The sequence below is a fragment of the Flagellimonas ochracea genome (genome assembly GCF_009903685.1).
Lineage (GTDB): Bacteria > Bacteroidota > Bacteroidia > Flavobacteriales > Flavobacteriaceae > Flagellimonas > Flagellimonas ochracea.
This window is the reverse complement of record NZ_JAAABI010000008.1, coordinates 1-115,343: the sequence shown is the minus strand read 5'-3', so window position 1 is coordinate 115,343 and position 115,343 is coordinate 1. Positions and strand designations below refer to the sequence as shown.

Sequence of the window (115,343 nt, the reverse complement as noted above, 5' to 3'; positions counted from 1 at the left end):
ATCAAATGGAAACCCCTGGGGTAGGACCTTAATTGTATCTCTTTCTGATAAAACTTCATCGTTGTCAACAACACTTTTCAACTAATTTAATACAATCTTCATGTGGCAATAGCCTTAACTACTAAATAAAAAATAACTTTGCAGCTTGATTCTTTAAAAAATGGATTTATCCAACATAAAAATGGTGGTCACCGACATGGACGGTACTCTGTTGAATTCCAAACACGAGGTCAGTGATCAGTTCTTTGAACTGTTTTACAAACTAAATCAAAGAGGAATACGGTTTGTGGCTGCAAGTGGCAGGCAATACCATAGTATGGCCGATAAGCTGGAAGTCATTAAGGATGATGTCATTTTTATTGCTGAAAACGGTGCTTTAGTTAAAAGAAAAGACGAAGAACTTTCATCGACCCCATTGAATCAAGAAGTAAAAAGTGAACTCTTGGCGGTGGTAGATCAAATCGATAATGCCCATGTCATGTTATGTGGAAAATACACTTCTTATTTCGACGGAAACTCAAAACAGTTCTTGAACCAGCTGAAAGAATACTATTCGGCCTATCAAATTGTTGAAGACTATCAAAAGGTCACGGATGAAATAGTAAAAATTGCTGTATATCATGCCACTAGCGCAGAAGACTATATCTATCCCAAGGTCAGTTATCTTGAAGACAAGTTAAAGGTTAAGGTGTCCGGGCGAAATTGGGTTGATTTCAACCATGTCAACGCGCACAAAGGAAATGCACTTCAAAAAGTGATGGATCAATACAATATAAAGCCAGATCAACTTTTGGTTTTTGGCGATTACTACAACGATTTGGAGATGCTGCAACTTTCCGACTACAGTTTTGCCATGGCCAATGCCCATCCCAATATTAAACGAGTAGCCAATTTTGAAACAACAAGCAATGATGATTTTGGAGTAGAGCGGGTTTTGGAGAAGTTGCTTTGATTTCCTTCATGGTTTTTTTGGCTAATCTTTTCAGACATCCCGGTATTTCGCATATCTTTAGTTACAAACATGGAGCAATGTAACGTTCCTATTCTTCCCCCATTTTAGTCGAACTAAAGTAAACCCGTATGAAAAAAATTGTATTTCTGCTATGTATTGTAGGTAGCACATTGGCCTGCAGTTCTAAGAAAACAGAACACGTAAAAAACTACGATTCCGATAAAGAAAAAATCAACAGGACCATTGCTGAATGGGACAAAGCTTGGGAAACAAAAGATTTGGAACTAGCAATCGCACATTATGCTGACAAAACCGATTGGACCAATGCTTTTGGAGATAGGACACAAAGCAAACAAGAGCTAGAGGAGCTTCTTGACTTCATTTTTGGTTTAGACTTTGTAATGACTGGAGAAAATGATTATGGAACCAATGATATTACATTTCTTAACGATTCAATTGCAACGGTGCGATCAACAAATATTCGCAAAAACCAAGAATGGCCAGATGGTAGCAAAATGGAGGACAGACATATAAACCACTTAAGGGTTTATAAAAAAATTGAGGAGGATTGGTTCATTACCAACCATATGATTAGCCAAGCTTGGCCAAAAAGACAAGTAACGGATTCCATTGCAAATTAGGATAATAACCTTTCCAAACTATTTGAGAACATAATGAACAAAGATTATTAGTATCTTATTGTCAATAAAAACAAATCATGAAGTCACTCAAAAAAGAAGATATTGAACAAGAAGTGTTTGACTTGTACGACGATTATGCCCATAACAAGATAGATCGTAAGCAGTTCCTCAAAAAATTATCGCTATATGCTGTTGGGGGTGTTACACTACCGTCCTTACTAAGTTTTATAATGCCCAATTATAAAGACACGCTTCTTGTACCCCAAAATGACCCTAGATTGGAGTCAGATTTTATAACCTATTCCTCACCAAGAGGTGGAGGCGAAATAAGAGGTTTGCTTTCAAAACCCAAGGAAATGAATGGCAAATTAGGAGGTATTGTAGTGGTTCACGAAAATCGAGGTCTTAACCCCTATATTGAAGATGTAGGACGCCGGGCCGCTGTGGAAGGCTTTATTACACTAGCTCCGGACGCGCTTACTCCACTGGGAGGATATCCGGGCAACGATGATGATGGTCGTGCCCTGCAAAGACAACGGGGTCGTTACAAAATGCTGGAAGATTTTATTGCTGCTTTCGACTATCTTAAAAATCATGAGGATTGCAATGGTAAAATTGGTGTGGTTGGTTTTTGCTTTGGAGGATGGATTTCCAATATGATGGCCGTACAAGTTCCCGATTTGGCTGCTGCTGTCCCTTTTTATGGTGGACAACCTGATGATGATGATGTAGAAAAAATAAACGCCCCGTTATTGATTCACTATGCCGAATTGGATGAGCGGGTAAACAAGGGTTGGCCAGCTTACGAGGCTAGACTAATGGCCCTGGAAAAAGAATATGAGGTATACTTTTATCCAGGGGTCAACCACGGGTTTCACAATAATACAACACCTCGTTTTGATGAAGCTGCTGCAGATTTGGCCTGGCAACGCACCTTGGCATTTTTCAAGGAGAAACTGGCTTAAGTCTTCTGCTTTTTCTTTCGTGCCGCTGGAAAAAGCACATTGTTCAAGATCAATCGATAGCCCGGCGAAGTGGGGTGCAGTTCCAGTTCCGTTTTGGGGTCCCCTACCCTATGCTGGTAATCTTCAGGATCGTGCCCTCCGTAGAAAGTAAAAAAACCCTTCCCTTTGATTCCATGGATATAACGTGCTTCCCCATTAATTTTGTTCTCACCCAATATCATAACCGTAGGTTTTACCTGACTATGCGTAAACGCCGTGGTCTGTCCCATGAATCCTTTGACCAAAGAAGTGTGGTTCTGTGTCAACATGGTGGGTACGGGATCCCATTTGGCCGAAAATTCCATCAATGAAAAATAATCCGATTCCTTGGGTACATTTCTACGCTGGTTTGTCATATCAATCGAAGAAAACTCATAACGAAGTGGATTTCGTTCCAAAACAAAATTGGTAAACGCAAAAGTTCTACTGTAATCCAATTTACCTTGGTAATTTGCATCAGACGGGTCTCCGTCGAACATAGGCTCACAGATATCCACATTTTCAGCGGCCAACGCAATATCAAAACTATCGGTTGCAGAACACATGGCAAACATAAATCCGCCTCCAATTACATAGTTCCTGATTTTTAGGGCCACCGCCCTTTTCTCTTCGGATACTTTTGAAAAACCTAACCTTTGAGCCAGTGCCTCCGCCTCTTTCTTGTCTTCTATGTACCAAGGAGCGGCTCGGTAGGCCCCATAAAATTTTCCATATTGTCCCGTAAAGTCCTCATGGTGCAAATGAAGCCAATCATATAGAACCAGCTTATCATCCAACACCTCCTCATCGTATATGGTAGCATAGGGAATTTCCGCATAGGTCAGCACCATGGTCACGGCATCATCCCAAGGTTGGTTTCCCTTAGGGGAATATACCGCAATTTTGGGTGCTTTTTCCAAAATAACCGCATCCTGATTTTGGGAGGGACTGCTTATTTCGTCCAATATTTCTTCAGCTTGTCCATCGGATAACACTTCAAAAGAAACTCCACGTATTTGGCACTCTCTTCGGATTGTTTCTCCATCCGGCAATAAAAAAGCACCTCCCCGGTAATTTAAAAGCCATTGCACTTTTTGTTGCTTGGTGAGTACCCAATAGGTGATTCCGTAAGCTTTTAGATGATTTTCCTGGCTCTCGGCATCCATGGGAATCAAGATTACCGAAGCCGATGATTTTAGAAAAAGTAGAAGAAAAAAGACAATAGTGGTATTTCTCACTTTTGCTCGAAATGCGTATTGCATATTATCAAAAAGGTACGTCGTTATCGTCTTCCAAGTCATCGTCATCACTGTTCATTGCACTCCCAAAAGCCTCGTCCGCACTGGGAAGACCGGATGGTGCAAAGGGATTTTCTTCGTCCGCATTCATTTTCGATTGAAATTCGAATGGCGAATCAAAGTCATCCAAGTTATCAAATTTACCTAGAGCACCCACAAATTTTAACCTAATATTATCCAAACCACCATTACGGTGTTTGGCCACGATAAATTCAGCTTGACCTTGGGTAGGGGTCCGTTCCTCATCATCCCACTCATCAATTTTATAATATTCGGGCCTGTAAATAAAGGACACAATATCGGCATCCTGCTCAATGGCTCCAGATTCCCTCAAATCTGAAAGTATAGGGCGCTTACTGCCGCCACGCGTCTCCACGGCACGGGAAAGCTGTGACAAGGCAATTACCGGAACGTTCAATTCCTTGGCCAACGCTTTGAGATTCCTGGAGATGGAAGAAATCTCCTGTTCCCTATTGCCGCCTTTTTGACTTCCACCTGCTGTCATTAATTGCAAATAATCTATGACGATGAGCTTAATTTTATGTTGGGACGCCAAACGTCTAGCCTTGGCCCTAAGGTCAAAAATGGAAAGTGAGGGTGTATCATCAATAAACAAAGGTGCCTTTTCCAAGGCCTTTACTTTAACGTTCAATTGTTCCCATTCATGTTTTTCCAGTTTGCCGGTACGTAATTTTTCAGATGAAAGACCCGTTTCAGCAGAAATCAATCGCGTGATCAACTGCACGGATGACATCTCCAAAGAAAAGAATGCTACCGGTATTTCCGAATTTACGGCAATATTTCGTGCCATGGAAAGTGTCAATGCTGTTTTACCCATACCTGGTCGAGCTGCAATGATGACCAAATCACTGGGCTGCCAGCCCGAAGTCAGCTTGTCCACCTTATCAAATCCGGAGGGAATTCCGCTCAGGCCTTCTTTATTGGAGATTTCCTCGATTTTCTTTTTGGCCTGTATCACCAAATTCTGAGCAGTTTCCGCAGAGCGTTTTAAGTTCCCTTGGGTTACATCGTACAGTTTGGCCTCGGCGTTGTCCAAAAGGTCAAAAACATCGGTGCCATCATCGTAGGCGTCCTCAATAATTTCATTTGAAATCTTGATGAGACTTCGTTGAATGTATTTTTGAAGAATAATCCTTGCATGAAACTCAATATGTGCCGAAGAAGCTACTTTTTGAGTCAATTTAATCAGATAAAAGTCACCCCCAACAATTTCTAGCTTTCCTTCTTTCTTTAATTGCGCTGAAACGGTTAATAAATCAACTGGTTCGGAGGTTTCGAACAATTTAAAAATGGCTTCATAAATAAAACGATGCGCGTCCTTATAAAAGACATCGGGATGTAGGATATCGATTACTTCATCAACCCCTTTTTTGTCAATCATCATCGCCCCTAATACAACCTCCTCTAAATCAACAGCTTGAGGAGGTATTTTACCTTTTTCAAGATTGATTAGCGTTGATTTGTCAATGCGGTGTCCAACAAGTGGGCTAGGTTTATCCATGACTGCGAAAGTAGCTAATTAACCTTAAGTTAACTTTAATTTGCCAAAGTGCGATATTCACAGGACTTCAACAAAACAAATGTTGATAACTTCTATTTCCTGTTAATAACATAAAAAAAAATGAAGACAAAACCTAATAAAAAGAGTGACCCTCTGAAAAACAGGAATTACCCATGGAAAACACCCATTCCCGCATATTTTTCCATACGGGTTTTTACCAAGTCTTTTGGTGATAACTTTTTTAATTCCTCGAAATGGGCCGAAATCTTGTTCTTTACGATTTCAAAGGTTTTTTCTCTGTTGGAATGTGCGCCTCCCAAGGGTTCGCGGACAATTTCATCCACCAACTTTTGTTTTTTCATGTCTTTGGCGGTAAGCTTTAAGGCTTCTGCCGCCTGTTCTTTGAACTCCCAGCTTCTCCATAAAATTGAAGAGCAGGATTCGGGGGAGATTACCGAGTACCATGTGTTTTCCAACATCAATACAGTATCGCCCACACCAATCCCCAATGCACCACCGGAAGCACCTTCACCAATGATGACAACAATAATGGGCACCTTAAGTCGTGTCATCTCCAGAATATTCCGAGCTATGGCCTCGCCTTGTCCCCTTTCTTCGGCTTCAATACCGGGATAAGCCCCTGGCGTGTCAATAAAACTGACCACAGGTATACCGAACTTTTCAGCAGACTTCATCAAGCGCAGCGCTTTTCTGTATCCTTCGGGATTGGCCATTCCAAAGTTCCGGTACTGTCTTGTTTTGGTGTTATATCCTTTTTGCTGGCCTATGAACATGTAGCTCTGATCTCCAATTTTACCAAGTCCACCTACCATGGCTTTGTCATCCTTTACATTCCTATCTCCATGCAGCTCCAAAAAAGTATCACCGCAAATGGCCTTGATATAGTCCATCGTATAGGGTCGGTTGGGATGTCTTGACAACTGGACCCGCTGCCAAGCGGTCAGGTTTTTGTAGATATCCTTTCGGGTTTCTTCCAGTTTTTTCTCAATCTGCTGACATGTTTCGGTAACATCAACATCACTTTCCTCACCAATCACCATACACTTTTGAAGTTGGTCTTCAAGCTCTTTTATGGGAAGTTCAAATTCTAGGTATTCCATTGGAATGCTTTTCTAAAAATAATGGAAACAAATATATAACTTTAAAAGAATACGTATTGGCAACAGAGTCGGCATTTAACGCTTTGCCTTCATAAGCAAGTAAACAGCAAACGCACCAAAAATGACATTTGGTATCAACACGGCCAATAAAGGAGAAAATCCAGATTGCTCCGCCAAAGTGCCGAATACTTTATCGAAAAATATGTAAACAAAGGCCACTCCTATACCAAAGGCCAAATTTAGCCCCATGCCCCCACGTCTTTTCACAGAAGATACCGCCACAGCGATAATGGTAAGAATAAAAGCCGCTATTGGCAAGGCCCACCTTTTGTATTTAACCAATATATAGGTATTGATGTTCGATGCTCCTTTTCGCTTTTGATCTTCGATAAACTTGTTAAGCTCGAACAGGTTTTTGGTCTCGGCCACATATGAAACTGGTGTAAGGTCTTCAATCTTAAAGGTGAACAAAGTATCCAAGCGGCGTTTGGTCTCGATTAATTCTACGCCGTCTTGAAGTTTTCGTTTCACGTAGTTGGTGAGTCTGTAAATACTGTCTTTTTCCACCCACCTAATGTTGCTTGCCGAAATTTTATAATCCAGCTGTTTGTTGGGGTTGAAATGTTCATAGGTAAAGTTGTAACCAATCTTACGATTGGGATCAAAACTGCTTACATAGATATAATCGGTCTCATTCAACTGATTGAAAATGTTATCCGTTACCCGATCTTGTCTACCCCTCTTAAAATATTTGTACTCAAATTCGTTGAAGCCGATGCTGGCGTGTGGCACAATAAACATCCCCATCATAAAAATAAGGACAGCAACCAAGGTAGCTCCAACGAAATAAGGTCTTAGAAAGCGCCAATAGGAAACTCCTGAACTCAAAATCGCTATTATCTCCGTATTGCTTGCCAGTTTCGAAGTGAAAAAGATAATCGACAAGAACAAAAAAATGGGCAATAACAGATTTCCAATCACCAACGTAAAATTGCCGTAGAACACAATGACCTCAGTCAAAGGTGCTTCATTGTCAATAATCTTACCTATTTTTTCTGCCAAATTGGCCATTATCCCTATGGGAACGAAAAGGAGCAGCATACCTATAAAGGTAATCAGATAACGCTTTAGGATATATTTGTCGAGTATGGTGAACATTACAATCTTTTGTCCATTTGTTGTACCATTTTGATTTTCCAATCCAAAAAGTCACCTGCTAAAATACGTTCTCTTGCAGTACGTACCAACCATAAATAAAAACCTAGATTATGTATTGTTGCTATTTGCTTGCCCAAATATTCATTGGCCACGAAAAGGTGTCTTAAGTATGCTTTGGAGTACTCGGTATCCACAAAAGTGATTCCCATCTCATCAATTGGAGAGAAATCGTTCTCCCATTTCTTGTTCTTGATGTTAATGGTTCCATGGGCAGTAAACAGCATACCATTACGCGCATTTCGTGTTGGCATTACACAATCAAACATATCCACACCCAAGGCAATATTTTTAAGAATATTTATGGGTGTCCCCACCCCCATCAGGTATCGTGGTTTATCTTCAGGCAGAATGTCACAGACCAGCTCCGCCATTTCATACATTTCCTCAGCGGGTTCTCCAACAGAGAGTCCACCGATGGCATTCCCTTCGGCCTCTACGGAAGCAATATATTCTGCAGACTGTTTTCTCAAATCCTTGAATGTGGAGCCTTGGACAATAGGGAAAAAACTTTGTGAATAACCATACTTAAAAGGAAGCTTATCCAAATGGGCCACACATCTGTCCAACCAACGATGGGTCAAGTGCATGGAACGTTTGGCATAATTATAATCACATGGGTAGGGCGTACATTCGTCAAAGGCCATTATGATATCCGCACCTATAGTGCGTTGGATTTCCATTACATTCTCAGGTGTAAAAACATGTTGCGAACCATCAATATGGGATTTAAATTTGACCCCTTCCTCTTTGATTTTTCTATTGTTTGACAATGAATAGACCTGGTAGCCCCCACTGTCCGTCAAAATGTTTCGCTCCCAGCCCATAAATTTGTGGAGCCCCCCTGCCTCTTCCAAAATACCTGTTCCAGGCCTCAGATATAGATGATAGGTGTTGCCCAAAATCACATCCGGGTCTATGTCATCACGTAACTCCCGCTGATGTACCCCTTTTACCGAGGCAACAGTACCCACAGGCATAAAAATTGGCGTTTTTATCACTCCGTGATCCGTGGTCAACGCTCCTGCACGGGCCTTACTCAATGGGTCTTTCTGTTCTACCGTAAACTTCAAAGACTTTGGTTTAGGGCGCAAATATAACCAACTCCCTTCCACAATGCCTTAACAAAAAAATAAAGTTTGGTACATGGGGCTATTCACAAAATAATACCTAAGTGTTTGTTTAGCCGAGGGAATGCCGTTACTTTTGAAAAATTAAAATCAATACGATGCCAAACAATCAAGATTTACAGGATTTAGTGATTCAGGTGCGAAGGGATATTCTGCGGATGGTTCACAAGGTAAATTCAGGACATCCAGGGGGTTCTTTGGGATGTACGGAATTTTTTGTTGCGCTGTACAACGAAATAATGGATTTGAAGGACGGGTTTGATATGGACGGAAAAGGAGAAGATGTGTTTTTCCTTTCCAATGGACATATTTCCCCGGTTTTTTATAGTGTGCTTGCCCGAAAAGGTTACTTTCCCATAGAGGAACTGAACACCTTTAGATTGATAAACTCCCGTTTGCAAGGTCACCCTACCACTCACGAGGGACTTCCCGGTGTTCGTATAGCTTCTGGCTCACTGGGCCAAGGAATGTCCGTGGCCATAGGTGCCGCCCTTGCCAAAAAATTGAATGGTGATGATCATTTGATTTTCAGCTTGCACGGCGATGGTGAATTGCAGGAAGGTCAAAACTGGGAGGCCATTATGTTTGCTGCAGGCAACAAGGTGGATAATTTGATTGCAACTGTAGATCGTAACGGACAGCAAATTGATGGTGCCACGGAAGAAGTATTGCCCTTGGGAGATGTAGCTGAAAAATTTAGGGTTTTTGGATGGGATGTGCTTGAAATTGAAAATGGCAACGATCTGGAGCAGGTCATCGCGGGGTTGAATGAGGCCAAGAAAAGAACTGGTAACGGCAAGCCAGTCTGCATTGTTATGACCACAGTAATGGGCAATGGAGTGGATTTTATGATGCACACCCACGCATGGCACGGAAAAGCTCCCAACGATGAACAATTGGAAATTGCATTATCCCAGAACCCAGAAACGCTAGGTGACTATTAATCCAGAAGAAATACTAAAAATGACAAAATATACAGATCAAGGAAAACAAGATACACGAAGCGGTTTTGGAGCTGGGATGACAGAACTCGGCAGAACCAATCCAAATGTAGTGACACTTTGCGCCGATTTGGTAGGCTCTTTGAAAATTGAAACCTTCATAAAGGAAAATCCAGAACGTTTCTTTCAAGTAGGGATTGCCGAAGCCAATATGATGGGAATTGCAGCTGGACTAACTATTGGTGGTAAAATCCCTTTTGCCTCTACCTTTGCTAATTTTGCCACAGGTAGGGTCTATGATCAGGTACGCCAATCCATTGCCTACTCTGATAAAAATGTGAAGATTTGTGCTTCGCATGCTGGCTTGACTCTTGGAGAGGATGGTGCCACGCATCAAATTTTGGAAGATATCGGTCTAATGAAAATGCTTCCGGGCATGACGGTGATCAATCCGTGTGATTTTAATCAGACCAAAGCGGCAACCTTGGCCATTGCGGACCATCACGGGCCTGTTTATCTACGTTTTGGAAGACCGAAAGTGGCAAACTTCACTCCAGTGGACCAAAAATTTGAGATTGGTAAAGCCCTAATGCTCAATGAAGGAACCGATGTTACCCTTTTGGCTACTGGACACTTGGTTTGGCAATCCCTTATAGCAGCGGAAAGTTTGGAGAATCAAGGTATTTCTGTTGAAGTGATCAACATACATACCATTAAACCTTTGGATGAAGAGGCCATTATAAAGTCAGTGAAAAAAACCGGTTGTGTGGTCACTGCGGAAGAACACAACTTTTTAGGTGGTCTTGGGGAAAGTGTGGCCCGAGTATTGGCGACGCGACATCCTGCTCCACAAGAATTTGTGGCAGTCCAAGATAGTTTCGGGGAAAGTGGCACACCAGATCAACTTATGGAGAAGTACGGCTTAGACAATAAAGCCATTGAAGCGGCCGTTTTAAGGGTATTGAAGCGAAAATAATTTTCGATATCATTTGATATTCTTCAATCAATTTAAAACGAAACACTTATGAAAAAAGCACTTGTAATTGCCGTATTTGCTCTAATGGGATTTACGGCCGCCGCCCAAAGTGGCTCCGGATTTGGTATTAAAGCTGGTTTAAGTTATAACAAGAATGGAGATTTAATCGGTTCGGTCGGTGATGCTGGTCAAGATATTAGAGAAGGAGCGGAAGGAAAAGCCGGCTTCCATGTTGGTTTTTGGGGAAAATTGGATTTTCCTAAAATCTATCTACGACCTGAACTGGTTTTCACCAAAACCAAAAGTAGCTACGATCTTGATGGTGGCTCACAAGATTATGATGTCTCCAAACTGGATTTGCCTGTACTTGTTGGATATAAGCTGATAGGTCCCCTGCATGTTTTTGCAGGACCTGCATTTCAATATACCCTCAAAAATGATTTAGGTGATCTGGAAGTAGAGGACGTAGAAAGTGATTTTACCGTAGGACTGAACGCAGGGGTTGGCGTAAATCTCGGAAAAGTAGGATTGGATGTTCGTTACGAACGAGGTTTCTCTGAAAATGAAGCAGCGTTTATTGGCAACAATATCACCGATGTTTCTGGAAGAGTGGACTCTAGACCATCCCAGGTAATATTCTCCCTGTCTTTAAAATTATAAACAAAAAGAATTCCAATAAAAAAAGGCCCAACTCGAGTTGGGCCTTTTTGTTATATAATCAATTGATATCTGGATCTAAATAATCAGGAGTGCCATCATTGTTGGAATCTGGATACGGTAATATAATATTTCCCTGATCATCGGTAATTTCGCTACGGGTAGATACACCATCACCGTCGTCATCACCATCTTGGAAATTAGCAAATCTTCCACCAGCAACCTCTGTTTCGGAATCGGTATTATCATCATATAAATAACCATTGCCATTGACATCCTCATCTATAGAGGGAATACCATCACGATCATGGTCTGTAGCGTTATAGGTATATAAATCCACAGTAAACATTAAAGGACTGTACGCTGGAATTTGTGTATTTAACCTATTAAAATTCCCTAAACCAGATGGAAAAATGACCAATCCTACGCCATATCCTTCTACAGAGACCGTACCATCCCCATTGTCGATTACCTGACCTCCTGTTTTAAAAAAAGGAATACCCTCGGCAAATCCCCTAAACCCTTGTGCTAAATCCTGAATTCTGGCCAAATCGAACCAGACTGGATTATTGAGCGAAGCATCAAAGGAATTACCATCCAAAGTCATTCCCTCGTATCGTACAAAAACGGAATCCGCCACGGTAGGATTCACCCCCTCACCGGACCTAGCATCCAAGTAATATACAGTGTGCGGTATATCATTTTCCTCTTCTGACAATAATAACTCAAAGGATGAAACCTTTATTTCTACCTCCCCAACAAAATCGATCAAAGGTGTCTTGTCCGCATTATCTCCAGCTATGGTATCTATTCTGATTCGATAATCAAAGTCCACAGGTGGCGACTGAAATTCTTCATAATTATAAAAATGAGTCTCCAAAAACTCCCTAATTTCAGCATCATCTTCAGGTGCTACTTCAGCAAGTAATCGAGGTGGAACGGATTCCACATCGGGTCCATTATCATCATTGTTGCAGGAGAAAAAAAACGCGGCCACCGTCAAAAGGGCTAATTTCCCGTACTTCATCAGCTATATTGTTTAGCTGCGCAAGATACAATTTTCCGCTATTTTTGCTCTGTGGATTAACAAAGATTTACGGAGCGTATGCGCATTGATAAGTTCCTTTGGTGTATTAGATACTACAAAACCCGAAACGTTGCTGCCCAAGCTGTTAAAAAAGGACATGTGCAGGTCAATGGCAGTGTTGCCAAACCTTCACGGGAAATTTTTCCAATGGATGAGATTGTCTTGCGAAAAGACCAAATTGAACTTCGGCTTACCGTGCTTGATATTCCGAAGAGCAGGGTCGGCGCAAAGTTAGTTGACATTTACAGAAAAGATACCACCCCAAAAGAGGCTTTTGAACACCAAGAACTGCTCAAACACACCAAAACGTTATATCGAAAAAAGGGACTGGGCCGCCCCACCAAAAAAGATAGACGGGATATTGATGGTTATTTGGATGAATCGGAATAATCTGTTTTATATCTTTGGAATTCTTAAACTTTCCCATGACGAACCGTATTCTCACCCATAAGCAAATTCAACATATCATTAAACGCATCGCCTATCAGATATATGAAGTAAATGTGAATGAGAAAGAGATTATTATAGCTGGAATAGAAGGTGGAGGGGTCCTTTTTGCGAAAAAAGTGGCCAAAGTGCTTGAAAAAATCACCGAAGCCAACATCGTTTTCTGTAAAATTGAAATGGATAAGCAAAATCCTTTGAAAAGTGGTGTAAGTTCATCCATACCCAAAGAAGATTATAAGAACAAATCCGTAGTGCTCATTGACGATGTTTTGAACTCCGGGACAACACTTATTTATGGCGTTCACCACTTTCTGAAAACACCCATAAAACAGCTCAGAACCGCAGTATTGGTCAACAGAAACCATAAAAAATATCCTATTAAGGCCGATTATAAGGGCATTTCACTTTCTACCTCTTTACATGAGCATATCAAAGTGGAATTTAAGCCCAATGACGATGCAGTTTTTCTAGTGTAACAGTGATTTTACCTCGTTCGCCAAAGTTTCCAAATCCTTTTCGTTACAGTTAAGCGTATGCTTGGCACGTGTATAAAATGGCCTTCTTTCAAAAAGGTGTTTTCCAATAAACTCAGGTAAATCATCAGCACCAATATGGCTTACCAAAGGTCTTTTTACTTTTTCTTCACTAATCCGCTCCACTAGAGTGGATATGGGCAGTTGTAGGTATATGGAGTGGTCTGATTTCTCTAAAATTTGGTCCATGTTATTGCTGTAGCAAGGAGTGCCCCCTCCCGTTGAGAGAATACAATCTTCATGCTCTTCTAATACTTTTGCCAGCATTTTACTTTCAATACTTCTGAAGTATATCTCCCCTTTTTCGGCAAAAATGGCTTTGACCGATTTTTGTTGCTCCTGTTCAATGTATTCGTCCAAATCTATGAACTCAATGGCCAGTTCCTTGGCCAACAATTTTCCCAAAGAAGTCTTTCCACTTGCCATGTATCCTACAAGAACTACCTTCATTTATTTGATTTTTAATTGATTCCAAAAAAAGACAAATTTATCATTAATTCATCTTGCAAAATAGATTATTGATGTTATATTTGCACCCGCTTAGCGCAATTCCCGGAGGGTTTTGCAAGCAGGGAGACCTGATAGCTCAGTTGGTAGAGCATCTCCCTTTTAAGGAGAGGGTCCTGGGTTCGAGCCCCAGTCAGGTCACTTTTAAGAGTCCATAATTATTCAAAAAGTCTGTAAATCGTTGATTTACAGACTTTTTTATTTTTCCTGATTTCATTTGATATCAAATAATCCCACTTTTCGCGGTGCGCGATTCGGTGCGCACTTTTTTGAATTCGTAAAGTGCGCACCGCGAGGCTGTTAAAATTTCTGATTATCAAGTTATTACAAAGAAAATTTAACATTTTAATAATTGGTAAAATCAGGGTTATGGAGACAAATTCTTTTTCAGTTTTATGCTACATCAGAAAGAGCAGATTAAATCAACAAGGTGAAGCTAACTTATTCCTCAGAATAACAGCAAATTACAAACGGGCTGAATTCAGTATTCAGCGCAAAGTAAAGCCCGAAAAATGGTGCTCAATTAGAGGTAGGGTCAAGGGTTCGAACCCTCAAAGTAAAGCCCTAAATCACTACATAGATGAATTGGAATCCAAAGCGTATAACATTCATTCAAAATTGGTGCTAAAAAAGAAGCCCTTTACAGCCGAAACCATCAAGCATAAAATTCTTAATACAGAAAGTACCAACAAAACTGTATTGGAGGTTTATGATGAGCACAATAATCAAATTGAACAGTTACTTGGTTTAGAATATTCCTATGGAGCTTATAGAAGACATATTCGAACCAGAAACCATTTAGCGGATTTTGTACAGAAGGAGTATAAAATCAAAGACATCTTTATAAAAGAAGTGGACTTAAAGTTTATCAATCGCTTTAACCATTATCTGAAAACCAAGAAAATCGGCAATCAAAATACCGTCACAAAGTATGTGGTCAACTTCAAAAAGATTATGAGGATAGCAGCTGCAAATAATTGGGTAAACAAAGACCCTTTTTATCATTGGAAAGCAAAATGGAAAAGGGTGGAACGAGATATTCTAACAGAATTGGAGCTGCGCTCATTGATTGAACAAGAATTTGATGTGCCAAGATTGGAACAAGTTCGAGACATCTTTGTATTCTCTTGTTTTACAGGGCTAGCTTATGTTGATGTCAAAAAGCTATCGTCAAATCATATTGTTATTAGTTTGGATGGAAAACGTTGCGTTAAAATAAATCGCTCAAAAACAGACTCCCGAAGTGTTGTACCCCTACTCCCTACTTCAGAGGAAATCTTAAGCAAATACAGAGACCATCCATTGACAAAGAAAAATGGGTTGTTGCTTCCAGTAATAAGCAATCAAAAAACCAATGCCTTTTTGAAGGAAATAGCAGCCATTTGTAAAATTCAAAAAAACCTAACCTTCCATTTGGCCAGACACACATTTGCTACTACTGTGACTTTAGCGAATGGAGTGCCCATAGAATCTGTGAGCAAAATGCTTGGGCACCAATCATTGAAAACAACACAGATTTATGCCAAGGTCATTGATAAAAAATTGATGGAAGATATGGAAGTTGTCAGAGGCAAATTTGGGTTAGCAAAATGACTTTGGACAAAGAATGGGCGAGCAAAACCATGTTTTGCGCTGCAAGCCCAATCTTACCAAAACAAACCTGCTGAGCTTGGTGGAAAGCTAAATACGGTTTCTTAAACTATCTATAGGTTCCTAAGTGTCCTTTTGTAGTTTTCTAGCTCACCTTCCGTAATCTCCAGCTTTAGATAGGGTTTACCAAAAGAAGGCTTTTTCAATGTGACATTCTCCACCACATATTGGCTCTCCCTTTTGAGCCTTTCCATTTTGTCCGTTAGCCTTTCATAGCGGATCTTGGGAACGGTTATCTCTATTTCGGGCTGTTCCTTGATTTTCTTTTTCATCACCCTCATCGGTCTTTCATGTTTGACCTTTTGTTCCAACAAGGCATGGAGGATGGCGTTGGTGGGCCTGGTCTGTGTGACCTCGATGTCACGGATGATCGCAATTGAGGCCTCGGTGCGTTTCCGGTTCTTAAGGATCTCCCGATAAATACTTTTTTCAAACCTGTCACCTGGGTTGAAGCCGTGCCACTCGAAAAAGTCCATGACAGTGTCCAACGTAAGGGAATATGTCCTTCCCACCTTTTTGGAGAACTGTTTGAACCTTTGGGCGGTCCTTCGCTTGAAGCGTATGGTATAGAATCGTTCCATTATCCTTGTTTTTGGTATAAATGGGTCATTATCGTCCACTGTTCATGGGCCTTCCCAAGGGATTTGACCCATTCTTGGTTTTTGGGGGATATGTCATCAATTGCCGCTACCCCAGTGTTCATGGGGTTTTGCAGAGCAAATCATATACGTAGCACCGCCTTGGCGTGTTACCCTCTCGCTTCTCCGAATTTTTGATAAAGTCAAATTCTAAGAACCTTTTACATTAAGGTAAAAGGCATTGTAAAAAAGAAACCTGCATTATTAGATTTTAAGAGATTTATAGAGGTGTTTTTAGGATAAAAGAGGTTATAAGTCAATTCTTGGCTATTTTTTAAAAACAAAAGCCTAGGCAATATGTTGGTTTTCTCTCGATTGGGAGTTGTGTGCTGTAATTGGCCTTTATGGGTCTAGTTTATAAATAGTAGCGGATTGCTACTCACAAACCTTTCAGTTTGGCATTGACTTTTGCTTTGTGTTTATACTTTCTTTTTATCATTTAAGCCGCTATTTACTTATACACAATGTTATGGGGTAGTTATTTTATCCTTTCTATGACTTTTACAAACTCATTCCCGTGGTCAAATTCAGGGTTTTGTGTTTTTTTGTCATCTGTTTTTTCAAAAGTGATTTTTAGTGGAATTAAATCAGAATAGAATGTATTTTCATCTATTGGGTAAATATACGTGGGGTTATCACTATGTAATGCAAGCATCATTTTTTTATTAATAATTTTAAATTCTTTATTTGTTCTTTGACCCACTCAATCCAAAAAAAGATTATCAATAATAAATTAGAATTTAAGCAATCCTATTTTCTCAAGCCAGGACCTTACTATTTTATAAAGGTCATATCTCTCCCCTGTTACTGTATTAACAAAACTGTGATCACCATTTTCTAATATTTCAATATCAAAATTCGAGCTGTTCATTTTTTCAAGTGCTCTTAATGAGGCATCTACTGGAATTACCGGATCATTAGTGCCAAAAATCCATAAGGTTAGGGTATTGATTTTTTTTAGAATTTGATGGGGGTCAAACCCTTTGTTCCCATTAAATCCTTTCAGAATTTCATCTGCCTCTTGTATAGATTTACCTGTTGCAGTTCCATCTTCTGTTTGTATGCTGAAATAATCCTCTTCCCCTGCCGAAACAGCTGCACCTTCTCCAATAATAATAAAATCAACTGCATCAGATTTTGAAGCAGCTAATGGCATTATCCATCCCGCTTGACTTCCTCCTATAAGGCCAATTGGCTTTTTTTTCAATTCAGCTCTATTTTTCAACCAATTCAAACCTGCTAAAAGATCCTCTGAGAGCAGATCAAACCAAGCTTCACTGCCTTCAACTGTAAAGTTTTCATACTCACCTGATGACAAACCTGCCCCTCTTTTATCAAAAGCAAGGATTGCCATGTTTAGTTGCGTTCCTATTTTAATGTAAAATGAAAGATCTTCATAGGTTGTAGGTGCAGAACCATGTCCGATTATTAGTGCTCCACTAATCTTATCTAAATCCTTAGGGGTATAATAGGCCGTATACAACTGTACATCTCCATTCTGAAGGAAGAAGTTAGCCCTGTCATAGCCTTCATATGCTCGGTCGACTACTTTTATCAGAGACATTTGGCAAACTGGGCATTCTCCAGGCTTATCATAAAAATGATCATCACAATCAAATGGGCAAGGTGGACACCTATAACGATCTAAATAAAAAGATTTAGTATCACAAAATGTACACTTCTCAATATCTGAAGAGTTTTCCGTCCAGGTTACACTGGTAATTTTCCAATCCTCTTTTACTTTTAGTAGGGACCAATACTCCTTGCCCCAGTTTAGCACTTGACCGTTCGAGTTGAATGAATACAAAAAATCTACGGTTGAAAACTGACCGGAACTTGAAATGGAAACATCATAAAACTTCTCCTCGAACTCACTATTTTTTGCTTTTAAGAATCTGAAGAAAGATATGGGGTCACTACTGAAAAACTTCCAATGGGGATCTTTTTCATAATGGTCTATTTCTGTCTTTCCTTCCCTTATCATAGCCCATGTAATAGAGTCATGCAAAAATAACCTGGACCATTGTTGCTCACTTTCCAGATGAATGATTCCCAATCTAAAATCTTCTATTACCCGTTCTATATCTTCATGCTGAGCCTGAAGATTCAGGCTTAGTAATAGTCCCAAACAATATACATTGTATATGAATTGATTTCTTTTGTACATCTAATTTCCTATTTTGGCAATAATGCCTGAGATTGACACCATAACTTGTTATTTTAATTGAAAGTATTGGAAACGAAATTTGTGAGCATCCTAATTCCTGATATGATACTTAATTGAGTTTTTCCAATTGCTCTCTTACCCACTTAATCCATGCTTCATTCTTCTTTTCTTCGTTTTGTAGTTTTTCGAGCGTTATTTGAAAATTATCGACTGCCTTTTTATTATCTCCGATTTGCATGTAGGATTTGGCTAAACCGTTAAACGCATGGATGCTTTCCGGGAAAATCTCGGTCATGGCTTTGAAGATTTTTATTGCATTAGCTGCATTATCTTTTGCCAACTCTGCATTTCCCATCCTATAGAAATAGCTTTCGCTTACCAGATCGCTATTTGGATAACTTTCTACTATCCTTTGATATTCTGATGAAAAAAGGTTATAGTCCTCTTCAAGAAGGTATTCTATGGGCAACCTTTCGCCTACTTTGAAAAAACTATATTTAACATCAGTGTAAACTCCATTCTGAAAAATTACTGTCAAGTAAGGCTTATTGTCCCAAGGGCTAATTTGATTGAATCTTAATAATCTATTCGACTCATCCACCTTAAAAGTTTTATGACCTAAATGGAACAATTCCAAAGTTCTCCCACCGTCAAAATTTTTGATCCATAGTCGTCCATCCAGATATTCAACAGGAATCAATTCCGCAAAATCATAGCTACAATAATTGCCCGCTAATTTCTTACCGAAGCTTGGGCCGATTGGTTTATATTCTGAAGTATCTAAAGAGACTTTCCACTTATTAGAATCGATGATTTTATCTCTAATTGCGTTTTCAACTGGTATTCTAATTCTATTGCCAGCATTTCCGAGAATCACCATACCATTACCCTCTTCCATTGTACCATACACATAACCTCCCATACCCGTATTCGCACCACCATGTGAAAACCAATCCCTGTTTCCAAATCTATATCTACGCTCCCAACCTAAACTCCAGCCACCCATTACATCAGTCGTAATGACTTCCGTAACTCGATTGGCACAAGAATCAGAAATTATGTCCGTTTTGATTCCGGCTAAAGCTTTTTGGATCTCTATGATAACAAGGGACAATTCCTCGGGAGTACTCCAAAGTCCGGATGGTGCAAGTTGGGGAGTAATCTGTATTCCATCGCGAATCAGGTTTCCTTGGTCATCGTGTGATTTAGCAACATTGGTATAGGCAAACTGTGGTTCATTTGGCTGATAAAAGGTTGTATTCTTTAATTCCAATGGGTCAAATAGGTGTTCTTTGGCGATTTCAGCAAATGATTTTCCCAAATAATCTTCTAGGGCAATTTGCGCAATCACATATGCTCCGCCACTATACCTCCACGAGGTTCCGGGTATATCTAAAAACCGTAGAGCCCTGTTACCGCCAGCTATTTGGCCATTCAAACTTTGAACTGGTGTGGGAATCGAATCTCCCGAATAGAAATCGATGTGACCATGCTGGCTTGTTCCTGCCGTGTGGCTCAATAAATGTTCAAAAGTCAGTTTAATTCCTGCATTTTTTTCATTGACAGGAATCTTCCACCTCTTTAGAAACACCGAAACATCGGCTTTTAGATTAATGAGTCCTTTATCCTCCAGAATAGCAAATAATAATGCTGATATTGGCTTTGCAATTGACGCCGTACAAAAGATGGTGTTTTCGTTCATTTCATCTTTGGATACTGCATCTTTCAGACCCCATGCTTGAAGTTCTTTTATCTTATAGTTTTCAAAAACAGCTAGACTTATTCCATTTATATTTCTGTCTTCCATAGCCTTCTCCATGGGCAATTGGATACCATCGATGTCAATTTCAAACTCATCAAATGAGTTTGCTTTATGTTGTGGGTAAACTTTAAGTGAAACCGCTATAATTAGAAATGTGATTGGGATAGATTTCATTTTGGGATAGATTTCATTATTGATACAAAACTTAGACAAATCATCTCATACATTGATGGTTTCCGGGTATATTTAAGTATTTCATTTCAATTCCTTAATTGGCCTTTGTCTTTAAGGGGAACAAATCCTATTCTATTGTTTGGATAATCAAAAATGATTTTAGAAAAGCCGAGGGCCTTAGTACCCATGAAACCATGGGTATAAAGGTCGGCTTCGCCATCCTCACCTGTCATAAAAATTGCATCTAAATCAAACTGTTTTTCATTAGCGACATCAAACCAGTCTAACACACCATATTCAGCATTTACAGTCCCACCGGCACCAGTAACAGAAGCCTTTATAGTTGCTCTATCATCACCTAACAAACCTAATCGGTCAACGGCAAGCGAATGGAATATCACCCCCTTATTACCAGCACCCGTATCTACCATGAAGTAGCCTTTCTTAGATTCAAATTCGGCAATGACATATGGGACTTTCCAGTGTAGGTACAAATCTTCATAGTTTTTCTTATCCAGTTTATATTTGCCTGGTTCAAAAATTGAAACTTGGCCACTGATAAGGTCCACTTCTATAACGGACCTTATCAAAAGGTCCCAACCTATGACTCCATCAACGGGCCCATTAATGATTTTATTTGCTTTGCTCTTATCTGGATTGTATTCCAACATAGATAATTCATCAATCACCAATGGGCCGATACTAATATTCTGAACGGATCTGACTCCTCTTCTCCCGGAAGTTCCTCCTACTCCCATAACCTTTTTTACTCCAAGCACTGGACAATCCAATTCATTAGCAATTTCTGTACTCAATAGTGAAATACCTGCACCAGAATCAAATAGAAACCATCCATAGGCTTTCCCATTTATCTTTGGTTTTATAAACAAGTTCCCAGACTCTGTTCTAAAAGTTTCTAGTTTTGATTTTTCTTGTGAATTAAATCTAACGCCCAAAGCTGCGTAAGAAGGAGGGTTGAAAATATCCTTGGATATAGATTCCCTACTTACCGACCTGATATGGTAGCCTGTTAGATCAAACCCCCAATCAAACTCTATGCTATCAGGGTAATTGTAACTTTCATATTTATTGGTTCCATGAAAAGAGACTTTTTCTTGTCCAGGGGAATTCGAGGCTATTAGATGAAAGTTATTATTACTGGATTCGACTTCGATCTGGAGCTTCCCAAAAGTTATTTGATTGTCTTCAGTCGTCTCTTTAAAATCAGTTATAAGACCTGAATCAGCAATTATCAAATGTGTCAATGCGAGCAACTCCTTTTCCAGGAATGAAACTTTAATAGGCCCCACTCCGTTTTCAATATAAAATAGGTCTTGACCATTAAATACAATTGTTTGATCCGCCCACCCGTCGATGTTAGAAATAAATCTCCCATCCTCGGATAGCAATAGCTCCAGCGGGAGCATCGAACCTGCGAACTTGGCTTCTCCGGTTAGTTGAAAAACCTGAATTTCGCTAACCGAAGTTTTGCTATCATCTTCGCGGCATGAAAGTGTCAAAAACAAAATCAGCAATAAAAGCATTGAAGTCTTAAAGGTATCTATCATTATGTTATTTAATTAAACGACTTAGCGTAATCTCCCAATTGCATAAACGCCCCTCTCCATGCATTTGCAAAATATTGCTCAGCCTCTTCCCATTCCTTAGACCTCCTCCATCCTGAATGAATTAGTGTAACCTTAGTTTCATCACTTTTTTCCCTAATTAAAACGGTAACCTGGGTTAGAGGTCTCACATTGTTCATGAAATGCTTGTATTGCGTAGGCCCCCTCCATTCAAATGTGATGTAATGAGGTTTCTCAAAAGCAAGAATCTTACATCCTAACGTGCTGTTGTTTTCCGGAATATTCGGTTCCCAGAAAAGCTCATATTTGCCACCAACCTTCAATTCGACATCTGCCTTGGCTGTGAGCCATTTTTCAAGGTGCTTACTTTCTGTGAACATGCTAAATGCTAAGTCGCTGGGGCAATTCAAAATAGCAGCTTCTATTATTATCTTGTCCATCTTTTCATTCTTTTGAGCTATGGAACAGAAAGCTTGAATGGCACATAGAATGGTTAAGAGAATCCTCATTCTGTAAATATCCTAACACAATTCATTTCAAAAGTCCCACATCATGAAATGGGAAATATTTTTGAAATTTTAAAAACAATTATACAATAAAGAAGGGCATATGTATTGATTCCCATGTCCTAATATCATTCAGCGGAAATTAGGAGTTCCCCCTAAGAAGATGGCTTGTACCCGTTACTTACCAATCCGGTTATCAGTTTTTGAGACCCGCCAATTCCTCTCCGATTTTATAAACAAAAGTGGGGGCAGCATCTACCCTATTGGTTAATCCTATCACTATAATGTCCCTTTCAGGTATCCAAACAAGATTTGATTGAAACCCGTTAATCGCACCACTTTTCTTCAGCACCTTAACCTCATTATTTATTTCAACCTTAAATCCGTATGCATTGCCTGACTTTTGATTTGAACCTTCCTTATTCTTGGAAGTTATAAGGTTAACAGATTCCTGTGATAGTATGTTGTTCTCCTCAAGGCCCTTAATCCATTTTAGTAAATCCTCGGTAGTAGAATAGCAATTGCCTGCACCCAATACCCAGTCCAAATCGAACGGGAGATAAATGGCAGGAACAAAATCTCCATTGCGATCAATATTATATCCACTGGCAGAATTGTTTATTAGTTTGTCTGAATTGCCCACCGACGTCGAAAGCATCTCAAGAGGTTCAAAGATATTTTGCGCCAAATAGTCTGAAAAAGTTATGCCGGAGACCTTCTCTACAATGCGGCTTAAAAGTGTATATCCGGTATTACTATAGGCATATTTCGTGCCTGGGGGAAAGGCATAGGTAATGTTATTTATAACATAGTCCATTTTTTCTTCCGGGGATAAATACAGACCGTATACTTTCAGAAATTTCTCCTCTAAGAACACATCCGATATTCCACTGGTGTGCTCCAATAAATGCTTTACTGTAATTGTCCCATTAATACGTGGGAAATACTGATTTATCCTATGGTTCAAATCAAGTTTTCCCCGCTCAACCAGTTGCATTATTGCAGCAGCGGTGAATTGTTTTGATATAGACCCCACGGCATAGACATGATCGGCCTTTGATGGTATTCTATTTTCAAAATTAGCATATCCTGCTGCATCGTTGAACAGAATGTTCCCATGTACAAAAACCAACAAGGACACACCTGGCGAATCCTTATAGCTCTCCAGGTAACTTGAAAAATTGTGTTCAACAGGTGATTTCTTTTTCTGGAAACTGCATAAGACCAAAAGCCCAATGCCAATTAAAGACTTTTTTTTCATTTTTAGATTAAAAGAGTTGCGGACATAAATAAAACGACAAAAAAAAATCGGAGTATCCTACATCATGAATAGGGAAATATTAACAGGGATTTATATATTGAATGGATTTAATCGACCAGCAATGACTTTTACACCGATTGACGTACCGGTTTATATCCTGGCCTTTCAGAGTTTTACAGTTTCTCTATACCTGCTCTTTACAAACAGTGGACAGAAACTGGGCAATCGGTTGTTTTCCTTTTTTTTCATGATAATCTTTTTGAGGATCGTTTTTTATTATGCACGGGGCATTGACCCTTTTATGGGAAGAATCAGCTACGCATTGGCTTTTTTGTACGGCCCCATCGTTTGGTTGTACATAAAGTGTTTGACCGGTAAGTCGAAACTGCAAAAATCGGATGCCTACCACTTGGCACCGGTAATATTGGCTTTTGTCTTTTTCGAACTGATCAGAGACCAGTATGAGCTTAGTGAACTCTTGATTGCACTCTCTTTTTCATCCTATACATTGTTCGCTTATTCGGATGTAAGATCATTTGTTAGAAAAAACAAAGCATTTGAAGCTAACCTAAGATACCTTTTAACAGGATGGTTGAAGATTACTTTGTTCGCATGTTTTGCCATCGCATTTTTTTCTTTGTTGACTTCGATGTTTCAGTTCTGGAACAACTTCAAGCTGGTCCAAGTTGGGTTTCTTGCCCAGACCACAACTTGGTTAATAGTGGTAAACATCTTTATTTACCACGGGATTCCCAGTTTAGATGACCTAATGGAAGATAAAACATCAAAGAAAGAGGTAGACAACAAATATAAAAGCTCCCCCTTGTCGGAGGAAGAAATTGAATACTATTCGAATGAAATCTTGAAGCTTTTGGAATCTGACAAGATATATCAAGATCCAACTGTTAGTCTTACTCATATAGCAGAAAGAATCAGTTTGACTACCAAATCAACTTCTCAAGTCGTTAACGAAGGTTTGGAAACTAACTTTTCCGATCTTATTAATAGTTATAGATTAAAACACGCTCAAAATTTATTGGTGACAAAAAATAATCAAGAAATGAACATTACACAAATACTATATGAAGCTGGTTTCAATTCCAAAACTAGTTTCTATAATTACTTTAAACGAAAAACTGGGACGTCTCCCAAAGATTACAGAGCCCGTTACCTCACCGATCATTGACAGTATGTTATATAGAGTTTGCCACACATGGCATGAGTACTTTGGGATTCCACTCATCAATTTTTCAGCTCATCTTAAGTTAAACAATGATTCAACTATAACAACATTAAACTGTCCTATTCATAAACAATAGATTTAAGTTTTGCCCAAACTTAATTTATCGCAAACTTTTTCCACAAATGGATCAATTTTAATGATTATTAAACTGAAAATTTTTAGTTACATTTATCTTTAAATAAGTTCATCTGATATATGGTTTTAGATAGGTGCGCAAATCGGTGCACACATCTAATAAAGAAGTTTTAACTTTTTGAAAATCAAATGATTGGAGTTAGTATTCTAACCCCAGTCAGGTCACAAAAAGGTTAAGTCTTCGGCTTAACTTTTTTTGTTTTTATACCTAAGTTGCCAATCTAGTGGAATTGATCGATACTTCACCTAACTTGGCAACAGACTCCGATAGGAAGAGAAACATCTTTGGTTTTAATTAGTCCTTCATTTTTTTAGAACAAATTCCATGGTTGAATAGAAGAAGTGCTATTTAATAAACAGAATATGTGAATCGGTACCAGGAATTTTAATCGTCTATTTGAACTTTGGCATCGGTTTATTCGCCAATACATGTTTAATAAAATTAGAGACTTTACTCCTCCTTTTCCTTTTGCCATATCTATGTTGGAAAGTATAATGGCCGTAATCTAATCTTCCCCAAAAAACATGAGCTAGCGTTGCACGGCATACAAGCTGCTAATATGTTTGACAATTGTTTGATTAAATCTTTTGTCCGCTGATAGGCCATACCCATAGTGTGTAAAATAGCCTTTCAAGTCCTAAAAAATTTTAAACGGTCGGTATCTGTTGAATAATTGAAATTCCAATAAAACCCAAGATGAAAAAATCAAATTTCAAAAGCATCTTCCAATAGAAATACTGCTGTAACGGACAGGATTGGAAATAGACATTCGGTTGCCTCCAAATACTGAAATGGAATTGGCTTCCATCCATTTCCGTCGCTCTTTTCTCGAAGCTTATTTTGATGGTTGGAAGTTCATAATTGACCTTTCCAACACCCTTCTCTTTTAAGGAATGCGTATTTATTGCAGGTGTTCTTATACTTTTGGTTGTTTGCCTGTTAATGCTTCTTGATTATTTAAAGGAAAAGATTTACAAACCGTATGTTTTAGTTACAACGACTATACCGATTGTACTTCTGGTATGGGACTATTTTTGGTTATGCAGAATGGTATAAAACTCTGGGTCATTTGATACTGAAATAAGAACTACACAACTACAGATGCCAGAGCCATATAGAAACACTCACTCGAACTTGTCTAATTAAAAACCAAATATTTTTATACTATTTGGCACACGGTTATGCAAAACGGGAGTCCATTATATTTCGAAAAGTCCATTCTTTCAATCCAAAAAACCATTCAATAATATCAAAATCAATAGTATTACTACTTATATATGAAAGTTTAACTATTAATTGTGAATAGTAATAATATTAATATGGAACTTGACATTTATATTTGAATCGAATTTAAAAAACAGTACTATGAGAAAGCAGTTTGTAACCATTGTCAGCCTATGTGCCCTATCTTTTAACTTGTCTGGTCAAGAATCTGAAAGCACTACCATTGAAATAGATAAGAGCCAAATTCTTGTGGAATCCGTCTTGACCAAGGAGGAGCAGGAGGCACTTACCCCAAACGAAGTGTTTGAAAGCCTAAGGTCTGGTAACGAACGGTTTGTGCGTAGCGACCTTACGGCAAGGGACCATTCCGTGCAGATTCGCGAAAGTGTAAGGGCTCAGTATCCTAAGGCGATAGTCCTCTCCTGTGTCGACAGTAGGGTTCCAGTTGAAGATGTTTTCGACAAGGGAATAGGTGATATTTTTGTGGCCAGAGTGGCCGGTAATTTTATCAACAGTGATATCTTGGGAAGTATGGAATTCGCAACTAAAGTAGCAGGGGCCAAATTGATATTGGTGATGGGACATGAGAACTGTGGTGCAATCCATGCCGCAATCGACGGTGCTAAATTGGGCAACATAACCGGTATGCTTGAGAACCTTAGGCCTGCGGTTGCCATGTCAACAGTTACGGAAGGGCCAAGAACATCGAGCAACAGGCTTTTTGTCCACGAGGTTAGCGAGAACAACGTGCGCAACGCGCTGAAAAAGATTGTGGCAGACAGTCCAATCATAAAAGAAATGCTGGAAAAAAAGGAAATAGACCTAAAGGGAGCGGTCTATGATATGGATACCGGGGTTGTTAATTTTCTATGACCACCATTAATATTTATAGGCTTGCCCTCTTCTTGGGGCAGGCCTTTCCAACGGTTCAGTATTGCTTACAACCTTTTAAAGAAGACTTCCAAACTAGCAAAAGCTATGTATAAAATATGAAGCAAACTTTACGCCCATACAGTTGAACAAGACCTAGGGTTACAGATTCTATTATTCCCAATTCTTTTATACGTGGGATTATTGTTTGGTCTTTTTGAATAATATATGATTGTAGACCATTTTACCATTAATCAACCTTTTGAACTGTTATCAAAGTCTTTAACCCCATTTTTACAATAAATCAATCTCTCTATTTCTTTCGTTTAGAAATATCTTTCTTTAATGATATTGATATGATGAACTTCGTGTCCAATAATCGACTTGAGAAAGTCCTCGAGGGTTATTTCAAATTGATTGGCTACCCCTTTTATCCCAAGTTGGCTTTTGGATAGCCCATCTAAAAAGCTGATGCTCCCTTTTCTCACATTTTGAAAGTCAGTGGTCAATTGTTGGAAAGTCATCTCTTCAAAACGACTGTTTTCAACCAAGGAATTCTGGTCATAGCCCCATAATTCCACAGATTCTTTTCTACTAAGTAGGAATGCACGGAAAATCTTTATCCTTTCATGGTCTGTAATGTGCCCTACAACTTGTTTGATACTCCATTTATCAGGTTCATAGCGGTAGGCTGCCTTTTTCTCGTCTATTGATTGCAGGAATCTGAATGTGGACATAGAAGAAAAGAGCGTTTGGCAATCCGTGCTTCTCACAAGGGCATAATAATAGGGAAAACCATCCTTAGGAGTATAATTCATGTTTATTCTGGTATATTTAGATTTAAAATGTGCAAATCTTCTTGATTGAACAGATTATTTTGTTCTATTACATCAACTATAGCGTTTTTACCTGTTTTGTTGAAAGTAAAAATTTCAACTAAGGCTTCTCTCTAGCTTATCCGGTGTTAGCCAGACCTTATCATGCATAATCAGCCTATTATCTGTTTCAGCCAAATATTGGATTTTGTTCCTTACCTCAAGGTATCTTTTAAGATGTTCCGCTCGATTTTCAAAAAGAGCTTCAATACCGTCCACGCAAAGTATAAAATTTCCATCTTCCCCGAACATCTAGGCTTTTATGTCCACATTAAAATTTTCGACGTACAGCATAGTATCTTTTTGATTTACCCCCTTTACAATATTGCGCACTCTATCTGTTTTCGAAACTTCTTGTGATATTGTGAATATTGGCATCAACGCCAAAGCCAACAGGTTTAATAAGTTTGATCTTTTCGTATTTCATGCATCCCTTGTTTAAACTTTTTATTCATACATGTTAAGATAATGTATTCCAAGCAACCATTTAATTAGCTACCATCTATTATGTAAATAGCCTCATGAAACGTTTCTACACTTACATACTACTATTTATTTTCTTTTCTTGCTCAAATTCGAATAAAGATGAAATTGTTTTTGACAGCAATGTTTTTCCACAGCATTGGGAACTAACGGGAATGTCAACAGGTCTATCAGGTGATTTTCTAGAGGGTGATGATTTACCATGGAGGGAAACTATACTTCTTGAAAAGGATAACAGGTTTGTAAAAACAAGACTGGTTGATAACCAAAAGAACGAGGCAGGGGGTGTTTTCGATTTCAGTATAGTAAATGATGAAATGTACCTTGTTTTAAATTATGATGTTGAAACGGACTTGATAGAAAGCTGTGGAACAGAAAATCTTGTCGAAACTCTTTTTATGCCATCAATAATCTCATTGATAGGTGGCTCTGCTCCATGTGATGGGCCAGGACTGTTTTATGAGCGGATGGAATAATTTTCTGAAAAGAAATAAAAAAACATCAATGCAAAAATCAAATGTGGTGTTATTGATGGTATCCACTTCAATACTGGCCCAAAAAGAAGTTTTTGGATAACGATAAAATAACTGTGACGGAAACCTATTTGAGCGCTACATCCGATGGGAACACCACCGAGCAGAAAAAATGGGTGCATGCCATGTCATCGACCACCAAACCACAATGCGGAGGGCACCTGTAAAAAGTCAAGAGAAGATAATACAAGGCTAGAATCAAAGTTTATTTCTTTTTGAAGCAATCTGGGACAGGGTTCTTTCTACTACTTACAATTATCCTCTCCAAATCATTCCAAAAAAATATCTAAAACTGCAGCAATAGTTATTGTTATGGACCATAGCTGGGCTTATTTACTTCGGGATATAAACATTAAAATGGAACAGGATAAACAAGTTAATTGCTAATTAAAACCAAGATCAAATCTCTGTTTTGGTCAAAGCAATCATTATTGCAACTCTATCCTTAAGTAAATTTTGTAAAAATGTCTGAAATGACCACTTTGCTTTAAACCAATTATTGCTACCATAAAGTCAACTTTACTTGAGACTTCCCTCCGCCTATAAACTATACAAGAAATTTCCGATTCTTTTAGATTCCAAGAGGTTATCTCCTAAAGTTCAATTTCCGCATGTGTCTATCTAAAATTTTAAATCAAGATAACAGCAGAAATTTTGCGTGCGATTAAAATAAAAATTGTTGGCGACGTAAAAGATTTTAATCAGAGTGTTCATAAATGCCAACTTAATTCGGTTTTCATTTTTCAATTCGAGCTGTATTCAATGTCCTTTATTCTATAGTCCATAATATTTCAAATAAATACCCATTATGTTCTACAAAAAATTAACTTTTCATAACGACCACACTACTAACGCCAATGCGTATATATTGATATGCGTCCTAGGTCAAAAGAAAGATTTACACTAAGAATCATACTCAGTTATGTGGTACTTGGCATTCTGGCCATACTTGCCGCTTATTTCATTTATGGCGAGCTCAAAAGCTATGCTTCCAGCCAAAACCAAGAGGATGGCAACATTAAGTTGTTAAGGACCAATAAGCTCCTAACCAACCTGTATGAAGCTGAAAGCTTGTCAAAATTGGCTTTGCAGAGTAAAAAGACCCAGGATTTGAAGGCCTTTGCAAAAAAGGTCGACACCATAAATAAGCTTATTGATTCTTTGAAATCTTCTGAGAACACTAAACAAGAAAACCAAGTTTCCAAATTGGAGAGCGTACAGAAACTGTTGAAACAAAAAGTTTTCAATAATGCCGAGCTTCGAAAACTTAAGGTGAAAAACGAAAATGGAGCCTCCCTCGACTCCGTTTTGAGTGCCTTCCATGAAATGGAGGTGAAGATGGGAAGAATTACACCGGAGACATTTGCCCCTAATTTTGGACAATTGACCCCCAAAGCCCAAAAATCCATTAGGGACTATGTGACCATATTGAACAAGAACATTCCTATTTCAAATGAAAATACTGATGCCAACAACATTGATTCCATTCTGAAAGTATCCAAATCCATATTGAACAGGGCCAAGGTCGAAATGGCAATCATGGAACGCTCCCTGATTAAAAAAGAGCTCCAAATCTACCGAACTGACTTAGAACTCTCCCAAAAGATGCGGAGTATACTAGCTGATTTTGAAAGAGAAATGGCTCAAAATGCATATTTGGACAACGTCAATCAAGAAAAAATGCTAAAAAGAAGTACCCGGTTGGCGGGTGGTGCCTTAATACTAGGATTGATGATGGTCATCCTTTTTACCTTTTTGATATCAAAAGATTACTGGAAAATCCAGCTTTATCGGGAACAACTGGAAAAAGAAAAGAAATACTCCGAATCCCTTTTGAAGAGCAGGGAACAATTGATATCGACGGTAAGCCACGACCTCAGAACGCCCTTGAGTACAATCAATGGATATTCTGAATTAATGGAGCATAGTGGAATCAGTTCGAAACAATTGGGTTATCTAAACAATGTGAAATCTGCTTCGGAATATATGGCAAGCTTAGTGAACGACCTTTTGGATTACTCTCGGTTGGGAGCAGGCCAGGTCATTATTGAAAAAATACCCTTTATGCTTCCTCAACTAATCAGTGAAACAGTGGTGTACTTTAATGATATACAAGTCAAAAAAGATATTGAACTTAAGCTAGACATATCGGAGGAACTAAGAAGGCCAATTGTCAGCGACCCGTTTCGTATTCGGCAAATTTTGGCCAATCTTATTGGAAATGCATTTAAGTTCACAGATTCGGGCCATGTAAAAGTATCGGCTTTGGTGGAAGAAAAAAGAGATGTGGCCTGGTTAAAGATTGACGTGATAGACACTGGAATAGGAATCAAGCCGGAAAAACAGAAATTAATTTTTCAAGAGTTTACCCAGGTAATGGATGCTACAGAAGAAAAAAAAGGTGGGTACGGCTTGGGGCTCACCATATCCAAAAAATTGACCGAACTCCTAGGAGGGACATTGACCCTGAAAAGTAAAGAAGATAAAGGAAGTACTTTTTCAATCAATATCCCTATTGAGTTTTCAGAAAAAGACAGGTCAACTGGCATTTCCAAAAAGAAAAATTTTGCAAGCCAGCCCTTATCGGTATTAGTTCTTGATGACGATGACACGCTATTGAGATTAATCACAGAGATTTGTAAAATCAATGAGATACATGTTAGAGCAGTATCAGATTTCATGGATGTTTCCACTTCAGAGTTCCATCAATATGATGTTGTCCTTACCGACATCCAAATGCCGAAGATGGATGGTTTCTTTGTATTAAAAAAGTTACATCAATGGGAGTATGTCAATCCTGTTATCGCCATGACCGGACAACGGGTCTATGACAAATCAATTTATATTGATGCGGGATTCAAGGACGTGCTCCAAAAACCGTTAACTTATTCCTCCTTATTGAATGCCTTGGGCCTAACTGGCACTAAAAAAAAGGAAAAAAGTGGGTCTGACTTTTTTATACCGAAACCTGAAAGCTTGCTGTTCGGCATTGCCGGTATTTCAACTTTTTTGGATAACACCAAGTCCATAAAACAAGTCTTGGAGGTATTTTTGGATACTACAATTGAAAATTTGGAAATGCTTTTTTCTGCTGTCAATAGTCATGATTATGAAGATATACGGTGCATATCGCATAAAATGTTGTCGATGTCCAGGCAATTGGAAATACATAGTGTGGTTCCCATTTTGGAGAGTCTGGAAGTACTTGAAGATGACGCCGAAGCTGAGAAAGTATTCAATAAACTTTTGGAATTAAGAGCAATTCTGCACAAATTGGAAAAAGAAATTCGCTGCTATCTGGTCAAGCTTCAAGGTGGTATTGCTTAATTTTATTATAAAGAGTCTTTCGGGTTATTTGCAAAATCTTGGCCGCTTTACTTTTGTTGAAATTGGCCTGTTTTAGGGCGTTCAATATACTTTCCTTTTCAAATTCAGACTTTGAAAACATTTTGGGTTGCACTGTCCTATTTGGACTTTGAACCACTTCTTCAGCTATGGAATCAGGATACATGATGCTTCCTTCGGTAAATAGAACAGCACGTTTGATTACATTTTTCATTTCCCTGAGATTTCCTGGCCATGGGTAATTATGGAGAATTTGCTTTGTTTCTACAGAGAATTCAATTACTTCCTTGTTCAGCTCCTTGTTTGCCTTATCCAAAAAATAATTTGCGAACAGTAGGATATCCTCTCTTCTATCTCGTAGCGAAGGTACTTCTAAAGAAAACTCATTCAATCTATGATACAAATCCTCTCTAAAATTGCCTTTTTCAACCGCTTCCATCAAATTGTCGTTGGTGGCGGCAATGATACGCAAATCTAGATAGATTTCCTTGGTGCTGCCCACACGTTTTATCTTTCGCTCTTGGAGAGCCCTCAGCAACTGAATTTGATGCTCATAGGACAGATTTCCTACCTCATCCAAAAAAAGTGTGCCCCCATTGGCCGCTTCAAAGTGACCTATTTTATCCTCCATGGCACCAGTAAAACTACCCTTAACGTGTCCAAAAAATTCACTTGTGGCTATTTCTTTGGGTATGGCCCCGCAGTCAACCGCCATGAAACTTTGATTCTTCCTGTTACTGGCTTGATGGATAGCTTTTGCCGTTACTTCCTTTCCAGTTCCACTTTCCCCAGTCAATAGAACGGACATATTGGTAGGAGCCACCAAATTCATATATTGTTGAAGTTTTTTCGAGCTTTCACTCTCGCCGACCAGAAAATATCTTTTACTTGTTTCTTCTCGGGGTGCATCTTTCTTTATAGCTGGATTTCTGTATTCCTTGAGAGAGACAATGTTTAATGCATTTGTGATAACAGACAAGATTTCATCTGGGGTAAATGGTTTGGTAACATAATCGAAAGCGCCCTTTTTCATAGCATTTACCGCAGTTTTCACATCAGCATACCCAGTCATTAGGATTACTTGAGTTTGGGGGTATTCTTCTTTTATTTTGGAAAGTAGAACAACTCCGTCCCCTTTAGGAAGTCTTACATCAGATAGAATTACATCAAAAATTGATTCACGGAGTTTTCCTTGTGCCTCTTTAAGGGAATAGCTAATAGACACATCAAATCGATGCCTGGTCAAAAACTTCTGTAGCATTTGACAAAAGGAAGTATCGTCCTCAATGATTAAGATTTTGGGCATATCTCAGTATCTAATATACGATACCAATTGTTTTTGAGATTGTACCAATCTTATAAAATTGTCACAAAAAGAAAGGACCGCCCCAAGGCAGCCCCTTCCAACCAAACTTACTAACCAAAAGGTTACCAAAACTAACTCACATCTCAATCCAATTTCCTTCAGCGTCGGCATATACGGTTCCACTTGTCCCATCCTCAAGAGATAACTCCAACTTGTACTGGTCGGTTTCATTCTTGTATGCCTTATCGATTTTGGCAGTGGGATAATTCTCCGCGACAGCCGAAGTAACTGCCGTAGGAAGATCGGAGACGCTAATTTCCTCAAAATCCTGGGCAACTATCACGGTTGCTACATCTATTTCCAATTCTGGGGAATCTACATTGGCATAAGAGGTGACTCCTACAAATGCTAGTACGGTTGCAAAAACTAAATTTTTCATGGTATATGATTTTAATTGTTAAACTCAGTTTTTATATGAAAAATCAATACCAAAGAACCCAACTAATATGATATTTAAATTAAGAGTTTGATTATAAGCTTATTACAATAAACCTCATTTTTAAGGACTTGTGTAAATCTGTTTACCAGACCGTTGAAAGTGAGTAAATACTATACATAATTGGGAACATAAAAGCACGAATTTTTGTTGCTGGCTAGAGAGGAGTAGATAAAAAAACCACCTTTTAAGTGTAAAACAGAACTAATTCAGTTTTAATTGAAGGCTTGCCAACCTATCTTACCTTTCTGTCATACTTATCGGCTATAAAACCAATTTTTATAAGAGCATTAGCTTAAAAAAATAACTTGGATTATAAACAATCTTCTAATATGGAAACAGCTAAAAAAGTTTAATTAAACTGATGGTTATATCAGTTCTTTGAAAATAGGGAAGCAAACAAGTGTTTTACCCAGAGACTAGGAGCATCCATATGGATAAAACTTTTAACATCAAATGATCATGATTAATACCACAACCCCAGTTGATCGCTTTTACGACTTCATACAATCTTCAAAAAGCCAATAATTTATTTGTTTGCAGGCTTTTTTTATTTCCTTTGGTTTTAAGTAATCCATTTGAAATAGTTAGTCTGCTATTTTCCGTCCATCCAACAAACTAATAATGCGCGAACCATAGGCTGCATTCTTTTCGGAATGGGTCACCTGAATAATGGTCACACCATCTTCCTCATTCAACTTTTTGAAAAGTTTCATAATCTCCTCACCTTGTTGGGAGTTGAGATTTCCAGTGGGTTCATCGGCCAGAATGAGCTTGGGTTTAGCGATTAAAGCTCTTGCAACACCAACCAACTGTTGCTGTCCACCGCTCAATTGAGCAGGAAACAAATCTTTTTTCCCAACGATACCAAAGCGGTCGAGCATATCGCCTACCATAGCCTTTCTTACCGGCCCTTTTAACTTTTTATAGAGCAAGGGCATTTCTAGGTTTTCATAAACGGTAAGGTCATCAAGTAAATGATAGGATTGAAAGACAAAGCCGATATATTCTTTATACAAATTGGAGCGATGTTTTTCTTTTAGGGCATGCACAGATTCATTTAGAAAATGATATTCACCTTCATCAAAAGTATCCAACATCCCAATGACATTGAGCAAAGTCGATTTTCCTGAACCGGAAGGTCCCATGATTGAGATAAATTCGCCTTCTGCCATGGACAGATTGATATCCTTTAACAGAAAAATCCGTTGGCCGCCAGAGTTGACCCATTTAAAAATATTTTTGAGTTGTAGAAGCATAATTGATTTGTTATTCAGTTCTCAGACTCTTCACCGGATTCACAATTGCAGCTTTGATGCTTTGATAGCTTACTGTTAATACGGCAATAGTCAAGGCCAGAAATCCTGCCAAGGCCAATACCCACCATGCAATTTGTATTCTATATGAAAAATCTTGCAGCCATTTATTCATCGCAAACCAGCCTAGTGGTAATGATATGAGTATTGCCACACTTACCATTTTAACAAAATCGGTAGTTAGCCTAAAGGTTATTTGCTCAATACTGGCTCCCAGAACTTTTCGTATGCCAATTTCCTTAGTTCTTTTCTGGGCATTGAAAGCGGCCAGACCAAAAAGCCCCAAGCAGGCAATCAGAATGGAGAGTACGGAAAAGACCATGAAAATCTTACCCAATTGCCGTTCGGTTTCATAGACAGTATTAAAAGAGTCATCCATAAAACGATAATTAAAGGGCTGGCCTGGGGCAAGTTCCTCCCAGATGGTCTTAATATTTACGATTGTTTTGGGAAAGTCTCCGGCGCTTAACTTGACGGCCATATTCCCGGTAGACCGCCTCATCAAAAGGCACAATGCTCCAATATGCTCCCGTAGTGATTCATAGTGAAAATTTCTGACCACACCGATTACGGTATAATATTCCGCCTCTTCCGACTCTATGTCCTGAGAAATCCGTGTGCCCAGAACTTCATTGGCTCCTATACCCAAAACAGGGAGGGCTGCCTCATTGATGATTACTGCCGCGGAATCGGTACCAAAGCGGTCGTCAAAATTACGGCCTGCCACAAGCTCCATATCCAAGGTTGGAATATAATCTTCATCAACACTCCAGATCTCCATCTGAATGGCATTTTCTTGCTCCCTGGAACCCTCCTTAAAAAAGGAAGTGTTGGAGCGTGCAGAAGGTGTTGGCAAAAAACTGCTCAGGGTAGCACTTTGAACTTTTCCCAGTTTAACAACCTCTTCCTTAAAAGTATCCACTTGATTTCCAGCTGCAAAGGTGTCATCAATTAACACTATCTGGTCTTTTGTATAGCCAAGGTCCTTGCCCTGAATAAAATCCAATTGTTGGTAAACGACAAGCGTGGCAATGATTAAAAAAACCGAAATGGCAAATTGAAATATAACCAAGGCATTTCGAATGCTTACGCCTCCAGCATATTTTTGCTCTCCCCCTTTTAAAGTTTTTACAGGCATAAAACGCGACATGAAAAAAGCAGGGTAACTTCCAGAGAAAAGTCCCAACAAAATTGTTGCAACCAATAAAATCAACCAGAAAAAAGGACTCTCGTAGGGAAGGGAAATCGATTTACCTGACAGGTCATTAAAAAGAGGAAGTACCAACAAAGTCAAAACTAGAGCCAAAAGCAATGAAATAAAGGAAATCAATCCTGATTCAGTTAAAAACTGACTTACCAAATCCAATTTTTTTGACCCCAACGTTTTGCGGATGCCGACCTCCTTTGCCCTTTTTAAAGAATGGGCCGTCGAGAGATTCATAAAGTTCACACTGGCCAAAACAATCAGGAAAAGTGCGATAAATGAAAGGATATAGACATTTTGAATGCTACTGTTGGCACTCATTTCGGATTGTCGGTTGGAGTAAAGATGAATGTCAGTGAGGGGCATGCTATGGTATCTGTAATAGTTGCCTGATGCCGCGAATGATTCCATTGTAAGGCCCGGAAAAACCTGTTGTGCCCATGGAAGCAGGTATTTTTCCAGTATGGACTGCAATGGAGCTTGAAAATCTTCAATCTTGGCAGTGGGTATGAGCTTGATGAAGGTATAATAGTTCGTATTGCCCCAAAGATCTTCACGAGAGTCCGCCAATCCTGCCATTGCCATAAAGACGCTGTGATCCCTTAGGAAAGAATTCTTAGGTAGATCATCAATTACCCCGGTCACCGTATAGGTGTCCGTATTGTCTAGAATAAGACTTTGCCCGATGGCATTTTTCACTCCAAAATGCTTCTCCGCAGCTGTTTTGGTCAACACCAAGGTGTTTGGTTGGGTAAGTGCGGTCTTTGTATCCCCAAACAACAACTTAACTCCGAAAAAATCAAAAAAAGTGGAATCAACGAATGTGGCTCGAAGTTCTTTGGTATTGGCCACAGTACCACTCTTTTTTAAGAGCATGCTCCCTTGGTCTCGAAACCTAACGGTAGATTCAACCTGAGGGAAATCTCGTTGTAAAGTTCCTGCCATCGGTGCAGACGTTTGCGAGGCATCAATTTCTGCTCCCCCGAACTTGATGTCTGCATCTATTCGATAAATGCGATGGGCATCAGCAAACATTTTATCAAAACTCAGCTCATCATATATGAACAATGAAATCAATAATGCACCGGTCATACCAATAGCAAGGCCAAAAGTGTTGAGAAAAGTAAAAAAAGGTTGCTTTTTTAGGCTTCTCCAAGCGATTTTAATGTGATTTTTAAACATGACTGTTCGTTTTTTGATGATTTTATTCTGTACGTAAACTTTTAACAGGGTTTTGTTTGGCGGCCCGTATGGCCTGAAAACTTACTGTAAGTAATGTAATGCCCATGGCCCCCAACATAGCCAAGGCAAAAATCCACCACTTTAATATGACCCGATAGGGATACTCTTGCAGCCAACCATTCATCACATAGTAGGCAATGGGAACGGCAATAAAACAAGAGATTATCACTAATTTCAAGAAGTCTTTGGAAAGCATGTTCCACACATTGAACACTGTGGCACCCAACACCTTTCGGACCCCAATTTCCTTGGTTCGCTGTTCGGCAACAAAAGAAGTGAGTCCGAACAAGCCCAAACAGCTAATTAAAATGGCCAGAGCGGTAAAAATTCCAGAAAGACTTCCTATACGTTCCTCAGCTGCAAACTTTTCTCCGTATTCTTCATCCACAAATTCGTATTGAAAAGGAATGTCCGGAAAATGCTGCTTAAAGACACGCTCTATAATCGCAATGTTTTGGCTTGCGCTTTTATTGGGGTTCAACCGAAGATTGTAATAGCTGAAATTATCTTCCCTATCATACACATAGACTCCTTGCTTTACCGGTTCGTAAGGTGATTGGGCTATCATATCTTCGACCACGCCGATAATTTTTAATGGGGGATTGGGATCTTCTTCATCGGAATCTTTTAGGAACTTACCAACGGGATTTTCCATTCCTAAATAGCGTTTTGCTGTTTCATTGATTAACACGCCCAAAGAATCAGAAGCGAATTCCCTTGAAAAGTCTCTTCCTTCAACAATCTTAAGGTTGAGTGTCTTAGCATATTCCGAGGAAACTTCGGTCCAGGCCAGGTCCTCTTGAAACCCTTCGGGTTTACCTTCCCATGTAAAACCACTTCTGTTCGACCATATTCTTGTCGTCGGACTGCTTGAAGTGGCCATCTCAATGACAGCCCCTGATTTTATGAACTCGTTTCGCATCAAATCAGTCTTACCACTAAACTCCTCTGCAAATGTGGGTATCTGGATCAGCCCTTCTTTTTCATACCCAACAGGTCGATTTTTGGCATGATTAATTTGCTGCATCACAATGAACGTACCTATAATAAAAGCAACAGATACTGTAAATTGCAGCACCACCAAAATCTTTCGTGGCAAACCCGAGTATTTTCCGGTCTGAAACGTTCCTTTCAACACCTCAACGGGTCTAAAAGACGATAGGTAAAGCGCAGGGTAACTACCCGCCAGTAAAGCTGTAAATAAAACAAAACCTAAAGAAATCAACCAAAAATTGGCATTTTGCCAGGGAAAGCTGATTTCCTTTCGGGCCAATTCATTGAATCCATTTAAAGAAAGTAGCACAATGAGGACAGCCACAACAAAAGCAAAAAGCACCACCAAAAAGGATTCGCTTAAAAATTGGTATACCAATTGCCCTTTCTGCGAACCAATGGACTTCCGAATGCCAACTTCCTTAGCTCTTTTTTCTGACCTTGCCGTGCTCAGGTTCATAAAATTGATACATGCCAATATGAGCACAAAAAAACCAATGATGGCAAAAAGCCATACATATTTGATGCGCCCTCCTACTTGTTTTCCATTTTCAAAATTGCTCCTCAAATGCCAATCTTCCATAGGAAGCAGAAATATCCTCGGATTGAACTCTTCCACTTCCTCATCGGCATTTTTTTTAACATCGATGATGGCATTGGTAACATTTTCAAAGGTGGTGTTGTCCGCGATTTGTACAAATAGCTGAAAGGAGTTGTTGCCCCAATTGTCCAACGATTCCCTAATCCATTCCCATCGGGCCACGTAGTTATCCCATGGAATTATATAATCCGTATCGTGAAATGCATTGTTAAAGGGAATATCCTTATAAACGCTGGTGACCATCAGGTCATACTGGTTACTTATTTTCACCACCTTTCCAATGGGATCCTCATCGCCAAAAAGGGCATTTGCGGTAGATTCTGAAAGCATGATGGAATTAATTTCACGAAGACCCTCTTTTTCACCTTTTAGTATTTCAAGGTTTAAGAATTCTGGAGCTATGGGCTGCATATAGTTCCCTGGCCTTGAAATGTTGCTCTCTTTATACTTGATATAACTGTCCTGGGTCCATGAGGACATCATTATATGCTTAAAATAGTCCGCATAGCCGTCACGCAAGGCGGGTTCAAGAGGAAGTGGAATGGCAGGCCCTGTTCCGGTTTGGCCATTAAAGGTTTGGGATTGAAATACTTGTGCTATCTTATCTTTGTTCCCATAATAGTTGTTATAGGTAAGCTCATCATAGATCCAAAGACCAATAATCAGCGTAACGGCCATACCCAATGCAAGCCCTCCTACATTAATTATGGAATATCCTTTGTTCTTTAAAAGGTTTCTCCATGCGATTTTGAAATAGTTCTTGATCATGATTGATTGAATTGATTGATGAATAAACTTCCTTATACGGTAGCTCCGATCGCTCTATTTTGACTTTCGGTGACTATTTGGCCATCGAACAAGTTGACCACCCGGTGAGCATAGTGTGAATCACGGTCCGAGTGGGTAACCATAACAATGGTAGTACCCTCTTGATTTAGTTCGGTCAAGAGGTTCATGACCTCGATTCCGTTTTTAGAATCCAGGTTTCCTGTAGGCTCATCGGCCAAGATCAACTTAGGATTGGTGACCACCGCCCGTGAAATAGCCACTCTTTGCTGTTGCCCCCCTGAAAGCTGTTGCGGGAAATGATTTCTACGATGAGCTATTTTCATACGCTCCAAAACAGCCATCACCTTCTCTTTGCGCTCACTTTTGCTCATCTTCAAATAAATAAGAGGCAATTCTACGTTCTCAAAGACCGTAAGCTCATCAATTAGGTTAAAACTTTGGAATACAAATCCAAGGTTCCCTTTTCGCAATTGGGTCCGTTGACTCTCCTTTAGCCCAGCCACTTCGTGACCAGCAAAGTTGTAACTGCCCTCGGTAGGGTTGTCCAACATTCCAATAATATTTAGTAACGTTGATTTGCCACAACCCGAAGGGCCCATAATGGCAACAAACTCACCTTCCTCCACTTTTAAGTTCACATTGTTCAGGGCCAATGTTTCTACCTCCTCTGTTCTAAAACTCTTTTTTAAATTTTGTATCTGTATCATTTTTTGATTGATTTTATTTTAACACAATTCGTTGCGCTTGTCCAAAACTGTCGTAGTTACTGGTTATTACTTTTTCGCCAGGTTCCAAGCCCTCTAAAACCTCATAGTATCTTGAGTTTTGCTTTCCTATGCGTATATCACGCTTTAGCGCTTCCGCGCCATTTTCGTCAACTACGAACACCCACTGTCCTCCGGTACTTTGAAAGAATCCCCCCTTTGGTAAAAGGAGCGCATCGTTTGAAGCACCCAATTGTAATTTGATATTGTAGGTTTGTCCGGTTCTTATAGTTTCTGGTTTGCTTTCTGTAAATACCAGATCAACTTGAAACCTACCATTTCTGACTTCCGGATATACTTTGCGGACACGAAGTGGATAGATGGAATCATTTCGTTCCAGCAATGCAGTTAAATCACGCTTGACACGGTCGATATAATGTTCATCAATAGCCGCCTCGATTTTAAAATCTGTCAACACGTTAATTTGGCCGATGCGTTGTCCTTGCGCTATGTTTTGACCGATTTCGGCATCCAAAAAACCCAATTGTCCATCCGCTGGAGCCCTTACGTTAAGATGGTCCAGTCGTTGATACACCATGGAAAGTGTTTTTTTCATTCGCTCAAGGTCTGTGTCCAGTCCTGATAATGAAGTTTTTCTGAGCGCATCGTCCTGTTCGGTCTGCAGTTTTACAATTTCATATTGTTTTTGAGCCAGTTCATAGTTTTCTTTGGAGGTCAGATACGCTTCTCTTGAAATCAATTCGTCCTCGTAAAGGGCTTTGTTCTGTTCAAAGTTCCGCTTTAAACGCTGTAAATCGGTACTAGTGGTTGCCAAGGTTCTACGCCCTTCTACCTGTCTGGAATCAAATGTTAGACGCGTGGAACGCAGATCATTTTGTTTTAGGGCGAGGTTGCTCTCGCTGGCCAAAATCTGCTCGTAAAGGTTCATGTTTTCCAGTTTCAGAATAATGTCCCCTTGCTGCACCATCGCTCCCTCTTCTACTAGTTTTTCGCTAACCCTGCCACCTTCATAAGCATCCATATAAATAGTGGAAATAGGAGCTACAGAACCATTTATGGTGATATAATCATCGAACTTGCCATCGATCACCGTGGCAATGGATAATTTGTCCTTTTCAGTTCTAAACGTGGAGATTGAATTGGCGAACAACAATTTCCATCCCACGAACAATATCAAAGCTCCCAGCGCTATATATCCATAGTGTTTTGGGCGCAATCCTTTTCTTTTTTCTAATTGTATATCCATTTTCTAATTGATGTTAAAAATTGGCAAGCCTTTATAGAAATCCAAGGTACTTATGTTAACCCTGAGTCTTAATAGTGCCTGTAAATTTTCATTTTGCGCCGTAGCGAACAAATTTTTTGCCTGCCCAAGTGTTATGGCATTGATCATTCCTTTTTCATACCTTTTTTGTGCAATCTTGAATGCTGTTTCTTGAGAGACTTCCCTTTTTTCGGTTTGTGTCACCTCAGCCATAAGTGCATTGTTTTCTTGCACCAATTGTTGAATGATTTGATATAACTCTTGCTCCTGTATCTTGGCGTTGTTCTTAGCTCTATCAAGGGCAATTTTTTGTTGTTTTATTCGTGATCTTGAAGCCCAAGCGTTAAAAATTGGCACATTGATAGATGCTCCAATAAATTTAAAGGTATTATCCCGGAACTGATCTCTGAAAGGTATCGTTACTCCCAAGGTATCTGTTATGGTCTCAAAATAGCCCGTTCCAATACTGCCCTGCACCCTTAGGGAAGGATAAAGACCACCCCTGGCTACGGCCAATTGTTTTTTTGCTGCTTTTACCCTAAACTTTTGCGCCTTAATGGAGGGCATAAAACCTTTTGCTTTAATGAAAATGGAGTCTGAGAGAATGGGCTCCTCATTTGCGATTTCGGGTTGGGGTATCAATTCCGGCATCAACAGAATGTCACTTTCATTGGGTATGTTCATTATCTGGAGCAATGTAAGCTTGGCCGCCTGCAATCGGTTTTCGTTTTGGGTAAGCGATAGTTTGTCGGCCAGAAGCAATGACTCTGCTTCATATAGGTCGGCCCCTGCCATAACCCCCAATTCAACTTGTCTTTCTACAAGATTATAGTTGGTCTGTGAAATTTCCACTTGTTCTTTTGAAATCTCAATAAGCCCTTCCACAAACAAAATATCGTAGTACGCGGACATCACTCGAAAGGCCAAAAGGTATTTCTGCTGCAGATTTTCCGCAATGGCCGCCTTGTACAAAAACTTAGAGGCCTTGATACCATTAATCTTTTGGAAACCTTGAAATAAATCAAAAGAAGATTGTATGGAATAGTTGTTGGAAAAGAACTCGGTATTCACAAAACTGTTGTCCTCTGGGTTAATGGACCGACCAAAATTGATGGAATAATCGGCAAAACCGTTTACAATTGGCAAAAGATTTCTCACAGATTGCCGATAGGTCTCATGATTAGCTTCTGTAGTAAATCCAAAATCATTCAGTTGAAGATTGTTCTCGATGGCATGGCTAATACATTCTTCCAAAGTCCAAAGCTTTTGTGAAAAAGCGGAAACTGAAAGCAGTAAAATCAGAGTTGAGATGTGTTTTCTTAAGCGCATGTTTATATACTGTGCCAAAATGTAAACCATTGTTGTGCCATATTTATATAGTGCTTATTTTCAGTATTTTAAAAAGATTATTAACGCATTTATAAAAATTATGTGTAAAATATTTATACAAAAAATGTCAAATAATTTGACACCTTGTTGAATTTCTGGATTTCTTATTTGTAGATTAGTGCTTAATAGTTCAAGAGATATGACCGATGCCAAAGTATTAGTTGTTGACGATAATAAAAGTGTGCTCAGCGCTCTTGAGATTCTGTTACAATTCGAATACAAAAGTGTTGAAACAGTTTTCAATCCAAATCAGATTTCATCATTTCCGAATCTAGATTCGTTTGACATTATTCTTCTTGACATGAACTTCTCGGCAGGAGTCAATACAGGAAATGAAGGTCTATTTTGGTTAAGGGAAATCAAGAAAAAGGCTCCTAACACTTCCGTGGTCATGATGACAGCCTACGGGGCTGTTGATCTGGCAGTGGAGGCTCTTAAAGAAGGGGCTGCAGACTTCATTCTAAAACCTTGGAACAATGATAAGCTTTTGGCCACCGTTAAGTCGGCCTATGAGCTACGAAAATCAAGACAGGAAATACGTAGTCTACAAAAAAAAGAAAGTGGCTTAAAGCAGGTCATCAATGAAGATAAGAATTACATCATCGGCAATTCAAAAGCATTGAACAGTATATTGAACCTTACCAGAAAAGTGGCTAAAACCGATGTAAATGTATTGATTACCGGAGAAAACGGAACAGGTAAGGAATTGATAGCCCGTGAACTGCACAGAACTTCAAAACGAAAAGATGAGGTTTTCATTGGGGTCGATATGGGTTCGATTTCGGAGAATCTATTTGAAAGCGAATTGTTTGGACACGTAAAGGGGTCCTTTACCGATGCCAAAAATGACAGAATCGGAAAATTTGAAGCCGCTAATAAAGGAACCCTGTTTTTAGATGAAATAGGAAATCTTTCTCTCCAAACCCAGGCAAAGCTACTTTCTGCCATACAGAATAGAACGATAGTCCGGGTAGGATCGAACAAGACGGTTCCTGTTGATATTCGTTTGATTTGCGCAACCAACTGTAATCTGGAACAAATGGTTGCCGATGGTCTTTTCCGGGAAGACTTATTATACCGCATAAACACCATCCATTTAGAAATTCCTCCCCTACGGGATAGGGACGAAGATGTTCTGATTTTGTCCGATTTTTATTTGAAAAGATTTGGGAACAAATATGATAAACCCAACCTGAGAATTAACAATGCAGCGCAAGAAAAATTGATGCGATATGCTTGGCCGGGCAATGTTCGTGAACTGCACCACATTATTGAAAGGGCTGTTATTTTGAGTGAGGGAAGCATTTTGAAACCGGAAGACTTTTTGCTGATTTCCAAAAACGTAGCTTCACTGAACATGGGGCCCACCACCTTGGACGAGATGGAAAAAGAAATGATATCCCGTGCCTTGGAGCAACATGATGGAAACTACAGCGCTGCCGCAGAACAACTTGGGGTTTCAAGGCAGACCCTTTACAACAAAATGAAGAAATTAAAATCCTAATGGCCAGCAGAAATTTCTACTTGAAGCTTATTTTTAGGGTTTTGCTCATAGCTGCCACAGCATTGACCCTTGCCTGGGCATTGGTAAAAGGACAGTACATCATCACTGCTATGCTGGTATTGTTTTTTGTTATTCAAACGTATTCTTTGATTTCTTTCATCAATAGCACCAATCGTAAAATCGCTTACTTTTTTGATGCCATTAAAAACGAGGATTTTACCCTTCGGTTTCCTGAAAAGGTTTCCATAAAATCCTTCAAAGAACTTAACCAAAGTTTGAACAGGGTAAACGGGTTGATTCAAGAAGTACACCTGCAATTACAAATTAGGGAACGCTATTATCAAGAGATAATGAAGCAGGCCAATATCGGCATTATGACATTTAACAAGAAGGGTCACATACTTTTCTCAAATCCCACCTTGGAAAATCTACTTAATTACAAACCCTTAAACCACATTAAGCAGTTAAGCCAAATTGATGATCAATTGTACCAGATTTTTGCTTCGATGGAACCGTTTGATAGAAAACTAGTGCAGTTGACCAATGAGCGAGAACAAATACAACTGGCCCTTAAGTCTACCCCACTGCAATTGGACGGACAAGATTTGCTCTTGGTCGTGGTGCAAGATATCCATAGGGAGCTTGATGAAAAAGAAACCGATTCTTGGGTCCGTTTAATACGCGTATTGACCCATGAAATCATGAATACAATTACGCCGATTACCTCTATATCAGAATCCATCTTAAAATATTTTAGCAAATATGGGCAACTGGTTGGGGTGAAAGAGCTTACCGAAGACAAGATTAAAAATACCGTAAAAGGGCTGGAGGTAATAAGTGAGCAGGGCAATGACCTTATGGAGTTTGTACAATCCTACCGTAGTTTTCTCAATGTACCCAAACCGGACAGAGCATTGGTAAGTGCTAAAAAACTATTCGAAAAAGTTGAGGTGCTCACACAGAGAAGCGCGGAAGAGGATATCAAAATCACATGGACTTCAAAACCAGCAGATTTAGAGCTTTTTATTGACGAAAAGCAAATAACCCAGGTATTGGTAAACTTGGTGAAAAATGCGATTCATTCCCTTGAGGGCACCAAAATGGCCAAAGTACAGGTAACGGCATTTGTTGGCAATTCTGGCCAAAAGTATATCGAGGTTTCCGATAATGGTCCAGGAATTCCTGAAGAAATAGTTGAGGACATATTTGTTCCCTTTTTTACCACAAAAGCCAAAGGCACGGGTATAGGCTTAAGCCTTTCAAAACAAATAATGCATTTACATGGTGGAAATATCACGGCTCATTCAAAACCTTTTAGCAATACCGCATTTGTTTTAAGCTTCTAAAGAGCTACGAGTAATTAGTGCTGTTATAATGATGAGGACCACATGATCCAAGGTGTTGCAAGAAGGAAGATTACCATATTCAAAACTGTGACAATCGCCCCTTGTTTATAAATATCTTCTGATAGTAAATAGCCGCTTCCAGCAAACAAAACATTTGAACTGGAAGCCTGGGGCGTAATGACTGCAAAATAATTGGTAGCGAAAGATAGCATAAAAGCCATGAGTGCAGCAGGTACTTGGGCATTTACAGCCACTTGTAAAAAAACAGCATACAAAGCCAGCAATTGTGCTGTTTGACTGACAAAAAGATAGTGGATCACAACATACAGTACGGTAAGGAGGATATATACCGTAACCCAATTAAATTCACTGATGTGGGCAGCTATTTGAGCACCTAGGGTTTTCATAAAGCCCATATCATTCAGTGCAGTGCTCATCATATATAAAATTGCAAACCAAATATAGGTTTCAAGTGCATCTCCAGCACCTTGTCGAATATCCTCAAGTGTGTACACATTGGCCAATATCAATATCGATAATCCAAGAAAAGCAACAATAGCCAGGTTTAAATTCAAAACTGGGGAAAAAGCCCAAAGCAGAATCATTCCAAAAAATGTAATGCCCATAATCCATTCTTGCTTGCCCATGGGCCCCATCTCTTGCAGTGCATTCCTGGCCATTTCAGGAGCTTCTGGAGTGTATTTGTTTTCTGGCGGAAAGAGTTTGTATAATACAAAGGGTATTGCAATAAGGGCAATAAGGCAGGGAACCGAAGCCACAAAGACCCAATTCCCAAAGTTCATGTTTACCCCAAATTGGGAAGCAATTCCCGCTCCCACAGGATTGGCCGCCATACCGGTGAACCATAATGCTGAACTTATGGTGTGTCCTGATATGGCGGTCATCATAAGATAACTTCCTGTTTTCTTTCTACTATCTGGTGTGGGTAAAGATTCAGTGTCCAAGGACAATGCATGGGCTATGGGATAAAGAATTCCCGATCTTGCCGTATTACTTGGAATAGCAGGTCCCAAGAGTGTATCCGTGGCCACAATGCAATATCCCAGATTTAGGGTGGATTTACCAAATCGGCGAATTAGTAAAAAGGCGATTCGCCTTCCCAATCCCGACTTAATGACTCCTTTTGCGACTAAAAAAGCCGCCAAAATGAGCAATATAAAGCTTTCTGAGAATCCTGAAAAAGCTTGTTCAGGAGTAAGGACCCGGCATAGGACCACTGCTACCAAAGCGAGGACGGATGCAGTAAAGATTGAAAGTGCATCTATCAACACGCCAACAATGGCCGTTATAAAAATGGCAAACAAATGCCATGCGTCAGGTGATAAATCCCATGGAATGGGAAGGTGCCAGATTATAATGCCAAATACCAGGGTGACAATTCGCTTTATCCAACGTACTTTTTGGTAGTTAGTTGGTTGTTCCGTCACTGAAGCTTGGCTCATAAGGTTCGATTAAATTCCTAATTTTAAATAACTGGTCCACTATTTCAAATCAACCTTCCCATTCAAGGTATTGATTATTCACCTTCTACCAATCTCCCACTCAATTTTTTATCACAGCTCATGTTATTTTATACCATCAATATTCCTCGTTATGTGTAATTTTCGATGATTCTTGATATGAACTCTTTAAATAATCGGGTAGACCTCAAAATCAATTAGGTCTTTCCACTTATCCGTCCAAATAGCGATTAACTCCTCATCATTTGTTTCCATTAGTTGAAAACAAACGTTCTTGTCCTCATTTAACCAAGAATGTAAGTAATATAGACCATCCGGCAACATTCTTCCCTTGTCAATGTGCCTTTGATAAACCTTGCTGGAACAATCAGGTTTGAAGTTTTCAACAATCATGTATTTTTTCAATGGTAAGCGACTTTTTATTTTTTGACTTTGGTAATGTAAGCAATATCGAACATTTGCTTCCTCATTCGCTAAATCCTCTTATAGCGATGCTTTTAAGTATTCATTAGGCAAGATTTTGTTATTTCAATCCATTCTTTATCCAGCCTCTTCCTTTCCCAAGGTAATCTTTGGGCAAAAGATAATGATCAGAAACCTGCCCATCTTCATTATTTTTTTCTAGTAGGTGTAAGAAAACTACAAAATATCAAACAATATTTTTAATAATAAATCCAATGTCATCCTTTTAACATGATTATCGTTTATCGGAACGATATTTACCCATATTCAATTACAGTTTACAGCAAATATGTAACAGCTCACTGATTATTCCCAGAAACATTAATGGGTGGCATTAGTTTTATGATTAAAACAACATAACAATGCAACGAAATCCACTATTTATCCTTGGTTTATTTATATTTTTTGTGGCAAACGCCCAGCAAAACGGAAATGACACTGATAAACAATTCGAATCCGAGATGAAAAAAGGCCTTTTTCTGCATGAAATAGCCACTGGATTTGAAGATGAAAACCTTACCGCCGAACATTATATACAGGTTGGTCAAAAATTTACAAATGAATGGCTTCCCAACTATTGGGCTTGCTATATCTATACGCAACTTTTCAATATGTATGGAAGGACGCCGGACACCCCAAAGGATGTTTCTAGATCAGATTTGTTGAACAAGGCTCAGGAGCAACTAAATATTGCCAAAGAAAGATACAAAGGAAAAGATGCTGAAATTTTATCAGATATTGATGCACTTCAAGGCTTTGTCAATTTCTTCAAGCTTAGAAATGCTATTGGAACAAAGAAGGGAGACAGTGTAATCGCGGACCTAAAAATCCAGTATTTGGAAAAACTCAAGTCCGCACTCCAGAAAGATCCTGAAAATCCTTTGGTGTATGTGCTTATTGGAACATCAATGGTCGGAAAGCCAGATAGCGACTTTCGGGAGGCTTTGGCTGCTAAGGTCCTGTTGAACAAAGCAGAAGAGTTGTTTGACAATGAAACTCGTCATAGGGCATTAAGCACGAGATGGAACAGTGAATGGCTTGGATTCTTTTGGCTTAAAAACGCAGATAACGTGTTGACCAAAAAACTCAACGACGAAGCAGCCAAAGAATAACACGATGGTCGGTAAGGAGGTGTGAAAAGTTGCATCGAACCAATACTCACCATTGCCAAACTCGGATTTTTTATTTGTCGTATCTAAAGAAATGGTCTTCCAAAACAAAATTTTCCAGCTTATTCTATTCCTTTTGACGTTAAGCACGGGAAATGGACAAAAACCATTGTCAATAGATCCATTGGGTGAAACAAAAGTTCTCAAATCTCAAAATTTGGAATACTTGTTGTCAATTCCAAAAAATTACAATGGAAGCAACAAAGTCCCGGTATTATTGTTTCTGCACGGAGGCGATCGGTCCAACACAAAACATCATCCTTTAAAATATGCAAGGAAGAACAACATTGATTTCCCTTTTTTAGCTATTGCCCCTAAATGCTCCTCAGGATGTAGTTGGCAAGATGTGGATTTCAATGCCCTTTTGCACGAAGTGACCAACAATTACAGTGTAGACCTAAATAGTATTTATGTGACAGGGTATAGTATGGGTGGATATGGCTCTTGGAATCTTTTAACCCGTTTCCCGGAATGGTTTGCAGCAGCAGCTCCTATTGCTGGTGGTGGCAAGGTGAACAATATCTGTAAGGCCAAAAAATTGAATATAAGGGCCTACCATGGAGATGCGGACAATGTGGTTACATTTAAAAAATCTGCCGAAATGATCGATGCTCTTAAGCAGTGCGGCGGAAAAGCCGAGCTTATTCTTTATCCTGGTGTCGGCCATGGATCATGGGTAAAAGTCTACCAAGATCCAAAGTTTTACAAATGGTTGCTCGACAAAAAAAGAAAATAGCAAACTATATGCAAGTCTTTTTTTAACCCACTGATATCCGTATATTAACTTGTTTGGATATTAATTTGATACCCCCTTTATACCCTTGTCGAAATGCGCAACCTTAAAGCATCCAAAAACAAAAATCGCCCCAAGACACTTATTTTTTACGTTTTGTTGGCGTGGGTTTTGTTTGTGTGCATCGATATTTTCAAAAAATCTCTTTTTGTGCGCCCCTCTGGGTTTATAATTTTTTATTATGTACCATCCATTTTACTCTGGATTGGATTTACCTTCTTTTTTATCAAAGCATTCCGTTGGGCTGAAAAAGCGTCCTTAGTTAGGAAAATTATCACTTTGGTGGTGATCAGTCTTTCTTTAGGTGTGATAAAGAATTTGGTCACATGGTTAGTTTCTTACCTATTGCAATGGTTTTACAACCCTGATGGCACAACCATAAAGAAAGATTTTTTGGGTAGATTATCCACCTTTCACTTTATGGAATCCATAATAATTTCACTGGTTATTATGGCCGTACTCTACATCGTTGATCTTCAGAAAAAATATAGGTTGAAAAGCATGGAGGCCTTGGAATTGGAATCCCAGCTTGTTGAATCGCAACTGCGTGCATTAAAAATGCAACTACAACCTCACTTTTTGTTCAATACGTACAACACCATTTCAATGTTGGTCCGTGGGAACAAAAATGACATGGCCATCGATGTGATTTCCAACATGGGGGATCTGCTTCGAAACTCCTTGAACGGTTTTTCGAAAAATATGACCACGGTGGGTGAAGAGTTGACCTTTATTCAAAAGTATTTAGAAATTGAGCGTATACGTCATGAAGGTAACCTAGCAGTTAACATGAACATTGATCAAAAGGCGATGATGGCCCCCATACCCACATTATTACTTCAACCGATTATCGAAAACGCATTTAAACATGGATTTGATAAATATATAGGTCCGACACAGCTCAAGGTTAGCATTCAAAGTAAAAGCAATAGAGTCCACATTGAAGTGTTTAACACTGGGCCTAGATTGGAGAAGCGCTTCAATCTTCAAAAGACCAACGGAATCGGGCTAAAAAACACTTTGGACAGATTAAACAAACTCTATGGAGATGACTTTACTTTTGATATGACCAGCGTAAACCATGGTGTCAAGGTAACTATTTCGTTTCCAAACAAAACACGAATATATCATGATAAAAACGGTGATAGTCGATGACGAAAAACAAGCAAGGGACGGTTTACTGCAACTTTTAAAAAAGGATTCGGAAATCGAGGTTACTGAGGTCTGTGCCAATGGTGTTGAGGCTATTGACGCTATACGTCGTACCATCCCCGACTTATTGTTTTTGGATATTCAAATGCCTGGGATCAACGGTTTCGAGGTTCTGAACTCGGTTGATCGCCAAATCCTTCCCAAAACTGTTTTTGTAACAGCTTTTGACCAATATGCCCTGAAAGCCTTCGAGGTCCACGCCATAGATTATTTGCTAAAGCCTTTTAGTGATCAACGATTCTACGATGCCCTTAATAATGCCAAGGTCCACTTATCCCAAAGCGAGCTATACAAGAATTCTTTAAAATCACTGCTTAAAAATACCATCAAAGAAGAGTTGAAGGCCAATAGTGGACACTTTGTGGCCACCAATTTCAACCATAAAAGGCTAATCATTAAAAATTCGGGCAAGATAATTCTCTTAAACACTGAAGATGTTGTTAGAATAGAGGCGGACAACTACTATATTAAAATATATGAGGCTACCGGCAAGTTCCACCTAGTTCGGGAAAGCCTTATCCAGATAATGGAAAGATTGCCAAAAAATGATTTTATCCGGATACATCGTTCCCACATTGTTAATACGGATTGGATAGCTAGAATTGATATTCTAGGACATTTGGAGTATGGGATATATCTAAAAAATGATGAAACCTTTTATACCGGAAGGACCTACAATCGGGTAATAAGGGAGTTTCTTAAAGGTTAAAAACACTTTTCTTTTCCATCCGGTATAAAAATCTCGATATAGGTCAGATCAGGTTTCGAAATATTAACCCATTCAGAAAGTAATATCAACCTCGCTCCAATATCAAATCTATTGTGGCAGGTACTTCGGTCCCATTTCCTAAAAAATCAAATGTGGTAATACCGTTTAAGAACAAAACTCCATTATTGAGTTGAATATTGAACAGTTCGTAATCCTCTGGATCATCTCCATCAAATATCACAATCAATCTATCTCCATATTCTTCACCATTGAAACCAAGTTCACCAGCAAATATCTCGGAACCCTGACCAGGAAAACTAATCGTGATTGTAAACCGACCATTTGCCTGGACCACCAACGTGGCACTACCACCCTGTTCTACAACTTCCAGGCGTTGGGAACCATCCGTACTTTCAAATACAGCAGTTGTCGCCGCCCAATTACCTGTGAAATCTGAGACCGAAAGTACAGGGCCATCCAATGATATCATCAAATCCCCATCGTCATCACTGCAAGAAAAACAGATTATGGATAACAGTAAGATTACAGAATAATAAAGCGTTTTTCTTCCCAGTAAATTTGCATAACTATACCTTGTTTTCATAATTATTTTTTTGATTGCTGCCTAGATTTTTGCTATCTATGGTAGCAAGAGGTTAATAATAACAAAAGGTACATATTTGGCTATGCAATGATTGATGCCAAGGTTGCATCGTTTAACACTTATGTTACCAGTATTGGAAAAAGTCAATTAATCCGGGTTATTCTTCATTGATATGGGAGGTTTATCAGTATCGACAATACTTTTTAATTGGCTTGCTCAGTGTCCGCCTTACCAAATTGAGATGGAGTGAGTTTGTAGATCTCCTTAAAGGACTTTGTAAAGTAGGAAAGATTGTTAAACCCAACCGCATAAGCTATTTCGGAGACATTACCCCACTTTTTTTGTAGTAGCTCGGCAGCCTTATGAATCCGAATTTGTCGAATAAACTCAGAGGTTGATAAACCCGTCAATCCAAGTACTTTGCGATAAAGCTGTATACGGCTATACCCCATCTCCTTGCTCAAAGAATTCACGTTCATTTCACTATCGTCCAAATGGTCTACAATATATTTTTTGAGCTTTAGGATGAACTTTTCCTGGTTCGACAGAAGTTCAGGTGATTGTACAGGTCGGGACATGAGCTCCCGCTGCAGCTTGTTTTGCATACGCTTCCGTTGCGCAAGCAAATTCTGCACCTTTAAGAACAATTCCTTCTTGTTAAACGGCTTGGTGATATAGTCATTTGCACCTTGGGCCAACCCCAAGACCTTATCCGGTTGACTGGCTTTGGCGGTAAGCATAATGAACGGAATATGCGCCGTTCTTTCGTCCTGCTTCAAGGAATCACATAATTCGTTCCCATCCATTTTAGGCATCATAAGATCGCTAATGATCAAATCTGGGATTTCCTTTATGGCCATAGCGTATCCCATTTCACCATCGGTTGCCTCCAATATATGCCATGCTTCCCCAAAAATATTTTTGAAATGAATACGGAGATCCTCATTGTCCTCAACCAGTAGAATTGAATTTAAACCTCTGGTAACATCATTGGAATTGAGCTTATTTTTTTTCTGCTTATCTAAACCTAGCTCGGGGGAAAGCTCTGGATTCTTAACCAATTCCAAGGGCAAAATCACTTCAAACACAGATCCTTCTCCTTTTTTGCCCAACACCTGAATGCTTCCTTGCATTAAGTCTACTATTTCTTTCGTAAGGGATAACCCTATTCCTGTGCCAACACTATTTTCTTTTTTTTCTATGCGATAGAACCGCTCAAATACATTTTTCTTTTCTTCCTCAGTAAGACCAGGCCCATTGTCTTCAACCCTCAACCTCAGTTCTGAATGATGGTTTTTCTGAACCACTTCTGTTCTAAAACCAACCTTCCCGGACGGGGGAGTGAACTTAAGGGCATTGGAAATCAAATTGTTCAGTACCATTTCAATTTTTTCCATATCAATATAGGCCCAAAGCTGCTTAGGGGGAATGTCAACGGAATAGTCAATGTTATTCTTCTCTGCCAACGATGCGAAAGAAGCCCCGATGGGCCTCAAAAACCCATATAATTCGCATGCTTCTTTTTTAACCTCAACCTTCTTCGCCTCTAGTTTGGAAAAGTCCAATATCTGATCGATCAAGCGTTTTAAGCGTTGGCCGTTCCGCTTCACTATCTGCAGACTCTCTTTTGCCTTCGCATCCTTGTTCCTTTCCATCAAATCATCAATGGGTCCTGTGATCAGTGTCAACGGAGTTCGGAATTCGTGGGAAATATTTGCGAAAAACTTTGATTTCATCGCACTGAATTCCTTAAGTTTTTCCAATTCCAGATGCTCCAAGTGCAACCGCGTCTTGAGGCGTTCCCTCATCCTAAAATTTCTGATAGTAAGAGAGAGGGCTCCTAAAAATAAAATCAAGTACAGTGCATATGCCCACCATGTAGCCCAAAAGGGCGGTTTTATATATAAGGTCACGGATTTCGGGGTATCCCCCCAGATACCATCTGCATTGGTCGACTTTACCTTAAACACATATTCCCCGGGTTCCAGATTTGTAAAACTGGCGGTTCGATCCTTGGTATAAATCCATCTATCGTTATAGCCCTCCAATAGGTATGCATAAGAAATTTTCGAGGGGTTCACATAATCTATACCTGCATAGGAGAAGGAAACCATATCTTGATGGTGCATTAATTCCAGATATTCATTTTCTTTCAACGATACCAACAAACTTGTATCTTGAATGGATTGGTTGAAAAGACGGACATCGGTAATACGGAGGGGTATCGAATTTTTGTTGAAACGCAAAGGGGCGGGGCTAAAACTGTAGTAGCCGCCAACGCCAGCAATCATCATTTTATTTGATTCCGGTTCAAAGCGTATAAAGGAATTATAGCCCTTATTGACATGCAGGCCATTGGATTCATCATAATACTTGAAAAGGCCGGTTTCAAGATCTATATGTAAGACACCTTTATCCGAGGTCATCCAATAGTTTTTATGGTGGTCCTGTGCTATGGCCTTTATTTCACCATATGGTAAATCAAACTCTTGGTGCACATTCACCATTCTGTTTTGGCTCTTGATAAAGACATTCAGGCCTTTTTTGGAACCAATCAAAATACTGTCCTTGTCCGGTGTGTACAATACATTCACCTCGTTGTGCAATAAGCTATCCTTGTGTTGGTTGACATCAGCCTGTTTCATATAAAAAGCGTTGGTCGTGGGATCAATGATAGCAATCCCAATATTTGTTGCCGCCCACAATTCCCTTTTGTCCAACCTAATCATATCTTTAAACTGGGCTGTCCCACGATTCAAGAAGCTTGCTGTACTGTCTATCCATTGGCCCAAACCTGCCAACGTGCCCACCCACATAGCTCCATACTCGTCCTTATAGATTTCAAGAACTGTATCGTGAGGCAGGGTCTTGTTATTTCCAGGTTCAAACCGAAGTACTTTATTTTCTCCCGTATTGGGGTCATATATATTAAGGCCACCACTATTGGTTCCAATCCAAATGGAGCCATTCACATTTTGTTCCATACAAAGGATGGATACATCGGACAATATGTTCTCTCCAATACGTTCGTTTCCCGAACTGGAATACAATCCAGAAAAAGCGGTTCCACAAATGAAATTCTCTCCTGATTTTTTAATGGAGGTAATCAGGTCTTCTTCTTTACCGACCCAATAGAATGGAAAATCAAAATTTTGGGAAATCACCATTACTTCACCCGTTGTCAATCCCAACCAGTACAGACCATCTCTGTCAGAATACCCATTTCTAATATTCTTGTTTATGTTTTCCGATGAAATGAATTTTTCTTTCTTTAGATCAAAGCCATAAAAATACCCATCATAGGAAGTGATGTAAAGCGTTCCGGCTACTGAACTAATAGCGTTTAGGGAGTTGGATTTAAGTACGGGGTCGTTGAGTACATCATAATGTGTAAATGTTCCATCTGCTATGTTCAACTTGTTGAATCCCCCATAGGTGGCCGACCAAATACCCCCGTTGCCATCATGGTATAGGTCACGTATCACATTATTCCTAAAGTTTAACGTAGGATCTTGAAGATTCGCAAACCGAAAGTGTTGAAACTGCTCCGTTTTGGGATTGAACTTATTGATGCCTCCTCCGTTTAATCCTACCCATAGATTGCCTTTTTCATCCTCCAAAATTTCAGTTATGTAGTTTTGGGCTATCGAGTTGCCACGATCATCCTTTTGAAAGTATTTGATTGCATTGGTGATAGGGTCATATTTTCCAAGACCACCACCTTGGCTTCCAATCCAAATAATCCCATTCTTATCTTCATGAATAGCTGTAATGAAATAATTTGAAAAAGGTATGCTATCGTGAGGATTATAGCGATGATGAGAAAAAGTATCCCTAACCGGGTCCAATATACTAATCCCACCAGATTTTGTGCCTATCCAAACATTTCCTTGCGAATCCTCTTCGAGTGAATATATTACATCATCGGACAGGGATTCTCGATTACCATATTCATTGTGGTATCTTTTGAAATCCATTCCATCAAACCGAAACAACCCTTGTGTTGTACCAAACCACATAAAACCTCTGCTGTCCTGTAATAGTGCCAACACCTCGGTCCGCTCATTTACTTGCGGTAATTTAATATTCCTATAATGCTTGGTACCGTCTTGCGCATTTGTAAACACAGAGCAGAAAAGAAAGAAAGCCAAAAATTTGAATGTTATCCTAAGCATGGGATTACCGCTATTTTCAAGACCCGCCCTATAGGGCAGGTGGCATATTAAAGATACTAAACTATGAACAAAAGGTTCTTTTCCAGACAATTGGAGATTTGGTACTGAACTGGGTGCAATAGGTCAAGAAATTGGCAACTATCTCTTCCAGCGGAACTCTTATTGATTCCACCAAGCCACTGAACTGATTGAAACCAAGATCTTTAATTTATGGTGACATCTTGCACCCCTTTTGCTTCAATCAAAAGCGAGTTAAGTTTAGAATAAAACATTGGTTTGAACATCAAAGATCATTGCTTTAAGTTTGTTATCTTCGCATCCGAATAGCCCACGTGGTGGAATTGGTAGACACGCTACCTTGAGGGGGTAGTGTTCGAAAGGACGTGCTGGTTCGACTCCAGTCGTGGGTACAAAACCGCATCTTGTTGCGGTTTTTTTTGGCCCATTATTAGCCCGCAGTCCAGTACAATTGGTTACTATTTTTCTTAAAACGGAGATAATTTTTGAAGAATCATTAGGTCATCAGCGTTAAAAGTGTAACTTTGTTTAACGTTTATATGCAAAAGATGAACAATGTTAAGAAATCCTTCAGTATCCGCGACCTTGAAAATCTTTCTGGCATTAAGGCGCACACCATAAGAATTTGGGAAAAAAGATACAATCTATTTTCACCGGAAAGAACCGAAACGAACATCAGGACCTACGATTTGGCCAATTTGCAAAAATTGTTGAACGTTACCCTTCTGTACAACAACGGTTACAAAATTTCCAAAATAGCAAAGCTTGATGAATCCCAGATACCGGTTATGGTACGGGAAATTGTGGCCAATAACAGCAAAAAAGATCATGCCATCAACGCTTTTAAACTGGCCATGGTCAATTTTGACCAAAATCTTTTCTTCAGCACCTACACCAGCCTTTTGTCCGAAAGGTCGTTTAGAGAGATTTTCAATGAGGTATTCATACCACTCTTAAATGAACTTGGGCTGCTGTGGCAAACGGATACCATCAGTCCTTCCCATGAACATTTTATCACTAACTTGATTAAACAAAAAATTTATATTAATACTGAAAAGCTCCAAATATTGGAACCTACCAGAAAGGATAAAGTGTTTGCGCTTTTCTTGCCCGAAAATGAAATTCATGAAATCGGGTTGCTGTATATTAACTATGAGATTGCGCTCCGAGGATATAAAACCATATATCTGGGCCAGACCATGCCCATAGATAGCCTTGTGGATTTAATGAAGTATTATGATAACATTCATTTCATATCCTATTTCACAGTTTCGCCGACCAAAGATGAGTTGAGCAGCTATTTTGAAGAATTTACAAAAACACTCGATTCTTTGGGCAATTGCAAGTTATTGGTTCTGGGGCATCAAATACAGCATGTTGCCCAAGAAGATTTACCCAGGAACATTAACACATTCAATTCCATAGAACAGTTAATGGATTCTATTTGATAAGCCTACACGCTAAAATGAAGAAAATCATTGTTATAGGTTCCGGTTTTTCATCGCTTTCAGCCTCATGTTATCTAGCCAAGGCGGGATATAGTGTAGAAATCTTTGAAAAAAACCCGACTGTTGGTGGCCGGGCCAGACAATTGGTGAAAGAAGGGTTCACTTTTGATATAGGTCCCAGTTGGTATTGGATGCCCGATATTTTTGAAAAATTCTTCAACGAATTCGGGAAGAAAACTTCCGACTACTACCAATTGGATAAACTAGACCCCGCCTATAAGATTTTTTTTGAAGACGATGTAATTACCATTGGTGATTGCATGGACAAAATTTGTGAGGAATTTGAGCGCATTGAAACCGGAAGTTCCGAGCATTTGCGAAACTTTATCGGTAAGGCCCAGGAAAACTACGATATTGCGATTAACAAGGTAGTGCTTAGGCCAGGACTGTCCCCTTTGGAATTGGTCACCAAAGAGACTGTGCTTCGCGTGGACCAATTCTTCAAGACCATCAGTCAAGAAGTACGGAAAAGATTCAAAAACCCAAAATTGATCTCCACACTAGAATTTCCCGTTCTTTTTCTGGGAGCCAAACCTAGCAAAACCCCTTCGTTTTATAGTTTTATGAACTTTGCTGATTTTGGTCTGGGTACATGGCACCCAAAAGGAGGCATGTATGAAATCATTAAGGCCATGAAAAGTGTGGCAGTAGAATTGGGAGTGAAAATCAATACAGGTAGTCCAGTGTCCAAAATTCTTGTTTCAGACAAAACCGTAACAGGAATTGAAAGCAACGGAGAAAATCTTTATGCCGATTACGTAGTGAGCGGTGCCGATTATCATCATTCAGAAACCCTACTTGATAAACAACACAGGCAGTATTCAGAATCGTATTGGGCCAAAAAGACCTACGCTCCATCTTCCCTACTTTTCTATATCGGATTCAATAAAAAATTGGAAAATATTGAACATCACAATCTGTTTTTCGACACTGATTTTGAACGGCACGCCCAAGAAATTTACGATAATCCTAAATGGCCTAGCGACCCTTTGTTCTATGCCAATTTTCCATCAGCAACGGATAGCACTATGGCCCCAAATGGTTGTGAAACCGGATTTTTTCTGATTCCTATTGCGCCCGGACTTGAAGATACCCAAGAGTTACGGGAGCAATATTTCGATATCGTTATGGATAGATTTGAGAAAAGAACGAAACAAACTGTCAAAAAATCCATTATTTTTAAGGAAAGCTTTTGTGTAAACGATTTTGTGGAACAGTACAATTCGTACAAAGGCAATGCGTATGGTATGGCCAATACGCTGAGGCAAACAGCTTTTTTGCGCCCCAACCTTAAAAGTGACAAAGTGAAAAATCTGTTTTTTACAGGCCAACTGACAGTTCCAGGTCCAGGAGTACCTCCCTCTTTGATTTCGGGCAAGTTGGTTTCTGACCTGATCATTAAAAAAAAGTAAGCCCATGAAAACCATTTTTGACGAGGTATCCTACGACTGCAGTAAGCTCGTTACCCAATCCTATAGCACATCATTTTCACTGGCCACCAAAATGCTGGCTTCTTCAATACGTTCACACATCTATAATATTTATGGATTTGTTCGATTTGCCGATGAAATTGTGGATACTTTTCACAACTACGATAAGGAAACACTTTTCAATGACTTTGAACAAGCTATGGAAGATGCCATTGAAAAAAAAATCAGTCTGAATCCCATTTTGAATTCTTTTCAGCATACCTACCATGAATACGACATTCCACATCATTTAGTGGAAGCTTTTATGAGAAGTATGCGGATGGACCTTACCAAAAAGGAATACAACACCTATGAAGAGTATAAGGAATACATTTATGGTTCTGCCGATGTTGTTGGACTGATGTGCCTTTGCGTTTTTGTGGACGGAGATAAGGAAAAATATGAAGAGCTGAAGGAATCCGCCATGGCTCTTGGCTCTGCTTTTCAAAAGGTAAATTTTCTACGAGACTTAAAATCGGATTATGAACAGTTAAATCGCACCTATTTCCCGAATATTGATTTGACCCGGCTGGATGAAGTATCGAAAAAAAGAATTGTGGACGAAATAAAGGCTGACTTTGCCTTAGGGTATGCTGGTATTGCCCAATTGCCAGATCAAGCTAAATTTGGGGTATACACTGCTTATAGATATTATAAAAAACTGTTGCAAAAGTTACAGAGCACACCACCATTGGAAATAAAAAACAAACGGATTAGAGTGCCCAACTATCAAAAATTTGGCTTGTTGGCACATTCTTATCTTAACTACAAATTACAATTGGTATAAATGAAAATAGCACTTTGGATACTTATTTTCCTTGCGACATTCAGCTTCATGGAATTCATGGCCTGGTTCACCCATAAATATGTAATGCATGGTTTTTTATGGAGTTTGCACAAAGACCACCATAGAAAGGATCACGATTCTTGGTTTGAGCGAAATGATGCCTTTTTTATCTTCTACGCTGTGGTAAGTATGACATTTATAATTATTGCTACCAACACATCATTCTGGTACGGTTGGCCCATTGGTCTTGGAATTCTGGCTTATGGAATCACTTATTTTTTGGTGCATGACATTTTTATCCACCAGCGGTTTAAATTTTTTCGAAAAGCCAACAACTGGTATGCACGGGGCGTAAGAAGGGCCCATAAGATGCACCACAAGCACCTGGGCAAGGAAGATGGGGAATGTTTCGGGATGCTTTTTGTCCCCTTTAAATATTTTAAAAAATAATGCCAAAAGCCATTGTTGTTGGCGCTGGTATTGCCGGAATCGCTACTTCAATTCGATTAAAAGCGAAGAATTACGATGTTTTGGTATTGGAAGCCAATACCTACCCCGGGGGTAAGCTCCATGCAGTTGAACAAAATGGGTTTCGTTTTGATCTTGGACCTTCGTTGTTTACCATGCCCCAATTTGTTGATGAACTTTTCGAACTTCACCAAAAGAATCCAAGGGACCATTTCAACTATAAAAAAAAAGCGGTCATTTGCAATTATTTTTGGGATGATGGGACACAATTCTCTGCGTCGAGCGAACAAAGCACTTTTTCTTCTGAAGCAGCGAGGACATTTGATGAATCAAAAGAAAACATTGAAAACTATCTAAAAAACAGTAAGGAAAAATATGACTTGACAGCACCGTTGTTTCTTGAGAAATCATTGCATAAGTTGAGCACCTATCTTACCAAAGATACATTAAAGGCAATTCTTCAACTTGGAAAGCTTGACATCTACAAGTCCCTGAACGACACAAATAAAGGAACCTTTAAAAGCAAAAAACTAATCCAGTTGTTCAATCGGTTTGCCACCTACAATGGTTCATCACCCTATCAAACTCCGGGCATCATGTCGATGATTCCCCATCTGGAGATGTATTATGGCACCTTTTTCCCGAAAGGTGGTATGCACGAGATTACCAAATCGCTATATCGGCTGGCGGAGCAATTGGGAGTAGAATTCCGATTTGATGAAAAGGTGCAAAAAATACTAGTTGAAGGAGGAAATGCTAAAGGTGTCCAATCTCATAGGGAGCGATACACTTCAGATATTGTTGTGTCCAATATGGATATCTATCCAACATTCAAAGAATTACTGTCCCGCCAAAAACAACCAAAGAAGGTCTTACAGCAAGAGCGATCAAGTTCTGCCCTGATTTTTTATTGGGGTATTTCCAAACCATTTAAAGAACTCGATTTGCACAATATTTTCTTCAGTAATGACTATGAGACTGAATTTGAGCATATTTTTCATAAAAAGACCCTGTCCGATGACTCAACGGTATATATCAATATAACCAGCAAAGATGAACCCCAGGACGCCCCAGAAGGTTGCGAAAATTGGTTTGTAATGGTAAATGCTCCGGGAAATCATGGACAAGATTGGGATAAGCTAAAGGCACGGTGCAGGAAAAATATTATACACAAACTAAATAAGTGCCTCAATACTGATATTGAACAACTCATTGTTTCCGAATTCACTTTAGACCCAATAGATATTGAGAAGCACACGAGTTCGCATCGCGGTGCCCTTTACGGAGCGGCGAGCAATTCACGTTTTGCCGCTTTTTTAAGACATCCTAATTTCAGCTCAAGAATCAAGAATCTTTATTTCTGCGGTGGGTCTGTTCATCCGGGAGGTGGAATTCCGCTCTGCCTGTTATCTGCACAAATTGTCAGTGATTTAATCCCAAATATCCCGTGCAAAAATGCCATCTAAATTTCAAACTTGGTTCGCCGCTTTCATTATTTGGCTATTTCATATTTCCGCAATTGTGGGAATCACCATAGGTCATAAGGATTGGTTTTTGGAAAAAACACCTTTGAATCTTACGTTAAGTCTTTTCCTGTTCTTTTGGGTATTTCCAATGAACAATATCAAAAAGATACTTTTGTTCCTTCTGTTTTTTGCGATTGGAATGTTTGCAGAATGGCTAGGAATCAACTACGGAATACTCTTTGGAGACTATGAATACGGCAAAAGCTTGGGACCCAAACTGGATGGAGTACCATGGCTCATAGGCGGTTATTGGGGGCTGCTCGCTTTTATTACAGCCGAGATGGCAAGTTCTCTAAAGACATCACCTTGGATAAAAATGGGCCTTGGAGCTGGATTGATGGTGCTCTTGGATTTTTTTATGGAACAAAACGCTCCAAATTTTGACTTCTGGTTGTTTGACGGACATGTGCCTATCAAGAACTACATTACTTGGTTTACTATTGGTTTTTTGATGCAGTTTTTACTTTGGAGGTTCAAGGCATCAGGAAACAAGGCCATTTCATTTAATCTTTACATGGCACAGCTACTTTTCTTTGTCTACTTTTTTTTGGTTCGGGTCTAAGGAAGGCAAGGGATTCTTTCCAAACCAGGTTCCAATGGATTTATAAGGCTGAAATCTGGAAAACAGTTCTTCTTTGTACCAATCCAGTTTTCGGGTTTCCTTTATTGCGCCAACATGTGGATTTTTTTGATAGGCGAATGAGTCCAGTGCTTTGCGGTCCTTCCAAACGCTAAATGTTGCCATGTTCCTTATAGGAACTTCACCAAAACCTTTCGTGTAGAGAAGTCCACCATTCTCGAAAAGTCCCCTTTGTGATTTTGGAACGTACTTCCAAAACCTGACCAACATTTTAGTCTTTATTGTGGCTCTGGTGATTGCTACAACATAAGGATTTGAAATATCCAAGGTTTTACTTCTGCGAAAAGGGTTGCTCTCCGACCATTCTCCTCTGCTTTTCTCGTTTTTAAGATATAATGTCCATAGCTCTTCGGTGTGATGCGCATACCTCTGCATCAAATAGGATTTCGAGAAGAAGTGTTCTGCATCCTGAGCATTATCCCAAACTTGAATTAAGGCATATATGTTCCAATCGGGCAATGGACTGAAACCGTCTTTACCACTACCCCAAAGTTTGTAGAAACTCAAGCCCTTAACCTCTTTTAAGTGAGTGTGTGCGAATTGCATCATCCCGAATGCCCAAAGTTTGTTTTTAAAACCCTTGTACTTGAACAGTGAAATTGTGGTGATTTGGGACATTTATTGCTTTAAAAGCTGATTTAAAAGGTCTCTTGTAGATTTAGAATTCCAATTGGCCACACCACTTTCGGCAACCACAATCTTTCCAGATTTGCTGATAATATATGTAGTCGGTATACTTGAATGTTCAAGTTCGCCTGGAACTGCAGTAGCCTGAAAATAGACTGGCAAATCATAACCTTTCTTTTTCAAAAATGCCGATACTCTGTCAACTTTATCATTGGCCACGAAAGCAAAGGTTACTTTATCCTTGTAATCCTTATGTAATTTTTCCAAGCTGGGAAGTTCTGCAACACAAGGCGGGCACCATGTGGCCCAAAAGTTCAAAAGCACAACCTCACCCCTGCTCGATTCAAAGTTGTATCGATTGCCCTTTATATCGGCCAGTTGCCAATTGTAGTTTTCCAAAGTTTGTTGTTCCTCCACAGAAATTATATCAGCACCGGTTGCGAACAGCTTACTGACCATCACCCTAAGGTGAAAACCAACGGGCGTGAAAACAATCAGCGCTATGGCAAGAATCCAAATTGCATTGCCAATTTGTTTTTTGGAAAGCTTCATTCTTTGTTATTCTGAAATAAGGTCATCCAACAAAGCATACACTTTTTTGGAACTCCAATCAGCAATGCCTTCTTTATGGATTACAACGTTTCCATTTTTGTCAATAAGGTAGGAGGATGGCACTTCATCCACATTTATTGGCATTTTTTCACCAATGATCAAATAAGTGATGGGAAAGGTAAACCCATGCTTTTCCATAAACGCTTCTACCGGGGGTCTGTTTTCATTGGTGATGATATAAAAGTCCACCTTGTCCTTATATTGGTCGTAAAGCTCTTGTATGCTTGCTAATTCTGCTTCACAAGGTAAACGCCAAGAGGCCCAAAGATTGATGAAAACGACATTGCCCTGGGATTTTTCGAAATTAAAAAAGTTCCAATCGGCATCTTTTAATTTCCAATCATAATCCGTGATTTGGTTTCTTTCGGAAGCATCAATAACGGAAGGTGAAAATGAAAACAATCGATTCAGTGCGATTTTTCCATAATGTCCCAAGGGTGTCACAAAAAATGAAAGCACAAAAAGGATTAAAACAATGTTTAACGCGGTCTTTTTATTGATTTTCATCTTTATCGGGATTTGGAGGAACTAAAAACTCCTGATTGTTTTATCAGGAGTTTTGGTTGATTTTATGGATTTGATTATGCATTTTCTTTTTTAATCACATTCAATGCAGAACCTTCTTTAAACCATTTGATTTGTGCATCGTTGTAGGAGTGGTTCACCATTATAGTATCCTTGGAGCCATCTGCATGGACCAATTCCAAGGTCAAAGGTTTATCAGGCGTAAAAGCCTCGATATCCACAAAGTTGAAGGTATCATCCTCTTGTATCAGGTCATAATCATTTTCATTGGCAAAGGTGAGGGCCAACATTCCTTGTTTTTTAAGGTTGGTTTCATGGATTCTTGCAAAGGATTTCACCAAAACTGCCGCAACGCCCAAATGTCTTGGCTGCATGGCCGCATGCTCCCTTGAAGATCCTTCTCCATAATTATGGTCCCCGACAACAATGGTTTTTATTCCAGCCTTTTTGTACTCTCTTTGTGTGTCGGGCACGCCCCCATATTCACCTGTCAATTGATTTTTGACAAAATTGGTCTTTTTGTTGAAAGCATTTACGGCCCCAATCAAGGTATTATTGGCAATGTTGTCAAGATGTCCTCTATAACGTAACCAGGGTCCTGCCATGGAAATATGGTCTGTGGTACATTTGCCAAAAGCTTTGATGAGCAATTTCATTCCTGACAAACTTTCAGGCTTAATGGGCTCAAAGGGCTCTAAAAGCTGCAATCGTTCAGAATCTGAGGCCACAATTACCTCAACACTACTTCCATCTTTCTTAGGTGGAACGTAACCTGCATCTTCAACTGCGAATCCCTCGGGAGGGAGCTCGTAACCTCTTGGCTCATCCAACATTACTTCTTCACCATCTTCATTGATCAACTTATCAGTTACAGGATTGAAGTCCAATCGTCCTGCTATGGCAATTGCTGTGACCAGTTCGGGAGATCCCACAAAGGCCAGCGTATTTGGATTGCCATCGGCCCGTTTGGCAAAATTCCTGTTGAAGGAATGCACAATGGTATTTCTAGGTCCGTTGGCTGCCTTATCCCCATAACGGTCCCACATACCAATACAAGGACCACAAGCGTTGGCAAATACAGTTGCACCAATATTGTTAAAGGTATCTATAAAACCATCACGCTCAATAGTATATCGAACTTGTTCTGATCCTGGAGTGATGGTAAATTTCGATTTGGTCTTCAAGTTCTTGTCTGAAACCTGTTTGGCCAAGGAAGCGGCCCTAGAGATATCTTCATAGGATGAATTGGTACAGGACCCTATCAATCCAACCTCTACGTTTAGTGGCCAGTCATTTTCTTTTGCAGCTTCGCTCATTTTGGAAATTGGCGTGGACAAATCCGGTGTAAATGGCCCATTCAAATGCGGTTCCAAGGTATTTAGATCAATTTCGATTACTTGATCAAAATATTTTTCAGGATTGGCATACACTTCTGGGTCAGCGGTTAAATGTTCCTTGACCTTTAAAGCGGCGTCGGCCACATCGGCCCTGTCCGTGGCACGCAAGTATCTGTCCATGGATTCATCATATCCGAAAGTTGATGTTGTAGCACCTACTTCGGCCCCCATGTTACAAATGGTTCCTTTTCCAGTACAGGACATTGAAGTTGCTCCCTCACCAAAATATTCAATTATGGCACCTGTACCTCCCTTTACTGTCAAGATATCGGCAACTTTTAATATTACGTCTTTTGGAGCGGTCCATCCAGAAAGTGTTCCAGTAAGTTTGACTCCTATCAATTTGGGAAATTTCAGCTCCCATGCCATACCTGCCATCACATCAACAGCGTCAGCACCTCCCACACCAATGGCAACCATTCCCAAACCACCGGCATTCACCGTATGGGAATCCGTACCTATCATCATTCCACCCGGAAAAGCATAATTCTCCAATACAACTTGGTGGATAATTCCCGCACCGGGTTTCCAGAAGCCAATGCCGTATTTATTGGAAACAGATTCTAAAAAGTCGAAGACTTCGTTACTCGTCTCATTGGCTCTCTTCAAATCGGCCTCTGCCCCTACTTTTGCTTGAATGAGGTGATCGCAATGCACGGTAGTCGGAACTGCAACCTTTGGCTTTCCTGCATGCATGAACTGCAACAAGGCCATTTGTGCCGTAGCATCTTGACAAGCCACTCTATCTGGGGCAAAATCAACATAATCCTTCGCCCGGTTAAAAGATTGGGTAGGCATTCCCTCCCAAAGATGCGAATACAATATTTTTTCGGCAAGGGCCAAGGGTCTCCCCACCAATTCACGGGCCTTTTCCACACGCTCTCCCATGGTAGCGTAAACCCCTTTAATCATATCAATGTCAAACGCCATGCTGCAATTAAATTTTAAGATTTTAGTAATTGCGTAAATTTAGTAAAATACCTACGAAATAAGAATTACAATTACTAGAAAAGCTCCTAGCGATTCTCGTGCTACAAAAGCTTTGTAATTATATCATCCTCGGAGATGCCCTCGGCCTCAGCTTTGTAGTTCTTCAGGATTCTATGTCGCAAAATTCCATGCGAAATTGCCTTTACATCCTCAATATCGGGAGAAAACTTTCCATGTATAGCTGCATGGGCTTTTGCTCCCAGCACCAAATTTTGTGAAGCCCGTGGCCCTGCGCCCCAATCTACATAGGCATTGATAAAATCCAAGGATTCGTCCATGCCGGGGCGTGTTCTGTTTACCAACCTCACCGTATAGTCAACAACATTGTCCGGCACCGGAATTCTTCTTATCAAATGCTGAATAGCAATGATCTCCTCAGCGTTGAACAGAGCATGCAGTTGTGTTTCCTCATCGGTGGTCGTTGTTTTCACTACTTGTATTTCTTCTTCTATGGAAGGATATTTTAGCTCAATAGCAAACATAAAGCGGTCCAGTTGCGCTTCTGGTAATGGGTACGTTCCTTCTTGTTCAATAGGATTTTGGGTGGCCAGCACAAAATAAGGTTTGCTCAGCTGATATCTTTGTCCTGCTATGGTCACCGCCCTTTCTTGCATAGCCTCCAGCAGTGCCGCTTGGGTTTTTGGAGGGGTTCTGTTTATTTCATCCGCTAAGATGATATTGGCAAAGATGGGGCCCTTAACGAACTTAAAATTTCTGTTCTGATCTAGAACCTCACTTCCCAATATATCGCTGGGCATCAAATCAGGGGTAAACTGAATCCTTTTGAAATCCAGTCCCAAGGTTTGGGCAATGGTATTGACCATCAAAGTTTTAGCAAGCCCCGGCACACCAATCAACAGCGAGTGCCCTCCGGTGTAGATGGAAAGCAATATCTGTTCGACGACCTTTTCCTGACCTACAATGATCTTAGCAATCTCCTCTTTAAGGGCTTGGTGTTTTTTTACAAGATTTTCTACGGCTGATACATCTGACATATAACTACTCCTTTACCCAGTTATTTGCAAAATTGCAATCCCTGTTATCGGTATTTACATGGATATAGGTATCGTCAATGTGGTCGTCCATCCATTCTTTGATGGCCTTAAACTGTTTTTCGCGTAGTGCCAACTCCTGTATTTTGAGATAGTCCTTTGCAAAATCTGCCTTGTGTTCGTCAAATCTGTTGGAAATTTTCATGATCTTGAACTTGGGTGCTCCACCTCTTGGATCATCCTCGCGTATCGGCCTTGAAATCTCACCATCCTTCAAATTACGCACTTGGTTATAAAGTGTTGGATCCATTTTGGTCAGCTCAAATCTTGAATCAAAATTAATTGGGTTCCGCAGCAGTCCTCCATCGAACTTGGTCTCTTTTTCATCAGAGAAATTCAATGCGGCCTCTGCAAAGGTATACTTGCCGTCTAAAACCTGCTCCCGAATACTGTCCAGTTCTTTTACTGCTTTATCAATGGCACTCTGTGGTATCTCTGGAATCAAAAGAATGTGTCTCAAATCAACCTCTTGACCTCGAATTTTTTCTATATAAATGATGTGATATCCAAAATCTGTTTCAAACGGTTCGGATATTTCGCCTTCCTGTAAACTGAAGGCAACGTCCTTAAATTCTTTGACAAATGGCGTTTCACGGGTCATGCTATAAAAACCACCTTTTGATTTTGACCCAGGGTCTTGGGAATACAAGATAGCTTTTACGTTGAAGCTGGCGTCGTTATCCTCAACATCTTGCTTTATTTGCTTCAATCTGTCGATCACCCGTTGTTTCTCTTCTTCCGGTGCCGTTGGCTGCTTTACAATCTGTGCAATCTCAAGCTCAGCACCAAACAAAGGTCTTTCGTCTTCTGGTATTTTGCTGAAAAACTGTCGAACCTCCTCAGGGGTAACTTCTATTTCCTCAACAATCTTACTTTGCATTTTCTCAGAAAGCATTCGAAGTTTATTGATTTCGAAAAGCTCTGTGCGAAAGGTTTCGATATCGGGCTTTTTATAAAACTTCAATACTTTTTCCATGGATCCCACCTGGGCAACCAGTTGTTGAATCTGCCGGTCGCTTTGTGCATTCACTTGATCATCGGAAACCAATAGACTGTCCTGCACCGCTTGGTGGGCATACAATCGGTCTTCCATCAACTTTCCCAAAAGCCCACATCGGGTAATATCTTGGGTAGATGCCCCTTGGCTTTTAAGATCTATCAATGTTTTATCTATATCCGATTCGAGAATAACATAGTCTCCTATTACGGCCGCAATACCATCTAGCTTTATTCTTTTCGTTGTGCGGGTGGTATCTTTTTCAGGTAAAGCCTCTGCAATATCTTGGGCGCTTAATGTCCCCAAGCTAGCTAAGAGAAAAAAAATTGCTACTTTCTTACTCATTTTTTCCATAAACCTCGAATTCGTTCTTTTTTATTGCTTCATCAATGATTTCCGTTTCCAATCTTCTTGCATAATCCAATCTCCTTTTGTTCACAATCAATTGCTTAATCTCTGGTATTACATATTCAAAAGGGGCCGTATCGTTTATTTGAAGTACATTGGTGACCTTTCCCAAATATACCTCTAAGGAATCCTGCAATTCAAAAAATTGTGATTTTTTTAAGTACTGTTCTTCGTTGAGTGGGGTTAGAGGTGGTATTTCTTCCATAACCCGGGAAGCACCAACCCAAATAGAATCGTTGAAGTGTATTTTTTTGAACTGTACCGCTATGGAATCCATATATTCCTTATCCTCCTCCTTCCAATTCTTCAGTTTGGCTACTACCGCATCTTTATCCAAAAACTGCAGAGGCAAACCTACAAATCTTAACTGAACCAATTTTTCGTTGAGTTTAAAGTTCTCCTTTTCCTTTTCATAGTACCCTTTAAGTTCTTCACGGGTTACTGCGGTATCTTGGGATTGCAATACCAATGCCTCAATATAAGCCCGGGTATATAAATCCATACGATAATCGGAAACAAGGCGGTCAAACTCAGCCAATTTTTCTTCTGGTAAATTAATTTTTGATTTGGATAACAGCAATTGTTTCGAAGCCCATCTGTTTATATAGTTGGTTACGAACAATGCACTGTCTTGGGCTGACATCTCATCCCCAATAAGGGAAACAACATCTTCTTTATAAAGATAGGCATCACCAACACGTGCCAAAGGATTTTTCTCAGGCGCTTCCCTAAAAAGGGAATCACAAGAGGAGCATATAGCAATTATAATGACACCAAGCAGGTATAGGTAATTCTTTTGGAGCGAAAACATTTCGCAAAAATAACAATTACTTAAAGCCGCACAACATGGTGCCACGCTCATTAACAGATTTTTAGTAGCAAAACAAAAAAGATAATTTGCTACATTAGTGCAAAACCTGACCAAATGCAATACACTGTTGAAATATTGGTTCATCTTCCCCGTGATGAATTCGTCAAAAAGTTGGATGACCCCGAAAACATGAAACACTGGCAAAACGGGTTGTTGCAGTACGAGCATTTATCCGGTGTTCCGGGAGAGGAAGGCGCCCAGATGAGCTTGAGTTATAACATGGGTAATCGTAATGTGGATATGGTCGAGACCATTATAAAACGTAACTTCCCCCATGAACTGCACGCCTCTTATGATACGAAGGGAGTACAAAACATTCAAAAAAACTATTTTGAGGAAGTAGACGGAAAGACCCTATGGAAATCAGATAATATTTTTAAGTTTTCGAGTTTTATGATGAAGCTAATAGGAATTTTAATGCCTGGTGCCTTTAAAAAACAGACCATGAAGTATTTGAACGATTTTAAGGCCTTTGCTGAAAACGGAACCTCCGTAATGGATTCTTGATTCAAATGGAAAAGATTTTGGACCGAAAAGTTAAAATGATATGGGATTTTCGCGGCCCCACGGCCGCCCAAATGGCTCAGCACTACAAAAAACATTTGGAGGAATTTGCCATAATAGAGGAACTAAAATTCGATGATGCCGGCGTGCAACATTTTAGTGACATGCATAGCATCGCCTTTTTGGCTGTGGCCGAGTTCGAAATGAAGGAGGTCCGTGACCTTTTGAAGCCCCATCGGGGTGAATTTCTTTCTGAAACATGACAAACAATTTTATGATGCATACAAGATTCATACTATTGGTTTTGATACTCGGTATGGTTTCATGCAGCAGTGTTTCCTACAAAAATCCTTTACAAACTGCACTAAGGTCGGACAACCCCTTAATCAAAAGGGTAATGGACAACTTAAAGGCGCATGAAGTGCAAATACGCTATACCCAAATTGATGGCAAAAACGACAGCGTCATCTTCAAGGACTTTGATTTTCAAGTGAATTTCTCACATTATTTTTATCCAGCAAGCACGGTCAAATTTCCTGCCGCGGTAGCTACGCTTGAAAAGCTCAATGAAATTGATTCTCTAGATATGAACACCTGCTTCTATGTTGAAGGGGATAGTATTGAGACCACATTTGCGAAAGCTATTTCAGAAATCTTTGCAGTATCGGACAATGCAGCCAACAATCGACTTGTAGAATTTTTAGGACAGAACGAACTAAACCAACGGATGCGTAGCAAAGGAGTCCACCCAATTCGGATTGCACATAGACTTTCTGCTCCCGATGCGGACAATGTGACCACAAAACCATTGATCATATACTTGAACGACTCTACCACATTTATGAGTCATCCTATTATCAATACTCCTGTGAAACCTTTGGAAATTAAACGAGTGCATAAAGGAAGGGGGTTCTATGCCGACGATTCCTTGCATTTGGAACCTTTTGATTTCTCCTTAAAAAACTACTACCCAATTACTGCGCAGCACGCTTTGCTAAAACGCATCATCTTCCCAGAAGCTTTTCCCGAAGACCAACGTTTTGATATCAGTCCTGAACAGCGTGAGTTTTTATTGAACGCCATGCATAGGCTTCCGAAAAGTTTAGGCTACGATACGGAAGAATTTTATGATAGTTATGTAAAGTTCTTCATGTTCGGAGACGATACCGACCCAATGCCAGAGCATATTGAAATTTATAACAAAGTGGGGTACGCCTACGGAACCTTAACAGACTGCGCTTACATCAAAGACACCAAGAACAATGTAGCTTTTATGATCACTGCGACCATTTTGGTCAACAGCGATGAAGTGTTTAATGATGACGCCTACGAATATGATGAGATCGGAATTCCCTTTTTGGCACAATTGGGTAGAGAACTTTACCAAATAGAACTGAACAGAAAAAGATGAAAAAACTAGCTTTTGACGAATTCACAAAAAAGATTTATATCAAAGCTCCAATGGAAAAACTATATTGGTGTTGGGCTACCTCGGAAGGAATAAGTTCATGGTTTTTGAAGAAGGCCGAATATCAAAAAGTGGACGGCACCAAAAGAAACGCGTCAGAGAAAATTCAAAAAGGTGATCTCTATGTTTGGGAATGGCACAATTGGGATGGACAAGCCACTGGAGAGGTTCTTGAAGCAAATGGGACCGACAATTTGGTTATAACGTTTGAAGGTAACAACGTTTCCGTTTCACTGGAGAACCATGAGAGTGCTGTTCTTTTAACATTGCGACAATACAACATTCCTACAGATGATGAAAGCAAATTGAATGTTCACTATGGTTGTAGCAATGGTTGGACGTTTTGGCTGGCGAACCTTAAGGCCTATCTGGAGCACGGAATTCTTCTTAATGAAAGGGATTTCGACCTAACAGATATTCCCCTGGCCGGTTTTGAGTTTGTTAACATGTAAAAAGCACCGCAATGCGGTGCTTTTCAACATCAGAACGAACAATACTTGCTTAGTTGGGCATTACAACATCCTCAATAATATGGATTACTCCATTTGAGGCAGCAACATCGGTTTTGGAAATTTTACTCGAATTTCCTTTAGCATCCATTAAATAAATGCCATCGTCCTTCTTCATAGCAGTCAATTTCCCACCGTTCAAGGTCGTAAGTTCTGCGCTTCCATTTCCTTTCTCCAAAGCAGCAGCGACATCAGAAGCCATCAATTTTCCAGAAACTACGTGATACGTTAGGATAGCTGATAATTTTTCTTTGTTTTCTGGTTGTAGTAGTGCGTCAAGTGTTTCTGAATCAATCTTGGCAAATCCTGAATTCACTGGAGCAAATACCGTAAATGGTCCTTCACCTTTCAATGCACCTACCAAATCTGCCGCTTTCAAGGAGGTCACTAAAGTGGAAAAGTCTTCCACAGATACTGCGATATCCACAATATCATTGGTTTTTTGTGCATTTGTTTGTTGAGCGAATAAGAATACTGCACAGGTTGCGATTCCCAATAATAATTTTTTCATTTTTCTGGTTTTAATTGTTAATGATTTATTTTTTGCGCGCTTTACGTTATTATTTACACATGGTTTGGGCGTATGGATGAAGACAGGCTTTTTTTATCATATCTTTAACACTAACGATGAAGACTACTTTTGAAGACCATGAGGTAATCGCCAGTTTGCTTTCCGGCGATGACAAAGCCCTCCTTACCTTATATGACAAATATGCCGGTGCACTTTACGGGGTCATACTACGTATGTGCAGAGATGAAGCCAAAGCCCAGGATTTACTACAGGAAACATTCATCAAAATTTGGAAAAATATAGGAGGTTACGATGCATCCAAAGGTCGGTTTTATACCTGGGCCTATCGCGTCGCCCGAAATACTACATTAAATTCGATGCGTTCCAAGAAAAAGCTCATCCAAACGGAAGATTTAAGTGTATATGACACAAAAGAGGTGAATGAAGAGGAACCTGACTATGCAGCTTTAAAAGGCTCCATAAAAACCCTTGAACCGCATCATCAAGAAGCTATTGCCCTTGTGTATTATAGGGGTTACACCCATAAACAGGCACACAAGGCCATGGGAGTGCCCCTGGGCACGTTTAAATCCTATGTGAGACAAGCCTTGAAGCAATTACGGGAGACCTACAACCATAAATTGGTCTACATTTTGTTTATTTTACAATTAATGGCATGATGGATAAGAAAAGGATATTAGAAGAAGGACTTCTAGAGCTTTATCTGACCGGAGAGCTCTCAGAAGATCTGACCGCTATTGTGGAAAAAGCCCTTGGGGAGGATAAAGAACTTAAGGCACATTTTGATGTATTGGAAGCTGATTTTGAACGTATGGGAATAGAGCAAGCCATAACACCCCCCAATCTTGTGAAAACGCAATTAAAAAATGCTTTGGAACAACCGGGTATTAGGAAAATAAATTGGCTTCCATTATCCATAGCAGCTACTGTGGCACTGCTTTTCGGGCTTAGCTCCTTTTGGCTTTATGGAAAATGGCAAGATGCAGAAAGCAGTTTAAGTACCCTTCAATCCCAAACCAGTCAATTGCGGCGTCAAGTGGACAAATTAGAATCAGAATTCAGACTTACTTCCAATCATTTTAAGAGTATCAATAATCCCGATGTTATTCCTTTGGTCCTCTACGGAAACCAAAAAGCATCCAACGGAAAAGCCGTGGCCTACGTCAACCATAAAAGTCAGCAGGTGCTTGTCAACCCAAAGGGCTTACCTGCCTTGCCCAAAGATAAAACGTATCAAATGTGGAGCGATGTGGATGGGGAAATGATCAATATGGGCACTTTGCCCACTGATAGTGAGTTGGTCACTTTAAAATATATTGAAGACGCCGAATCGTTGAACATTACCATCGAACCTGCAGGGGGTAACGACCACCCGACCGTTGAAGAATTGGTATCCTACGTAATTCTGTAACGTTTTGCTCGAAAGCACTAAGCTTCTTCCGCCATTGCTTGTTCAACCTGCCAATCACTGGCCAACAGCACTTCATCAAAATCAATTCCATCAATGGGCGCCAAGGTTTCTGAAGCTTCATCCCATTCAATTTTTCGGCCCAATTTCCAAGACAAACCTGCCATGTGCGCTGAAATCGCCTCTTCAAAACCTTCTTTGATTCCACAACTTACTTTACCTCCATTTTTAATGGCACTCAGCCACTCCCGCATGTGCAAGAAAGTGGAATCGACCCTTACCCCATCAATATAGGTCCACATCAATCCCTTATCTGCAAAATATTGGGAGGTTGCCGATGAAATGGCATCGGGCACATTGGCAGCGGGGTTGTATTGGTAGATGGGAATGTGGGGCTTCATCTTTTCAGCTTCCAACATATCGGCATATCGGGTAGATGCTGCATCCGGCCATACTGTCAAATTATTGCCCAATTCCATAGAAGCATCATGGCCCATCAATATGGTAGGTCGATTGAACCCATTGCCCAAGGTGGCACTGTAGCAAAAAGTCATACCCTTCTCTTTCCCCTTGGGCTGGCTGCTTCCCGTACTGTAATTGGGAAACTCCATGTTTACCTGCAAAACGTCCGGAACATTTCTTCCGTCATTATGGGTGTATATTCCCCCCGAAGCCATAACCGAAGTGGGTATGCCCATGTTCAAAACGCAGTTCAAACGATCGTAATCATGGGTTAACAAATCCCCAGAAAGTCCTGAACCGTAGGCCCACCATTTACGCCATCTGAAAAAATGATTCTTGTTGAAAGGTACCTGTGGCGCACTGCCCAAAAATTGGTCCCAATCAATGGTTTGGGGACTCGCCTTTTCATGAATGTCATAATTCCAAGCGCCGTTGTCATCATTACGATTGGTGTTGGTCTGTATCAACGAAACATGACCCAATGTCCCTTTTTCCACAATATCCCTGGCGGTACTAAAACTCAATGTTTGTCTGTGCTGGTGGCCCACGGAAAAAACGGCTTTGGATTGATGTGCAGCATCACGCAAAGCATAGGTTTCGGAAATGGTGTGGGTCATTGGTTTTTCTACATAGACATGCACATTGTTTTTTAAAGCCTCTATGGACATCGGGGCATGCCAATGGTCAGGTGTAGCAATAACAACGGCATCCACATCCCCACTATGAATCATCTCTTTATAAGTGGTATATCGCTTGATTCTATTGTCTGGAGTAGAAAACGAATCGATAGCCCTTTCGGCACGTACATCAAAAATGTCACAAACTCCAACAATATTTACATTGAGCTTATCCTGATTCATGAAATCTTCCAATGCGCTATTATTGGGATCCTCTTCTTTTTCCAGCCGCATTTCTTCCTTCCATTCTTCGGTGGCATACCCCAAAGCCCTAGAAAGTTGTTCTCCACGTATGCCGAAACCGATAATTCCAACCCGGGTTGGTTCGCCTTCAATACCCGGCACCGTGGGAGGTAATGAGGGTTGTATGTTCAACTGTTCCAAAATTTCATACCGTTCCCTTCTGTTATTTACGGTGCTGGTGGCACCGGCCCACCAAACGGCTCCCAGTATGGGAAGTCCACCCAAACCTTTTAACAAGTCTCTTCTAGTCCATTTCATAATTCTAAATTTTGGTCAGTTCTTTTTTACGGGTAAAATAGGTAAGTCCAAATATGTGGCCCGTGGGATAATAGTAGAGTAAGACACAAACTACCAATTCAATCAGATTTTTGTTGACCAACCAGTAGTTCCCCTCCACATTAAGTTGTTGTAGCCAAGGCAAGGATGGATGTGCCAAATAATAAAGCGATAGCAGTCCGATACCGACAAGGGAGCCCATCCGCTCAAGAAATCCCGATATCAAAGTGATTCCGACCAGAAGCAATGCAACCATATTCAGGGTATCTACCCAACCGATTACAGCTTCTGCGGTCAATGTGGTAAAAATTGGTTTCAAAGGTCCTTGAGCCGATGCCAAATAACCAAAGGAAGTCCATTCTGGATTGTACATTTTTACGACGCCCTCATACAAAAAATGCCAACCAATCAAAATGCGAAGCACCACTATGGTGGCACTTACCTTTTTGCCATTAATTTCGTTGGTCATGGGAATAAAGTTTTAGATTTCCAGTTCAGAAATCAAAACTATGCCCTACACGGGAGGTGTACTATGACAAATGTCATCTTGCAAACAAACTTGCAAACTATTGATCTAAGGGAACTCCGTAGAGATCAAAATCGGAAGCTTCCATAATTTTTAGTGAAACGAAGTCACCGATTTTCACATAGTGTTTGGAAGCATCAATGAGCACCTCATTGTCCACATCCGGGGAATCAAATTCAGTCCTTCCCACAAAGTAATTGGCTTCTTTTCTATCGATGATACACCTGAAAATCTTTCCGATTTTCTCTTGGTTCAGTTCCCAAGATATCTGCGATTGAAGTTCCATAATTTCATTGGCACGCTGTTGCTTTACCTCCTCGGGCACATCGTCCTCCAAAGAAAAAGCATGGGTGTTTTCCTCGTGACTGTAGGTGAAACAGCCCAAGCGCTCAAATCGCATTTCCTTGACCCAATTTTTCAGCGTTTGGAAATCCGCTTCGGTTTCTCCTGGATAACCCACAATCAATGTGGTTCTAATGGCCATATTGGGAACGGCAGTCCTAAAATCACGGAGCAACTTGGTGGTCTTGGCCTGCGTGGTCCCCCGTCGCATACTTTTTAAAATGGAATCGGAAATATGTTGTAGCGGAATGTCGATGTAATTACAAATCTTGGGTTCTTTGCGCATCACTTCCAGGACATCCATTGGAAATCCAGTCGGAAAGGCATAGTGCAATCGTATCCATTCAATACCTTCCACTTTCACCAACGCTTGGAGCAATTCGGCCAAATTCCGCTTTTTGTAGCGATCTAAACCATAATAGGTCAAATCTTGGGCAATCAATATCAGTTCTTTGACTCCATTTGCAGCCAATTTTTGGGATTCGCTCACCAACGCTTCAATGGGTTTGCTTTTGTGCTTACCACGCATCAATGGAATGGCACAGAAAGAACAAGGTCGATCACAACCTTCGGCAATTTTCAGATACGCGTAGTTTTTTGGCGTGGTCGTTAAACGTTCACCCAAGAGTTCATGTTTGTAATCGGCTCCCAGGGCTTTTAATAGATTTGGCAAATCGCTGGTACCGAAATATGCATCAACATTGGGAATTTCTTTTTGCAAATCGGGTTTGTAGCGCTCGCTAAGGCAACCGGTTACAAAAACCTTGTCCACATCTCCGGCCTCTTTCTTTTGCACATACTCCAAAATGGTGTTTACACTCTCTTCCTTGGCATTGGCTATGAATCCGCAAGTATTGATGACGACCACATTGCCTTCCTCCTCATGGGCCACTTCTTTGTTATTGGCCCGCAACTGGCCCATGAGTACTTCGGAATCGTAGACATTCTTGCTACAACCGAGGGTAACCACATTGATTTTGTTCTTCTTGAGCGATTTTGTGCGCATGGTTCTTGAAAATGGAATGCAAAAATACGGGAAAGTTAGTTCCTAAAAGGATATTTATCTCTTGAACTCAAAATAGTGCTTAGTGTTCTTTCAAAAGAACGCTCCATTGATTGATGTTAGCTCGATTCATCCGCACAAACTCGTCCTTTCCCTCTTTTGCTGCCAATTCCTTTGATTTTTTCGCAGATTTAATGGCCGACTCGTAATCCCCAAGTTCTGCTTCCACCAAGGATTTTACACGATGAAAGTAATAAGTGTCCCCACCCAGTTCCAAAGCTTTGTTGAGATAACCCAACGCCCTTTCAAAATCCTTCTGTTGTTCTTGTAGGTAACGAGCAGCTTCATAGTAGGTCTGGGCGGTTGGGTTTTCGGTTATTTGCTTGGTAATTTCCGCATCCATTTGCTTTTCCGTGTGCACCGAAAAAGGAATAACCACTTGGGTGTTGGCCCATGTCAATTGCATTTGGAGACTATTATGGGTAATGAAATCAAACGCAATCAAAAAATTTTCTTGATGATAAGGTATTTGTTTTGGTATAACCGTAATGCGAAACAAATCTTCCGAGGGGTCATAGTTTTTTCGGCCATCGCCCCAATGGGTGGTATTGGTATGGAATGCTATTTCCCAGGTATCAGCCTTCGGAAAAGCATAAAGTGCATAGGTGCCTTTTGGTAGTACATTGCCCGTGACTTCCATCTCCGAACTAATAGTTATTTTGGTGGACTCGTTGGCACCTACCCGCCAAATACGGCCATAGGGTACCAAGTTGCCAAAAACCTCCCTGCCACGAACTGCTGGACGAGAATAGTGTACCGTTATTTTAGCCAGGCCCACTTCTTGCTCCACCGTGGCAAAGGGACTGGCTTTGGGGTGGGTGATTTGGGCTTGTGTCACCAGAAAGATTCCACAAAAAACAATGTGGATGTAGTATTTAAGAAAATTCTGCGGCATGCCTTATAACTCAAATGTGAAATGGCTTATCCCTACCTTATACGTGAACACTTCCTGTTAAATTTAAGATTTCTCAGTCACTTTGTTCCTTCGAAATGACATAATTCTTTATATCTGCGTTTCAATAAAAGAGTATTTTTTATGTCCATTATATTCCATTTTGGGTGTATATAAACGTATTTTACATCCATATAAACAAGTTGTAGCACATTACGAAAACGAAATACAAATGAATAAAATTATAATTCCTTTATTGTTATTGACCTTTGGATTTACCTCTTGTAAAAACTCTGAAAAGGAAATTGGCAAACTTGAAATTGCAAAGCAATATTACAAGGCTCTTGACAATTCTGATAGTGCTGTTATGAAAACTTTAGTGACTGATAGCCTTCTGACCAAAGAAACCGATTATGACTATGAGCAAACATTTTCAAAGAAAGAATATATTGAAGAATGGTTGAAATGGGATTCAGTATTCAATCCAACATACAAAATCCTTGAAATTGAGCAAGAAAACGAAATTGTTAAATCAACGATTTCAAAAGTGGATAAAAGAATCCTTCTTCTTCACGAAGAACCAACTGTCTGGAATGAAGTCATCCGATTTGATTCTGATAAAATAATCAGTATTGAAAGAAAGAACGTGCTTTTTAATGATAAAACTTGGGAAAGAAACAGAACTAAACTCTTAAGCTGGATTGACGAAAATCACCCGGAATTAAATGGGTTTTTGGACGGCCAAACAGAGCCTATCGCAATGAAATACCTAAAAGCGATTGAATTATATAATAACAAAAAATAACGTGCTACAACAATGGCTATAAGTAATTGCTTGTTCTCGCCTACTTCTGAAAATCCTTGTGGAATTTCAGTTTGGGTTGTACTTGTTAAGTTAGGTATTAAAGCACACAACTACTCATAGCCGAGACCGTTGGAAGACATTTAAGAAAATCATAACAACAAGAAGGTAATTTGAACGTTTATTAGCTTATGAAAAGACATAAGCTTATATTTCTTTCAATTATAATATTATTCTTTTTTGGTTGTGATAAAGATGAAAATAATCCAAAAGAATCTTTAGCAGAAAGTTTTTTATTCGAGGATGGATTTGAAACACAAAATGACTTATTAGACGAATTATTTCCTTCAAATGGTAGCAGATGGTCAAACATACAACAAACCAATCCTTCAAATGCTATCAATGAAATATCAATTTCCGATACTGAATTCAATGAGGGACAAAATGCACTTCGTGTTCTTGCTTATCAGTCAGATTCTGATTTGTCCAAAGTAGATATTGAAAAAAATGGACTAAACATAATTTCAGGTGATAAGGTTACGATCAAAGCTGATTTCTATATAGTAGGTACAGCATCTATCGAAAATTTATTACTTATTGATTTAGAATGTTGTTCTTGCTGGGACCCAACTGTTGGCGATAATTACGGTTCTGAAAATCAATGCCCTGGCGTAAGACTAATGATGTCTGGCGGAAATGATTTCCTTTCCATCGAAAGAGGAAAAATATCCGGCACCACAATGCAACAAACAAATTTTCCTTTCCCTAGAAATCAATGGGTTACAGTTCAGTGGGAAATGACTATGTCAGAAAGCGAAAATGGTTTTAACAGATTGGTTATTGATGGAACAGAGGTCATAAATGAAGTTGGAATGAATATGCCAAACGCAGAAGTTTTTAGAGATGTATTTTTAAATCAAGGAATTGATTTCACCTTACAAGAGCCGACTTTTTACGAACGTGTCCAAATTGGAGCAACAGCAAATCCTACAGCGGGAAATATCGAACTTTTTGTTGATGATTTTTCAATAAAGGTGGAATAAAAATGTGCTACGCAATATATGACCGTAATTTTGGGGGATTTCACTACCCTTCAACTCCACCCAGGGACAGGCTAAAATCCACTCGGAATTGCAAACGTCTGATTCAAACCGAAAATTAACGCATATTAACCCGTAAATGACAGTTATACGGGACCGCTATCCACTTTCAACTAAAAGCTTATTTTCTAATTAAGCTTAAAAAACGAATCCACAAACTCGTATTTATTAAAAACCTGAAGGTCTTCCAGGCCCTCCCCTACGCCAATATACTTTACTGGAATCTGGAATTGGTCGGAAATACCAATGACTACCCCGCCTTTGGCGGTCCCGTCCAATTTGGTCACCGCAAGACTGCTTACCTCGGTAGCTTTGGTAAATTGTTTGGCCTGTTCAAAGGCGTTCTGCCCTGTGGAACCATCCAATACCAGCAACACATCGTGCGGGGCATCCGGTACTACTTTTTGCATCACCCGTTTTACCTTGGCCAGTTCGTTCATCAGGTTGACCTTGTTGTGCAAACGTCCAGCGGTATCCACCAAAACCACATCGGCATTCTCCGCCACTGCAGAATTTAGCGTATCGAAAGCCACGGAAGCAGGGTCGCTGCCCATTTTTTGTTTGATGATGGGAACTTCCACACGGTCTGCCCAAACCTGTAATTGGTCTATGGCCGCCGCCCGGAAGGTATCGGCAGCACCCAGCACCACTTTCAGGCCCTGTTTTTTGAACTGGTAGGCCAATTTGCCGATGGTCGTGGTCTTCCCAACCCCATTCACGCCAACCACCATAATTACATAGGGTTTTTTGTCCGCCGGCACTACAAATTCAGCAGCTTCCCCAGTATGGGTTTCGGAAAGTAGTCCGGCTATCTCTTCCCGTAAAATGATATTGAGCTCCTCGGTTCCCAAATACTTGTCACGGGATACCCGTTCCTCGATACGTTCTATGATTTTTAAGGTGGTATCGACACCAACATCGGAAGTGACCAAAACTTCTTCCAAGTTGTCCAGTACCTCATCATCAACCTTTGATTTTCCGGCAACGGCCTTGCTCAACTTGCCAAAAAAACTGCTTTTGGATTTTTCCAATCCCTTGTCTAAGGTCTCTTTTTTGTCCTTTGAAAATATATTTTTGAATAAACTCATTGGGTGTGCATCAAACGAAATTCAAAGATAGGAAAGTAAGGGGAGTTTTGTTAAAGTTACAAGGTCATTTCGAGCGAAGCGAGAAATCTCTTTTTAGATTTTTCAGTCACCCCAATAATTATTGGGACTCCTTCGAAATGACAAGTGAACATAAAAAAAGTCGCTACTAGGCGACTTTCAATTTCGTACTAGGGAATTTGACCCTTATTTTTTGTTCAACCAGTCGTTGACCATTTCAGGGGGCATTACAGATTCTACAAAAGTGTATGCACCCGATTTGGGAGATTTGACCATTTTTATGGCCTTGGTCAATCTTTTTGATGATGATTGAAGGGTTGCTACCGTTTTCTTTGCCATGGCTTATCTATTTCTTTGGGTTTTACCTGCGGTAAATCCGATTTATTTAATTTCTTTATGTACAGTCATACGTTTAAGAATGGGATTGAATTTTTTTATCTCCATCCTATCAGGCGTATTTTTTTTATTCTTGGTGGTTATGTACCTTGAAGTTCCTGGCATACCAGAATCTTTGTGCTCTGTACATTCCAAAATGACCTGAATTCTATTTCCTTTCTTTGCCATTGTATCGTGCTTAAACTACTTATTTCTTGGAATTGATTTCCTTCAATACAGCAGAGATTCCTTTCTTGTTGATGATTTTCAATCCTCTTGTGGAAACGTTCAACGTAACCCAACGATCTTCTTCGGGAACGTAAAATCTCTTTTTAGAGATATTGGCGTCGAACCTTCTCTTTGTTTTATTGATAGAGAAGGAAACGTTGTTGCCGAACATCACCTTCTTTCCTGTAACTTCACAAACTTTAGACATCTCCCTAACTTTTGAGTGATTTTATTGAGGCTGCAAATTTATAGCTTTTGACTGGACGGACAAAATTCTTTTTCAGAAATTTAATATTTCCTTTACAAGCAGCTCCAACGCTTTGTTCACAGATTTTTGTACAATACGCTCTCTGTGGTTTCCCATGGCAAAATGTTCGGCAAAAGTACGTTCTGGGGTACTGATGGCTAGGAACACGGAACCAATTTCTTCATCGGAATCTCCCTTGGTGGGACCCGCATTGCCCGTGGCGGCAATGGCAAAATCGGTATCCAGAATTTGTCGTGCATTTTTAGCCATGGCCATGGCCACAGCCTCACTGACCACGGAATGCTTGGCAATCACTTCTTCGGGAACTCCCAATAGTTTTGTCTTGGTTTCCGTTGCATAACTGACCACACTGCCTTTAAAGTATTTGGATGCTCCAGGAATGGAGGTCAATTGCTCTGCAATTCTCCCCCCTGTAAAACTTTCAGCGGTAGCCAAGGTCCTATTTTTTTGGGTAAGCAATTTGGCTATCTGGTTTTCTAGGGATTCATCTTCTTCTTCACCATAAATGATGTCCCCAATTAAAGGATGTAATTTCTTGGTTTCTTCCGCCAAACCTTTCAACAATACCTCCTTGTCAGTTCCGCGCGCAGTAAGCCGCAATCTTACTCTTCCTAAATTGGGTAAATAAGCCAGTTTGATAAAAGGCGGCAAATTATCTTCCCAGTCCTCAATCTTATTTGCTATGGCACTTTCTCCCAGACCATAGGTCATGATGGTTTTGTGTAAAATGTAGGGGCGTTCATATTCCTTTATAATCTTTGGGAGCACAGAACCTGTCAACAGCTTTTTCATTTCGTAAGGTACTCCTGGAAGAAAAACAAAGGCGGTTTGGTCCTTTTTCATCCAGAGTCCCGGTGCTGTGCCAAATCCATTATGTAACAACTCTGCCTTGGAAGGCACCATGGCCTGCTTTCTATTGAGGTCCGATATGGGTGTCGAAATATATTTTTCAAAAAGTTCTTCAATATGGGCGAGAATAGTATCATTCTGGACCAATTTGTCTTCAAAATACTCACAGAGAGTAGGTTTGGTGACATCATCTTTGGTGGGACCCAATCCACCAGTAACAATAACTACCGAAGAACGCGTTTTAGCAGCCTCGAGAGCATCCAGAATGTGTTCGCGATCATCTTGAATGGAAGTTATTTGGTAGACAGAAACTCCTATTTTGTTCAATTCCTTGGCAATGTAGGCAGAATTGGAGTCCACAATTTGACCAATGAGAATTTCATCTCCAATGGTTATTATTTCTGCCTGCATTTATAGGTCAAAATCTTTTTTGAGCTCGGAAATCACTTGATGCACATCTGTTTTGAGCAGGGGAAATTGTTCTCTGATGGCTTCCATACTGGCTTGTGTTTTACCCATGGTCTCAATATCCAAAGCCCGGGCCCTGGTATGCTCCATGCCCAACAAGTCTACATTGGGCTTTATTTTGTGCGCCAATTTGTATATGTTTTCATAGTCTTCTGCTGCAACGGCATTTTCAAGACTTTCTAAATCTTCAGGGACTTCATCCAAGAAAACAGAAATTACCGAGATTACAAAATCTTGGTCTCCTTCTGCCATTTCATTGATTTTGTCGAGGTTGTAAATCATTATTTTACCATTAATTCAAAAAGCTGCTCCCCCTCAAGTGTTCCAGAAAGGTAGTCATTTGGGGCAACTTTACCAACACCTGCGGGCGTGCCTGTGAACAATATATCCCCTTTTTTCAGCATAAAATAGGTAGAAACATGGGCAATAAGCTCGTCTATCTTCCACAACATCAAGGAGGTATTGCCCTCTTGCACCTTTTTGCCATTTTTTATTAAAGAAAAATTGAGGTTGTCAACGCTTTCGTACAGTATTTTTGGCTTCCACCTACCTATCACTGCTGCGCCATCAAATCCTTTGGCTTTTTCCCAGGGCAATCCTTTTTCCTTTAGCTTGGATTGCAGGTCCCGAGCCGTAAAATCTATTCCAAGGCCGATTTCGTCATAATATTTATGGGCAAATTCTTTGGCGATGTGCTTACCCACTTTTTTTATCTTCACCAACACTTCTACCTCATAATGCACATCCTCGGAGAATTCTGGAATGTAAAAGTCTTGTTCTTTGGGCAAGACCGCAGAATCTGGCTTGATAAAAACCACAGGTTCACTGGGCCTTTCATTTTTCAACTCATCAATATGCGCAGCATAGTTTCTGCCAATACAAATCAACTTCATGGGTTTGCAATCAATTATTATTAACTAAAGTTTATTGTTGAGCTTGCTCAACTTTATCTGTGTAAGTACTTTTTTGGTATATAAGGGAAAGTCAGCGTTAAGCATCCAACCAAAGTAACCTGGTTCTTTTTCCAGTACTTCTTCAACTGTGGTTCCTTTATGCTTTCCAAAGGCAAAAATGGGCTCTTCTTCCTCATTCAACCCTATGAAACCAGCAAAATCCAAAGATTGTTTTCTCGTGGTGAACTCGGATAGTTTTTTAATATTGTTCTCCAACTCCGGATAGCGGTCCAGTTGGGAGAGCAATACCTCATAAGTAGCTTTTGTATCGGCCTCTGCGCTATGGGCATCATCCAAGCTTTTGTCGCAGTAAAATTTGTAAGCTGCTTTAAGTGTGCGTTGTTCCATTTTATGAAATATGGTTTGTACGTCCACAGATACCATGTTCTTCATATCGAAATCGACACCCGATCGCAACATTTCTTCCACAAGCAGCGGAATATCAAAACGGTCAGAATTATACCCTGCCAAATCACTATCCTTGATCATGGTGTAAATTTCCCTGGAAAGTTGTTTGAATGTGGGCTCATTGGCCACTTTTTCATTGGAAATGCCATGAACGGCGACAACCTCTGGAGGTATGGGCATTTCTGGGTTCACTAGCCAAGTCTTACTTTCTTTGTTGCCGTTTGGTAATATTTTCAAAATGGATATTTCTACGATTCGGTCCTTGGCCACGTTGGTACCAGTGGTCTCCAAATCAAAAAAGCATATGGGTTTGGTAAGTTTCAATTGCATAGCATGTATTTATTTAGATTTGGAAAAAAGCCAGGGCAGTAATTCAGGTTCGGCAAATGCATTATCCCAGCTATTGTGCCCTACCCCTGGGTAAACCGAATATTTTACATTTATGCCCTTTTCTTTCATGGCTTCCACCATTTGGCCCGAGCATTTTTCTGGAACCACCTTATCTGCTGCTCCATGGAACACCCACCAATCCAATTTTTTAAGTTGGTCACTTATTCTAGGGTTGGCTCCACCACATATAGGAAACGCTGCTGCAAACAGTTTGGGGTTCCTTCTCACCAATTCAAAAGTGCCGAAGCCCCCCATGGAAAGTCCCCCTACATAGATCCTTCTTTTGTCAACCTTATAGGTTTTTCCAATTTGTTTCAAAAGTCCTTCCAATAAAATCATGTCTGAAGTAGGTTCGGCATCCTCATAAAAAATGAACTCCCTGTTCGGAAAATCACCGTTAACATCAATCTTGGACCAACTACTATTTACAGAACACTGCGGGAATACCACAATAGCAGGATACTTTTCCCTTAGCTTTTCCTTTAAAAAAAGACTTGCCCCATGGGTCAGTTGTGCTTGGTTATCATAACCGCGCTCCCCTGAACCGTGTAAAAAGAGCACTACTGGATATCTCTTATTAGATTGAAAATTTTGGGGCAACAAAATTCTGTAAGGAAGTGTTTTACCCGCTGCCACAAATTCTTTTTTCTCATATTTGGTAAAATCTTGTGCCGAGGTCATGGTACCGAACAAAAGTAACAGTGGCAGAAATAGGGTGACATAAGACTTCAAAACCGTGTCATTTTTATTTGAAATCCCAAATTAAGCATAGTCTTGGGAAAAACTGCTATTCTAGAACTAGATTTCCCGATTAATATCCCACGCTTCGAGATAATCGGCAACAGTTTTTACGAACATACCTCCGAGAGCACCGTTCACTACTCTATGGTCGTAGCTATGGGATAGGAACATCTTGCTTCGGATACCTATATATTCTCCTTGGTCGGTTTCTATTACGGAAGGTATCTTCCTAATGGCACCCAATGCCAAAATACCCACTTGTGGCTGATTGATAATGGGGGTGCCAAAAACACTTCCGAAGGAACCAACATTTGTTACGGTGTAAGTGCCCTCTTTGATCTCATCTGGTTTTAACTGATTGTTCCTTGATCTATTGGCCAGATCGTTTACCGTTTTTGCCATGCCTACCAAATTGAGTTGGTCCGCATTTTTGATAACCGGAACAATAAGATTACCATCGGGCAGAGCTGCCGCCATACCCAAGTTGATATTCTTCTTTTTGATCACTTTATCCCCATCCAAAGAAATGTTCATCATGGGGTATTTTTTAAGTGCCATAGCCACTGCTTCCATGAAAATGGGGGTAAACGTTAACTTCTCCCCTTCTCTTTCCTCAAAAGCTTTCTTGACCTTGTTCCTCCAGTTGACCACATTGGTTACGTCCACTTCCACAAAACTTTGTACATGGGCCGAAGTGGATACACTATCAACCATATGCTGTGCAATGAGTTTTCCCATTCTAGTCAGTGGGATTATTTCATCGCCTTCGCCAACTGAAACAGGTGCAGGTTGTGGTTTCTCCTTAACCGTTTTAGGAGCTTCAACCGGCGATGGTTTAGGTTCAACCTTTTCAGGAGCCGTTGTGGTCTCTACGGCCGTCTTTCCATTGGATGAACGGCTTTCCAAATAAGCTTTTATGTCGTTTTTGGTGACTCTTCCCTCTTTTCCAGTGCCAACAATGGCCTCCAATTCGTCCATGGAAACGCCTTCTTCCTTGGCAATGTTTTTGACCAAAGGTGAGTAAAACCGTTGTGATTTGGAAAAATCGGGGGTGGAGGCGGTCACAGTTTCTTTTACTTCGGTCATTTGCTTTTCAAGAACCACTGCTGGTTCCTCGACCTTGGTTTCCTTTACCGTTTCTATCTGGGAGCTTTCTGCAGCTTCCTCTACCTCTCCTTCGGTCTGAATTACGGCAACAACCTCTCCTACTTTGATGACGTCGTCAACATTGAATCGCTTCTCAAGCAATACGCCTTCCACTTCACTTGGCACTTCAGAGTCCACCTTATCCGTGGCAATCTCAAATACGGCCTCATCCATTTCTATGGTATCACCCACTTCTTTCAGCCAGGTGGTCAATGTTGCTTCGGCAACACTTTCCCCCATTTGCGGTAGTTTTAATTCAAACTTTGACATATTCTTATTTAACGAACTAATATCGACTTAAGTTTTGCAAAAATAATAAAGAAATCTGCTTCTTATTAGATTTATCATAAAATTAATGATACTCCTAACCTGCTTTTATGGAATTCTCAAAAGGCACCCGATTTAGAATGCTCCTGCCTAAGGTCACCTCATCGGCATATTCCAACTCATCCCCTACTGAGATTCCCCGGGCTATGGTGGAGGTGACAACTTCCATTCCTTCCAATTGACGATAAATGTAAAAATTGGTCGTATCTCCTTCCATAGTGGAACTCAAAGCAAAAATGAGCTCTGATATGGTTCCTTTTTGAACACGCTTTAGTAGAGCGTTAATATTCAAATCTTGCGGCCCTACGCCTTCCATTGGAGATATTTTCCCCCCTAACACGTGATAGAGACCATTATACTGTGAGGTGTTTTCAATGGCCATCACATCTCGGATGTCCTCTACCACACAAACCAAGGTTTCGTCACGCTTCGGATTGGCACATATCTCGCACAATTTGGTATCCGAAATATTATTGCAGCATTCACAGAAATTGACTTCACTTTTTAATTTCACCAAAGCATTTGAAAGCAAATTTGTTCTTTCCTCGGGTTGCTTCAATAGGTGAAGCACCAAACGCAACGCCGTGCGTTTTCCAATACCAGGCAATTGGGACATCTCGTAGACCGCATTTTCTAAAAGTTTTGATGAAAACTCCATACACTTCAATATTGGGCAAAATTACGATTTTACGGTTACGAATTTACTTTTGTACTTTGCAAATCAAATTCCGACTATGTCCTCGACTCAAATTCTATTGTTGATCGGTGCTTATTTTTTGGTGCTGATGATTATTTCTCATTTTACGGGTAAAAATGATTCCAACGCTGATTTCTTTAAGGCTGGAAAGGAATCTCCATGGTATTTAGTAGCCTTTGGTATGGTGGGCGCCTCTTTATCCGGGGTTACCTTTATTTCGGTGCCGGGTTGGGTCGCAGATTCCCAATTTAGTTACATGCAGGTGGTGCTGGGGTACCTTGTGGGTTATCTTGTGGTAGCTTTTTTACTGCTACCCCTCTATTATAGGCATAATCTCACCTCCATTTATGAATACTTGCTAGACCGTTTCGGAACGGTAAGCCATAAAACAGGGGCTTTCTTCTTTTTTATATCGAGGGTTTTGGGTGCTTCATTTCGCTTGTATTTGGTGGCCATTGTGCTACAACAGTTCGTTTTTGACGATTTAGGGATTCGGTTTGAGTTCACTGTCATCATTTCAATACTGCTAATTTGGATCTACACCAACAAAGGAGGCATAAAAACCATTGTTTGGACCGATACATTGCAAACCCTTTTTATGATTTTGGCAGTAATATTGTCCATCTTTTTCATAAATGGGGAACTGGGTTGGAGTTTTGGAGAATTTTTGGTTTCTGATGAACTGAGAGATTACAATGAATTTCTGTACACTGACAGTTTGTTGGATCGAAACCATTTTATAAAATCTTTTGTTGGGGGTATGTTTGTCACCATTTGCATGACGGGTTTGGACCAAGACATGATGCAGAAGAACCTTACCTGTAAAACATTGAAGGACTCTCAAAAAAATATGGTCTCTTTCAGTTTTGTGTTGGTGGGGGTCACCTTTTTGTTTATGTTACTGGGTGCACTTCTTTTCATCTATGCCAAGAAGAACGGTATTTCGGTTCCTTTAATGGATGGTGAGGCAAAAACGGACTTATTGTTTCCTGAAATTGCTTTGAACAGTGGCTTGGGGCTTACTTTGGCCATTACCTTCATGCTTGGGTTGATCGCGGCGGCCTATAGCAGTGCAGATAGTGCTTTAACTTCTTTGACCACCTCTTTTTGTGTAGATTTTTTAAACATCGAAAAAAAGGGTGAAGAGGAACAGAAAAAAGTTAGGAAGCAGACCCATATAGCCATGAGCGTGATGCTGGTGCTTGTGATTATTGCATTCAAATACATTTTGAGCAGCAATGTAATAGATAGTTTGTTGACGGTAGCAGGATACACCTATGGGCCATTATTAGGACTTTTTGCCTTTGGAATATTCACAAGACATAAAATCAAAGATGCCTACGTTTGGGTAGTTTCGGTTGTTGTGGTGGCCATTATCGTATTCATTGCGAACATCCCATCAGAATATCTGGGAGGTTATGTATTGGGCTATGAACTGTTGCCCTTGAATGGGCTTTTAACATTTATCGGGTTATGGCTAATCAGAGACCGAAGAGCCATAACCAGCTAGTACTGTCCTGTGGCCAATAAGACCAGGGTACAGGCCACTTCAACCTGTATTCCCGCTTTTCGCAGCATTTCGTAAAACTCTGGGTTTTCGGTCCCTGGATTAAAAATGACCCTTCTAGGAGCTAAATTCAATATTGCCTGGTAATATTCGGATTGCCTACCCGGGTTTAGATAAAGGGTAACCGTATCTATATCTTCGAATTCATCCAGATTGTTTATGATCGGAACTCCGTGGGCAATTCCTTCCCTTAGACCGAAAGCTTGGGCATCGATTCCTTTTTCAACCAAGCGCAGAATTGCCAAATTGCTATAGCGATTGGGTTTTAACGATGCCCCAAAAACAAGTGCCTTGCCCATATGTTAATTTATCTGTTAAACTGATTCAAAGATTGTAACTATTTCGAAAAAAACTCGTCTATTGTCCAAAGAATCATCATTGATAAGGCTGTATTTTTATAGTTAATGGTTAGTGTTTAGTATAGCTTATCAATGCAAAGCCCTGGCATCACAATCCAAATGAGCCAGGGCTTCTTCTTTTCTTCTTCTTTTTGACATCCCCGATATTCAAGATTTATCATCATTTATTTGAGCAAAAAAATGTTAAACTTCATTTTTCCCTGTAACAAATTGACCTCTTCACAGTCTAGTAAGCAACATCAAGCTAATCAAAAAATGAACAAAGTCATGAGAAGTGTACTATCACTCTTAGCGCTACTTATCTGTAGTGTGTATTCAACAAACATTAGTGCCAACAATCCAGAAACGGCACTTGGGTCGATCTCCGGAACCGTTGTGGACAATACATTAAATCAACCGATAGCCTATGCTGCCGTAGTGATTAAATCGGAAGATGGCACCAAAACCATCACTGGTGGCATAACCGAGGAAGATGGCAATTTCGAGATAAAAAAACTGCCCGATGGATCTTTTATCCTTGAAGTTCAGTTTATTGGATATGAAACCCATTCGCAAAAACTGGAAATCAATAAATCCAATAGAAATGTAAATATTGGGACCATTACTTTGAAAGAGGCGGCCGAAAACCTGGAAGAAGTTGAAGTTGTTGCTGAACGAACCACAATAGAACAGCGCGTAGACCGCAAGGTAATAAACGTCGGCAAGGATTTGACCACAGCGGGAGCCACTGCTTCGGACATTATGAATAACATTCCATCGGTAAATGTGGATGCCCAAACGGGAGACATTACCTTAAGGGGCAATTCCAATGTGCGGGTTATGGTGGACGGTAAACTGTCCAACGTTCCCGTGGCACAATTGTTACGCCAAATACCCTCCACTTCTATTAAGTCCATAGAATTGATAACCAATCCTTCAGCCAAATACAATCCCGAAGGGATGAGTGGTATCATTAACATTGTACTGCACAAAAATGCCAATATTGGCTTTAATGGAAACGTCAACATAGGTCTTACTCAAGCCATAGAGGCCAAGTTCAACAGTTCCATCGATTTGAACTATAGAAATGGAAAATTCAACATCTACGGTAATTATGGCAACAACATTGGCAAGTATGTAAATGATGGGACCATATTGAGGTTGGATGAGAATTCCCTACAGGATTTTGATTTTTTCAACAACAACAAATCACACTTGTATAAGCTTGGAGTGGATTTTTACTTGAATGATAAGAACACCATCTCAGTGTTTACCAATCAAAACATTTTTGATGGAAAAGGAGATGGAATAACTGAGGTGACGTATTTTAACGACGCACAACGTAACATTACCCAGTTTTTCAATGATGTGAGCGATAACACAAGCGGACAGTACAATTTTGACTATAAATTGAACTTTGCCAAGGAAGGACACAACATAGAACTTGAGGTGGACCATAACGAATTTGAGAGTGGCCAAGATGCTACTTTCAGGTCGGTAGGTAATACCCTATTTCCCGATTACATGGATTTTGTGGATACCGAGCGTGATCAAACCTTCATCAATCTTGATTACGTGAATCCTTTGGACAGCATTTCCAAACTGGAAGTTGGACTTGAGTCCAGAGGTTTTAAAACCGAAGTGGATTATTCCTCCACTGGACTTTCCTTTAATTCCAATGGAGATTTGATTCCAACCCCAAGCACCGATTTCGTTTATGATATGGACATTTATTCGGCCTATGCCACTTTTTCACAGCGCAGGGACAAATGGTCTTATCAGGTAGGTGTCCGAATTGAGGATGTGGAGGTACAGGCCGATACCAACCGGGTTCGCGCCTTTACCGATAAATACACGCAGATTTATCCTTCTGCCTTTTTGACCTATAGCCCTAATGAGAAAGACCAATTCCAAGTGAGCTATAGCCGCAGGGTAGACCGGCCAGGTCTTCAACAAGTGAACCCCATAAGGGAATGGGCGACTCCGTTGATATCTTCCTTTGGAAATCCCAGTTTGGAACCACAGTTCACCGATTCTTATGAAGCCAACTACACCAAAAGATTCAAGGGAGGCAGCATCACCACAGGAGTATTTTACAGGACCATTTCCGACGAAATCAACCGTGCTGTTTACGTAGACCGTTTGGATTTTAACCGGTTGATATTGACTTTTGACAATTTTGACAATACCTCAGCCTACGGTTTCGAACTTTCTTCCAACTACAGACCTACCAAGTGGTGGAGCATTAACGGAAGTTTCGATTTCTTTTCGCAAACACAAAGGGGAATCACTGAAAGCTTGAGCGGCGATAGCCCAAACCCCACGGAGAACGACATTATCGTTGAAGATGTTGAAGTGGAAAATACAGCTTGGAACCTGAGGTTGAACAACAGTTTTACGGTCACCAAAAAGTTGACGCTCCAGGCGTTTGCCTTCTATCGAGGTCAAAACAGAACAATTCAGTTTCTGGCAGAACCCATGTATTTTGTAAATCTGGGTGCACGTTACAACTTTGCCGAGGGCAAGGGCACTATTAGTGTTAACTACAATGATATGTTCAATACCATGCGCTTTGCCTTTGATGGAGATCGACCTTATGAACAAGTGGGTGGCTTCAACTGGGAGAGCAACAATGTATATGTAGGCCTTTCTTATCGCTTCGGAAGTGGAAAATACCGAGCAAAACAGCGTAAAAGAAGGGACGACAATACCAAACAAACCGGAGGAGGAATCTTATAAAGAATTATTGGTATTCCTTGCCAGAGTGTTGGTTGGTTAGTCTTTCAAGGTTTATCAATAAAAACCCCAACTTCATTGTAAGTTGGGGTTTTATTTTATTTCAGAATTGACCTGAAACCCATCAATGCTGTTTGTGTTTTTTATTTCCCAGTACTTTTCCAGTCCATCAATTCCTTTATCTTCGGCCCAAGCTAAAAGTTCCCTTCTATCCTCTTTATATTCAATGAGCGGAACCCCCATGCCACAAGAGGTCTGTATTTTTTCTATTTGTACGTCTATCAATTGTCGGGCTCCTGGAGTTGTTGGGAAAAGGTCAATATGTTTGGTCCATTCCGAATCATTGTAATTACAGACCGATGCTTTGCCATACAGCCTTAAAATAAGTGGATTTCCTTCAAAAGCACAAAACATTAGGGTAATACGGTTTTTATGGGAAAGGTGTATTGCAGTTTCATTACCGCTACCGGTCATATTGAGCCAAATCACTCGATTCTCATTTATCACCCGAAGTGAATCCAGACCCTTTGGAGAGAGATTGACGGTGCCATCTTCCATCGCCGTGGCCACAAAAAACAATTTTTGGTTATTGATGAAATCAATTAGGGCGGATGTAAGCGCTTTAAGTTGTCGGCCCATTACCAGCGAATTATGGCACTTCCCCAGGTGAAGCCACTTCCGAATGCTGCCAATACTACCAAATCGCCTTCCTTGATCTTTCCAGATTCCCATGCTTCGGTTAGGGCAATGGGTATAGAAGCAGCGGTGGTATTACCATAATGCATAATATTATTGAAGACCTGATCATCGGATAGTCCAAACTTCTTTTGCACAAATTGCGAAATTCGAAGATTCGCTTGGTGTGGAATCAACATATCAATATCCTGTGGCCCCAAGCCATTGGCATTAAGCCCTTCCATAATCACTTCGCTAAAGCGGACCACTGCATTTTTGAACACAAACTGTCCATTCATATGTGGAAAATAAGAAGTATCGTTAGGATCATTATCCTGAAGGATATCATTTACCCAACGTTTGCCCATTCCCGGTGCTATTAACGACAATTCCTCTGCATGTTGACCTTCAGAATGCAAGTGGGTAGAAAGTATCCCCTTATTTGTATCTTCTTCTCTACTGATAACCGCAGCACCTGCACCATCACCAAAAATAACCGAGACTCCCCTGCCCCTGGTTGTCATATCCAAACCATGGGAATGTAGTTCGGAACCAATGACCAAAACATTTTTGTACATCCCGCTCTTTACATACTGGTCGGCCACGGAAATGGCATATACAAAACCGGAACATTGATTCCGGACGTCCAGTGCCCCTACGGTATTAATATTCAAATCGCGCTGCACCAACACACCCGGACCTGGGAAATAGTAATCTGGACTTAGCGTAGCGAAAATGATGAAGTCTATCTCATCCTTGTCAATTCCTGCTCGTTCAATAGCTATTTTCGCAGCTTTTACGCCCATGGAAGTAGTTGTGTCATCACCCTTGATAACATGTCTTCTTTCCTTTATTCCCGTTCTTTCCTGGATCCATTCATCAGAAGTGTCCATAAGTTTGGACAAATCATCATTGGTGACCACATTTTCAGGTACGAAAAAACCAAGTCCCGATATTTTAGCATTGTACATTATAATGAGCTTTAATTATGAATTAATTAAAAAAACAAGGGGCTAATTAACGGAAAAGTAAAAAATATATTCAATGAACTACCTATTTATTGGCAAAATTAATTGATGTAGTTCTTGAAATTATTGACTTTCACCTTGGCCTTAAGATCGTGAAGTAGATTATAAAGACCGAAAAAAGTTCGGTTCATGTACAGAAAATGTTTAGATCCCCGATTGCCATTCATTTTTCTTATCTGCTGATCCTTGGAATAGCGCTCACTCAAATTGGCGATACGCGCCCAGAAATCATCCGAGCCAAAATCGAACTCCTCCTGATTGAAAGGGGCTGTAAAAATCTGGAGCATTTCCTTAAAAAGTGCTTTGAAAAACGTTATTTCTTCAGGGGAGTCCGTTGCTGTCAAAATTTCCAATTCGTACAGCTTCTCCATAAAAACTGCATCGTTGTTGATGCTTTCCTCCTTTGCCAATTCAAAATAAGGAACATAAAATTCGTTGGGAATCTCTTTGATGCACCCAAAATCAATTGCTATCAATGTACTTTGATCACTTACCAGAAAGTTTCCGGGATGAGGGTCGGCATGTACTTTCCGAAGATAGTGTATCTGAAACATATAGAAGTCCCATAGTGCCTGACCCAACTTGTCGCCTGTTTCAGCTTTGAAATCGTTTCTTGTAAAATCTCCTAAATGCTCCCCCTTCATCCAATCCATCGTCAAAATACGTTCACTTGATAGATGACGATAGTATGATGGAAATTCCATATTGGGTATCACGGCACAAGCATCGGTAATTTCCTTGCTCTGTTGCAGTTCCAACACATAATTCGTTTCTTCGATGAGCTTATGCTCGACTTCTTTAAAATATTTATCCGAATCTTTCCCGTTAAGGTTGAACATTTTAATGGCAATGGGCCTTACCAAAGCCAAGTCACTGCTTATGCTATCAGCAACACCGGGATATTGTATTTTCACGGCCAACTCTTTACCATCTTTTTTGGCTTTATGTACCTGTCCAATACTGGCAGCATTGATGGAGTTTTTTTCAAAGCTGTCAAAAATGTCTTCGGGATACTTTCCCAGGTATTTTTTAAAGGTTTTTCTAACTAATGGAGCTGATAAAGGAGGCACTGAAAATTGAGCCAACGAAAATTTTTCCACATAGGCACTGGGCAATAGGTTCTTCTCCATGCTCAGCATTTGGGCCACTTTTAGGGCACTGCCTTTCAGGGTTTTAAGACCATCATAGATATCTTCAGCATTGTCTTGGTTCAATTCTTCCTTAGAAATATCTGGATTGACCAATTTTTTGCCATAATATTTCACATAATTGCCGCCAATTTTGACGCCCGTTTTTACAAGTTTCCCTGCACGTTCCAACTTTCCAGTGGGTATTGTGTCCAAAGTCTTCATAAACCCCTAAGCAAAATTTTCTTTGTAAAGAAACTTGCCAAAATCCAGAATTTTCTCAAGAGGCGTATTTTCAAAGACTTGAAATATGGTGGTAACGGATTTTTCTATAGCAATGTCTGTTTTCTCAAAACCGGGTGAACTGTCCTGCATCCAAAACCTTAGTAAGAATAAAAATTGCAGCCAAGCGCCCTCGGAGAACAATTTTTCATTATGCTGAAGTAGCTTAATCTGTTTTTCTTGATTGCCTTCTTCTATAAGCTCGGATGCAAAGGCCTTCATCTTTTTTCTAAGCCCCTTGAGCTGGGCCATCTTTTCCATTGCATGATTTTTTCCATCCAAAACAAACAACACATAGCTTCTATTCAAGTTCAAGTTCTCAAAAAAAGTGAAAAAGAAAGTAAGCATCTTTTCTTCGTTCGTCATGGATGCATAATCCTTGTTCTTTTTAATCAAGCCTATGCTATTGTCAAAGAATTTCTCCCAAATTGCTTTTTGCAGGGATTCAAAGGAACCAAAAAATTTATAAAAGTCGGTTTCCTTAATTTTTTGCTCCTTACAAAACTTAAAAATTGATTTGGGCTCCGCTTCGTTTTCCAGCACGTGGTGCATGTAAAACGTAATAATATCCTCTGCCGTTCTCTTTGAATTGGTCTCTTTTGCCATACTTTCTATTGTTTAAACAAAAATACGATTAATCAAACATAAATTGTGTGTAATAAATCATAAAATATCAATAAAAGAAAACGCACTTTCTAGCAAAAGTGCGTTTTCGACAACCTAACCAATAAATAAACAAATTTGTTATAGAAGTGCATTCTTTCATAGCAATTTCTCCATAACAAAACAAATATAAATATTTTGTTTAATAAATTCACATATAAAATAAACAAAATTATGTTAAAAATTTCCTTTTGCCGAGTTATTGAGTAGTGTCAGTTTGTCATACTTGTCTTAAGTGGTACTTTTTTTGTCCTATTAGAATCAAAAGAAAACAATAGAACAATGGCTACAGGTAAAATCAATGTTTCAGTAGAAAACATTTTTCCTTTAATTAAGAAGTTTTTATACAGCGATCATGAGATTTTCCTCAGGGAGTTGATCTCCAATGCTACGGATGCAACCCTTAAACTAAAGCACCTTACTTCCATTGGGGAAGCCAAGGTAGAATATGGGAATCCCTTGATTGAAGTAAAGGTCGATAAGGACAAGAAAAAAATCCACATCATTGACCAAGGAATTGGAATGACTGAGGAAGAAGTGAAAAAATATATTAACGAAGTGGCTTTTTCCGGTGCAGAGGAATTTTTGGATAAATACAAGGATGCGGAAAAAGATGCGGGCATCATTGGTCACTTTGGTCTTGGTTTCTATTCTGCATTTATGGTGGCGGACAAGGTTGAGATTATCACCAAAAGTTTTAAAGATGAGCCAGCAGTGCATTGGACCTGTGATGGTTCTCCTGAATTCACCATTAAGGAAGTGAAGAAAAAAGACAGGGGAACGGAAATCATCCTTCATATTGCAGAGGATTCCACCGAATTTCTGGAAGATTCCAAAATTCGGGAGTTGTTGAAAAAATACAACAAGTTCATGCCAATTCCCATCAAGTTTGGAACACGGACAGAGACCTTGCCCAAACCTGAAGGAGCCAAAGAGGAAGATCCGGCACCTACCAAAGAGGTGGACGACATCATCAACAATCCCAACCCTGCGTGGACCAAACAACCCACAGATTTAAAGGAAGAGGATTATACAGCATTTTATCGGGAACTCTACCCCATGCAATTTGAGGAACCTTTGTTCCACATTCATCTCAATGTGGATTATCCCTTTAACCTAACGGGAATTCTATACTTCCCAAAATTGACCAATGACATCAATATCCAGAAGGATAGAATCCAACTCTACCAAAACCAGGTTTTTGTTACCGACAACGTGGAGGGGATTGTCCCTGAGTTCTTGACCATGTTGCGAGGAGTCATTGATTCACCCGACATTCCCTTGAATGTATCACGCTCATACCTGCAAGCGGATGGAGCGGTCAAGAAAATATCCTCTTACATCACTCGAAAAGTGGCAGACAAATTGAGCTCCTTGTTTAAAAACAATCGGGAAGATTTTGAAGCAAAATGGAACGACATCAAGGTTGTTATTGAGTATGGAATGCTTTCCGAGGAAAAATTCTTTGAAAAAGCAGAAAATTTTGCTCTTTACCCCACAGTGGATGGCAACTTTTACACCTTTGAGGAATTGGAGGCCAAAATAAAGGACAACCAAACCGACAAGGATGAAAAGTTGGTGGTGCTCTATGCTTCCGACAAAGAGGCCCAGCACAGTTATATTGAAGCTGCCAAGGCAAAAGGCTATGAAGTATTGTTGATGGATTCTCCCATCGTGTCCCACCTGATGCAAAAATTGGAGACCTCAAAAGAAAAGCTATCCTTTGCCCGGGTGGATGCAGACCATGTTGATAACCTCATCAAAAAAGAGGATACAGCCATTTCAAAATTGTCCGATGAAGAAAAGGAGAAATTGAAATCAGAGATTGAATCGGTTGTTCAGGACAAGGGCTACACCATTCAATTGGAGGCCATGGACAGTTCTGCTTCTCCCTTTATTATCACTGAGCCAGAATTCATGCGCCGTATGAAAGAAATGCAACAAACGGGCGGAGGTGGAATGTTTGGTGTGGGCAATATGCCCGATATGTTCAATTTGATCGTGAACACCAATCATGAGTTGGTCGGCGAGATATTGAATACTAAAACCGCCAAAAAGCGGACCAGGCTCATCAATCAGTCCCTTGACCTTGCAAGACTTTCCAAAGGGTTACTGAAAGGTGAGGAATTGACCAAATTCATCGCACGTAGCTACGATATGATTAAATAGGTTTTATTAATTGTAAAAAAAGGCAAGCCGATCGGCTTGCCTTTTTTATTTTTGATGACATGGATATCCCTTGGCATCTTTATCTAATGGCGGGAATGTATATAGTGGCCGGATTGGCGCACTTTGTTTTTCCCAAGGCCTATATGCGCATCATGCCCCGATACTTGCCCAACCACAAACTTTTGGTTTTTCTGAGCGGTATAGCTGAAATTTTGTTGGGAATCGGGCTGTGTTTTCCACTTACGAAAAATAGCAGCATTTATGGTATCATTCTGATGCTACTGGTGTTTCTTTTGGTTCATTTTTACATGCTTTCAGGTGAAAAGGCTTCCGCTGGCATCCCAAAATGGATATTGATCTTGAGAATCCCACTGCAATTTGGATTGATGTATTGGGCCTTGTGGTATTTGCCGTAAACCTTCTCAATAAAAAACCATTAACAGATTATGTCGCCCAGCTTTTTTCTAACTTCAAGGCATGAAAATTATCGCTACCAATTTGGCCAAACCCACGAAAATAATCTGGAACGGGGAAGAACAAAACACCGGCATCTACAAGTATCCTGTTGATACCGCCCTTCGTTTGGAAAAGGAATCCGTTGCAAATGATATAATTGCCGACCGTAGAGTACATGGAGGTGTTTACAAGGCCTGCTATCTTTTTTCTTCGGTCCACTATCCATATTGGAAAGAAAAATATCCAGATTTGGATTGGGACTGGGGCATGTTTGGTGAAAATCTGACCGTGGACGGGCTGGATGAAACCAAAATATGTATCGGCGCTGTATACAAAATAGGAACGGCCAAGGTACAGATAACCCAGCCCAGGGAACCCTGCTATAAATTGGGGATACGCTTTGGAGACCAAAAAATTCTTAAAGAATTTATTGATCACGGGTTTCCCGGAACCTATGTGAAAATCTTGGAGGAAGGAGAAGTATCCGTCGGTGATACCATAGAGCTGATACAGGAATCGGAAAATCCATTGACAATTCATCAATTTTACCAATTGTTATATGCCAAAACCAAAGACCCCAAACTCATAGCACTAGCCATTGAAAATGAAGCGCTACCTCTGCGTAAACGGGAAAAGCTCAAAAAATATCAATAAAAAAGGGAGCAAAATGCCCCCTCCAGAATTAAAATTAACTAAACAACTACTTACTTTACCGATACCGTTTCTGAATAGCTACCAGAGGCATCAGAAACTACCACTCTGTATTCATCCTCATAAGCTTTTTCAAAATTGAAAGCCTTTTCAACAACTAGTTTTCCTTCAATTGATTCACTAAATACAAGTCTGTTTTCACTATCGTAAACTTTTAGTGTAACTTTTTCCTGTGAAAGGTTCAAGAAGTTCATAAACAATTTGTCTCCTTTCTTTACAAATACAGGATCTAACTTAACAGTGATCAAGTTTTTTTCCACCTCGCTCTTGGCAGGTCCGTTTGCAATTCCCAAAGTGGTTATCATTAGGAATGTGGCTACTGTAATGTTTTTTAAAACTGATTTCATAACGTTTCGTTTTTTAAGATTATAGTACAAATGTAGCATGGATATAGCACCGATAACACCACCAAATTTTCCTGTTTATATGGAATTTTAACCTTGAATCTATGTTAACAACACGTTAATGTTAAAATACCATATATTTTGGTTAATTTTGCACATTTCGTGCAGTATACACCGCCCTAACTTTGTATAACCAAATGTAAAATGACACCTATGGTACAAAAACCTGCTTTTGAAGCCATTGCGCCAAGTTTTGGACATTCTTTTACGTACCAAAAGTTCAATGAGCGTAATGAAAACAAGCCTCTTGGCTGGCATTACCATCCCGAATTGGAATTGGTCTATGTCAACGGAGGCTCAGGTAAGCGCCAAATAGGCAGCCATGTCTCTTATTTTATGGACGGTGACCTTATATTGATTGGGTCCAATCTTCCTCATTGCGGATTTACGGATAAGCTCACAGGGAATAAAAGCGAGACTCTTGTTCAAATGAAAGCGGATTTTTTGGGAAGCGATTTCTTCGATATTCCAGAAATGAAAAACATCCAAAAACTGTTTGAAGTGGCCAAGGGAGGTATCGCATTCTCCGGAAAAACCAAAACCAAGGTTGGCGAGAAAATGGAGATACTGGAATACCAGACAGATTTTCAGCGCTTGCTTTCCATCCTCAACATCTTGAACATTTTGGCCAATTCCGAAGAAATGAAAGTGTTGAATGCCGAAGGTTTTTCCATGGAAACCGAAGTGAAGGACAATGACCGTATCAATATCGTCTTCAATCATGTAAAAACCAATTTTAAAGAAGACATCAGCTTGGATGAAATAGCCGATATAGTGAGTATGACTGTTCCCTCGTTCTGTCGCTATTTCAAAAAAATCACCAACAAAACATTTACCCAGTTCGTAAATGAATATCGTTTGGTGCATGCCTCCAAATTATTGGCGGAACAGCCAATCAGCATTACCCAGGTATGTTATGATAGTGGCTTCAACAATTTTTCACATTTCAATAAGTTGTTTAAGGCATTCACGGGGCAAAATCCATCCGAATATCGAAATCAGCTTAAAAAAGTGTTGAATTAATCATGGATTCAGCTTCCGTTAAAAAGACACTTGAACTTCAGGATGCTGAAATAACCTATTATCCCACTTTTTTTTCCAAAGAACAAGCCGATATTTATTTCGAAGTATTAAGAGGGACTTTTCCTTGGCAGCAGGATGAGATAACACTATTTGGTAAAACATATCCTCAACCTCGGTTGACAGCTTTGTTCGGAAACAATGGGAAAAGCTATTCCTACTCCAATATCACTATGCAGCCCCATCCCTTCACCCCGGAACTGCTCCAGATAAAAACTACTATTGAGAAAGAAGTCGACGCACAGTTTACCACCTGCCTGGCCAATCTTTACCGAAATGGCAAGGATAGCAATGGTTGGCATTCCGATGATGAAAAAGAACTGGGCCAAAACCCTATTATTGCATCCGTTAGTCTAGGTGCTCCCCGTTTTTTTCATCTTAAGCATAATACAAATAAAACACTAAAGCATAAATTGCTCCTGGAACATGGCAGTCTGTTGCTCATGCAAGGTAAAACACAGCACTTTTGGCAACATCAGATTCCCAAAACAGCCAAGAAAATTGAAGAGCGCATAAATCTTACCTTTCGGATAATTGCATAGTACTATCTTTGTAAGGCATGGAAAAGAATTTTACAGAGAGGGAATTGGACCGCATTATAGAAATGGCCTGGGAAGATAGGACTCCGTTTGATGCCATAACATACCAATTTGGCATTTCGGAGCAAGAGGTCGTTGAGCTAATGCGCAGGGAAATGAAACCCAGCAGTTTTCAAATGTGGCGAAAAAGGGTCAATGGCAGGGCCACTAAGCATCAAAAATTAAGGAGCAAAAATATTGGCCGATTTAAAAGTTCCCGCCAAAAAAACATCTCAAACAATAAGATTTCCAAACGCTGACCTCAAGCAAAGAGTTCATTCAGAACTTTGGCCAATCGCAGCCCTCCCTTTTGTAATTGGGCAAACAGTAAGTCGTTGTATTTATAGGTGTATTGATAACCCAACTGCTCACCAACCTCCGCAGATTCGTAGATTTCCGCACATATCTGGTGTGACTCGTCGACCCAATCATATATAGTGCCCCCTTGGATTTTTTTACGTTCTTTTCGTGAAACCCAATCAAGTTCCGTTGCCAACTCGGTGTAGGTCATTCCGTAGGATTCAATCAAATTTTTATCCCACACCCGATGTAGGTTACTGCCCTCACTAAACCACTGCACTTGAATATCATTTCCTCCCTTGTCCTCAACTCTACTGGCATGCATCGGTTGGTGTAAGTCGCCGATTAGATGGATGAGCATCTTTAAATGAAAAATGCGTTCCTTCCTGCTGTTTTCACTGTTTTTGATGATTTCCTTACATTGTTCTATTGCCACAATTAGGTCACCATACTCACTTTTCTCTGCATCCTCATAACGCATGTCCAGTGGATAGTTTACATAGTGCCACGCTGAATATTTTGAAAAAGAACGGTCCGCCTTTATTTCATCGGCGTAGGTGGAAACAAAAGCCAGGCTACGTCCGTCCAATAAGTCCTCCAAAGCCCTCTTGGTTTTCCCTTTCAAATGGTTCTCTGCAATTTGGCCGGTGACACGATGTCCCGTTTTCCCCCAAAAATTACCAAATATACACAGGGGAAGAAGTACCAAAAGGAATGTAGTTTTTTTCATGATTGATGATTTTCGCAAAAGTAGAAAACTGGAATCAAATACAATATCAACTTCTGGCAAATAGTTTTGACACTTTTTTCATTATTACAGAAACACTAACAAGTTTTGGGATTTTTTTAACGAGTGTTCGCCTTAAATTTGAGCGACTAATTCAAATTAACCAATGCTCGTATTACGTTTTGTACTCGTTACAACGCTAATTCCTTTTTTTACGTTTGCACAATCCACTCCAAAAGAGTTTACCGTCAAATACATTGAACAGCCCATCATAGTGGACGGTGTTTTGGACGAATCCGTTTGGGAAATTGCCGAAAGTGCGCACGATTTTCAACAATATTTTCCATCTGATTCCATTCTTGCGTTAAAACAAACGGACATCAAAATGATATATGATGCAACCACTTTGTACATCGGAATTAAGTTGGATACCGATGGAAGCGATTATGTGATTCCTTCACTACAACGTGATTATCGGGCCGGGGGCAATGACAACATCAGCTTGCTTTTTGATACTTTCAACGATGGCACCAATGCCTTTCTTTTTGGAATGAATCCCTACGGGGTGCGTAGAGAGGCATTGATTTCAAATGGCGGAATTGGCTTGAGTGGTTTTACCACTTCGTGGGATGTGAAGTGGCGAGGAGAATCCAAAATATACGACGGTTACTACGTTTGCGAGATGGCCATCCCTTTGACCTCATTCAAATTTCAAGAGGGCACTACCAAATGGCGATTCAATAGCTACAGGTTCGATATGCAGACCAATGAAACCAGTACTTGGATAGAAATTCCGCAGAACCAGTTCATTTTTGGTCTTGCCTTTATGGGAGATATGGTGTTTGAAAAACCACTTGGTAAATCAAGGACTCCTATGGCCCTTATTCCCTATGTGAATGGTATTGTGGGAAAGGATTATGAGAATGATGAAGACTTGAGCAATTTCAGTTTTGGGGGAGACGCCAAAATTTCCATAGGCAATGGCATGAATCTGGATGTGACCTTAAACCCAGATTTCTCCAATGTGGAAGTGGACAATTTCTTCACCAACCTTTCCCGTTTTGATGTGATCCTTCCCGAACGTCGTCAATTTTTTATTGATAACAGCGACCTTTTTGGCTCCTTTGGAAATGAAAGGGATTCCAATCCTTTTTTTTCAAGACGGATTGGCATTGCCGAAGATTTGGAGGATGAAACCATTGAAAATGGCATTGTGGGAGGAGTTCGACTCAGCGGAAAACTCAACGAGGATTGGCGATTGGGTTTCTTGAATATTCAAACGGAAGCAGATGAGGAAAATGAAATTCCAAGTAACAACAACACCGTTTTTGCCCTTCAGAAGAAAATGTTCTCCCGCTCCAATCTAAGTTTCATTCTTGTGAATCGACAGACTTTTGAGGATTATGATTTTCTAGAGGAGACGGATAGGTATAATCGTGTTGTGGGATTGGATTATAACCTCGCGTCCGAAGACAACACCTGGACCGGGAAATTTTTCTACCATCGTTCTTTTGCCAATCAAATAGGTGATAGAAATGATGCTGGTGGTTTGGATTTACGATACAACTCAAGGTATTTCAATTTTGGCCTAAGGGGAAATTTCGTCGGAGATGATTTTCGTTCCGATTTGGGCTTTGTTCGAAGAAATGATATTGTTGCTGCAAGACCTTTTGCCGAAATCAATTTCTGGCCGAAAAAGGGAAAATTGAACTTTCATGGTTTCCGGTTTAGTCCCAATGCCATTTGGCGACCCACTTTGGACTACCAAAATACTGATTACTTTATATTCACGGGCTGGAATGCACAATTTAAAACCCAGGAAGAACTTTCAGCACGAATGTTCAACCGCTATGTATTCCTAACGGATACTTTCGATCCGACGGATACGGATGGAGGAACAGAGCTCCCAGCTAATCAGGGCTACTATTTCACAAGCTTTGAAGCGGAGTTTCAAAGCGATCGGCGCAAAATATTCTCTTATTCCCTCGAACCGGGGTATGGAGATTTTTTCAATGGTACCCGATTTTCTTTTGAAGGTGACATGAGTCTTCGATTACAGCCCAAGGTCTTCCTTTCCGTTGGATTGAACTACGACAGCATCAAACTTCCTGAACCCTTTGAAAGTGAGGATATTTGGTTGATAAGTCCCAGAATCAACATTACATTCAGTAAATCTATATTTTGGTCCACATTGGTCCAATACAGCAACCAACGGGACAATCTGGGCTTCAATTCCCGCTTACAATGGCGTTTTGCCCCCCTATCTGATTTGTTCGTGGTCTACAACGACAATTACTTTGTAAACACCTTTATGCCCAGAACTAGGTCAATCAACTTAAAACTTACATACTGGCTCAACATATAGATGGTTGGCACTCTACTTTTTAATCAATCCAAAACTGATTTTCCTATATTTGGTTCCATAGCCAATCTAAATCTATGGACCAGATACCTTTCACCGACGACAAAATCATCTTTGGGTTATTATGCCTCTGTCTAGGTTTCGTTTTTTATACTTCCTCACTGAAATCAAAGTTTTGGAGGAAGTTTTATGCGATAATCCCTACCGTACTTATGTGTTATCTTCTGCCTGCCATTTTAGCCAGTACGGGCATCATTAATGAACCTTCCTCACAGACCTATCATATTGCAAGCAGATATTTGCTGCCTGCCGCACTTATCCTGATGACCCTGAGCATTGACCTTAAAGCAATTGCCAACCTGGGGTCCAAGGCCCTCATTATGTTTCTTACAGGAACCTTTGGAATAGTGATTGGCGGACCAATAGCAATTCTTATCGTCTCCATATTTTCTCCTGAAACCGTTGGGGGAAATGGTTTTGATGCGGTTTGGAGAGGCTTGGCCACCATTGCTGGAAGTTGGATTGGCGGAGGTGCCAACCAAGCGGCTATGCTTGAAGTGTTTCAGTACAATCCCAAGGAATTTTCAAAAATGGTATTGGTGGACATTGTGATGGCGAATGTTTGGATGGCCGTGCTCCTGTTTGGTATTGGAAAATCGAAAAGAATTGATGCTTGGCTAAAAGCCGATACCAGTTCCATCGAAAATCTCAAGGAAAAAGTCTCCGCTTATACACAGAAGATTGCTAGAGTGACCTCCTTAAAGGATTTTATAATGATGTTATCCTATGCCTTTGTAGGAGTTAGCATTGCACACTTGTTAGGATTTCATTTTGCCGAATTTCTGGAAAACAACTTTGAAGTAATCCGAAACAAGGAGAAAATCCTGTCTTCCCTTGGTTCCAAATTTCTCTGGATGGTCGTATTTGCCACCGCAATAGGTATTGGGCTTTCTTTTACTAAAGCTAAGAACTATGAAGGTGCGGGGGCCAGTAAGATAGGTGGCATGTTCATTTATATTTTGGTGGCCACTATTGGTATGAAAATGGATTTAGGGCGAGTTTTGGAAAATCCGGGTCTTATTCTTATTGGGCTTATTTGGATTTGCATCCATGCAGGATTGCTGATTTTAGTGGCAAAACTGATAAAAGCCCCCTATTTTTTCTTGGCCGTTGGAAGTCAGGCCAATGTTGGCGGTGCCGCTTCCGCACCAGTGGTTGCTGCCGAATTCCATCCCTCGTTGACATCCGTGGGGATATTATTGGCCGTTTTTGGCTATGTAGTGGGTACCGCTGGAGCTTATATTTGTGCCTTGTTGATGGAAGTCGCCTCCAAAGTTTAAATATTGAAGAAGTTTATGGATATTTGTCCCGCAAATTTTAAAGAATGAGGCAAATTTTATTTGTAATGATATTGGTCATTATTGTTTTCTCTTGTGAAAAAAACACAGAGCATACCATGACCGTATCGGGAAACATAAAAGGATTAAAAAAAGGAACACTGTTTCTGCAACAATTCAAGGATTCTTCCCTGGTGGATTTGGACTCCTTGATATTAAAAGGAACAGGGGAATTCAGTTTTTCCCATGAAATTGAGGAACCCGACGTGTTCTATCTCTATCTAGAAAAAGAGGACAACAACGACATCAATGACCGCATTGTTTTTTTTGGGGAACCGGGCGAGATGACCATCAACACTACATGGAATGCATTTGATAAAGATCCAGAGGTTTTTGGATCCTTCTCCCATGATAAGTTTGTTGAATTTAGCCAGATGCTCTCCAAATTCAATCTAAAAGATTTGGAATTGGCACAATTAACCCTCACACCAGAATTTCAACAAGATTCGTTGGCGATGGACTCCATCCAAAAAAGAATGGACCAAAATATAGTGAACCGTTACCGGTATGCGTTGAATTTTGGCCTGAACAATGGGGATTCCTATGTTACCCCCTATATAATGATGACAACAGCTCTGGAGGCAAATCCGAAGTATTTGGATTCTGTATACAAAGCACTTGACCCTCGAATTGCTGAATCAAGGTATGGAAAGGCACTAAAAGCACACTTGGAAAAACAACCTTAGCCTAGCTGGCGAGTTTGTTGAATTGTTCCAAAAGCTCGGTGGTCTTTTGCTCTAATTGATTTCTGATCTCTTTGAAATGGGCCTTTGCACCTTCCACTTCTTTTTGATGGATCATGCCCATAAGATCATCAAAAACAGCTATGGCCTTATCAATGATTACCGAACCTTCTTTGGAATCCTGATTGCCTGAACCTGCCTCCCAAATATACACGGCCTCAATGATATCGCCCAGCGCAAAATTGATGTCCTTTTTTAAATCACGAATACTTGCCATATCGGAATTTTTTCAAATGTACTATTAAATGGTCACTTCCAAAAGCTTGGCACCCTTTGTGACAATATCAATGACCATACTATCCGCAGGAACCAACAAGGTTTCACCCTTCTTAATCCTTGCCCTACCGGTAGCATTGGCGATTTCAGCCTCTCCCCCAACGCACATGTAAATGGTGAAAGAATCCCTATCCTCAATCCGTAGTTGCATATTCTGGTTCAATTCTAAAAAATTGGTTTTAAAATACGGAGACTCCACCATGGAATTTACCTTGTCCGGTTCATGATTGTAGGATACCTTAAAGTCATCTTTCTTGGTATAGTCGATGGCGTCCAGGGCCAGTTCGGTATGTAGCTCCCTGTAATTTCCATCTTTATCCTTTCTGTTGAAATCGAATACCCTGTAAGTAATGTCCGATGTCTGTTGTATTTCTGCCAACAATACTCCGGCACCTATGGCGTGGATTTTTCCCGTATTGATAAAGAAAGTATCTCCTTCGGCTACCTCTTCGTAATTCAACAAATCCAAAAGTGTGTTGTTTTTCAAACTTTGGACATATTCTTGTTTGTCCACGTTCTTGTTAAATCCTACAATTAACTTTGCCCCAGGGTCCGCATCCATAATGTACCACATTTCGGTCTTGCCAAAGGAATTATGTCGTTTTTTGGCCAATGCGTCATTGGGATGCAGTTGGACGGAAAGGTCCCGTTTGGCATCAATAAATTTAATAAGAATCGGGAATTCGTCCCCAAAACGTTCTACCACGCTTTTACCCAGTAGTTGTTCACCTTGCTCGCTAATCAACTCCTGCAACGTTTTGCCTTTTAGTGGGCCATTGGCAACTATGGAAATATCGCCATCTACCCCTGATAGTTCCCAACTCTCTCCTGTAATCTGACTTTTTATGGGTTTACCCAATACTTCCTTTAGCTTGGTGCCTCCCCAAAGACGTTCTTTTAAAATAGGTTTGAATTTTAACGGGTACAAATTCATGCTATCCAGAATACGTGACAAAATTTCGAGGGGTTTCGTACAGGGTAACCTCCAATTCTTTGGTATCGGCAATATGAGGTCTAAGTTTGTTCCAGATTACCACAGCAATATTTTCTGCTGTGGGGTTGAGGTTTTTGAACTCTGGAACATCGAGATTGAGATTTTTGTGGTCGAGCGCGTCTTCGACATGTTCTTTGATAAGGTCTTTTAAAACCTTAAGATCAATAACAAATCCTGTTTCTTGATCTATTTCACCAGTGACACTTACAATCAAATCATAGTTATGACCATGAAACCTAGGATTGTTGCATTTCCCAAACACCACATCATTCTTTTCATCACTCCAATCGGGTCGAAACAAGCGGTGAGCCGCATTGAAATTGGCTTTTCTGTTTACCTTAACTTTCATTTCCATCCGGTTTTAGGGTGAGGTAATCATAAAATTTTTCAAAAATAATTTTAAACCAAGCCGTATAGCAATCGGGGTTGTTGGAGATATCTTCTTTTATGTCCTCTAAAGCCATCCATTTCCAATCGGCCACTTCGTTTGGGTTTAGATTGGGGGTTCCATTATAAACACCCATCATCACATGATCTAATTCATGTTCGGTAAGGCCATTATCAAATGGTGCCTTATAAATAAACGAAAAGAGCTGCTTAAGTTCGGTGGTAAATCCCATTTCTTCCTTCAATCGTCGCTTTCCAGCTTCCAAGTTGCTCTCGCCTTCTCTTTGATGGCTACAGCAGGTATTGGTCCATAGCATGGGAGAATGATATTTGCTGGCAGCTCGTTGTTGGAGCATGGTCTCTCCTTTTTCGTTCATTATAAAAACCGAAAAAGCACGGTGAAGTACAGCTTTTTCATGGGCTTCCATTTTGGGCATGAGCCCAATGGGTTCGTCGGCCTCATTGACCAATATCACATTTTCTTCTTTCATGAAGTAAAAATATGACCTTTGTAGGAATTATTGGGAATGAAGGTTTCTAAATTCGTTTTAAAAGAAACGAGGCGACTTTAAATTGCCCACATTTCTAATGAAATCATACCTAAAAATGACCTCAAAAGAACCATCGTTGAAGGTAGCGGCGCCTAAATCGGTTATCTCTCGATCATAGGCCAGTCCCAAAAAAATTGAATCGGAGACATGGAAACCAAAAAGGCCACTAAACGCAGCATCCCATCGATAGGCAAGTCCGCCGACAAATTTCTCGTTGAACATAAAATTCGCCGATACATCTACCTGCAAAGGAGCTCCCTGTACCATTTTTGTCAAAAGTGTAGGTTTGAATTTTAAGAATGGGTTCAGGTCCCAGACATATCCCGTTATCAAATAGAAGTTGATTTGTTCCTTGGCAGTGGATATTGAAGATTCATCAAAATGCGTGGTTTCCAAGATGCGTGGAGCAGAAGCACCAACATAAAAACGGTCGGTGTGATAATAAACTCCCGCACCAATATTGGGAGAAAATTGATTTTGGATATCTTGCTGTGCCTGCAACTGTGGGTCTATTTCAAATTCATCCAATTCCGAAAAACGAATGTCCAACATATGGGCGCTTGCTTTAAGCCCAAAACTCAGTTTTCCCTCAAAGGAGGTCTGAATAGTATATGAAAAATCAACATCAAAATATGTTTCCGAAGTTGGTCCAATTTTGTCATTGACCACGGAAATACCTAACCCTACACCTCTATATCCCATAGGTGTATGAAGATTCAGGGTCTGGGTTTCCGGAGCACCGTCCAACCCCAACCATTGGTTACGATACAAAGCTGCAATGCTCAAATGACCCCTGGAACCCGCATAAGCAGGATTTACACTTACTGTATTGTACATGTATTGGGTGTACTGAGCATCTTGCTGCCCATAAGAATTCATTCCCAAGAAAAGAGCGAATAAAAAAACAAGAGTTTGATATTTCTTCTTAAATATGTTGTTCACAGCAAGGCCGATTCGTTATCTGTTAATATATAAGTAACCTGAAAGTTGTTTCATATTTCCATTGAGATCTTCGTAGTCCACAATATAGAAATACGTACCTACCGGCAATTTATTGTCCTTGTCCACAGTTACCCTTCCTTCGGAAGTGCCATCAAAAACATTGCCCGCCGTATTGTAAGAATTGGTTGAAAACACCAACACACCCCATCGATTGTATACTTTTACGGTATTGTTCGGATAATTTTCCAGACCATTAATGGCCAGTACATCGTGTACACCGTCTCCATTGGGAGTTATTACATTAATCACATCCACAGGATCTACTTGTGATTCACCCAGGTCGGAGTCCAAATAATTTGGCATTCCATCCTCATCGGAATCATCATTGGCATAGTTTCCGTCCAAGTCTAAATCTTCATCCATAGTCTCGATACCATCGTCATCATCATCTGAATCCCTGAAATCAGGAATACCATCGGAATCGGTATCCAATAAATCCGTTGCAGGGTTATCAATTTCATCGTTCACATCAACGTCGATAACTGTTGCGCCTTCAAAAGCATCATCCAATCCATCGTTATCTTTGTCTGAACCTATTAATACCACATCAGCAATTCCATCTTGATTCAAATCGTTGCCTTCTATGGCATCGGGCACGTTGTCATCATCACTATCCTCATCCACATAATCTGGTATGCCGTCACCATCCGAATCGAGTGGAATCAACCCTACGTTACCACCATTTTCATATGCGTCGTCCAACCCATTGTCGTTTGCATCCAAATTGCTTGGTGGAATATAGGATAGTGCATCTTGAGCCTCTATATTGTCAGGGAGTCCGTCATTGTCACTATCGATATCCAAATAATCAGGGATACCATCAACATCTGTATCCGTTGGATTGGTACTTGGATCATCATCTCCATCGGAGTTCAAGTCTTCAAAGGCATCAACAATACCATCGTTATCCGTGTCGAGATTTATTCCCGGAGGATTCACCAAAATGGTAATAGTGGCAGTATCGCAATTTCCATTGGTATCACAAACTGTATAATCAAAAGTATCCGTACCTAAAAAACCAGGATTTGGCAAATAGGTAATGTCGTCATCAGAAGGATTGTTCGGAGTACCATTTTCATTTAAAATAACCGTGCCATTTGATGGAGTTGTCGACGTTATGGTCCCAGAAACGGGAATGTCATTGTCGTTTGCGCTCCATGCAATGGCTACACCAATATTTTCTTCAGTTGAAGCGGAATCATCAAATGTGTCCACAATGGGCAGAACATCCACGGTAACAGTTGCGGTACTACATGCGCCAAAAGTGTCGCATACGGTATAATCAAAACTGTCTGTCCCATTAAAATCTAGGTCTGGAGTGTAGGTTACAATATCATCAGATGGATCATTGGGAGTTCCATTGTTATCAATACTTACTGATCCGTTTACTGGGTCGGTTGTGGATAAGGTTCCATCTGTAGGTAGATCGGAATCATTGTCAAACAACGGAACAACAACAAATTCATCCTCATTGACTGAAACAAAATCGTCTACAAGATCTCCTGCCATACCCATGCACACCACAGTAAAACGTGGTAGATCACTGCTGTTACCAGCTTTGGTTATTGTAGCGGTATACCTTGCAACCGTTGTGGTACTGATTACAGTAGGTTGGGTTTGGTCTCCACTAACCGCTGGACTCCAGCTTACTGTTGCTCCCGTCGGAATACTTGCGGAGATATCTAAGGTCACTTCATTATTAGGAGCGGTACAATCGGTTAAAATGAAGTAACCGGTAGCATTGGAACCACAAAGTGTACCATCATATGTAGCAAAATATACCCCGGGTCGCGTTGCTTCATAAAAAGAATTTGTTCCCAAAACACTGCCTAAGTCTGAAGCTTCAAACCATTGGTAATTGGACTCATCCCCACTATTAGGTGCTTGAAGCAAAAATTGGGCGTTGCTGTAGTTCAGTCCTAAAAGGAAGACCAACAGTCCTAGAAATAAAGACTTATGTGAAGCGGTTGATTTCAATTCTTTTCTTTAGTCTTTAGTATTCTTATTTTACTACAAAAACTACATTGATCAATGCATTATAATCGGCTGGTTGACCTATGATATCATAGGTAAGTACACCACTTGCATCAATACTCATATTGTCAAAAACTGTTGGATCTGCATAGGTTACATAATAATATAAATCCGTAGCACCATAAGTTGGTACTGCTGAAGGTGCTCCAGTACTTGCAACTGTTGGGGAACCAAATTGGGCGGTATATTGGGTATATAAATTCACCGTAAACCCATTACCATTTGTAGATGCATCAATAGCGATTGATGGTGGATAAAAAATTCGCCCAGCCGTTGCAGTTACTTTTGTGATATCTGTCATGGCTGCATCAACTGTTGCTTCTGTTGCTCCATCCCCATCAACATCTATATCTGCCATTTCAAAGGAAGCACCTCCATCAGCACCTACTGTCAATTCATTGTTCACATCCGTACTTACAACATTTGCTGTTTCGGGAGTACCTCCATCTTCATCCGTATAGCTTATAACACCCGTTGTAGTATTTTGTGATAAAGATGTTACCGTTTCATTAATATCTACAGCTGTTATCCCCGCTTCAGAAATTGTAGCAATACGATTACCAGCTACCGTGTTGGTAACGCTAACATCATCATCTGCAACAGCCGCCAATTCGGCATCCGTGGCAAAGGTACCGTCAAGGTCCTGGCTCAATGTCCCGCCGGCATCGGTCACCGTTATCGAGGTGCCCGTCAGGCCGACCGCCGTGTTGAGTTCGTTCGTGGGGTCAGCGTCGGCATCGTCCGTGTTAAGGGCCGCCAGTTCCGCATCCGTGGCAAAGGTACCGTCAAGGTCCTGGCTCAGGGTACCGCCTGCATCGGTCACCGTTATGGAGGTGCCCGTCAGGCCGACCGCCGTGT

General features: G+C 40.1%; 112 protein-coding genes and 2 tRNA genes (1 of these 114 running past the window's edge). 47 read left to right on the top strand and 67 right to left on the bottom strand.

All coding sequences use genetic code 11. From position 1 onward, the window contains the following. On the bottom strand, window positions 1–59 hold the 5' portion of the coding sequence (locus GTQ34_RS15780; RefSeq protein WP_166524767.1) for a secondary thiamine-phosphate synthase enzyme YjbQ. Its footprint begins 364 nt before the window's first position; only the first 59 of its 423 coding nucleotides appear in the window; its start codon is at window positions 57–59; its stop codon lies beyond the left edge, outside the window. Window positions 60–160: 101 nt separating this feature from the next. Here GTQ34_RS15780 and GTQ34_RS15775 point away from each other — a divergent pair, with 101 nt between their 5' ends. The 3 genes from GTQ34_RS15775 to GTQ34_RS15765 all read left to right on the top strand — a co-directional run bounded on the left by GTQ34_RS15775 (window position 161) and on the right by GTQ34_RS15765 (window position 2,558). Then, window positions 161–952, top strand: a complete 792-nt coding sequence (locus GTQ34_RS15775) for an HAD family hydrolase (RefSeq protein WP_166524766.1) — start codon at window positions 161–163, stop codon at window positions 950–952. 128 nt (window positions 953–1,080) lie between these two features. Further along, window positions 1,081–1,593 (top strand): YybH family protein, encoded by a 513-nt coding sequence (locus GTQ34_RS15770; protein WP_166524765.1) that lies wholly within the window; start codon window positions 1,081–1,083, stop codon window positions 1,591–1,593. Between the two features lie 77 nt (window positions 1,594–1,670). After that, entirely contained in the window at window positions 1,671–2,558 is an 888-nt protein-coding gene (locus tag GTQ34_RS15765; RefSeq protein WP_166524764.1) for a dienelactone hydrolase family protein, read from the top strand. On the opposite strand, the gene GTQ34_RS15760 is transcribed toward GTQ34_RS15765, so the two are convergent. The 5 genes from GTQ34_RS15760 to tgt all read right to left on the bottom strand — a co-directional run bounded on the left by GTQ34_RS15760 (window position 2,555) and on the right by tgt (window position 8,805). Next, the gene (locus tag GTQ34_RS15760) at window positions 2,555–3,838 is read right to left on the bottom strand and encodes an asparagine synthetase B (RefSeq protein WP_166524763.1); all 1,284 of its coding nucleotides are present in this window, start codon (window positions 3,836–3,838) and stop codon (window positions 2,555–2,557) included. The genes GTQ34_RS15765 and GTQ34_RS15760 overlap by 4 nt on opposite strands. 4 nt (window positions 3,839–3,842) lie before the next feature. Next, window positions 3,843–5,396 carry a replicative DNA helicase gene (dnaB, locus tag GTQ34_RS15755; RefSeq protein WP_166524762.1) on the bottom strand — a complete coding sequence of 518 codons (1,554 nt, stop codon included), beginning with the start codon at window positions 5,394–5,396 and terminating at the stop codon, window positions 3,843–3,845. Between the two features lie 167 nt (window positions 5,397–5,563). Next, complete coding sequence (locus tag GTQ34_RS15750; protein WP_166524761.1) at window positions 5,564–6,517, bottom strand: acetyl-CoA carboxylase carboxyltransferase subunit alpha; 954 nt, start codon at window positions 6,515–6,517, stop codon at window positions 5,564–5,566. A gap of 75 nt (window positions 6,518–6,592) precedes the next feature. Continuing rightward, window positions 6,593–7,675 (bottom strand): LptF/LptG family permease, encoded by a 1,083-nt coding sequence (locus tag GTQ34_RS15745; protein WP_166524760.1) that lies wholly within the window; start codon window positions 7,673–7,675, stop codon window positions 6,593–6,595. Beyond that, window positions 7,675–8,805: a tRNA guanosine(34) transglycosylase Tgt gene (gene tgt, locus GTQ34_RS15740; protein ID WP_166524759.1), complete on the bottom strand. Its 1,131-nt coding sequence runs from the start codon at window positions 8,803–8,805 to the stop codon at window positions 7,675–7,677. The genes GTQ34_RS15745 and tgt overlap by 1 nt, the downstream gene beginning before the upstream one ends. Window positions 8,806–8,960: 155 nt before the next feature. On the opposite strand from tgt, the gene GTQ34_RS15735 reads away from it, so the two are divergent. Genes GTQ34_RS15735 through GTQ34_RS15725 form a run of 3 tightly spaced genes read left to right on the top strand, consistent with a single transcriptional unit; the run spans window position 8,961 to window position 11,439 of the window. After that, the gene (locus GTQ34_RS15735; RefSeq protein WP_166524758.1) at window positions 8,961–9,806 is read left to right on the top strand and encodes a transketolase; all 846 of its coding nucleotides are present in this window, start codon (window positions 8,961–8,963) and stop codon (window positions 9,804–9,806) included. A gap of 19 nt (window positions 9,807–9,825) precedes the next feature. Beyond that, complete coding sequence (locus GTQ34_RS15730) at window positions 9,826–10,779, top strand: transketolase family protein (protein WP_166524757.1); 954 nt, start codon at window positions 9,826–9,828, stop codon at window positions 10,777–10,779. 48 nt (window positions 10,780–10,827) lie between these two features. Continuing rightward, window positions 10,828–11,439: an outer membrane beta-barrel protein gene (locus GTQ34_RS15725; RefSeq protein ID WP_166524756.1), complete on the top strand. Its 612-nt coding sequence runs from the start codon at window positions 10,828–10,830 to the stop codon at window positions 11,437–11,439. 58 nt (window positions 11,440–11,497) lie between these two features. Here GTQ34_RS15725 and GTQ34_RS15720 read toward each other — a convergent pair whose 3' ends face one another. Next, window positions 11,498–12,463 carry an FKBP-type peptidyl-prolyl cis-trans isomerase gene (locus GTQ34_RS15720; protein WP_166524755.1) on the bottom strand — a complete coding sequence of 322 codons (966 nt, stop codon included), beginning with the start codon at window positions 12,461–12,463 and terminating at the stop codon, window positions 11,498–11,500. Between the two features lie 78 nt (window positions 12,464–12,541). Between GTQ34_RS15720 and GTQ34_RS15715 the strand changes: the two genes are divergently transcribed. Next, window positions 12,542–12,913, top strand: a complete 372-nt coding sequence (locus GTQ34_RS15715) for an RNA-binding S4 domain-containing protein (protein WP_166524754.1) — start codon at window positions 12,542–12,544, stop codon at window positions 12,911–12,913. Window positions 12,914–12,948: 35 nt separating this feature from the next. Continuing rightward, window positions 12,949–13,446: a phosphoribosyltransferase family protein gene (locus GTQ34_RS15710; RefSeq protein ID WP_166524753.1), complete on the top strand. Its 498-nt coding sequence runs from the start codon at window positions 12,949–12,951 to the stop codon at window positions 13,444–13,446. Here the strand turns inward: GTQ34_RS15710 and GTQ34_RS15705 are convergent. Continuing rightward, window positions 13,438–13,953, bottom strand: coding sequence for a shikimate kinase (locus GTQ34_RS15705; protein WP_166524752.1), 516 nt, complete (start codon window positions 13,951–13,953; stop codon window positions 13,438–13,440). The two genes, GTQ34_RS15710 and GTQ34_RS15705, sit on opposite strands and share 9 nt — an antisense overlap. Window positions 13,954–14,078: 125 nt before the next feature. Between GTQ34_RS15705 and GTQ34_RS15700 the strand changes: the two genes are divergently transcribed. Both GTQ34_RS15700 and GTQ34_RS15695 read left to right on the top strand, forming a co-directional pair. Further along, a tRNA-Lys gene (locus GTQ34_RS15700) sits at window positions 14,079–14,151 on the top strand. Between the two features lie 228 nt (window positions 14,152–14,379). Beyond that, window positions 14,380–15,603 (top strand): site-specific integrase, encoded by a 1,224-nt coding sequence (locus tag GTQ34_RS15695; protein WP_166524751.1) that lies wholly within the window; start codon window positions 14,380–14,382, stop codon window positions 15,601–15,603. Between the two features lie 110 nt (window positions 15,604–15,713). On the opposite strand, the gene GTQ34_RS15690 is transcribed toward GTQ34_RS15695, so the two are convergent. The 8 genes from GTQ34_RS15690 to GTQ34_RS15660 form a co-directional block, all read right to left on the bottom strand. Then, the gene (locus tag GTQ34_RS15690; RefSeq protein WP_166524750.1) at window positions 15,714–16,241 is read right to left on the bottom strand and encodes a BfmA/BtgA family mobilization protein; all 528 of its coding nucleotides are present in this window, start codon (window positions 16,239–16,241) and stop codon (window positions 15,714–15,716) included. After that, window positions 16,241–16,363 (bottom strand): hypothetical protein, encoded by a 123-nt coding sequence (locus GTQ34_RS16890; protein WP_262885627.1) that lies wholly within the window; start codon window positions 16,361–16,363, stop codon window positions 16,241–16,243. Before GTQ34_RS16890 ends, GTQ34_RS15690 begins: the two co-directional genes overlap by 1 nt. A gap of 413 nt (window positions 16,364–16,776) precedes the next feature. After that, a complete protein-coding gene (locus GTQ34_RS15685) occupies window positions 16,777–17,001 on the bottom strand; it encodes a hypothetical protein (RefSeq protein WP_166524749.1) in 225 nt (74 codons plus the stop codon). Between the two features lie 30 nt (window positions 17,002–17,031). Then, window positions 17,032–18,465, bottom strand: coding sequence for a prolyl oligopeptidase family serine peptidase (locus GTQ34_RS15680; protein ID WP_166524748.1), 1,434 nt, complete (start codon window positions 18,463–18,465; stop codon window positions 17,032–17,034). Between the two features lie 109 nt (window positions 18,466–18,574). Beyond that, window positions 18,575–20,401 carry a serine hydrolase gene (locus GTQ34_RS15675; RefSeq protein ID WP_166524747.1) on the bottom strand — a complete coding sequence of 609 codons (1,827 nt, stop codon included), beginning with the start codon at window positions 20,399–20,401 and terminating at the stop codon, window positions 18,575–18,577. Between the two features lie 86 nt (window positions 20,402–20,487). Beyond that, window positions 20,488–21,927 (bottom strand): aspartyl protease family protein, encoded by a 1,440-nt coding sequence (locus tag GTQ34_RS15670; protein ID WP_166524746.1) that lies wholly within the window; start codon window positions 21,925–21,927, stop codon window positions 20,488–20,490. Window positions 21,928–21,977: 50 nt separating this feature from the next. Next, window positions 21,978–22,427, bottom strand: a complete 450-nt coding sequence (locus GTQ34_RS15665) for an SRPBCC family protein (protein ID WP_166524745.1) — start codon at window positions 22,425–22,427, stop codon at window positions 21,978–21,980. Window positions 22,428–22,689: 262 nt separating this feature from the next. After that, a complete protein-coding gene (locus tag GTQ34_RS15660; protein ID WP_166524744.1) occupies window positions 22,690–23,754 on the bottom strand; it encodes a serine hydrolase domain-containing protein in 1,065 nt (354 codons plus the stop codon). A 121-nt stretch (window positions 23,755–23,875) separates the two neighbouring features. On the opposite strand from GTQ34_RS15660, the gene GTQ34_RS15655 reads away from it, so the two are divergent. Beyond that, complete coding sequence (locus GTQ34_RS15655) at window positions 23,876–24,940, top strand: helix-turn-helix domain-containing protein (protein ID WP_166524743.1); 1,065 nt, start codon at window positions 23,876–23,878, stop codon at window positions 24,938–24,940. Between the two features lie 1,558 nt (window positions 24,941–26,498). Next, window positions 26,499–27,230: a carbonic anhydrase family protein gene (locus GTQ34_RS15650; RefSeq protein WP_166524742.1), complete on the top strand. Its 732-nt coding sequence runs from the start codon at window positions 26,499–26,501 to the stop codon at window positions 27,228–27,230. 323 nt (window positions 27,231–27,553) lie between these two features. Here GTQ34_RS15650 and GTQ34_RS15645 read toward each other — a convergent pair whose 3' ends face one another. Next, the gene (locus GTQ34_RS15645) at window positions 27,554–28,045 is read right to left on the bottom strand and encodes a DinB family protein (protein WP_166524741.1); all 492 of its coding nucleotides are present in this window, start codon (window positions 28,043–28,045) and stop codon (window positions 27,554–27,556) included. A 114-nt stretch (window positions 28,046–28,159) separates the two neighbouring features. Next, the gene (locus GTQ34_RS15640) at window positions 28,160–28,354 is read right to left on the bottom strand and encodes a hypothetical protein (RefSeq protein WP_166524740.1); all 195 of its coding nucleotides are present in this window, start codon (window positions 28,352–28,354) and stop codon (window positions 28,160–28,162) included. Between the two features lie 269 nt (window positions 28,355–28,623). On the opposite strand from GTQ34_RS15640, the gene GTQ34_RS15635 reads away from it, so the two are divergent. The 3 genes from GTQ34_RS15635 to GTQ34_RS15630 all read left to right on the top strand — a co-directional run bounded on the left by GTQ34_RS15635 (window position 28,624) and on the right by GTQ34_RS15630 (window position 32,445). Then, window positions 28,624–29,061 (top strand): hypothetical protein, encoded by a 438-nt coding sequence (locus GTQ34_RS15635; protein WP_166524739.1) that lies wholly within the window; start codon window positions 28,624–28,626, stop codon window positions 29,059–29,061. Between the two features lie 92 nt (window positions 29,062–29,153). Further along, window positions 29,154–29,285, top strand: coding sequence for a hypothetical protein (locus tag GTQ34_RS16885; protein ID WP_262885625.1), 132 nt, complete (start codon window positions 29,154–29,156; stop codon window positions 29,283–29,285). A 706-nt stretch (window positions 29,286–29,991) separates the two neighbouring features. Continuing rightward, window positions 29,992–32,445, top strand: a complete 2,454-nt coding sequence (locus tag GTQ34_RS15630) for a hybrid sensor histidine kinase/response regulator (RefSeq protein ID WP_166524738.1) — start codon at window positions 29,992–29,994, stop codon at window positions 32,443–32,445. Here GTQ34_RS15630 and GTQ34_RS15625 read toward each other — a convergent pair. The 8 genes from GTQ34_RS15625 to GTQ34_RS15590 form a co-directional block, all read right to left on the bottom strand. Further along, the gene (locus GTQ34_RS15625; protein WP_166524737.1) at window positions 32,420–33,769 is read right to left on the bottom strand and encodes a sigma-54-dependent transcriptional regulator; all 1,350 of its coding nucleotides are present in this window, start codon (window positions 33,767–33,769) and stop codon (window positions 32,420–32,422) included. The genes GTQ34_RS15630 and GTQ34_RS15625 overlap by 26 nt on opposite strands. A 136-nt stretch (window positions 33,770–33,905) precedes the next feature. Then, on the bottom strand, window positions 33,906–34,208 hold the full coding sequence (locus tag GTQ34_RS15620; protein ID WP_166524736.1) for a hypothetical protein: 303 nt from the start codon (window positions 34,206–34,208) through the stop codon (window positions 33,906–33,908). Between the two features lie 644 nt (window positions 34,209–34,852). Beyond that, the gene (locus GTQ34_RS15615; protein ID WP_166524735.1) at window positions 34,853–35,524 is read right to left on the bottom strand and encodes an ABC transporter ATP-binding protein; all 672 of its coding nucleotides are present in this window, start codon (window positions 35,522–35,524) and stop codon (window positions 34,853–34,855) included. Window positions 35,525–35,534: 10 nt separating this feature from the next. Further along, window positions 35,535–37,967: an ABC transporter permease gene (locus GTQ34_RS15610; RefSeq protein WP_166524734.1), complete on the bottom strand. Its 2,433-nt coding sequence runs from the start codon at window positions 37,965–37,967 to the stop codon at window positions 35,535–35,537. Between the two features lie 22 nt (window positions 37,968–37,989). Then, window positions 37,990–40,389, bottom strand: a complete 2,400-nt coding sequence (locus GTQ34_RS15605; RefSeq protein ID WP_166524733.1) for an ABC transporter permease — start codon at window positions 40,387–40,389, stop codon at window positions 37,990–37,992. A gap of 32 nt (window positions 40,390–40,421) precedes the next feature. Next, complete coding sequence (locus tag GTQ34_RS15600; RefSeq protein WP_166524732.1) at window positions 40,422–41,117, bottom strand: ABC transporter ATP-binding protein; 696 nt, start codon at window positions 41,115–41,117, stop codon at window positions 40,422–40,424. Between the two features lie 13 nt (window positions 41,118–41,130). After that, window positions 41,131–42,381: an efflux RND transporter periplasmic adaptor subunit gene (locus tag GTQ34_RS15595; RefSeq protein WP_166524731.1), complete on the bottom strand. Its 1,251-nt coding sequence runs from the start codon at window positions 42,379–42,381 to the stop codon at window positions 41,131–41,133. Between the two features lie 3 nt (window positions 42,382–42,384). Continuing rightward, window positions 42,385–43,758, bottom strand: a complete 1,374-nt coding sequence (locus GTQ34_RS15590; RefSeq protein ID WP_235915064.1) for a TolC family protein — start codon at window positions 43,756–43,758, stop codon at window positions 42,385–42,387. Between the two features lie 169 nt (window positions 43,759–43,927). Here GTQ34_RS15590 and GTQ34_RS15585 point away from each other — a divergent pair, with 169 nt between their 5' ends. Next, window positions 43,928–45,292, top strand: coding sequence for a sigma-54-dependent transcriptional regulator (locus GTQ34_RS15585; RefSeq protein WP_166524777.1), 1,365 nt, complete (start codon window positions 43,928–43,930; stop codon window positions 45,290–45,292). Beyond that, window positions 45,292–46,638: a sensor histidine kinase gene (locus GTQ34_RS15580; protein ID WP_166524730.1), complete on the top strand. Its 1,347-nt coding sequence runs from the start codon at window positions 45,292–45,294 to the stop codon at window positions 46,636–46,638. The genes GTQ34_RS15585 and GTQ34_RS15580 overlap by 1 nt, the downstream gene beginning before the upstream one ends. A gap of 23 nt (window positions 46,639–46,661) precedes the next feature. Here GTQ34_RS15580 and GTQ34_RS15575 read toward each other — a convergent pair whose 3' ends face one another. Together GTQ34_RS15575 and GTQ34_RS15570 are read right to left on the bottom strand one after the other, a co-directional pair. Further along, window positions 46,662–48,101: a DASS family sodium-coupled anion symporter gene (locus GTQ34_RS15575; protein ID WP_208103912.1), complete on the bottom strand. Its 1,440-nt coding sequence runs from the start codon at window positions 48,099–48,101 to the stop codon at window positions 46,662–46,664. Between the two features lie 186 nt (window positions 48,102–48,287). After that, window positions 48,288–48,524 (bottom strand): DUF3303 domain-containing protein, encoded by a 237-nt coding sequence (locus tag GTQ34_RS15570; RefSeq protein ID WP_166524729.1) that lies wholly within the window; start codon window positions 48,522–48,524, stop codon window positions 48,288–48,290. 518 nt (window positions 48,525–49,042) lie between these two features. Between GTQ34_RS15570 and GTQ34_RS15565 the strand changes: the two genes are divergently transcribed. From GTQ34_RS15565 to GTQ34_RS15550, 4 genes are all read left to right on the top strand, one after another. Next, window positions 49,043–49,693, top strand: coding sequence for a hypothetical protein (locus tag GTQ34_RS15565; RefSeq protein WP_166524728.1), 651 nt, complete (start codon window positions 49,043–49,045; stop codon window positions 49,691–49,693). 214 nt (window positions 49,694–49,907) lie between these two features. After that, window positions 49,908–50,486: a carboxylesterase family protein gene (locus tag GTQ34_RS15560; RefSeq protein WP_166524727.1), complete on the top strand. Its 579-nt coding sequence runs from the start codon at window positions 49,908–49,910 to the stop codon at window positions 50,484–50,486. Window positions 50,487–50,579: 93 nt separating this feature from the next. Continuing rightward, the gene (locus GTQ34_RS15555; RefSeq protein ID WP_166524726.1) at window positions 50,580–51,698 is read left to right on the top strand and encodes a sensor histidine kinase; all 1,119 of its coding nucleotides are present in this window, start codon (window positions 50,580–50,582) and stop codon (window positions 51,696–51,698) included. Next, on the top strand, window positions 51,673–52,464 hold the full coding sequence (locus GTQ34_RS15550) for a LytR/AlgR family response regulator transcription factor (protein WP_166524725.1): 792 nt from the start codon (window positions 51,673–51,675) through the stop codon (window positions 52,462–52,464). Before GTQ34_RS15555 ends, GTQ34_RS15550 begins: the two co-directional genes overlap by 26 nt. Before the next feature lie 85 nt (window positions 52,465–52,549). Here GTQ34_RS15550 and GTQ34_RS15545 read toward each other — a convergent pair whose 3' ends face one another. Both GTQ34_RS15545 and GTQ34_RS15540 read right to left on the bottom strand, forming a co-directional pair. Then, window positions 52,550–53,068 carry a hypothetical protein gene (locus GTQ34_RS15545; protein ID WP_166524724.1) on the bottom strand — a complete coding sequence of 173 codons (519 nt, stop codon included), beginning with the start codon at window positions 53,066–53,068 and terminating at the stop codon, window positions 52,550–52,552. Window positions 53,069–53,271: 203 nt separating this feature from the next. Then, window positions 53,272–57,243: a hybrid sensor histidine kinase/response regulator transcription factor gene (locus GTQ34_RS15540; protein WP_166524723.1), complete on the bottom strand. Its 3,972-nt coding sequence runs from the start codon at window positions 57,241–57,243 to the stop codon at window positions 53,272–53,274. Between the two features lie 326 nt (window positions 57,244–57,569). Between GTQ34_RS15540 and GTQ34_RS15535 the strand changes: the two genes are divergently transcribed. The 7 genes from GTQ34_RS15535 to GTQ34_RS15505 all read left to right on the top strand — a co-directional run bounded on the left by GTQ34_RS15535 (window position 57,570) and on the right by GTQ34_RS15505 (window position 63,581). After that, window positions 57,570–57,653, top strand: a tRNA-Leu gene (locus tag GTQ34_RS15535). 156 nt (window positions 57,654–57,809) lie between these two features. Then, window positions 57,810–58,709, top strand: coding sequence for a MerR family transcriptional regulator (locus tag GTQ34_RS15530; RefSeq protein ID WP_166524722.1), 900 nt, complete (start codon window positions 57,810–57,812; stop codon window positions 58,707–58,709). A gap of 17 nt (window positions 58,710–58,726) precedes the next feature. Continuing rightward, the gene (locus GTQ34_RS15525) at window positions 58,727–60,181 is read left to right on the top strand and encodes a phytoene desaturase family protein (protein ID WP_166524721.1); all 1,455 of its coding nucleotides are present in this window, start codon (window positions 58,727–58,729) and stop codon (window positions 60,179–60,181) included. A gap of 4 nt (window positions 60,182–60,185) precedes the next feature. Then, on the top strand, window positions 60,186–61,025 hold the full coding sequence (locus GTQ34_RS15520; RefSeq protein ID WP_166524720.1) for a phytoene/squalene synthase family protein: 840 nt from the start codon (window positions 60,186–60,188) through the stop codon (window positions 61,023–61,025). Next, window positions 61,026–61,475: a sterol desaturase family protein gene (locus tag GTQ34_RS15515; protein WP_166524719.1), complete on the top strand. Its 450-nt coding sequence runs from the start codon at window positions 61,026–61,028 to the stop codon at window positions 61,473–61,475. It abuts the gene before it with no gap. Then, the gene (crtD, locus tag GTQ34_RS15510) at window positions 61,475–62,959 is read left to right on the top strand and encodes a 1-hydroxycarotenoid 3,4-desaturase CrtD (RefSeq protein ID WP_208103911.1); all 1,485 of its coding nucleotides are present in this window, start codon (window positions 61,475–61,477) and stop codon (window positions 62,957–62,959) included. Before GTQ34_RS15515 ends, crtD begins: the two co-directional genes overlap by 1 nt. After that, window positions 62,949–63,581, top strand: coding sequence for a carotenoid biosynthesis protein (locus GTQ34_RS15505; RefSeq protein WP_166524718.1), 633 nt, complete (start codon window positions 62,949–62,951; stop codon window positions 63,579–63,581). The genes crtD and GTQ34_RS15505 overlap by 11 nt, the downstream gene beginning before the upstream one ends. Here GTQ34_RS15505 and GTQ34_RS15500 read toward each other — a convergent pair. The 7 genes from GTQ34_RS15500 to GTQ34_RS15470 all read right to left on the bottom strand — a co-directional run bounded on the left by GTQ34_RS15500 (window position 63,543) and on the right by GTQ34_RS15470 (window position 71,078). Beyond that, a complete protein-coding gene (locus tag GTQ34_RS15500) occupies window positions 63,543–64,277 on the bottom strand; it encodes a DUF3291 domain-containing protein (protein WP_166524717.1) in 735 nt (244 codons plus the stop codon). The genes GTQ34_RS15505 and GTQ34_RS15500 overlap by 39 nt on opposite strands. Next, window positions 64,278–64,838, bottom strand: coding sequence for a TlpA family protein disulfide reductase (locus tag GTQ34_RS15495; protein WP_166524716.1), 561 nt, complete (start codon window positions 64,836–64,838; stop codon window positions 64,278–64,280). It lies immediately after the preceding gene. Between the two features lie 6 nt (window positions 64,839–64,844). After that, complete coding sequence (locus tag GTQ34_RS15490; protein ID WP_166524715.1) at window positions 64,845–65,405, bottom strand: TlpA family protein disulfide reductase; 561 nt, start codon at window positions 65,403–65,405, stop codon at window positions 64,845–64,847. Window positions 65,406–65,479: 74 nt separating this feature from the next. Beyond that, window positions 65,480–67,750, bottom strand: a complete 2,271-nt coding sequence (locus GTQ34_RS15485; protein WP_166524714.1) for an aconitate hydratase — start codon at window positions 67,748–67,750, stop codon at window positions 65,480–65,482. A 101-nt stretch (window positions 67,751–67,851) separates the two neighbouring features. Then, complete coding sequence (locus GTQ34_RS15480) at window positions 67,852–68,805, bottom strand: AAA family ATPase (protein ID WP_166524713.1); 954 nt, start codon at window positions 68,803–68,805, stop codon at window positions 67,852–67,854. A gap of 4 nt (window positions 68,806–68,809) precedes the next feature. Beyond that, a complete protein-coding gene (locus GTQ34_RS15475) occupies window positions 68,810–70,204 on the bottom strand; it encodes a peptidylprolyl isomerase (RefSeq protein WP_235915063.1) in 1,395 nt (464 codons plus the stop codon). Next, the gene (locus GTQ34_RS15470; protein WP_166524711.1) at window positions 70,197–71,078 is read right to left on the bottom strand and encodes a peptidyl-prolyl cis-trans isomerase; all 882 of its coding nucleotides are present in this window, start codon (window positions 71,076–71,078) and stop codon (window positions 70,197–70,199) included. The genes GTQ34_RS15475 and GTQ34_RS15470 overlap by 8 nt, the downstream gene beginning before the upstream one ends. A 114-nt stretch (window positions 71,079–71,192) precedes the next feature. Here GTQ34_RS15470 and GTQ34_RS15465 point away from each other — a divergent pair, with 114 nt between their 5' ends. Genes GTQ34_RS15465 through GTQ34_RS15450 form a run of 4 tightly spaced genes read left to right on the top strand, consistent with a single transcriptional unit; the run spans window position 71,193 to window position 73,562 of the window. After that, the gene (locus GTQ34_RS15465) at window positions 71,193–71,645 is read left to right on the top strand and encodes an SRPBCC family protein (RefSeq protein WP_166524710.1); all 453 of its coding nucleotides are present in this window, start codon (window positions 71,193–71,195) and stop codon (window positions 71,643–71,645) included. Window positions 71,646–71,650: 5 nt separating this feature from the next. Further along, entirely contained in the window at window positions 71,651–71,905 is a 255-nt protein-coding gene (locus GTQ34_RS15460) for a hypothetical protein (protein WP_166524709.1), read from the top strand. 14 nt (window positions 71,906–71,919) lie between these two features. After that, a complete protein-coding gene (locus GTQ34_RS15455; RefSeq protein ID WP_166524708.1) occupies window positions 71,920–73,053 on the top strand; it encodes a serine hydrolase in 1,134 nt (377 codons plus the stop codon). Continuing rightward, window positions 73,050–73,562 (top strand): SRPBCC family protein, encoded by a 513-nt coding sequence (locus GTQ34_RS15450; RefSeq protein ID WP_166524707.1) that lies wholly within the window; start codon window positions 73,050–73,052, stop codon window positions 73,560–73,562. Before GTQ34_RS15455 ends, GTQ34_RS15450 begins: the two co-directional genes overlap by 4 nt. A 49-nt stretch (window positions 73,563–73,611) precedes the next feature. On the opposite strand, the gene GTQ34_RS15445 is transcribed toward GTQ34_RS15450, so the two are convergent. Beyond that, window positions 73,612–74,130: a fasciclin domain-containing protein gene (locus GTQ34_RS15445; protein ID WP_208103910.1), complete on the bottom strand. Its 519-nt coding sequence runs from the start codon at window positions 74,128–74,130 to the stop codon at window positions 73,612–73,614. Window positions 74,131–74,246: 116 nt separating this feature from the next. On the opposite strand from GTQ34_RS15445, the gene GTQ34_RS15440 reads away from it, so the two are divergent. Together GTQ34_RS15440 and GTQ34_RS15435 are read left to right on the top strand one after the other, a co-directional pair. Continuing rightward, a complete protein-coding gene (locus tag GTQ34_RS15440) occupies window positions 74,247–74,810 on the top strand; it encodes an RNA polymerase sigma factor (RefSeq protein WP_166524706.1) in 564 nt (187 codons plus the stop codon). Next, window positions 74,810–75,562: an anti-sigma factor gene (locus tag GTQ34_RS15435; RefSeq protein WP_166524705.1), complete on the top strand. Its 753-nt coding sequence runs from the start codon at window positions 74,810–74,812 to the stop codon at window positions 75,560–75,562. The genes GTQ34_RS15440 and GTQ34_RS15435 overlap by 1 nt, the downstream gene beginning before the upstream one ends. A 17-nt stretch (window positions 75,563–75,579) precedes the next feature. On the opposite strand, the gene GTQ34_RS15430 is transcribed toward GTQ34_RS15435, so the two are convergent. The 4 genes from GTQ34_RS15430 to GTQ34_RS15415 all read right to left on the bottom strand — a co-directional run bounded on the left by GTQ34_RS15430 (window position 75,580) and on the right by GTQ34_RS15415 (window position 80,043). Next, window positions 75,580–77,199 carry a Gfo/Idh/MocA family protein gene (locus GTQ34_RS15430; RefSeq protein ID WP_166524704.1) on the bottom strand — a complete coding sequence of 540 codons (1,620 nt, stop codon included), beginning with the start codon at window positions 77,197–77,199 and terminating at the stop codon, window positions 75,580–75,582. Window positions 77,200–77,203: 4 nt separating this feature from the next. Beyond that, window positions 77,204–77,686 (bottom strand): DoxX family membrane protein, encoded by a 483-nt coding sequence (locus tag GTQ34_RS15425; RefSeq protein WP_166524703.1) that lies wholly within the window; start codon window positions 77,684–77,686, stop codon window positions 77,204–77,206. Between the two features lie 97 nt (window positions 77,687–77,783). Next, complete coding sequence (rimO, locus tag GTQ34_RS15420; protein ID WP_166524702.1) at window positions 77,784–79,091, bottom strand: 30S ribosomal protein S12 methylthiotransferase RimO; 1,308 nt, start codon at window positions 79,089–79,091, stop codon at window positions 77,784–77,786. Between the two features lie 79 nt (window positions 79,092–79,170). Continuing rightward, a complete protein-coding gene (locus GTQ34_RS15415; RefSeq protein WP_166524701.1) occupies window positions 79,171–80,043 on the bottom strand; it encodes a DUF2911 domain-containing protein in 873 nt (290 codons plus the stop codon). Between the two features lie 229 nt (window positions 80,044–80,272). Here GTQ34_RS15415 and GTQ34_RS15410 point away from each other — a divergent pair, with 229 nt between their 5' ends. Together GTQ34_RS15410 and GTQ34_RS15405 are read left to right on the top strand one after the other, a co-directional pair. Further along, a complete protein-coding gene (locus GTQ34_RS15410) occupies window positions 80,273–80,845 on the top strand; it encodes a hypothetical protein (RefSeq protein WP_166524700.1) in 573 nt (190 codons plus the stop codon). Between the two features lie 188 nt (window positions 80,846–81,033). Next, window positions 81,034–81,885: a hypothetical protein gene (locus GTQ34_RS15405; protein ID WP_166524699.1), complete on the top strand. Its 852-nt coding sequence runs from the start codon at window positions 81,034–81,036 to the stop codon at window positions 81,883–81,885. Window positions 81,886–82,070: 185 nt separating this feature from the next. On the opposite strand, the gene ftsY is transcribed toward GTQ34_RS15405, so the two are convergent. The 11 genes from ftsY to recR form a co-directional block, all read right to left on the bottom strand. Then, the gene (ftsY, locus tag GTQ34_RS15400; protein WP_166524698.1) at window positions 82,071–83,030 is read right to left on the bottom strand and encodes a signal recognition particle-docking protein FtsY; all 960 of its coding nucleotides are present in this window, start codon (window positions 83,028–83,030) and stop codon (window positions 82,071–82,073) included. 204 nt (window positions 83,031–83,234) lie between these two features. Further along, the gene (locus GTQ34_RS15395; protein ID WP_166524697.1) at window positions 83,235–83,387 is read right to left on the bottom strand and encodes a DUF4295 domain-containing protein; all 153 of its coding nucleotides are present in this window, start codon (window positions 83,385–83,387) and stop codon (window positions 83,235–83,237) included. Window positions 83,388–83,429: 42 nt separating this feature from the next. Continuing rightward, complete coding sequence (gene rpmG, locus GTQ34_RS15390; RefSeq protein ID WP_136468368.1) at window positions 83,430–83,612, bottom strand: 50S ribosomal protein L33; 183 nt, start codon at window positions 83,610–83,612, stop codon at window positions 83,430–83,432. Between the two features lie 19 nt (window positions 83,613–83,631). Next, entirely contained in the window at window positions 83,632–83,859 is a 228-nt protein-coding gene (rpmB, locus tag GTQ34_RS15385; RefSeq protein ID WP_036383210.1) for a 50S ribosomal protein L28, read from the bottom strand. A gap of 72 nt (window positions 83,860–83,931) precedes the next feature. Further along, entirely contained in the window at window positions 83,932–85,179 is a 1,248-nt protein-coding gene (locus GTQ34_RS15380) for a competence/damage-inducible protein A (protein ID WP_166524696.1), read from the bottom strand. Next, window positions 85,180–85,518, bottom strand: coding sequence for an Hpt domain-containing protein (locus tag GTQ34_RS15375; RefSeq protein ID WP_166524695.1), 339 nt, complete (start codon window positions 85,516–85,518; stop codon window positions 85,180–85,182). Further along, window positions 85,518–86,129, bottom strand: coding sequence for a fumarylacetoacetate hydrolase family protein (locus GTQ34_RS15370; protein ID WP_166524694.1), 612 nt, complete (start codon window positions 86,127–86,129; stop codon window positions 85,518–85,520). The genes GTQ34_RS15375 and GTQ34_RS15370 overlap by 1 nt, the downstream gene beginning before the upstream one ends. 24 nt (window positions 86,130–86,153) lie before the next feature. After that, on the bottom strand, window positions 86,154–86,927 hold the full coding sequence (locus GTQ34_RS15365) for a 3'-5' exonuclease (protein ID WP_166524693.1): 774 nt from the start codon (window positions 86,925–86,927) through the stop codon (window positions 86,154–86,156). A gap of 9 nt (window positions 86,928–86,936) precedes the next feature. Then, window positions 86,937–87,719: a carboxylesterase family protein gene (locus GTQ34_RS15360; protein WP_235915061.1), complete on the bottom strand. Its 783-nt coding sequence runs from the start codon at window positions 87,717–87,719 to the stop codon at window positions 86,937–86,939. 66 nt (window positions 87,720–87,785) lie between these two features. Next, window positions 87,786–89,144, bottom strand: coding sequence for a dihydrolipoamide acetyltransferase family protein (locus GTQ34_RS15355; RefSeq protein WP_166524692.1), 1,359 nt, complete (start codon window positions 89,142–89,144; stop codon window positions 87,786–87,788). A 94-nt stretch (window positions 89,145–89,238) separates the two neighbouring features. Continuing rightward, a complete protein-coding gene (gene recR, locus GTQ34_RS15350; RefSeq protein ID WP_166524691.1) occupies window positions 89,239–89,859 on the bottom strand; it encodes a recombination mediator RecR in 621 nt (206 codons plus the stop codon). A gap of 76 nt (window positions 89,860–89,935) precedes the next feature. On the opposite strand from recR, the gene GTQ34_RS15345 reads away from it, so the two are divergent. Continuing rightward, window positions 89,936–91,408: a sodium:solute symporter gene (locus GTQ34_RS15345; protein WP_166524690.1), complete on the top strand. Its 1,473-nt coding sequence runs from the start codon at window positions 89,936–89,938 to the stop codon at window positions 91,406–91,408. Here the strand turns inward: GTQ34_RS15345 and GTQ34_RS15340 are convergent. After that, a complete protein-coding gene (locus tag GTQ34_RS15340; RefSeq protein ID WP_166524689.1) occupies window positions 91,405–91,764 on the bottom strand; it encodes a CoA-binding protein in 360 nt (119 codons plus the stop codon). The genes GTQ34_RS15345 and GTQ34_RS15340 overlap by 4 nt on opposite strands. A gap of 327 nt (window positions 91,765–92,091) precedes the next feature. On the opposite strand from GTQ34_RS15340, the gene GTQ34_RS15335 reads away from it, so the two are divergent. Beyond that, on the top strand, window positions 92,092–94,542 hold the full coding sequence (locus tag GTQ34_RS15335) for a TonB-dependent receptor (protein WP_166524688.1): 2,451 nt from the start codon (window positions 92,092–92,094) through the stop codon (window positions 94,540–94,542). A 90-nt stretch (window positions 94,543–94,632) separates the two neighbouring features. Here GTQ34_RS15335 and GTQ34_RS15330 read toward each other — a convergent pair whose 3' ends face one another. The 4 genes from GTQ34_RS15330 to GTQ34_RS15315 all read right to left on the bottom strand — a co-directional run bounded on the left by GTQ34_RS15330 (window position 94,633) and on the right by GTQ34_RS15315 (window position 98,257). Next, on the bottom strand, window positions 94,633–95,178 hold the full coding sequence (locus GTQ34_RS15330) for a pyridoxamine 5'-phosphate oxidase family protein (protein WP_166524687.1): 546 nt from the start codon (window positions 95,176–95,178) through the stop codon (window positions 94,633–94,635). After that, the gene (locus GTQ34_RS15325) at window positions 95,178–96,185 is read right to left on the bottom strand and encodes a 3-oxoacyl-ACP synthase III family protein (RefSeq protein WP_166524686.1); all 1,008 of its coding nucleotides are present in this window, start codon (window positions 96,183–96,185) and stop codon (window positions 95,178–95,180) included. Before GTQ34_RS15325 ends, GTQ34_RS15330 begins: the two co-directional genes overlap by 1 nt. Window positions 96,186–96,283: 98 nt before the next feature. Further along, window positions 96,284–97,594: an ABC1 kinase family protein gene (locus tag GTQ34_RS15320; protein WP_166524685.1), complete on the bottom strand. Its 1,311-nt coding sequence runs from the start codon at window positions 97,592–97,594 to the stop codon at window positions 96,284–96,286. 6 nt (window positions 97,595–97,600) lie between these two features. After that, entirely contained in the window at window positions 97,601–98,257 is a 657-nt protein-coding gene (locus GTQ34_RS15315) for a TetR family transcriptional regulator C-terminal domain-containing protein (protein WP_166524684.1), read from the bottom strand. A gap of 339 nt (window positions 98,258–98,596) precedes the next feature. Here GTQ34_RS15315 and htpG point away from each other — a divergent pair, with 339 nt between their 5' ends. From htpG to GTQ34_RS15300, 3 genes are all read left to right on the top strand, one after another. Further along, entirely contained in the window at window positions 98,597–100,483 is a 1,887-nt protein-coding gene (gene htpG, locus GTQ34_RS15310) for a molecular chaperone HtpG (RefSeq protein WP_166524683.1), read from the top strand. 59 nt (window positions 100,484–100,542) lie between these two features. Continuing rightward, window positions 100,543–100,899: a DoxX family protein gene (locus GTQ34_RS15305; protein ID WP_166524682.1), complete on the top strand. Its 357-nt coding sequence runs from the start codon at window positions 100,543–100,545 to the stop codon at window positions 100,897–100,899. A 61-nt stretch (window positions 100,900–100,960) separates the two neighbouring features. After that, window positions 100,961–101,593, top strand: a complete 633-nt coding sequence (locus GTQ34_RS15300; protein WP_166524681.1) for an MOSC domain-containing protein — start codon at window positions 100,961–100,963, stop codon at window positions 101,591–101,593. 50 nt (window positions 101,594–101,643) lie between these two features. Here the strand turns inward: GTQ34_RS15300 and GTQ34_RS15295 are convergent, their stop codons facing one another. Then, entirely contained in the window at window positions 101,644–101,997 is a 354-nt protein-coding gene (locus tag GTQ34_RS15295; protein ID WP_166524680.1) for a hypothetical protein, read from the bottom strand. Window positions 101,998–102,207: 210 nt separating this feature from the next. Between GTQ34_RS15295 and GTQ34_RS15290 the strand changes: the two genes are divergently transcribed. Genes GTQ34_RS15290 through GTQ34_RS15280 form a run of 3 tightly spaced genes read left to right on the top strand, consistent with a single transcriptional unit; the run spans window position 102,208 to window position 103,972 of the window. Beyond that, complete coding sequence (locus GTQ34_RS15290) at window positions 102,208–103,077, top strand: AraC family transcriptional regulator (protein WP_166524679.1); 870 nt, start codon at window positions 102,208–102,210, stop codon at window positions 103,075–103,077. 2 nt (window positions 103,078–103,079) lie between these two features. Beyond that, window positions 103,080–103,676, top strand: coding sequence for an alpha-ketoglutarate-dependent dioxygenase AlkB family protein (locus GTQ34_RS15285; protein WP_166524678.1), 597 nt, complete (start codon window positions 103,080–103,082; stop codon window positions 103,674–103,676). A 17-nt stretch (window positions 103,677–103,693) separates the two neighbouring features. Beyond that, on the top strand, window positions 103,694–103,972 hold the full coding sequence (locus tag GTQ34_RS15280) for a TIGR03643 family protein (RefSeq protein ID WP_166524677.1): 279 nt from the start codon (window positions 103,694–103,696) through the stop codon (window positions 103,970–103,972). 2 nt (window positions 103,973–103,974) lie between these two features. Here the strand turns inward: GTQ34_RS15280 and GTQ34_RS15275 are convergent, their stop codons facing one another. Continuing rightward, on the bottom strand, window positions 103,975–104,742 hold the full coding sequence (locus GTQ34_RS15275) for a S1/P1 nuclease (RefSeq protein WP_166524676.1): 768 nt from the start codon (window positions 104,740–104,742) through the stop codon (window positions 103,975–103,977). Window positions 104,743–104,905: 163 nt separating this feature from the next. On the opposite strand from GTQ34_RS15275, the gene GTQ34_RS15270 reads away from it, so the two are divergent. The 3 genes from GTQ34_RS15270 to GTQ34_RS15260 all read left to right on the top strand — a co-directional run bounded on the left by GTQ34_RS15270 (window position 104,906) and on the right by GTQ34_RS15260 (window position 109,184). Then, window positions 104,906–107,104 carry a DUF5916 domain-containing protein gene (locus tag GTQ34_RS15270; RefSeq protein WP_166524675.1) on the top strand — a complete coding sequence of 733 codons (2,199 nt, stop codon included), beginning with the start codon at window positions 104,906–104,908 and terminating at the stop codon, window positions 107,102–107,104. 74 nt (window positions 107,105–107,178) lie between these two features. Beyond that, complete coding sequence (locus GTQ34_RS15265; RefSeq protein WP_166524674.1) at window positions 107,179–108,441, top strand: DUF819 family protein; 1,263 nt, start codon at window positions 107,179–107,181, stop codon at window positions 108,439–108,441. A gap of 44 nt (window positions 108,442–108,485) precedes the next feature. Next, on the top strand, window positions 108,486–109,184 hold the full coding sequence (locus GTQ34_RS15260; RefSeq protein WP_166524673.1) for a DUF4369 domain-containing protein: 699 nt from the start codon (window positions 108,486–108,488) through the stop codon (window positions 109,182–109,184). A 1-nt stretch (window position 109,185) separates the two neighbouring features. On the opposite strand, the gene GTQ34_RS15255 is transcribed toward GTQ34_RS15260, so the two are convergent. From GTQ34_RS15255 to GTQ34_RS15225, 7 genes are all read right to left on the bottom strand, one after another. Continuing rightward, window positions 109,186–109,458: a hypothetical protein gene (locus tag GTQ34_RS15255; RefSeq protein ID WP_166524672.1), complete on the bottom strand. Its 273-nt coding sequence runs from the start codon at window positions 109,456–109,458 to the stop codon at window positions 109,186–109,188. A gap of 24 nt (window positions 109,459–109,482) precedes the next feature. After that, complete coding sequence (locus tag GTQ34_RS15250; RefSeq protein WP_166524772.1) at window positions 109,483–110,445, bottom strand: type I phosphomannose isomerase catalytic subunit; 963 nt, start codon at window positions 110,443–110,445, stop codon at window positions 109,483–109,485. Window positions 110,446–110,452: 7 nt separating this feature from the next. Continuing rightward, the gene (locus GTQ34_RS15245) at window positions 110,453–110,860 is read right to left on the bottom strand and encodes a 6-pyruvoyl trahydropterin synthase family protein (RefSeq protein ID WP_166524671.1); all 408 of its coding nucleotides are present in this window, start codon (window positions 110,858–110,860) and stop codon (window positions 110,453–110,455) included. Next, complete coding sequence (gene idi / locus GTQ34_RS15240; protein WP_166524670.1) at window positions 110,850–111,389, bottom strand: isopentenyl-diphosphate Delta-isomerase; 540 nt, start codon at window positions 111,387–111,389, stop codon at window positions 110,850–110,852. Before idi ends, GTQ34_RS15245 begins: the two co-directional genes overlap by 11 nt. Before the next feature lie 57 nt (window positions 111,390–111,446). Further along, window positions 111,447–112,391 (bottom strand): PorP/SprF family type IX secretion system membrane protein, encoded by a 945-nt coding sequence (locus GTQ34_RS15235; protein ID WP_417936295.1) that lies wholly within the window; start codon window positions 112,389–112,391, stop codon window positions 111,447–111,449. 15 nt (window positions 112,392–112,406) lie between these two features. After that, window positions 112,407–114,428, bottom strand: a complete 2,022-nt coding sequence (locus tag GTQ34_RS15230; RefSeq protein ID WP_166524669.1) for an Ig-like domain-containing protein — start codon at window positions 114,426–114,428, stop codon at window positions 112,407–112,409. A gap of 25 nt (window positions 114,429–114,453) precedes the next feature. Continuing rightward, window positions 114,454–115,343: hypothetical protein (locus tag GTQ34_RS15225; protein WP_166524668.1), on the bottom strand; the 890-nt coding region annotated here is incomplete at its 5' end.

What these genes read in the sequence shown, in the direction of transcription:
- GTQ34_RS15775 (WP_166524766.1), top strand. Translation starts at nt 161, where the DNA reads ATGGATTTATCCAACATAAAAATGGTGGTCACCGACATGGACGGTACT.
- GTQ34_RS15770 (WP_166524765.1), top strand. Translation starts at nt 1,081, where the DNA reads ATGAAAAAAATTGTATTTCTGCTATGTATTGTAGGTAGCACATTGGCC.
- GTQ34_RS15765 (WP_166524764.1), top strand. Translation starts at nt 1,671, where the DNA reads ATGAAGTCACTCAAAAAAGAAGATATTGAACAAGAAGTGTTTGACTTG.
- GTQ34_RS15760 (WP_166524763.1), bottom strand. Translation starts at nt 3,838, where the DNA reads ATGCAATACGCATTTCGAGCAAAAGTGAGAAATACCACTATTGTCTTT.
- dnaB (WP_166524762.1), bottom strand. Translation starts at nt 5,396, where the DNA reads ATGGATAAACCTAGCCCACTTGTTGGACACCGCATTGACAAATCAACG.
- GTQ34_RS15750 (WP_166524761.1), bottom strand. Translation starts at nt 6,517, where the DNA reads ATGGAATACCTAGAATTTGAACTTCCCATAAAAGAGCTTGAAGACCAA.
- GTQ34_RS15745 (WP_166524760.1), bottom strand. Translation starts at nt 7,675, where the DNA reads ATGTTCACCATACTCGACAAATATATCCTAAAGCGTTATCTGATTACC.
- GTQ34_RS15735 (WP_166524758.1), top strand. Translation starts at nt 8,961, where the DNA reads ATGCCAAACAATCAAGATTTACAGGATTTAGTGATTCAGGTGCGAAGG.
- GTQ34_RS15730 (WP_166524757.1), top strand. Translation starts at nt 9,826, where the DNA reads ATGACAAAATATACAGATCAAGGAAAACAAGATACACGAAGCGGTTTT.
- GTQ34_RS15725 (WP_166524756.1), top strand. Translation starts at nt 10,828, where the DNA reads ATGAAAAAAGCACTTGTAATTGCCGTATTTGCTCTAATGGGATTTACG.
- GTQ34_RS15720 (WP_166524755.1), bottom strand. Translation starts at nt 12,463, where the DNA reads ATGAAGTACGGGAAATTAGCCCTTTTGACGGTGGCCGCGTTTTTTTTC.
- GTQ34_RS15715 (WP_166524754.1), top strand. Translation starts at nt 12,542, where the DNA reads ATGCGCATTGATAAGTTCCTTTGGTGTATTAGATACTACAAAACCCGA.
- GTQ34_RS15710 (WP_166524753.1), top strand. Translation starts at nt 12,949, where the DNA reads ATGACGAACCGTATTCTCACCCATAAGCAAATTCAACATATCATTAAA.
- GTQ34_RS15705 (WP_166524752.1), bottom strand. Translation starts at nt 13,953, where the DNA reads ATGAAGGTAGTTCTTGTAGGATACATGGCAAGTGGAAAGACTTCTTTG.
- GTQ34_RS15695 (WP_166524751.1), top strand. Translation starts at nt 14,380, where the DNA reads ATGGAGACAAATTCTTTTTCAGTTTTATGCTACATCAGAAAGAGCAGA.
- GTQ34_RS15690 (WP_166524750.1), bottom strand. Translation starts at nt 16,241, where the DNA reads ATGGAACGATTCTATACCATACGCTTCAAGCGAAGGACCGCCCAAAGG.
- GTQ34_RS16890 (WP_262885627.1), bottom strand. Translation starts at nt 16,363, where the DNA reads ATGAACACTGGGGTAGCGGCAATTGATGACATATCCCCCAAAAACCAA.
- GTQ34_RS15680 (WP_166524748.1), bottom strand. Translation starts at nt 18,465, where the DNA reads ATGTACAAAAGAAATCAATTCATATACAATGTATATTGTTTGGGACTA.
- GTQ34_RS15675 (WP_166524747.1), bottom strand. Translation starts at nt 20,401, where the DNA reads ATGAAATCTATCCCAATCACATTTCTAATTATAGCGGTTTCACTTAAA.
- GTQ34_RS15665 (WP_166524745.1), bottom strand. Translation starts at nt 22,427, where the DNA reads ATGGACAAGATAATAATAGAAGCTGCTATTTTGAATTGCCCCAGCGAC.
- GTQ34_RS15660 (WP_166524744.1), bottom strand. Translation starts at nt 23,754, where the DNA reads ATGAAAAAAAAGTCTTTAATTGGCATTGGGCTTTTGGTCTTATGCAGT.
- GTQ34_RS15655 (WP_166524743.1), top strand. Translation starts at nt 23,876, where the DNA reads ATGACTTTTACACCGATTGACGTACCGGTTTATATCCTGGCCTTTCAG.
- GTQ34_RS15650 (WP_166524742.1), top strand. Translation starts at nt 26,499, where the DNA reads ATGAGAAAGCAGTTTGTAACCATTGTCAGCCTATGTGCCCTATCTTTT.
- GTQ34_RS15645 (WP_166524741.1), bottom strand. Translation starts at nt 28,045, where the DNA reads ATGAATTATACTCCTAAGGATGGTTTTCCCTATTATTATGCCCTTGTG.
- GTQ34_RS15640 (WP_166524740.1), bottom strand. Translation starts at nt 28,354, where the DNA reads ATGTTCGGGGAAGATGGAAATTTTATACTTTGCGTGGACGGTATTGAA.
- GTQ34_RS15635 (WP_166524739.1), top strand. Translation starts at nt 28,624, where the DNA reads ATGAAACGTTTCTACACTTACATACTACTATTTATTTTCTTTTCTTGC.
- GTQ34_RS15630 (WP_166524738.1), top strand. Translation starts at nt 29,992, where the DNA reads ATGCGTCCTAGGTCAAAAGAAAGATTTACACTAAGAATCATACTCAGT.
- GTQ34_RS15625 (WP_166524737.1), bottom strand. Translation starts at nt 33,769, where the DNA reads ATGCCCAAAATCTTAATCATTGAGGACGATACTTCCTTTTGTCAAATG.
- GTQ34_RS15620 (WP_166524736.1), bottom strand. Translation starts at nt 34,208, where the DNA reads ATGAAAAATTTAGTTTTTGCAACCGTACTAGCATTTGTAGGAGTCACC.
- GTQ34_RS15615 (WP_166524735.1), bottom strand. Translation starts at nt 35,524, where the DNA reads ATGCTTCTACAACTCAAAAATATTTTTAAATGGGTCAACTCTGGCGGC.
- GTQ34_RS15610 (WP_166524734.1), bottom strand. Translation starts at nt 37,967, where the DNA reads ATGTTTAAAAATCACATTAAAATCGCTTGGAGAAGCCTAAAAAAGCAA.
- GTQ34_RS15605 (WP_166524733.1), bottom strand. Translation starts at nt 40,389, where the DNA reads ATGATCAAGAACTATTTCAAAATCGCATGGAGAAACCTTTTAAAGAAC.
- GTQ34_RS15600 (WP_166524732.1), bottom strand. Translation starts at nt 41,117, where the DNA reads ATGATACAGATACAAAATTTAAAAAAGAGTTTTAGAACAGAGGAGGTA.
- GTQ34_RS15595 (WP_166524731.1), bottom strand. Translation starts at nt 42,381, where the DNA reads ATGGATATACAATTAGAAAAAAGAAAAGGATTGCGCCCAAAACACTAT.
- GTQ34_RS15590 (WP_235915064.1), bottom strand. Translation starts at nt 43,758, where the DNA reads ATGGTTTACATTTTGGCACAGTATATAAACATGCGCTTAAGAAAACAC.
- GTQ34_RS15585 (WP_166524777.1), top strand. Translation starts at nt 43,928, where the DNA reads ATGACCGATGCCAAAGTATTAGTTGTTGACGATAATAAAAGTGTGCTC.
- GTQ34_RS15580 (WP_166524730.1), top strand. Translation starts at nt 45,292, where the DNA reads ATGGCCAGCAGAAATTTCTACTTGAAGCTTATTTTTAGGGTTTTGCTC.
- GTQ34_RS15575 (WP_208103912.1), bottom strand. Translation starts at nt 48,101, where the DNA reads ATGAGCCAAGCTTCAGTGACGGAACAACCAACTAACTACCAAAAAGTA.
- GTQ34_RS15565 (WP_166524728.1), top strand. Translation starts at nt 49,043, where the DNA reads ATGAAAAAAGGCCTTTTTCTGCATGAAATAGCCACTGGATTTGAAGAT.
- GTQ34_RS15555 (WP_166524726.1), top strand. Translation starts at nt 50,580, where the DNA reads ATGCGCAACCTTAAAGCATCCAAAAACAAAAATCGCCCCAAGACACTT.
- GTQ34_RS15550 (WP_166524725.1), top strand. Translation starts at nt 51,673, where the DNA reads ATGATAAAAACGGTGATAGTCGATGACGAAAAACAAGCAAGGGACGGT.
- GTQ34_RS15545 (WP_166524724.1), bottom strand. Translation starts at nt 53,068, where the DNA reads ATGAAAACAAGGTATAGTTATGCAAATTTACTGGGAAGAAAAACGCTT.
- GTQ34_RS15540 (WP_166524723.1), bottom strand. Translation starts at nt 57,243, where the DNA reads ATGCTTAGGATAACATTCAAATTTTTGGCTTTCTTTCTTTTCTGCTCT.
- GTQ34_RS15530 (WP_166524722.1), top strand. Translation starts at nt 57,810, where the DNA reads ATGAACAATGTTAAGAAATCCTTCAGTATCCGCGACCTTGAAAATCTT.
- GTQ34_RS15525 (WP_166524721.1), top strand. Translation starts at nt 58,727, where the DNA reads ATGAAGAAAATCATTGTTATAGGTTCCGGTTTTTCATCGCTTTCAGCC.
- GTQ34_RS15520 (WP_166524720.1), top strand. Translation starts at nt 60,186, where the DNA reads ATGAAAACCATTTTTGACGAGGTATCCTACGACTGCAGTAAGCTCGTT.
- GTQ34_RS15515 (WP_166524719.1), top strand. Translation starts at nt 61,026, where the DNA reads ATGAAAATAGCACTTTGGATACTTATTTTCCTTGCGACATTCAGCTTC.
- crtD (WP_208103911.1), top strand. Translation starts at nt 61,475, where the DNA reads ATGCCAAAAGCCATTGTTGTTGGCGCTGGTATTGCCGGAATCGCTACT.
- GTQ34_RS15505 (WP_166524718.1), top strand. Translation starts at nt 62,949, where the DNA reads ATGCCATCTAAATTTCAAACTTGGTTCGCCGCTTTCATTATTTGGCTA.
- GTQ34_RS15500 (WP_166524717.1), bottom strand. Translation starts at nt 64,277, where the DNA reads ATGTCCCAAATCACCACAATTTCACTGTTCAAGTACAAGGGTTTTAAA.
- GTQ34_RS15495 (WP_166524716.1), bottom strand. Translation starts at nt 64,838, where the DNA reads ATGAAGCTTTCCAAAAAACAAATTGGCAATGCAATTTGGATTCTTGCC.
- GTQ34_RS15490 (WP_166524715.1), bottom strand. Translation starts at nt 65,405, where the DNA reads ATGAAAATCAATAAAAAGACCGCGTTAAACATTGTTTTAATCCTTTTT.
- GTQ34_RS15485 (WP_166524714.1), bottom strand. Translation starts at nt 67,750, where the DNA reads ATGGCGTTTGACATTGATATGATTAAAGGGGTTTACGCTACCATGGGA.
- GTQ34_RS15480 (WP_166524713.1), bottom strand. Translation starts at nt 68,805, where the DNA reads ATGTCAGATGTATCAGCCGTAGAAAATCTTGTAAAAAAACACCAAGCC.
- GTQ34_RS15475 (WP_235915063.1), bottom strand. Translation starts at nt 70,204, where the DNA reads ATGAGTAAGAAAGTAGCAATTTTTTTTCTCTTAGCTAGCTTGGGGACA.
- GTQ34_RS15470 (WP_166524711.1), bottom strand. Translation starts at nt 71,078, where the DNA reads ATGTTTTCGCTCCAAAAGAATTACCTATACCTGCTTGGTGTCATTATA.
- GTQ34_RS15465 (WP_166524710.1), top strand. Translation starts at nt 71,193, where the DNA reads ATGCAATACACTGTTGAAATATTGGTTCATCTTCCCCGTGATGAATTC.
- GTQ34_RS15460 (WP_166524709.1), top strand. Translation starts at nt 71,651, where the DNA reads ATGGAAAAGATTTTGGACCGAAAAGTTAAAATGATATGGGATTTTCGC.
- GTQ34_RS15455 (WP_166524708.1), top strand. Translation starts at nt 71,920, where the DNA reads ATGCATACAAGATTCATACTATTGGTTTTGATACTCGGTATGGTTTCA.
- GTQ34_RS15450 (WP_166524707.1), top strand. Translation starts at nt 73,050, where the DNA reads ATGAAAAAACTAGCTTTTGACGAATTCACAAAAAAGATTTATATCAAA.
- GTQ34_RS15445 (WP_208103910.1), bottom strand. Translation starts at nt 74,130, where the DNA reads ATGAAAAAATTATTATTGGGAATCGCAACCTGTGCAGTATTCTTATTC.
- GTQ34_RS15440 (WP_166524706.1), top strand. Translation starts at nt 74,247, where the DNA reads ATGAAGACTACTTTTGAAGACCATGAGGTAATCGCCAGTTTGCTTTCC.
- GTQ34_RS15435 (WP_166524705.1), top strand. Translation starts at nt 74,810, where the DNA reads ATGGATAAGAAAAGGATATTAGAAGAAGGACTTCTAGAGCTTTATCTG.
- GTQ34_RS15430 (WP_166524704.1), bottom strand. Translation starts at nt 77,199, where the DNA reads ATGAAATGGACTAGAAGAGACTTGTTAAAAGGTTTGGGTGGACTTCCC.
- GTQ34_RS15425 (WP_166524703.1), bottom strand. Translation starts at nt 77,686, where the DNA reads ATGACCAACGAAATTAATGGCAAAAAGGTAAGTGCCACCATAGTGGTG.
- rimO (WP_166524702.1), bottom strand. Translation starts at nt 79,091, where the DNA reads ATGCGCACAAAATCGCTCAAGAAGAACAAAATCAATGTGGTTACCCTC.
- GTQ34_RS15415 (WP_166524701.1), bottom strand. Translation starts at nt 80,043, where the DNA reads ATGCCGCAGAATTTTCTTAAATACTACATCCACATTGTTTTTTGTGGA.
- GTQ34_RS15410 (WP_166524700.1), top strand. Translation starts at nt 80,273, where the DNA reads ATGAATAAAATTATAATTCCTTTATTGTTATTGACCTTTGGATTTACC.
- GTQ34_RS15405 (WP_166524699.1), top strand. Translation starts at nt 81,034, where the DNA reads ATGAAAAGACATAAGCTTATATTTCTTTCAATTATAATATTATTCTTT.
- ftsY (WP_166524698.1), bottom strand. Translation starts at nt 83,030, where the DNA reads ATGAGTTTATTCAAAAATATATTTTCAAAGGACAAAAAAGAGACCTTA.
- GTQ34_RS15395 (WP_166524697.1), bottom strand. Translation starts at nt 83,387, where the DNA reads ATGGCAAAGAAAACGGTAGCAACCCTTCAATCATCATCAAAAAGATTG.
- rpmG (WP_136468368.1), bottom strand. Translation starts at nt 83,612, where the DNA reads ATGGCAAAGAAAGGAAATAGAATTCAGGTCATTTTGGAATGTACAGAG.
- rpmB (WP_036383210.1), bottom strand. Translation starts at nt 83,859, where the DNA reads ATGTCTAAAGTTTGTGAAGTTACAGGAAAGAAGGTGATGTTCGGCAAC.
- GTQ34_RS15380 (WP_166524696.1), bottom strand. Translation starts at nt 85,179, where the DNA reads ATGCAGGCAGAAATAATAACCATTGGAGATGAAATTCTCATTGGTCAA.
- GTQ34_RS15375 (WP_166524695.1), bottom strand. Translation starts at nt 85,518, where the DNA reads ATGATTTACAACCTCGACAAAATCAATGAAATGGCAGAAGGAGACCAA.
- GTQ34_RS15370 (WP_166524694.1), bottom strand. Translation starts at nt 86,129, where the DNA reads ATGAAGTTGATTTGTATTGGCAGAAACTATGCTGCGCATATTGATGAG.
- GTQ34_RS15365 (WP_166524693.1), bottom strand. Translation starts at nt 86,927, where the DNA reads ATGCAATTGAAACTTACCAAACCCATATGCTTTTTTGATTTGGAGACC.
- GTQ34_RS15355 (WP_166524692.1), bottom strand. Translation starts at nt 89,144, where the DNA reads ATGTCAAAGTTTGAATTAAAACTACCGCAAATGGGGGAAAGTGTTGCC.
- recR (WP_166524691.1), bottom strand. Translation starts at nt 89,859, where the DNA reads ATGGAGTTTTCATCAAAACTTTTAGAAAATGCGGTCTACGAGATGTCC.
- GTQ34_RS15345 (WP_166524690.1), top strand. Translation starts at nt 89,936, where the DNA reads ATGTCCTCGACTCAAATTCTATTGTTGATCGGTGCTTATTTTTTGGTG.
- GTQ34_RS15340 (WP_166524689.1), bottom strand. Translation starts at nt 91,764, where the DNA reads ATGGGCAAGGCACTTGTTTTTGGGGCATCGTTAAAACCCAATCGCTAT.
- GTQ34_RS15335 (WP_166524688.1), top strand. Translation starts at nt 92,092, where the DNA reads ATGAGAAGTGTACTATCACTCTTAGCGCTACTTATCTGTAGTGTGTAT.
- GTQ34_RS15330 (WP_166524687.1), bottom strand. Translation starts at nt 95,178, where the DNA reads ATGGGCCGACAACTTAAAGCGCTTACATCCGCCCTAATTGATTTCATC.
- GTQ34_RS15325 (WP_166524686.1), bottom strand. Translation starts at nt 96,185, where the DNA reads ATGTACAATGCTAAAATATCGGGACTTGGTTTTTTCGTACCTGAAAAT.
- GTQ34_RS15320 (WP_166524685.1), bottom strand. Translation starts at nt 97,594, where the DNA reads ATGAAGACTTTGGACACAATACCCACTGGAAAGTTGGAACGTGCAGGG.
- GTQ34_RS15315 (WP_166524684.1), bottom strand. Translation starts at nt 98,257, where the DNA reads ATGGCAAAAGAGACCAATTCAAAGAGAACGGCAGAGGATATTATTACG.
- htpG (WP_166524683.1), top strand. Translation starts at nt 98,597, where the DNA reads ATGGCTACAGGTAAAATCAATGTTTCAGTAGAAAACATTTTTCCTTTA.
- GTQ34_RS15305 (WP_166524682.1), top strand. Translation starts at nt 100,543, where the DNA reads ATGGATATCCCTTGGCATCTTTATCTAATGGCGGGAATGTATATAGTG.
- GTQ34_RS15300 (WP_166524681.1), top strand. Translation starts at nt 100,961, where the DNA reads ATGAAAATTATCGCTACCAATTTGGCCAAACCCACGAAAATAATCTGG.
- GTQ34_RS15295 (WP_166524680.1), bottom strand. Translation starts at nt 101,997, where the DNA reads ATGAAATCAGTTTTAAAAAACATTACAGTAGCCACATTCCTAATGATA.
- GTQ34_RS15290 (WP_166524679.1), top strand. Translation starts at nt 102,208, where the DNA reads ATGGTACAAAAACCTGCTTTTGAAGCCATTGCGCCAAGTTTTGGACAT.
- GTQ34_RS15285 (WP_166524678.1), top strand. Translation starts at nt 103,080, where the DNA reads ATGGATTCAGCTTCCGTTAAAAAGACACTTGAACTTCAGGATGCTGAA.
- GTQ34_RS15280 (WP_166524677.1), top strand. Translation starts at nt 103,694, where the DNA reads ATGGAAAAGAATTTTACAGAGAGGGAATTGGACCGCATTATAGAAATG.
- GTQ34_RS15275 (WP_166524676.1), bottom strand. Translation starts at nt 104,742, where the DNA reads ATGAAAAAAACTACATTCCTTTTGGTACTTCTTCCCCTGTGTATATTT.
- GTQ34_RS15270 (WP_166524675.1), top strand. Translation starts at nt 104,906, where the DNA reads ATGCTCGTATTACGTTTTGTACTCGTTACAACGCTAATTCCTTTTTTT.
- GTQ34_RS15265 (WP_166524674.1), top strand. Translation starts at nt 107,179, where the DNA reads ATGGACCAGATACCTTTCACCGACGACAAAATCATCTTTGGGTTATTA.
- GTQ34_RS15260 (WP_166524673.1), top strand. Translation starts at nt 108,486, where the DNA reads ATGAGGCAAATTTTATTTGTAATGATATTGGTCATTATTGTTTTCTCT.
- GTQ34_RS15255 (WP_166524672.1), bottom strand. Translation starts at nt 109,458, where the DNA reads ATGGCAAGTATTCGTGATTTAAAAAAGGACATCAATTTTGCGCTGGGC.
- GTQ34_RS15245 (WP_166524671.1), bottom strand. Translation starts at nt 110,860, where the DNA reads ATGAAAGTTAAGGTAAACAGAAAAGCCAATTTCAATGCGGCTCACCGC.
- idi (WP_166524670.1), bottom strand. Translation starts at nt 111,389, where the DNA reads ATGAAAGAAGAAAATGTGATATTGGTCAATGAGGCCGACGAACCCATT.